Source organism: Desulfovibrio desulfuricans, assembly GCF_024460775.1.
Lineage (GTDB): Bacteria > Desulfobacterota > Desulfovibrionia > Desulfovibrionales > Desulfovibrionaceae > Desulfovibrio > Desulfovibrio desulfuricans_E.
Genome location: NZ_JANFYZ010000006.1, coordinates 1 through 112,646 on the forward strand (window position 1 = coordinate 1; position 112,646 = coordinate 112,646).

A 112,646-nucleotide genomic window follows, 5' to 3' on the forward strand; every position below is an offset into this window, starting at 1 on the left:
CGCCGCGCAGGCGTCCCAAACTCCGCCAGAGGGCGGAATAACAAGCCCAAAGGGCAGCAAGAAGAATTCACTTCGCGAAGCTTGGGCGAAATCGCACGCCGCGCAGGCGTCCCAAACTCCGCCAGAGGGCGGAATAACAAGCCCAAAGGGCGGCATAAAACACGCAAGGGAGGCGAGACCACGCTCCCGCGCAGGCATGAAACGCAAAAGTCCCCGGTCACGCTTCACCGTAACCGGGGACTCCCAATTTTCAACAAGCTAGCGCTTCCGCGCCTCGCTGGAAATACTGTCCACATACAACCAGAACAGCGTTCCCAGTTGCAGGGGCTTGGGCTGTCCGTCAGGCCCCTTGAGCGGATCGCCGGGAATGCTGGCCATACAACACCACCAGCCGGGCTGGTTCAACACAAAGGAGAATTCCCCCTTGTTGTTGGTGCGCGCGGCGATATCCTCATGCCATGAGGTCGGCACGGGGCGCTTTTCGGTATTTATGCGCGCCATGCGTACAGAAGCGGCGGCAAGAGGTTTGCCATCCATAAGCACCACGCCGGAAAACATGGCAGGCGCAGTAAGGCCAAATGGGCGGGAAAGCGGTACGATTTCAAAACGCTGGCCCACAGGCAGGCTCCAGCCGCGTTCAACGCCGTACACAGGCAGGGTTGTTTTGACGTAATGCTGCAAAAAGCGTCCGTGTGCGGCATCCCACCAGGGGCGGCCTTCAATGATGAACTGGTATAGGCCGGGTTTGGTCAGGGCAACGTTGGCCCCCCATGCCTTCTGGTTCAGGTAGCGGATTTCTTCCATGTCGCCTAGCAAGTCGCGCCGTTCGGGCTGCGCCACGCCGTCTTTTACCGGTGTGGTGCTGTCGTAACGCAGCACCGCAAACATCTGCGGCATGTCCATGACCAACCCTTCGTACTGGAAGGGGCGCATCATGGTGATAAGCACGTCTACTTCTTCATCTATCTGCGTGTCAGCGGGTGCTGGTGCGGCGGCAGCCTGTTCCGGTTTGGCCGGGGCGTCTGCCGGGGCGGCCTCGCCGTTGGGCGCGGGTTTGCCTTCAGAAGCGGGTTTGCCTTCGGCCGTGGGCGCAGCGGGGGCTTGTTCCTGCTGTTTGCCTGAGGCATCAGCGGGTTGTTCTGCCTTGCCGGATGATGTTTTGGCGTCCTGCTGGCGTTTTTCGTCTTTTTTATCCTCGCGTTTGGCGGGGGCGTCCTGCTTGGGGCGGGGGGTGGGTGCTTCAATGCTGGGCTGGCTGGGCACCAGCAGGGTCACCTGCGCCTGCGCGGATGGCGCAAAAAAAAGGAAGGACAAAACAGCCCAACACGCGGCGACAACTGCACTTTTATGTTCAAATAACCCCAGATGACAGGAACGGTGTGCGCTGGGCATGAAATCTCCTGTGCGCCCAAGCCTGCGATATGCAGAGGGATTGGCTCTGTTTCCGCACGTAGAGGGCGGGGCGCTAGTGTATGTGACCTGTGTATAGCCCAAGAGCATGAGCTTGTCATGTGCTGCGTGCACACTCACCCCGCATGGCTTGGCATATCCGAGGCTTCGGTGGCTGTGTTGAGCGGCGTTCTGGCCGCAAAGACCGCATCCACCCGCGTGGCTCCACTTGCGAGCAGGGCGCTGGCTGCGGCGTTCATGGTGCTGCCCGTGGTCATAACGTCATCCACAATCCATACGCGCAGCCCCCTGGCCTCAGGCGAGGCGGCAAAACTGTGACGCACGTTGCTGCGCCGGTCTTTTGCCCCCAGGTGCGTCTGCTCCTGACCGGGCACAGGGCGGGAAAGCAGCCTTGAAGACAAAGGCAGGCCTGACAGGCCATGCAGGGCACGCGCCAGTTCGTGGGCCTGATTGTATCCTCGGCGGCGCAAATGGGCGGCATGCTGCGGCACTGCCACTATGACATCCGGACGGGGCAGGCAGGCTACGGATTCAAGCAGAAAATTTCCCAGCAGGGGGGCAAGGTACAGATGCCCGTCAAACTTGAACCGAAGCAGGGTGTGCCGCAGGGCTCCCTGATAGAGGCCGTAGAAAGCAGCTCCGCTCCACGGCGGGGGATTTTGAAGGCATGCGCCGCAGATGCTGTTGCCAGCCTGTGGATCAGAAGGCGGAATTCCGCAGCGCGGGCATCTGGGCCCGGCGTATGGGACAAGCTGAGTCCTGCATTGGGGGCAAAGGAGGGGTTCCGGCGCTGTCGTGGCATGGGCGTGCGCCGCAAACGCAGGGGAAAAGGGACGCAGACAGTGCAAACAGCGGTCTTGGTTCAGCCCCAAAGCGTTTTGCATGCGGGCCAGTGCAGAACCCAGCCAGCCGCAACGTACAGTTGGGCGCGTCTGGGGATTGTCATGCGACATGGGTGAGGAACGGGGTGCAAAATGCTGCGGTCTATGATTTGGCCGCATCATCGGGCAGGGGCTGGGTCAGTTCATAGCTGGCATTTTTTGTGGCGAGCCTGTGCCCCCAGTCGTGCCCCCAGGCGTGCAGGGCGGCCATTACAGCAGGGCGTTCGTGCAGATCCTTGATTGATTCAAGCCCGCGTAGCAGTCGGGTTTCCCGAACGGCAGCCCCAAGGGGGGCCAGAAAGTATTTGAGCGAAAGCAGAGAGCCTGAAAACAGCAGATTGCCGCGCCGCCGCCCTGCGGTCATGGCTACAAGCACGGGCTTTGCGCGGGAAAGCGGCAGGGGAACGCGGTCTTCACCTCCCTGCAGCATCCAGAAACGCTGGGTTCTGTCGATGAGCGCCTTGAAGTGCGCGGGCAGAAAATAGAAATAAATGGGGGAAGAAATCATGACCAGCTGTGCTTCGTTGATCATCTGAAAAATTTCTTCGGCCTGGTCCATCTGGGCGCAGGCATCATTCTGGCCGGGGAGGGGCCGGCTGGCCAGAATGCATTTGTGCGGCGGCCTGGAGCAGCCGCCGCACCCCGTACAGGGCGAATATGCATAGTCGCGCAAGGCTACAGTGCGCGCTTCAATTCCGGCTTCGGCCATGCCCTTTGTAAAAAGGTTTGCCACCGAATCAGAAACGCCTCCCACATGAGGACTGCACTGGAGCACAAGCACGTTGTTCATAGCTGAAATTCACCGCAAAAAGGATTGCTCTTTTTTTCATCGCCAATGGTGGTGGAGGGGCCGTGCCCAGGGTACACCACTGTGTCTTCCGGCAGTTTGAAAAGTACTTCCGTCACCGAGCGCAGCAGGCCGTTGTGGTCGCCGCCGGGAAAGTCCGTGCGGCCAATGGAGCGATAAAAAAGTGCATCACCTGTAAAAACAAGTTTTTCAGTAGGAAAAAACAGCGAAACTCCGCCCGGGGTGTGCCCAGGGGTGGCAAGCACCTCGCATTCCATGCCGCCGAACGAAGTCTTGCCCAGAGCTATGGGTTGCGACTGATACGGAGTCACAGTGGGAAAGCCCCACAGGCCGCCTTGGGCGGATTCCGTCCCCTCAAGGCAATCATCATCGGCACTGATGTATACAGGCGCTCCTGTGGCCTTCTGCAGGGCCGCCACGCCGTAAACGTGGTCGAAGTGCCGATGGGTAATGCAGATGGCAGCCAGTTTCAGACCGTGCGTAGCCAGATACTCCAGCATGGGATCCGGGTCGCCGCCCACGTCCACCGCAACGGCCTGAGTGCCGCTGTGGATAAGGTAGCTGTTGGTCTGCAAAGGGCCGAGGGGAAACGTGGCAACTGGCATAAAGGTTCCTTTGGCTTGTCGATATCAGGCGCGCAATGGTTTGCTGCGCGCAAAATTACCGACTTTGGATATACTATCTTGGATTGTGTTCACAGGCAAGCGCCTGGCGCGTTAACAACGCGGCAGCGGCAAAGTTTTACCCGCCACGGTAGTCAATACGCTTAAAATTTAGCCGCACAATGGGGCAAAATCAAGTTGCGCGCATAGGTTAGCCTCGGCGGGCAGCTCCGGACATGGAACTGGAATGGCAAGGCCTTTCCGTGATGGTCTGACAGATGGGGACTCTCTGTCTTGAAATTTTCTAGACAAGCAGCCTTTGCCACACTACAATTTGAAGATGCAAAAAAACTGCCCGCAGCTCGAACTCGCGCGTGAAGACCTCATGGAAATGGAAGGCCTGTTGTGTGAACAATTGTCTTCATTCCTGTCCTTTTCAGGGCACGCCCTGTATTTTCCCACCAGCCGCGCGCCCGAAGAGCCGCAGTTGCTGTCGCGGGAGCGCAGGCTGCTGCTGCCCTTGCGGCGCGACGACCATCTGCTTGGCGTTGCCATGCTGCACGGCGTCAAGGCGCGCGAGGCCCGGCCCCTTTTGCCTTTTCTGCCTGCCATAGCGGGCCTTTGCCTGGAGAATCTTGCCAGAGCCAAGGCCATGCGCACGGATTCCGTTACCGGGCTTGCCACAGAAGAGGCCCTGTTTGCGCATATGGAAAATGCCGCAGAGCGCTTGCGGGCCTACCTGGAAGAGCCGGGCGCGGAAGAAAGCGGCCCCGCGCCCCTGCACTGGCTGTGCATGGGGATTGTGCTGTTGCGTCTTGGTAACGGGGATTCTGTGGTACGGCGCGGCGGGCATGCTTTTGCAGAAAAATATCTCAAGGCTCTGGCAGACGCCTGCCGCGAAGCCCTGCCATCGGATGTTCTGGCAGCGCGTGTGGGCCGCTGGGAGATTGCCCTGCTCTTTCCCGCCAGCGGACGCGGCGCCTGTCACAAGCTGGCCCGCGCAGCACTGACGCGTATGGAAGCGGTGCGCATGCCCTATCCGTTGTTGAAAAAGCCCGTGCACCCGCGCCTCTGCGCCGGGCATGCGCTGTATCCACAGGATATGCGCGGTACAGAAATGCACCTGGAGATGCACGATCAGGCCCGCCTGTGCATGGATCGCGCCCGCCTTGCCGCAGATGTGGCCGGGCAGGAGGCTGACGGCGCTCAGGCTGTGGAAAGCCGCATTATGCCCTTTGCGCGCATACTGCAAGAAGGGGGCATGGTGCTGGAATCCCTGCCGCTGGGCCGCGTGCGGCTTAGCCTCGGACGTCAGGCCAAGGCCCGCGAGGGCATGCGCTTTGCCCTGTGGGGACAGGCGGAAAGCGGTTCGCCCCGTTACAAGGGCGAGCTGGTGGTGCTGCACACGCGGGATACGGATTCCGTTGCCGAGGCCCTGCATCTGGTTGACGTTACCTGCCGCCCCGAGGTGGGGGACAGGCTCACTTTGCTGGGTGAGACGCCCGTTTTGAGCCCGGATCTGGACGAACAGGATTTTTCCGCCGCGCGCCCTGCCATTCCAGATGCGGCGGTGGCCGTGCAGGAACAAAACCAGAGGGCAGAATCTGCCGAAGGTGGCAAACACGCCGCTGCTGCGTGCGGTGCTTCCGCATCTGCCGTGCCCCAGCCAGCAGAATGTGCTGGCGGTTTGTGCGGTCACGGTGATTTTTTGAACCGTTTTGCCGTGGAGGCGGAGCGACGCAACCGTTTTACGCTTTGTCTGCTGCGGCTGGAGCCGGGCAATTCTGATGCGGGCGATGCCGCGCATCCGGATGCCGTGCCGCTGGACGGCATGCACGATGCTGCGAACCGGCAGGGGATTATTGAAACTGCCCTCAGCGTATGGCGCGATGCCCTTGGCAATGCGCAGAACCTGCCGCAGCCGATGGCTGGACGCTACGGCAGCAACAGTCTGATATTTTTCCATCCGGATGTGGAAGCGCAAGCCCTTGTGTCTCTGTACGAGGGGGTGTGCGGTGAACTGAGCAGCCGTGGCATTTCGGCTTCTGTGGGCCTTGCGGGTTATCCCTTCCTTCAGTTCCGAAGGGGTGAAATGCCCGACTGCGCCCTGAAGGCTCTGGAATACGCCCTGCTGTTGCCAGCCCCCAAGGTGGGGGTGTGCAATTCGCTTGCGCTCAACATTAGCGCCGACAGGCGGTACAGCCTCGGCGATGTTTTTGGCGCGGTGGAAGAATACAAACTTGCGCTGCTGGCTGACGAGGCCAATGCCATGGCCTGGAATTCCCTTGGCGTATGCATGGCGGCCCTTGGGCGGCAGCACGAAGCCCGGCGGCATTTTACGGAGGCCCTGCGGCACGGGCCGGATAAAGCCCTTGCCGAACAGATTTACTACAATCTGGGCACGGTCTGCCAGGGGCTTGGCGAAAAGCGCGCAGCAGCCCGGTATTACCGGCAGTGCGTCAAGGTTTCGCCCGAGCACCAGTTTGCCCACATCCGTCTTGGGCAACTGTGCGAACAGGGCGGCAGAAGGGCCGAGGCCCGGCGTTTTTATGAGATAGCCGCAGCCCTTGAGGATGCGCGCCCCGGCGCGCCCAGCCTTGCCCGCAGGCACCTTGCGCGTGTGGCTGTGCGCCAGCGCAAGGGCGGCGAGGCGCGTGAGCTGCTGCACGAGGCTCTGGTACGCAATCCGCAGGATGCCGCCTCCATGTTGCTGCTGGCAAATATCTATCTGGACAGCAATGAAGATCCGGCCATGGCGGAACTGCTGGCCCGCAAAAGCGCTGGCCTGCACGACAAGCCCGAAGCGTGGGAAACTCTTGCCCGCGCCCTGCGCAAGCTTGGGCGGGAAGAAGAAGCCCGTGTGGCTGAAGCCAAGGCTGTGCTTTCCTAGCTTTTCAGAAGCAGGTTACCGCAGGGTGTGTTGCGAACAGCCCGCTGTTTGCAGAGAGCATTTTGCGGAAAGGGCAACGCAACTTGCCGCTGAAACTGTCTCCCGGTTCCTGCTCCCGCATAGCTTTTTTCTGGCTCTTAAACCGCCCTTTGGGGCGGTTTTTTCATGCCCGAAGCAGAGTCCGAAACGCAAGCAAGGCCCCCTGTCGCCAGAGGGCCTTGCTGTTATGTCATTTGGGCAAAGCTTGAAGCTACACGTCAAAGAGCATTTCCAGATCTTCACGCGTGAGCGACTTCCAGGTGTCCTGACCGGGAATGATGGCTTCCGCCACGCCGCGCTTGGCTTCCTGCAATTTGAGAATCTTCTCTTCCACCGTGTTCTGGCAGATGAGTTTGTAGGAAAAGACCTGACGGGTCTGACCGATACGGTGGGTACGGTCTGTGGCCTGACTTTCCACGGCGGGGTTCCACCACGGGTCGTAGTGGATAACGTAGTCGGCCGAGGTCAGGTTGAGGCCCGTGCCGCCAGCCTTGAGCGAGATCAGGAAGATCGGGATTTCAGGCGTATTGTTGAACTTGTCTACCTGATCGAAACGGTCTTTGCTCGCGCCATCGAGGTAGCAGAAGGGAATCTGAGAAAATTCCAGCCACTGCTTGATGATCTGGAGCATCTGCACAAACTGCGAGAAGACGAGCACCTTGTGGCCGCCTTCCACAATTTCCATGACCATGTCCTTGAAGGCATCGAACTTGCCAGAAGGCAGGTTGTTGGAGAAGCCGGGCATGTCGAGCTTGAGCAGGCGCGGGTGGCAGCAGATCTGGCGCAGTTTGAGCAGGGCGTCGAGAATGGACATCTGGCTTTTGGCAAGGCCTTTTTCGTCCACATCGGCCAGCACCTGGGCGCGCAGCTTGCGGGCCAGGGCTGCGTACAGTTCGGCCTGCGCTTCTTCCAGCGCGCAGCAGGTGACGCTTTCCACCTTGGGCGGCAGATCCTTGGCCACTTCGGCCTTGGTACGGCGCAGAATGAAGGGACGTACACGGGTGCGCAGATAGTCCAGCGTTTCAGCGTCGCCGTCCTTGATGGGCTTGACGATGCCCCGCTGGAAGGCGTGCTGCGAACCCAGAAAGCCCGGCATGAGGAACTCGAACAACGACCACAGCTCGAAAAGGTTGTTTTCGATGGGAGTGCCCGAGAGGCACAGGCGCATGCGGGCATTGATGCGGCGCACGGCGCGGGCTGTGATGGTATTGGGGTTCTTGATGTTCTGGGCTTCGTCAAGAATAACGGTGTTGAACTCGTATTTTTCCATCTCCTCCAGATCGCGCCGCAACAGCGCGTAGGTGGTGATGATGAGATCCGAGCTGGAAATATGCTTGAACATACCTTCGCGGCGGGTGCCATAGATGGTCAGCCGCTTGAGGCCGGGAACGAACTTTTCCGCTTCGCGCTCCCAGTTGGGCAGCACCGAGGTGGGCACCACAATAAGGTTTGGCCCGTCATGGTGCACATCAATCATGTGCTGGATAAAGGCCAGGGTCTGCACGGTTTTGCCAAGGCCCATTTCGTCGGCAAGAATACCGCCGAACCCGTATTCCGAAAGGAAGTTGAGATACGAAAGCCCCTGCACCTGATAGCTGCGCAGGTTGGCGTTGAGCGCCTTGGGCGGCGTGATGGGCCGCACCTCGCGGAACGAGCGGATTTTTTCGCGCAGGTTGTTCCAGAAGGAGTCCGTGGCTGCACCGGGCAGGTCTTCCAGCAGGCTGTCGAGCACAGGGGCTTCAAACTGCTTGAATTTCTGCTGCGGGGGCTTTGAAGGGTCGAGCCCCAGGGCCGTGAGCTTGTGGGAGAGCTTTTCAAGCCACGCTTCGGGCAGGCTGGTATAGGAGCCGTCTTTCAACTGCACATAGCGCTTGCCTCGGGTCCAGGCCTTCCAGATTTTTTCCAGGGGCAGGCTCTGGCCTTCGTATTCCACGTTGATGTCCAGCGAGAACCATTTTTCCTTTTCGTTGCTGACCACCTGCGCCGTGATGTTGGAAGAAGCCGTGCGCACCTTGTAGCGCGAGAGGGCCTTTTCGCCGTAGACGCGGTAGTTTTCGATCAGCTTGGGGTAGGAGTCGAGCAGAAAGGCAATGGCTTCTTCCGGCTCAAGGAACCACAGTTTGCTTGAGCGGGCCTGAAAGTCCATGCCGCTCAGTTCGTTCATCAACTGGGCTTCTTCGTCCTGATGGCGGCGCACCAGATAGGTCTGCCCTTCGTAGGTGTAGCTGCCGGTCTGGAAGTCGGGGTTGGGCCCGTTGAGTGTAAATTCGCCGTGGCGCGTTTCATACACGTTGTCGATTTCCAGCGTCAGCAGGCTGCCTTCTTCATCGAGGAAGAGCTTGGGATTATAGGTGGCAGGCTGGAACACCGGCTCCATGAGCTTGAGGAACTGCTGTGGTTCGTAGAGTTCCGAGGCTGGCAGGCGCGTCCACACTCGGTCGAGAAATTCGGAAATTTCTTCGTGCGGCACAACCGGGCGTTCGTAAATAAGGTTGCGCACCAGCGAGGGATAGAGGCCCGTCTGCACCGGGTAGAAATTATGCTGGTAGCAGACCCACAGGGGCATTTGCCCATGAAAGGTGATGGGCGCGTCTTCCGGCGCGGTGCTCTCGGTCGGGTTGCGGTCGCTGGGATTGCTGCGCCCTGCGCGGATGGGCAGCGGGGGGCGGCCCTCGCGCTTGAGCAGCATTTCAAAGCGAAAGCCCGAATCGTCCAGGATAGGCTTGAGCTTGAGCGCAAAAGGCGTGCTCTCGATGCGGCAGGGCTTGTCAGTGTCCTTCCACAGCAGATAATATTCCTTGCGCACAGACCAGAAAAACCATGAGGTAAGGCCCTGCGGGATTTCAACCCGGTGGCCGTAATAGTCGAGGTGCTGACCGATCTGGCGGGCCACATGCGGCAACTGGGGTGAAAATTCGCACCAGTCGGGGTTCTGGATGATCTGATCCAGCGTTACCTCGTTGTGCACGCTGGAAAGCCCGGATTTGTTCTGCCGCCCACGGAAAAAGGAAACCAGCAGACGCCCCTGTTCCGGTTCAAAGCGGAATATGAGATAGTGGCGGCCTGGTTCCGGTTCCATGTCGGTAGAAAAAAAGTTGCGGAAGCTCTGCTTCCAGTCGGTGCTGGGAGGCGGGGTTTCTTCCGGGTCGCCCTGTTCCTTGCGCAGTTCTTCCACAAGGCGCAAGGCAAGTGCTGCCACATGGCGGCAGATGCCTGAGAACGCATCAGAGCAGTTGCACTGGTGGCGGGTGCTGCGATCCGTAATGGTGAGGCTCAGGCTCGGCGTGAAGACCTGCAGGTCTTCGCCCTGGATGACGCCTTGGACGTCCCAGGTTTCGCCCTCCTGGATATTTATTTTTTGCACCTCACCTTCGGACAGGATATAGTAGGCGGCGTCGCGGATGTATTCCGGCACACTATCGTGCAGGAAAGTCTGGCACATTTCGCGAACGACGCTCTGTTCAGATCGACTCATGGGTTCCCCAAAAATACTCCGTTGAAATTTCTGGAAAATTCCAGAAACGGAGCGATGTTATGACGTTTGCGATAAATAGCACAGGTTGGGGGGCGAAAGCAATATGAAGTGTGACTTTTATGAAAAAAATAAATTTTGAGCGCGCAATCAATATGTTGGAATCAATATCAGCCCAACGGGCCACCCGATTTTACGGGAAAAAGTGGATTCGTTGGGTCACAATTTCATGTGCTTTACTGTGCATTTGTGCATCATCAGCTTTTTGCGCCAATTCTGCGGGTGATCTGCCGGAAGAAACCGGCCTTGCCCCCTCGGGTGCGGCAGTCAGCCCGGCTGGCCCCCCGGCTTCGGGCGGCAGCATATTTTTTGGCACCATTGGCGAGGCTTCAAATCTTATTCCCTACCTCACGTCAGACTCCGCCTCGCATGAGGTTGCAGACCTCATCTACACGGCGCCGCTGCGTTATAACAAGGATTTACAGCCCGAGCCGTGGGCCGCGGAATCGTGGAGCATGGAAGACGGCGGCAAACGCATGCGTTTTACCCTGCGCAAGGGCATATTGTGGGAGGACGGGCAGGAGCTGACCGCCGAAGACGTGGCTTTTACCTGCAAGCTGGCGGCAGACCCTGCCACCGGCAGCCCTTATGCCGAGGATTTTTTGCGTATCAAGGATCTGCGGGTCATTGACCGCTATACGTTTGAAGTGCGCTATGACCAGTTTTTTGCGCGGGCGGTATCCACCTGGATGAACCCCATTTTGCCCAAACATATTCTGGAAGGGCAGAACATCCGTTCCACGCCTTTTGCGCGCAAGCCCATGGGGGCCGGGCCGTATCGGCTCAAGTCGTGGGAGCCGGGGAGCCGCATAGTGCTGGAGGCATCGCCCACCTATTTTGCGGGCAAGCCGCGCATTGACGAAGTGGTGTACAGGATCATTCCCGACAACGCTACCATGTTTATGGAAACCCGGGCGGGCAGACTGGACGTGATGGATCTTTCGCCCCTGCAATACCTGAGGCAGACCTCTGGCCCGGAATGGCAGAGCAGATTCCATAAATTCCGCTACATCGCCTCGGTGTATATTTTCCTCGGCTTTAACCTGGAGCATCCGTTTTTCAAGGATGTGCGGGTGCGGCGGGCCATTTCCATGGCTATCGACCGCGAGGGCCTCATCAAAGGCGTTTTGCTGGGGCAGGGCGTTCCGGCTTTTGGGCCGTTCAAGCCCGGCTCGTGGCCGTACCATCCTGGCCTTAAACCCATGCCCAGAAACATTGCCGCCGCGCGCGCCCTGCTGGCCGAGGCGGGCTTTGCCGATCATGACGGCGATGGCCTGCTTGATCGCGACGGCCAGCCGCTGGCCTTTACCATCCTGACCAATCAGGGCAACGAGCAGCGCATTCTTGCGGCTACCGTCATGCAGTCGCAACTGCGCGAGGTGGGCATTGACGTGCGTATCCGCACCGTGGAGTGGGCGGCCTTTATCCGCGAGTTTGTCAACAAGGGGCGGTTTGACGCCGTGCTGCTGGGCTGGACAATACCGCAGGATCCTGACCTGTTTTCTGTATGGCATTCATCCCAGACCTTTGAGGGCGGGCTGAATTTTACCCACTACCGCAATCCCGAGGTGGACAAGCTGCTTGAAGAAGCGCAATCCACGCCCGATCAGAAAAAGCGCGCAGAACTGTACTATCGCATCCAGGAAATATTTGATGCGGAGCAGCCCTACTGCTTTTTGTTTGTGCCCTATGCCCTGCCTGTGGTGCAGCGGCGGTTTCAGGGCATAGAACCCGCGCTGGCGGGCATAATGTATAATTTTGAAAAATGGTGGATTCCCAAAGCCTTGCAGCATACGCAGATGCAGCCCTAAGCGCTCGCACCGGGAACGGGGCAGCTTTTTTGCTCTTGCCTGCTGGCTTGCAGGCGCATATTCAGACCACGCGGATTTGAACAGGCCCTGGCTGGTTGTCCAGCCGGGGCCGCTGTGTTTGTGGGCTTTGGTCTGCAATTCGGCTGCCCTCGGCGTTGACAAGGCCGCTTTAGTCGGAACATAGTTCCAGAACTGGTTGAAGATATTTTTTTACGCTGTGGGTGGACGTTACGCATGATTCGTATTCAGGAAATTCTCGATAAGGTTTCGGCTGGCAACCCGAACGCGGATCTGGAGCTGATCCAGAAGGCGTATGTGTTTGCCGCCACCGCCCATGCGGGGCAAACCCGCCTTTCGGGCGAGCCGTACCTTTCCCACCCTCTGGCGGTTGCCAGCATTCTGGCGGGCATGGGTTTTGACGAACCCACCATTGCCGCTGGCCTGCTGCACGACACAGTAGAAGACACCAAGGCCACCATCGAAGAGCTGGACGAAAATTTTGGCGAAGAAGTGGCCGATATCGTCGATGGCGTTACCAAGATCAGCCAGATCACCTTTGAGAACAAGGAAGAAGCCCAGGCGGAGAATATCCGCAAGATGATCCTGGCCATGAGCCACGACATGCGGGTTCTCATGGTCAAACTGGCCGACCGCCTGCACAATATGCGCACGCTGGACTTTCAGAAAAGTCATAAACAGAAGCGCATTGCCCAGGAAACCATGGATATCTACGCGCCCCTGGCCAACCGCCTGGGTTTGTACGTGATGAAGCGCGACCTGGAAGACCTGAGCTTCAAATACATGCGGCCCGACATTTACAACCAGATCGATCACTGGCTGGACAACCATCAGGTTGTGGAAAAGCAGATCATCGGCAAGGTTGTGGGCCTGATTCAGGATCTGCTGGAATCAAACGGCATCACCGGGCAGGTTTACGGGCGCATCAAGCACAAGCACAGCATCTATAAAAAGATGCAGGCCCAGTCCATGACACTGGACGAAATGCACGACATCATGGCCTTTCGCGTGCTGGTGCAGGATATCAAGGACTGTTACGCCGTGCTGGGGCTTGTGCACTCCCAGTGGCGGCCTGTGCACGGGCGCTTTAAAGACTACATTTCGATGCCCAAGACCAACGGCTACCAGAGCCTGCACACCACGGTCATCGGGCCGGAAGGCGAGCGTATTGAAATCCAGATACGCACCGAGGAGATGCACAGGCAGGCCGAACACGGCGTTGCCGCCCACTGGCTGTACAAGGAAAAAGGCCGCGTCAACAGTAAAGACCTTGAGCAGTTTGCATGGCTGCGTGAAATTTTTGAGCGCCAGAGTGAAGAAACAGATTCCCGCGAGTTCATGCACTCGCTGAAAATGGATCTGTTCAAGGACGAGGTCTACATCTATACCCCGGCTGGCGATGTTAAGGAACTGCCCGAAGGCGCTACACCGCTGGACTTTGCCTTTGTGATCCACACCAAGGTGGGCCAGCATTGCAGCGGCGCAAAAATCAATGGCCGCCTCATGCCCCTTGGCACGGAGCTGAAAAACGGCGACGTGGTGGAAATCCTCACCGACCCGGCGCGCAATCCCAACCGCGACTGGCTCAAGATTGTCAAAACAGCCAAGGCGCGCAGCCGTATTCAGCACTATCTGCGCACGGAAGAACGCACCCACGCCGTGACCCTTGGTCGCGAACTGCTGGAAAAAGAAGGCCGCAAGGTCAGCCTGAACGTGGGCAAGGCCACCAAGGACGGGCATCTGGCCATTGTGGCCCAGGAAATGAATTTTGACAGCGTGGATGATCTGGTTGCCGCCGTGGGCTATGCCCACACCACACCGCGCAAGGTGCTCAACAAACTGTATGCGGTGCTGCACCCCGAGGCCGCCACTGCTGCGGAACCCGCCACTCCCACCGTAAAGGAAAGCAAGGAAGCTGCCTCCCGCAAGGGCGAGGGCGTGGGCATTTCCGGCGTGGACGGCGTGCTCATGCGCTTTGCCAAGTGCTGCAACCCGGTGCCGGGCGATCCCATTATCGGCTACATCAGCCGTGGGCTTGGTATCAGCGTACACCGTGCCGACTGCCCCAATGTTGCCAATATGGAGCCGGAGCGTCTTATTTCCGTGCATTGGGACGGCATGGAAGAAAAGCCCTACGCAGCAGGCATATTCATTATTGCCAAGAACGAACAGGGCGTTCTGGCCAAGGTTGCCGAGGTCATGGCGCGCAACGGCGTCAACATTATTGGCCTGAACATGGACAATCAGGTGGATGGACGTGCCAAGCTGCGCATTACCGTTGAAGTGCGCGATGCCACCCAGCTCTACCAGCTTATTGAGGCCATTCGCGTATTGCCGCCCATTTTTGAAGTGGTGCGCGATACTGAGGCTGACGCCACGTAATCCGCAATTAAATGCGCTGTAAAAAGCCGACTGCTTGTTGTGAGCAGTCGGCTTTTCTTTGCCTCTGGTGGGGCTGATTGGCGGCTCTATTACAGATAATGGCTGTATATGCAGACAACGTGCCCAGTTCCAGCTGCCGCATGCGGGTTACAGAGGTTTGATATAGAAGTTTAATTTTGTGATAATTTGCACAAATACGAAATAGTTGTATAATAATGTTGCATCTTGAAAAAAATATTGTTTATTCACATGTGTTGTAGATGATTTATTAATTTTATTTGAACTTAATATTGTTGTTTAATAAAAAAATATAATAGTTTTATTGAGAAATACTGTCGAATATTGTTATAATTATTATTTTTATAATAAAAATTAGATACATTGTTAGTATACTATGGAATAAGTAAATTCTGAATATTCAAAAAATGCCCTAAATAAATTTGCGTATTGTAGGTTTAATAAAATATAGTCTAAGCGCATTCAAGATATGTAACCTCTTCATATAAGCATGGGTAGGATACAACTATGCAAAAAATTACGACAATGCAGAAGATGGCAGGCCTGAGTCTGCTCCTGTGCCTGTTCACGGTCATTATTGGCATGTTTGGCGTCAGCCGCCTGAGCAATCTGGCGACTGATGTTGAAGAGTTGAGTTCCATGCACATGAAGGGGCTGGATTTGCTCCGAATGATAAATATTGAAGTATTGCGGATCATCCGGGAAGAAAAAAACCTTATCATCAGCACTTCGGAAGAGGGCAACCGCTTTGCCCTGAATAATCTGCAAAAAGAATATGTGGTGCTGGATAAATATCACAATGAACTGCCGCGCTATTTTATGACCGAGAGCGCCCGCAAGCTGCTTGCCGAACTGAACGGCCTGCTAAGCGAATGGCGTGCCACACACAACAAGATCATTGAACTGGGCAGTTTCGCAGACCCGGCAATGAAAGCAAAGGCGCAGGAAGTTTCGTCCACCACCGGGCGTGGGCTGGCGAAAAAGCTGGCTGATCTTTTGCAGGACATAGGTCAAAAAAAGCTGGAGTTTGCGCAGGAACTGAGCCGCAAAAGCATGCAGGAGTACGAACGCGCGCGGATGATAACCATTGTGGGTGTGCTGCTGTCAGTTTTGGTGGGTCTTGGCGTGGGGTATTTTCTTTCGCGTAACATGCTGCGCCAGCTTGGCGACGAACCTGCCTCGCTCTCAGAACTTGCCTTGCAGATTGCGGGCGGGGATCTGGAGGCAAAGTTTAATCCTGCACGGCCTGAGATCGGCGTTTTTGGCGCGATGAAGCAGATGGTGGCTACCCTGAAGGGCAAAATTGCGGAGGCTGATCAAAAGAGCCAGCAGGCCAAAGAAGAATCCGAGCGCGCCCAAAAGGCCACTGCCGATGCGGAAGAAGCCCGCCGTCAGGCCGAGCGCGCCAAGGCCGAGGGCATGCTTCAGGCTGCCCACCAGCTTGAAGGAGTGGTAGAAATCGTAACTTCCGCTTCCGAGGAACTTTCCGCCCAGGTTGAGCAGTCGAGCCGTGGCGCGGACGAACAGTCCGCGCGTGTGCGCGAAACCGCAACTGCCATGGAAGAAATGAACGCCACTGTGCTGGAAGTTGCCAGAAACGCCCAGCAGGCTGCGGATGTTTCAAACAATGCCAGAAAGCAGGCCATTGAAGGCTCGCAGATAGTCAATGAAGCCGTAAAGGGCATAAGCACCGTGCACACGCAGTCGCTGGCCCTCAAGCAGGATATGGATGCCCTTGGCAAACAGGCTGAGAGCATCGGGCAGGTAATGGGCGTTATTGCCGACATTGCCGACCAGACCAACCTGCTTGCGCTTAACGCCGCCATTGAGGCTGCACGCGCGGGCGATGCTGGCCGTGGTTTTGCCGTGGTGGCGGACGAAGTGCGCAAACTGGCAGAAAAAACCATGACCGCAACGCAGGAAGTGGGCCGGGCCATCAAGGAAATTCAGGAAGGCACAAAGAAAAACATTCAGAGCGTGGAGCACACAGGCGAATCCATTGAAGCTGCCACAAAGCTCTCGGTTCAGTCGGGTGAATCGTTGAAAAATATCCTCGAGTGTGTGCAGCTTGTGAACGATCAGGTGCAATCCATTGCCACCGCCAGCGAGCAGCAGTCTGCCGCCAGTGAAGAAATCAACCGCTCTGTGGAACAGGTGGCCACAATTTCTTCTGAAACAGCTCAGGCCATGGAGCAGGCCTCCAGCGCAGTCGCCGATCTGGCGCAGCAGTCGCAGGCGCTTCAGCATCTGATTGGCGAGATGAAACGCCAAGGCTAGGTGCAATCTTATAAATCCAGACCAGTCAAAGGCCGTCCACTTGGGCGGCCTTTTTGTCGTATTTGCTTTACGCTTTGCTGGTTGGCTGACGCAATTATCTTTACGGCTCCCCTAGGTGGCTATTTTTATTTTTTTGTCGCTCCCGGTATTTTTATCCACAATGCTTGCAGGTGATTGCTCTGCAACGGTGTGGATAGTATCGTGTTCTAAAAAACTGACATGCATTTGCCATATGATGGTTACCCCGCAAAATTCACATGCAACAACCTGATAATCAAAGGAAAGCCATGAGCGAAAATGAAACAAGGACTCAGGTTTCTTTGCGGGAAGCATTCCTTTACTGGTTCAAGCTCGGTTTTATCAATTTTGGCGGGCCTGCCGGGCAGATCGCCATGATGCACAAAAATCTGGTGGATGGCAGGGCCTGGATCAGCGAAAAGGTTTTTTTGCGGGCGCTCAATTTCTGCATGCTCTTGCCGGGGCCGGAAGCGCATCAACTGGCTGTATACATAGGCTGGCGGCTCAACGGCTACTGGGGCGGAACCATTGCCGGGCTGTGCTTTTTGTTCCCCTCGGTGATTCTGATGCTCTTTCTTTCATGGCTGGCAGCCGCCAAGGGGCAGGTTCCCTTTGTGGCCGGGATTTTTCACGGAATCGCCGCCGCCGTTGTGGCCATTGTGATTGAAGCGCTTATCCGGCTTTCAAAAAAATCACTCAAGCACCCAGCACTGTACGCATTTGCTGGCGGCTCGTTTGTACTTGGGCAGTTTCTGGGTGTATCCTTTCCGGTGATTGTTTTGCTGGCAGGTGTGGCAGGGGTCATCCTTGGCAAACTGCGCCCAGACATTTTTTGCCAGAAAAAGCCGGGAACAAATGAATGCCTGACTGACGCGCCGGAATCTTTCACCAATCTGCCGCCTTTGTCCCATCTTTTCAAGGTGGTGGGGATATTCACCGTAATCTGGATGGCTGTGATTCTGCCCGTTTTTGCATGGCGGAGCATGGGCGATATACTTTCCCAGATACCCATATTCTTTACCAAGGCCACCTTTGTGACCTTTGGCGGCGCGTATGCCGTGATTGCCTACATTGTTGAGCACGCGGTTAATCTGGGCTGGCTTACGGAAACGGAGATGCTGCTGGGTCTTGGCCTTGCGGAAACAACCCCCGGCCCGTTGATCATGGTAACGCAGTTTGTGGGTTTTATCGCCGCATGGAATCAGCCCGGAGGCCTGACGCCTATGACAGCAGGCATTCTGGGCGGGCTGCTCACCACCTTTACCACGTTTTTGCCGAGTTTTATGTTTATATTTGCCGGTGCGCCCTACATCGAGGCCATTACAGCCAACAAAAAACTCAATGCCGCGCTGATGGGAATATCCGCTGCTGTTGTGGGCGTTATCCTCAAAATCGGGGTATTTTTTGCGTGGAACACCTTTTTCCCGGCAACGGGATTTGATGCGTTTGCCGTTGGCGTTGCGCTGGTGTCGCTTGTGGCCTTGGTGCGTTTCAAGCTCTCCATGCACGCGCTGGTAGGGTTGAGCGGGCTTGTCGGGCTGATCTGGCAGATGCTCTGATATACGATACTTTGGCTGTGCGTTGCTCGTTTCATTGCTGGCATGGGGAGCAGTCATGGCGATGCAGTCTTGCCCGCACAGGATTTTTATCCTTAACGTCAGACACGTGGGGGAAGGTATGAACGCAACCATTACGCCGCAGGAACTACAGGATATGCTGGCCGCCAATACCGCGACTGTTTGCGATGTGCGCAGGCTGGCTGATTATGAGGCTGACCCGCGCACTATCCCCGGCGCTGCATGGCATGACCCGGAGCAGGTGGACGAGTGGGCGGCGCAGTTGCCCAAGGACAAGCCCGTAGCCATCTATTGCGTGCGGGGCGGCTCTGTAAGCAAGTCTGTTCAGGCCGCTTTGGGGCAGAAAGGTTTTGACGTGCAGTATGTGGAGGGTGGGCTGGCCGCATGGGATGAAGCCCATAAGTAGCTGAACGCCGCATAGGAGGCGCCCATGTGCGGCTTTGCATTGCACTGTATCGTGCTGCCGCAATGGAAACGCCGCTTCCCTGCGAAGGGAAGCGGCGAAGCCTGCGCGCCGGGAAGGGAACGGCGCTTGCAAATGGCTGAGAGGTTTAGAAGCTGTACTGGAAGACAACCTGGGCTTTCCAGGCGTCCTGCTTGTCAAAGCTGCCGTTGCCAGCGCCGTTGTTGTAACTGGCCTTTTTCCATGTGTCCTTGTCGATCATGTTGGCAACGTAGCCGAGTTCCAGATTCACACTCAGGTTTTCGTAGGCCTGCCATGTGTTGACGAGGTTGAATTCCAGCAGCCCGTCGTTGGTGGTCAGGTAGGGGCCGTCGCCGCCGTAGCCAGCCTGCCAGGAGGAGGCATCCTTCATGTACTTGACCATGGAGGTAGCGTTGGTGCCGCCCCAGTATGCCAGACGGAAGGTGTGGGAGACGTTTTCAATAAAGCTCATGTCTTTCAGCTGTGCGCCGATGCCCCAGGTGCCGGTATAGCTCATGCTCCAGTCGCAACCATTGGCAACCGGGCTCCACGAAAGGTTGCCGTCGCCGATAAAGGAGGTGAAGTTGCCCGCGCCAGCAATGGAGGGCATGCGCTCGGAGCCGTTTTTCACGTTGCCATCGTCACCGCTGGCGTACCAGCCGAAGATGCCGGGAACACCCCAGTCCAGCTTGTATTCAACAAGGGCTTTTGCCAGCCAGCCCTGACGCTCGGTGCTGGCGCGCACGCTGTCCACGCCGCGCTTGAGCACATCGTAGCGGCCCATGGCTTCAGAATAGCCATAGTTGATGTCGAATTCGATGTTCAGAGGGTCGAACATGGTGATGGCCACCGGCAGACCCGCCCAGAACACCGAGCCGTATTGCTTGTTGGTGCTGGAGGAATTGAGGGGATTCAGGCCGTTGGCGTAGTTGAAGCCGGGGTTGGTGCCGGGAATGGTGAGGCCAAGTTTGCCGTCGCTGGTTTCCCAGGGCGAACCGTAGGTTTCGTCATCCAGGCCGCGCAGGGAGTTTTTACCGCGCATGCCGTACATGGTCCAGGGGGTGACTTCAACACCGTCAAAACTCAGGGGCATGGAGAGCATGAACAGATCAAGGTTGTCGAGGTAGTTGGTCTTTTCCGTGCTGGAATTGCCATTGCCGTCGACAAACGCGCCGTTAAAGTTGTCGTTGACAGGGCGCGCCCACATAAAGGTGAGGCCCACATTTTCGTTGAACTTGTAGTTGGCGGTCAGGGCTGCAACATCGCAGTCCATAATGGCGGAGCCGCCAGCCACGTTGGGCAGGGCGGCGGCCTGGAGGCCCATGCGCACGCGGGCGTCAGTCTGCGGGATCAGCCAGTCGATGTAGGCGTTTTTAACCTTGACCTGGTTGTTCCCGTCAGCGCCGAGAGCTGCGCCATCGCCCGATTTGCCCCAATGCTGGTCGCCAATTTCAAAATACACCGTGCCGGACAGAGCTTCGGAGGCCACGGCGTCCAACTGGAGGCGGATGCGCTGGGAAGCGCCAAACTGGTCTTCGGTATTGGTTTTGGACTTGGCTCCGTCAGTATCTCTGGTGTTCTTGGTGAGGACGCCTTCGCCCACGCCAAAACCAACCAGCCATTCGCCCTTGGCCTTGAAGTCAATGGCCTTGGCCCCCCCGGCCACGCCCATCAGCATGCCTGCTGCAAGCAGTGTGACCATGCACACCTTTTTAAAGCGGTTCAGACCATTCCTTTCTCGTGAACTCATTCCTTTCTCCTCGTAAAGGGTTTGCGCAACGGCCGCAGACGCCACAGGCTTTTGCAACGCGCGCGTTATTTTTTCAGAAGACATCCCTTGACGGGCTGACGCTTGGCGCGCAGCCTCCGGGCGATGTCCTTGCCCTAATACGCCTCCCTCTGCCGCAAGCGAGGTGGCGATCAGTTTTCCGCGTGGTGATTCTTGTGGTGGCCGCACTTGCAGTTGGCGCAGTTGCCCTTGCAGACGTGCTTTTTCTTTTGCTCGATGAGAACGCGATTGCCGGTAACGGCCATGTCAAAGCCGCTCTTGCCCTTGAATACGATACGTTCTGTGCTGAGACCGCCCAGCAGGAGCGAGGTTTTGAGGGCGTCAACAGCGGAAGGATGTGGGTTGGCTACGTGCCGTACGTCAATGAAAATGCGTTTGCAGTTTGCCTGGTTGCACTGGAGAAGCTCAATAAGTGCAGAGGCCTGGGGAGGATCGAAGCGGGAAGAAACAGAAATGTGGAGGTTGTCGTGGCTGAAACGGTGGCTTAAACCCGTATGGTCGGTAAACACCGGCTGCTGATCCATATTTTTATCTCCGCTTTGCTGAATGTGCATGGCGGTACACTGTCACAGGCAGAGCTTTGTGTCAATAAAAATGAAATTACTTTTCAAATTCAAATTATATCACACTGATTTTATTATTAAAAATTGTACAAAAAATTGTATTTTATGCTAACATGCTCAATTGGAAAAGAAAGATTGCTAATCGATTTTAGGGCTGCAAACAAGGATGGCGTGGAGAGTACTGAAGGTTTTGCCAATAAATAGGGGCGGATGTTCCCAAGGAACACCCGCCCGCTGTGCAGAAGGAGGATTTGTTAGCGCTTATGCGGCCTTGATGCTGCCGTCTTGCACATGGAACAGAGCGGCCTGGGGTTCTGCCTTGCGCAGTAGTTCCGCCATGTGCGGCTGGCAGGTAAAGTAGAGCAGCTGATGGGCCTTGCCCTGGCTGCCGCCGGTCAGCTCCACAAAGGCGCGCGCCGTGCGCTCAGCCCTTTGCGGGTCAAAGTTGACCAGCACTTCGTCCATGATAACCGGCAGGGGCGCGGCATGCAGGGCATGATTTTTTATGTAGGCAAGCCGCAGGGCCAGATAGGCTTGCTCGCGCGCGCCACGGCTCAGATTTTCCGGCGCTATGGGTTCGCCCTGCGCGGGCAGGATGGCGAGGCTGGCGTCTTCCAGCGAGGCGTTGATGCCGCGCCAGCGCTGGCCTGTGATGCGGGTGAAGATGCTTGAGGCAAGGCGGATGACTTCTGGCTGGCGCTCCAGCTCAAAGGTGCGCTTGGCTGTTTCAAGGATGCTGCGGGCAAGGGCCACGCGGCTCCAGGCAAAGGCCATGCGCTCCATGTCTTCCACAAGGGCCGCCTCCTGTTGCAATAGCTGCGAAAGCTCGTCGGTGCGCGAAAGGGCGTCTACCTTGCTGCGCAGTTCCGCCACGCGCTTGACCAGATTTTCTTCCTGCTCCTGAATGCCTGTCAGTTCTTCGCTGATGGTCGCGCTGCGGCGCTCCTGACTTTCCTGATCCTCATGCTCGAAGGAATCGAGAAAGTCCTTCATGGGTGTTTTGTCCGCAGCCAGCCGCAGGGCATCTTCCAGATCCTGACGGCGCAGGGTGAGTGCGCGCAGCTCTTCGTGAAGCGCGGCCTGACGCAAAAATTCTTCCGCATCGTGCGCGCCCGCCATGGCAAGCAGGGAGCGTTCCGCGCTCCGGGCGCTTTCAAGGGCGGCTTCCACAGCTCGGGCCTCGTCCTCCATTTCCGTCACTTCATTATCAAGGTTGCGGCGGCGGCTCTGCGCCTGCGACATGGCTTCCGCCGCTTCCAGCGCGGCATCAAGGCTAAGCAGCCAGTCTGGGCGGTTGTCCGCGTCCTGCTGCGGCGGCAGGCCAAGCTCCGCCAGCAGGGCTTGCAGCGGGTCGCGCAGGGCAGCCAGTTCTGTGCGACCCTGGTTGAGCTGCGACTGGGCGCGCTGCACAGAAGCCTCGGCAGCGAGGCAGTTTTCCATGTATTTCAGGGCTTCCCGCACTGTTTCCGGGTCAAGGTCGGTGCCGAGGCCAAGATCATGCAGGCAGGCTGTCCATTGCGAGCGCGCTTCGTTGAGCCGCTCCTGCGCCTGACGCAGTTCTGCGCTGGCTTCCGCCTGACGGGTGCGGGCGCGGTTGAGTTCGCTCTGCGAATTTTGCAGCGCGGCTTCGGCCTTGATGCGCAGTTCGCGGGCGGCATCGGCTTCGCGGCAGGATTCCAGCACCTGCCGCACAGCCTCCGCTAGTGAATCTGAATCCGCGTTGGCGGGCAGGCGTTCAGCCACGGCAGGCACCAGACGCATGCGGGCCTCTGTCTGACGCAGGTCGTCATCCAGGGTTTGCAGTTCCGCATCGGCGGCGGCAACGCCGCCAAAGGCGAGCCGGGCTGATTCGGCCCGGGCAAAAAAGGCAGCCGCACCCTCGGGCGAGGGCACATTGGCCACATGCAGAGCCAGCATAAATTCGTGCCAGCGGCGGCGGGTTTGCTGCACAATACCTTCAACCTCGGAGCGCACGGCCTGCCGCTTGCTAACTTCCGTGCGGGCAAGGTCCATGGCGTGTTTCAGTTCGTCCATGTCCTTGCGGGCGCGTTCTTCTTCAAAACATTGCTCGCGTTCGTGCTCAAGCAGCACTTCCCTTGCTTCAAGCGTCACCAGATCCATGCTCTGCACGCCAGCGGCGGCGCAAAGCTGGCTGGCCTGTTCGTCCAGTTCCGCCACATGGGCCGCGCACGAATCGCGTCTGCCCTGAAGTTGCAGATGTTCCATCTGGCGGCGTTTTGCCTCCGCCCCGGTGTGCGGTACGCCGCCAGCCATAAAGCCAACGCCGCAGAGAAGCAGAAGATAGCCGGACCACAGGCTCACAGGCAGTTCAATGCCCGGCGAAAGTTCAATGCTCGTAATGCCCATGCGCCAGTAGGCCAGCAGCATGCCCGCGCCGCCAAGAAAGAAAGCAAGGCCCAGAATCAGCAGCGGCAGGTTTTTTACCCTTGTGACGGGCGGCTCGTTGCCGATGCGGGCGCTGAGTTCTTCCAGCCGCTCGCGCTCCGTGCCCAAGGTGGCGGAAAGGGCGCGCAGCTTGCGCAGGGCAAGGGTTTGCCCGTCCAGATCCTCGCGGGTGGGGCCGTTTATGTGGCGCTGTTCTTCGCGCAGGGCTTCCACGCGGCCCTTAACTGCGGCAACCTGTTCCTCCGCCTGGCGCACGTCCTGCGCGGCATCGTCCGCCTGACGCATTTTTCCCTGCACATCAGCGGCGAGGGCGAGGGCTTCTTCCTGCCGCGAAAGGAGAGAATCAAGCAGGGTTTCTGCCTGAGCGCCGTCACTTGCGCCGTTGACCACCAGCCGCAGCGGATTGAAAGCTCTGGAAAATGTTGTTTTTGCTTCGTTCACCGCACGTTGGCGCAGGGGGCGCTGGCGGCGGGCTTCTTCCTGCCGGGCAAGGGCCTGACGCAGGTTGTCGCGGGCATCGTCATCCAGCGCGGCGGGGGGGCGGGCAGCAGATCAAGGGCGGCAGTGTTGGAGGCCACTTCGCGTTCTGCGTTTTCCACTTCGCGGTTGCTCTGGGTGAGGCTGTCCACGGCGGCCTGATGGGCCGAGGCTGCGGCGCGCATTTCCCGCCCCTGGCGTTCAATGTCCTCGCGGGCAAAGAGGGAGCGGTCAGTGGCCCGGATGCGGTCGCACGACCAGTCCGGCCCGAGGCGCGAGAGTTCGCGGGTGAGGTCTTCCTGCGCGCGCAGCAGGGCTTCTTCCTGCGCTGGCAGGGCGCTCAATGCCTGCCGGAAGCCACTTTTGCGTTCGGCCATGCGGCGCAGGGCGGGCAGAGCCTCCAGCAGGGGATAATTGATCTCAAGTTCGTCACGCCGCTGGCGCAGCCGGGTGAGTTTTTCCATCTGCGCGGCCCATTGCCGCTCGCAGCCCTCGCGGGCCTCCTGCGCGCGGGCAAGGCGTTCCATGCCGTTTTCGGGAAAGGTGGCGCTTATGGGGTCAAGACGCTCAAGGCGAGCGCCCGCCATGCGCCATTCGTTCCACTGTAACCACACGCCAAGGCGGCGTTCAAGGATGCGGCGTTCTTCTTCGAGCTGGAGTTTGCGGTGGCGCAGGTTTGCCAGATCATCGCGCTTTGCGGCGAGGTCCATTGCCATGCTGTCGTACCCGGCGCATTCCTGCTCCAGTTCAACCTTGCGTTGCCGCAGCTCGGCAAGCTGGCGCAGGGCGGCGTTGAGGGCGGGCTTGCTGCCGCCGCTCTTGAAAATTTCATCGGCCTGCTTGTCCAGCAGCTTGAGCGCCTCGCCGGGCGAACGCAGCCCCGGCCCGAAGCTTGCGCCGTACAGGGCGTTGCGCACGCCTTCGTCAGTGAGGCTGTTGAGGTCTTCAAGCTCTGTGAGGCTGAAGCCGAACACGTTGCGGTACACATCGCGGCTTACGCCGGAGAGCATCTGGCGCAGCATGTCCGGTTCCAGCGGTTTGCCCTCCGGGTCGGTGAGGGTGAGCACGCCACCGTTGCTGCCGGGCCGCCGGGTAAGGCGCAGAATGCCGCGGTCGTCCGAGCGCAGTTCCATGCTGCCGCCGGGCTGCCCGCCGCGCAGGGGGCCGGGAATACGCTTGTATTCCTTGTTGCGCGGGTCGGGATAGCCGATGAGCATGGTACGCAGAAATTCCAGGCAGGTGGATTTGCCCGCTTCGTTTTCACCCAGAAAAATGGAAAGCCCCGGCGAGAGATTTTCAACGCTCACATCAGAAAAAATACCGAAGCCGTCCATGTGGAAGGACTGGATATACATCAGCGTGCCTCCAGAAGATCCGTGCACAGGCGTTCGGCCTCTTCCAGAAGGGCTCGCATACGCGCATCATCGGGTTGGGTGAGAATATGGCGGAGCTGCCCGTGGTCATAAACCTGTTTCAGCGCCGGGGTTGCCACATCGTGCAGAGCGTCGCTGCTTTGCGCCATGCGCTCGGCCAGCCGCAGGGTTTCGCCAAGCAGGTCTTCACGTTGCAGATACTGGGCACGGTCTATGGCGGGGCTTGTTTCCGCCACCATGTCCTTGATCCACACGCTGGGGGTGCCTGTTTGCAGGTGCGCCAGCCGTTCGGCAAGGTCTTCCTGATTGGGGGCATCGCGCAGGGCGGCGTCAAGCGGGGTGCGCCCGCGCAAAACCACACGGGCCATCAGGGCCTCGCAGCCGGGGTCAGTAGCTTCTGCGGCCTCTTCCAGCGCGCAGGTCATTCTGTTTTCCACCTCGTTGAGGTGGGTCACATCATCAAGCTCAACCTGCACCCTGGCCCACTGCACGGGGCCCAGGCGAACAAAATCCTCGTTGCAGGCAAAGCCGCCGCCCGGTTGCGGGCTTGCCGTCACCCGCAGGCAGCCGCGCGGCCCCGGCTCGTTGACGTGCAGGCCCTGAGCGTTGCCGCTGTAGGCGATAAAAGGGGCGGCGCAAAGTGTGGCCCGCTCGTGCACATGGCCCAGCGCCCATGCGTCAAGCCCTGTATTTTTGAGATCGTCCAGCGAGCAGGGGGCGTAGCGGTCGGCCTTGCTCTGCCCTTCGACCGTGCAGTGCAGAACGCCAAGCTGAAAGCAGTCATGGTTCTGGTCGCGCCGGAACAGGCGGGCCAGGTTGCGGCCTTCCTTGATCCTGGCGTGGCTGATGCCGTGCACCACAGCCACGACCTTGCCGTCTTTTTCAACCGTGTGGCTTTCGGCATCCGGCCCGAAAACAGTGACGTTGTCAGGCCACTGCACAGCCGCCAGTCGTGAGGAAAGGGGATCGTGATTGCCGTGCGCCAGAAAAACGCGCACTCCGGCATCACGCAGGCGGCGGCAGCCGTCGCACAGCTTGAGCTGTGCTTTGACGCTGTGGTTTTCCTCATTATACACGTCGCCAGCCAGTATGAGAAAATCCGGCTTGTCTGATTCACAAAGCCGGAAGAGGCGGTCCATGGCCTTGAAGGTGGCCTCTTGCAGCAGACGTGCCAGATGCCCCCCCTGCGCCGCCGTGCGGGAAAGCCCCTGAAATGGCGTGTCCAGATGCAGATCGGCGGCGTGAATATAGCGGATGCCGTCCATGTAAAAGCCTCGTTTATGGATTTGTAGGGAAATATTGCTGAAATCTAGACTTTTTCAAAATAAATGACAAGCGCAACGGCCAATTACGCCATTGCTTCAGACATGACAGCGCAGTTACAACAGTGCGTCAGAAATTTTATGCTGCAAGTACAAGTGGATGGAAAAACAGATGGAGCAGGGGGAGGAGGGGCAGAAAAAAGCCAGACCGCCGCTGTGCCGGAGGTCTGGCCCTGGAGTTGCGCTGAAAAAGCGGCTTGCCGCTTTTATTCCTGCACTGCGGGGTTGCCGTGCACAGGCAGGGAACCGTTGCGGATAAAGTGATCCACAAGGCCGAAAACCGTTTCATTGCCGCAAAAGCATCCTGCGGCTATGGCCGCCTTGTAGGCAGGCAGGTTTGCCTCAAAGCGCTGGAGCAGTTCCGGTTCCAACGTGTGCATGTCGGCCTGCATGCCGTAGTTCAGGCGCTCGATGTAGAGCGCGTTGAAGCGTTGTTCCACCATGGCCTTGAGGGGCAGGGTGAGTATGGGTTTGCCCAGGTGCAGGGCCTCCCCCATGAGGGTATGCCCGCCGCCCTGAATAACGTAGGAGCAGCCCTCCAGCAGCCGCAGAAAGCCTTCTTCGCTCTTGCGCATGAAGATAACGTTGTCCTCCTGCCCTTCGGTACGGTCGTATCCGAAGACGTAGCAGGTCTTGCGCGTGGCGGCGCGCAAAAAGTCCACCAGTTTGCGGTGGGTGGAATTGCTCTGGTACACGAGCACATGGCCGTCATCGCGCGGGTTGAGCGCAAGCACGCTGTCGCGCAGAATGGGCGGGGCCACGCGCGCCTTGTACTGTGGCAGCACAGGCGGCGAATAGAATGATATGATGAGGTTTTCCGCCGTGGGGCGGAAGAGATAACGCGGGGTGAGGCCCTGCACAAAGGTATCCCACCACATGTTGGGCGGCAGGTTGTGCTGGCAGCAGGTGATGATATGTTGATGGTCGAGGGTCAGGCAGGGCAGCCCGGCCTTTTCGGCGGCGCGCGGCACAAAATATTCCAGATCGGTCATGCAGACATCGGGCCGGAATTCATCAATGAGGCGCGACACCTGATCAATATAACGCTGCCTGTGCCACAGCAGGGGCAGGGCCCGGCTGATGGTGGCGGCCATGTCCACCTTGTAGTCCTTGAACACCGTGCCCAGGTTGGGCAGTCGGCGCACGGGAAATTCCGGCTCAAGAATTTTTGGGGCGTCGTCGTCCGCCACAAAAAGAAATTCGTGCCGTGAAAGGCGGCGGGCTATGGTCAGGCCGCGCATGGCGTGCCCGTGGCCTGTGCCGTGAATGCCGTAAAGTACGCGCGCCATGGTTCTCCTTTATGCCTGCCGCAGAATAGGCGGCGGGTTTGCGGCGGCAAGCCTACCAATGCACGGCAGTAGCGTCAATTACTCGTCTTGACGCACAGGGGCCTGTTATCTACCATCACGCATTCATTGCTGTCTGTCACATCTGATTGCGGGGCGCAGCAGCGCCAGCGGAGCATACATGCACGAGCCCAGCACCGGGGCGAGCCCGCAGGGGCCGCTCTGCAACGTGACCATCCCGGTTTTTAACAGGCCTGCGGCCACGGAGCGCGCCATCCGCGCCCTGGCAGCCACCTCGCGCGAGGTGCCGTTCCATATTACGGTTGTGGACAATGGCAGCGAGCCGGAGCTTGTAAAAAAACTGCTGGCCTTGCGGGCAGAGGGCTTGATCGACCATCTTTTTTTGCTGCCGCGCAATATGGGCGTGGCCTGCGCAGCCAATGTGGGCTGGCAGCTTGTGCCCGCGCCGCTGTACATGAAGCTGGATAACGATACCGCCTTGTGCGCAAGCACTGGCTGCGCGACCTGCTGGCCCTGTGGAGCCACGGGCAGCCGCTCTCCAATCTTGGCGGCGCGTTTAACCGCGAAATGCTGCGAAAAACTCCCGGCAGCCTGCAAACCCCGCACGGCGAGCTTGGGTTGTGCGTGGGCAACCTGCCCGGTCAGGCCGTGCTTGTGCCGCAGACTGTTTCTGAAAAACTGGGTTTCTGGAATGAGGAATACGGCCTCTACGGCGGCGAGGATGGCGATTACGGCCTGCGCATGCAGGCGGCGGGCCTGCCGCAGTACTATTACCTTGGGCCCGAGTATTTTGAAAATATCAGGGAAGACGATGATGCGCGCGAAACCTATGCCGCACGCGGTATAGACAAGCGCAGACTGCACCGCGAGCTGGTGGTCAGGGATAACCTGTGCATGGGCAAGCTGTTCATGAATAAAATTCTCTACCTTTCCGGCCTGCGCTCTCTTGCGCCGCTACAGCGCTATGCTGTAGACGATGTGGACGGGCAGGGCCGGGTACGGCTGACCGAGCGTAAGGAATACAAGGAATTTCAGCGCGATCTTGCGCAGGTGGCCGCAGGGCTGAACGCCCGTTTTCGGGATTATGTCATGTCCTACAAGCTGGATGCGCCTACGGCGGACGCCATGCGGCAGGTGCTTGAAAAACACGCGCAGGCAACAAAAATTGACAAGGGGCTGTGATGAACGCACGTAAAGTCAGAGAAGACCTGGGCCGCGCCAAGGCCTGTTGCGCGCGCCGCGATACGGAACGGGCGCTCTTTCTAACCATTTCGGCTCTCAAGGAGCTGGGCGGCCAGAGCGCTCCGCTTGATCTGCGCGGCGATTTTCGAGCCGCAGTGGCGGATCTGGCTGTTGATCCGGAGCTGAAAGCCGCCGGAGCGCCAGCCTTTGTCTATACTCCCGGTGCGGAAAAAGATCTGCTCCAGCTTCTCTCGCAGCTTTACCGCTCCCTGAAAGGGCAGGAAAAAGAAGAGGAATATCAGGCGGCCTTGCAGCGCAAGCTGAACCTTGACCACGGCTTCAGCGACGGCAAAAAGTTTCTGGCAGAGGGTAAGCCTTCAGAGGCTGATGCATGTTTTGCCGAGGCCCTCAAACACTACAAGGACGAAAAGGCCATCTTTGGCATGATGGCCCGGGCCATGATGGATGCGGGCGAATATGTGCGCGCCATCGGGCATGCGCGGGCCGGCCTCAAGGAATTGCCGGACGATGCGGAACTGACGCGCATTGTGGAGGAGTGCACCCGCCTGCGTCAGTAAATCTTTCGGCGTATTTTTTGCAACGTTCTGACGAAAACTTGGCGGCGGCAAAAGCTGCCGCAGGGAGTCGTCATGAACGGTCACAATCACGTAAGGTCAGTTCCCTATATGGCATTGAGCGCGGCGCTCTTTGGCTGCGCACTGTTCTTTGCCGTTACCCTCTGGCGCGGCGAAAGCATGGGTGAAAGCGGACAGTTTGCCTATACCCCAGGTTTTGATGTGCGGGCGGATGTGGTCAATTCCGTGCGGGTTGTGCCGCTTGCGGGAACAGCCCTGCGCAGCCCCAGCGTGAACGCGGATAAATCCGCGGCTGTTTCCCTGGCCTACTAGGCTGTTTTTATTTTGAAAAGTTGGATTGCCTCTCAGTAGTAGCGGGCGGCCATTTTTTTGTGTATACTTTACCACCTTTTTTGATCTTGTTCTTTCAGCGGTCATTCTGCTGGAGGGCTGACGTGTCGCGCGTAGTTCTGAAAAGGAGATACAGAAGTGTATTTCTGGTCCGTTCTTTCTATCCATATCTGAAGATCACTAATCGGGAACGGTTCTTCCCTTTGTTTCAGATTGCAATTACCTGTAATTTTTACCGTATTGCTTGTAAAACATAGTAATTTGCCATGTTATATTGACTTTGTTTCAGAATGTGCCTACATTGTACAAGATGCCCGATTAGAATGGATGAAAAGCCCTATTGTTCTCGTCACTGTAGTGCCATGTTTAACTTCCTTATTTCTCCATAATATTAGTGAGTTACTGACCGATACTTTTTGTTCGGCAATAACATCACGCATTCTTTAAAGGACATGTTTGCGTTATGAATTGGGACTGGGACAAACTTCAGGAAAAAAGACAGAAGCAGGGTTCTAACCCTCCGCCCCGACCTCCTCAGGATGTGGATTCTGACGATATGGGGCAGGAAGAAGAAACCCCTCGTGCCAGGCGCACCCCTTTTAACAACGGCCGTGGCCCCGGTGGCGAAAACCCTTTTTCCAAAATAGCCCGCATGCGCTTTCCCAACGGAAGGGCGGCTGGCCTTGTGGGTTTTGCCATTGTGGTTCTGTGGCTTCTCTCGGGTATTTATATTGTTAATCCCGATGAACAGGGCGTTGTGCTGCGTTTTGGCAAGTATGACCGCACCGAAGGGCCCGGCCCGCACTACGCGTGGCCTGTTCCCATTGAATCAGTATACAAGCCGCAGGTGACGCAGGTTTTGCGCAGCGAGGTGGGCTTCCGCTCCGTTGGGCAGGCGGCCACCTTCCAGCAGGGGCAGTTGCGCACTATTCCGGAGGAAGCCTCCATGCTCACGGGCGATGAAAACATCGTCAACGTGCAGTTCAGTGTGCAATACAAGATCAGCGACCCTGTGGACTACCTTTTTAACGTTACCGCGCCCGCAGCGTTGGTGCGCAATGCCGCAGAGGCGGCCATGCGCGAGGTCATCGGCAACAGCCAGATCGACTCTGCCATTACCGATGGCAAGCTGAAAATTCAGAGCGAGGCCACCCAGTTGCTGCAAACCGTGCTTGACCGCTACGGTGCGGGCATACAGGTGCTGGCCGTGCAGTTGCAGGATGTGCACCCCCCGCACGAAGTTATTGACGCGTTCAAAGATGTGGCCAGCGCCCGTGAGGATAAAAGCCGCATCATTAACGAGGCCGAGGCCTACCGCAACGAGCTGCTGCCCAAGGCCAGGGGCCAGGCTGCCGCCATGGGCAACGAGGCCGCTGCCTATAGCGCAACGCGCGTGCGTAACGCCGAGGGTGATGCCTCCCGTTTTGAAGCCCTGCGCATAGAGCACGACAAGGCCCCCAAGGTCACGGAACAGCGCCTCTATTTTGAAGCAGTAGAAGACATTCTTTCCAACGCGAACGAAAAGGTGCTTATGGACAATCCGGCTGCTGGCCGTGCGCTGCCCTATCTCACCTTGCCTGGTCTCGGCGCTCCTGCTTCGCCCAAGACGCTGGAGAAGAAATAATGAGTAAAAATCCTCTGGTGCTGATTCTTGTTGCTCTGGTACTGCTTATCGTTGTTACCCAGGGATTCTTTACCGTTCACCAGACCCAGAAGGCTCTGGTATTGCAGCTGGGCGAACCGCTTTCGCGCGTGTACGGGCCTGGCCTGCATTTTAAAATTCCTTTTATCCAGAACGTGGTCTATTTCGATGCCCGTGTTCTGGACTATGAAGCGCGCTCCCGAGAGGCCTTTACCGTAGATAAAAAGGCCATTGTTCTTGATAACTATGCGCGCTGGAAGATCATTGATCCCCTGCAGTTTTACCGCACCATGCGTTCCATTCCCGGAGCGCAGGCGCGGCTGGACGACGTTGTCTATTCACAACTGCGGGCACTTGTGGGTGCGTATACCCTTACAGAGGTCGTGTCCTCCCACAGGGCGGCCATCATGAAGGAAGTGACCAACAAGGTTTCCGACCTCATGCATGGCTACGGAGTCGAGGTGCTGGATGTGCGCATCAAGCGTACAGACCTGCCACCTGAAAACCAGCGTGCGATTTTTGGACGCATGCGGGCCGAACGTGAACGGCAGGCAAAGCAGTACCGTTCGGAAGGTGAAGAGGAGTCGACGCGTATCCGTTCCGATGCCGACCGCCAGCGCGCGGTTATTCTGGCAGAGGCGGCGCGCGCCGCGCAGATTGAACGAGGACAGGGCGATGCCAAAGCGGCGTCAGTTTACGCCCAGGCCTATAACAAGGCCCCTCAGTTCTATGCGTATCAACGCTGGCTTGACGCCATGCGTAAATCGCTAAAAGAGAACAGCAAGCTGGTGCTTTCCAACGAAACGCCGCTGCTTAATCAGCAACATTGATGCGTGGTTTTCCACGCCAGGAGTCAAAGAGTTATGCCCGGTTTTGCAGAGATATATGAACGCATCAAGTTGGCCACCAACAGCCGCACGCAGGTTGAGCTGGCCGAGGTTCTGGACATCCGTCAGTCCAGTATTTCCGATGCGAAACGGCGCAATTCCGTGCCCGGTGACTGGTTCATGAAGCTTTTCGAGAAGTTTGGGCTGAACCCTGACTGGCTCAAGCAGGGTGTAGGCCCCATGTACTTGCGCACCGAGCAGGGTTATGTGCCTGAAGACGCACCGGCCTCCCTTGCCGAGACTGCTGCCCACTATGGCGACGCCATGGCCCGTGGCGGCATCCACTCCGTGTATGACGCCAAGTGCGTCTACAATGATGATGCCCCCCGTCCTGCTCTGGCTCTGGCGGGCAAGATATCGCTGCCGCTTTCACTCACCCGTGACGGCCTGCAGGTGCTGCGGGTGCGCGGCGCCAACATGGCCCCCCTTATCTCGGAAGGGGCGCATGTGGGTGTGGATACAATGGATACGGATGTGGTGTCTGGCCGCATCTATGCCATCTTTGCTCCCAATGAGGGCGTCGTGCTGCGCAGGGTGTTTTTGAACAGCACCCAGGATGGCTACGTGCTGCGTTCCGAGGCTGCAAGCTTCCCCGAAACCCAGTTGGCTGCGGGCCTGCTTGCCAAGCGCATGCTTGGCCGCGTGGCGTGGGTGTTGCAGGAAGTGTAGAAAAATGATGCTGCAACCGGCTTTTGCCGTTCATTCGTTTTGCCGAAGAGCCTGGTCGGTATGTGGTCTTGCGGGCTGTCTGCTGCTGTGCGCCTGTAGCGGCGCACAGACAGCGGCCTCACGCGGTGGGGACGGTATTACATCATATGATTTGCCGTCCTCTCCTGCTGCAAGCCAGCCTTCCTACAGCCCGGCTGGGGCACCCCCTGCCGCTCCGTCAAACACGGCGCAGGGCTACGCGACCCCTAATTATTCCGGCGGGTATGCGGGCGGCAGCAACGGTGCGGGCACTACAGCGGCCCCAAGCTATGGCGAGCCGCAAAGTCAGGCTCCAGGCTATGCCGCGCCAGCTCCAACATATGCGCCCTCGCCAGCGCCAACATATGCCCCGTCATATCAGCAAAGCCAGCCGCAACCAGCGGCAGGCTCCGCTGCCATTGCTCCCGCATGGCGGCCCCTGGCAGATCGGCTTGCAGCTGACGGGCTTTCCGGCCCGAGGGTGGACGCCCTGCTGGCTACACTCAGCGCCACGCCCACGCAGTCGCCCATGGGCAGAAAAATGCGTGAGCTGTATAACCGCAAATTTTTCCCCAAGCCGCCTTCCACCGCACCTGCGGCCCTGTATTACAAGGGCGTGCTGACCGATGCCAATGTGCAGTTGTGCCGCCAGTTTGTGGCGCAGAACAAGCGCGCCTTTGATCAGGCCGAGGCCCGTTTTGGCGTGCCTTCATCCATAGCTGTATCCCTGCTGTTTGTGGAAACCCGCCTTGGCAAGGTGCTGGCCGACGTGCCGGAAAACGCCTTTTACACGCTTGCCAGTATGTCGGTAACGCGTCAGCCCTCTGATATCCCTGACTGGCTGCCGCGCATGCCCGGCTATCAGGAGCACCTCGACTGGTTTGCCGAAATCATGCCCAAACGGGCGGATTGGGCCTACAAGGAAGTAAAGGCCCTGGTGGAGCACATGTTGCGCGACAATATTGATCCGCACCATCTGCCGAGCTCCATTTACGGAGCTGTGGGTCTGTGCCAGTTCATGCCCTCCAATATTGCCACGTACGGCGCGGACGGCGACGGCGATGGCAAGGTTGATCTGTTCACCATCCCCGATGCTGTGGCAAGTCTTTCCAACTATCTCGCCAAACATGGCTGGAAGCCCGGTCTGCCGCGCGCAAGGCAGCATCAGATACTTATGGCCTACAACCATGCCGCCATCTACGCCAACACCATTTTGGCCCTGTCAGACATGATCAACGGCGCGCCTTCGCCAGAGGCGTCGGCCAAGCCCGCCCCTGCCACTGCGGGCAAGCCTGCTCCAGCAAAAACTGGCAAGGCCGCTCCGGCCAAGGCTGCCAAACCTGCTGCGGCCAAACCGGCGAGCAAAGCTCCCAAGCCGGTTAAGCCCACAAACTGACGGTTTTAATTTATCGATACATCATCCCGCTGTCCTTTGGTCAGCGGGATGTTTTTTTGCCTGTGGCAAAACACGCACGGTCAGACATTAATACCGGGCTGTTGCCCGATCCGGACAGGTATGGCTGGAATCCGGGCTGCTTCTGCTGCCGATTGAATGCGACGCAGGGCAATCTTGCCATCCCTTTATTGCGGTGGCATACTTTGAGGATGAACACCAATTCCGGCGCGCAGCCCCCTCTGAAAGAAAGCAACCGGCCTCTGGCCGACCTGCCTCCCTTGCCATCGCTTTGCAGCGCGGGCGCTCTGCGGCCCGTACCCAGTGAAGCCGCATGCCTGGCCCTGTGGGACAAATACGGCATGCTGCCGAACATTCGGCGGCATTCCTTGCTGGTGGCGCACGTGGCAGCCATGCTGGCCCAGCGGGCGGCAGACAGGGGCTTTGCCGTGCGCGTTCCCGAGGTTCGCGCTGGCGGCCTTTTGCACGATATTGCCAAGACCTACTGCGTCAAGCACGGCGGCAGCCACGCGCAGGTAGGCGCGGCCTGGACTGTGGCTGAAACGGGTAATTATGCCATTGCACAGGGCGTGATGATGCATGTGTGGTGGCCGTGGGCCTTGCCGCAGGGGCCGGGAATCTGTTCACTGCCTTTTTTTGTGATCTATGCCGACAAGCGCATCAGGCATGATGCCTGCGTGACGCTTGAAGAACGCTACGAAGACCTGCTTGAGCGCTATGGCCGTACCGAGGCTGCGCGCGAGGGCATTGGCGTTGCCTACAGACAGGGAAAAAATATTGAAAGCGCCCTTGAGGCGCAGCTGGGATGGGCCTTACATGAAAATTCTTTTGATTGCGGGCGGGTGGTCCACTGAGCGTGAAGTTTCGCTCAACGGGGCGCGCGCCATGCAGGAGGCGCTTGCGCAACGCGGCCATTCGGTAACGTTTTTTGACCTGCTTTCGGGCTTCGACTGCCTGCTTGAGACAGCAGCAGCGCACGATTTTGCCCTCATCAACCTGCACGGCGCACCCGGCGAGGACGGCCTTGTGCAGGCCATGCTTGAGCGGGTGGGCTGCCCATACCAGGGTTCCGGCCCTGCGGGGTCTTTTCTGGCGCTCAACAAGAGTGCTGCCAAGCAGATATTCCGGCAGGCGGGCCTGCCCACGGCAGACTGGGAATTTTTGCCTTGCGCCCCCGAGGCTGGCTGGCAGCCTCGCTTGCCCTATCCGCTCTTTGTCAAAAGCAATACGGGCGGGTCTTCGCTGCGCATGGGCCGCGCCAGCAACCGGGCCGAGCTTGACGCTGTGCTGGCATCCATTTTTGCCGCTGGCGACGAGGTCATCATGGAACCCGTGCTCGCAGGGCGGGAAGTAACTTGCGGCATTCTGGGCGAGGAAGCCCTGCCGCCCATTCTTATTGAGCCTGTGGCTGGCGATTTTTTTGACTATGAAAGCAAGTACGCCAAGGACGGGGCGCGCGAGATATGCCCCGCGCCCATCAGCGAAGCGCTGACCTCCCGCGTGCAGGAGCTTGCACTTGCAGCGCACAAGGCTCTTGGCCTGAGCGGCTATAGCCGGGCCGATTTTATTCTTGGCCCGGACGACAGCCTGACCATTCTTGAGGTAAACACCCTGCCGGGCATGACGGCCACCAGCCTTGTGCCGCGCGAGGCCCGTACTGTGGGCATGGATTTTGGCCAGCTGCTTGAGCGCCTTATAGAGCTTGGCATGGCCGGGCAGGCTCGCGGCTGACAACCTGGATTGCCGATGTTGAAGGGCAAGGGAGTTTCAATGTCTGAAGCGTTGTCCCATCCAGCCGGTTTGGTTGACCAGCGGCATAAACGACATGCGCGTTTTGTGCCCATTGATTTGGGCACATGGCCAAGACGCCAGTACTTTGACTACTATTTCAATAAAATAAAGTGCCGCTACTCCATTACGGCGCAGGTGGACATAACCGGCTTGATGCAGGCGCGCGAGGGGCGCAGGTTTTTTCCCTGCCTGCTTTATCTGCTTATGGCCGCTGTCAACGGAGAGTCGACCCCAGCAGAGAGCTGCTCCGACACACCGGCGGCTAAGGACGAACACAGCCGGAGCAGCGTGCAGATGCCCTTGCCATTGCCGGAAGGCGGCTGGCCGGGCAAGGATGTGAGCCGTACCTTTCGCCTGTCGATGGACGCGGAGGGCAATCTTGGCTGGTGGACGTTCTGCAACCCGGTTTATACGCTGTTTCATCAGAGCGATTGCAGCTTTTCTGATGTATGGAGCGAATGGACTGCGGATTTTTCCACATTTTATTCCCGCGTGCTGGAAGACATGGCACGTTATGGCGGCGTAACCGGGGTAACGGCACGCCCGGACAAGCCCGGCAACTTTTGTTCCATATCCTCGTTGCCCTGGCTTTCATTTACTTCTTTTGCACAGGATACGTACGCAGAATCCCGCATGTTTTTTCCTCTGCTACGCGCAGGCAAACACTATGAGCAGAGCGGCAGAACGCTGCTGCCGCTGTCTGTCTGCGTGCACCATGCAGTGGCTGACGGGTTTCACACCTCGTGGCTGTTCTGCCGCGTGCAACACCTCGCGAACGTGGCCAAGCTCTGGCTGCGCTGAGCGGCTGGCACTGCCACTACTCCTTTGGGCCAGCCCCTTTGCGGAATTTTTGTCACAAGCCGCCCCTGGCTCAGTGATAAACCACTTTTTTTATCCGGTTGGGTTCATGACGCACAGCAAAACTCTGACAGGTCACATGGCGGCGCTGTTCTGCATTATCGTGTGGGGCACTACATTTATTTCCACAAAGGTTCTGCTGCGCGCTTTTACGCCTGTGGAAATTCTTTTTTTCCGCTTTTTGCTGGGCTATGCGGCCTTGTGGCTTGCCTGCCCGCGCTTGCTGCGCATTACGGACAAACGGCAGGAGGTGTTGTTCGCCTTAGCTGGGCTGTGTGGCGTGACACTCTATTTTCTGCTTGAGAATATTGCCCTTACCTACACGTTTGCCTCAAATGTGGGCGTGATTGTGGCCATATCGCCGTTTTTTGCAGGTTTGCTGGCCTTCTGGCTGCTGCGGGCCGAGCGTCCGGGGCTGAACTTCTTTTTGGGCTTTGTGGCTGCCATGCTGGGCATTGGCCTCATCAGCTTTAGCGGCAGCACGCAACTGCGTCTCAATCCTCTTGGGGATGTACTTGCCGTGCTGGCCGGGCTTTCGTGGGCCGGGTATTCCATTTTGACGCGCAAGCTCATGGCCTTTGGCTATAACAGCCTGATGGTCACAAGACGCTGTTTTTTTTACGGCCTGCTGTTCATGCTGCCTTGCCTGCCGTTTATGGAATTCCATCTGGGGCTGGAGCGTCTGGAAAATCCGGTTAACAGCCTCAACCTGCTGTTTCTGGGGTTGGGGGCGTCCGCCCTGTGTTTTGTGGCCTGGACATTTGCCATACAGCGGCTTGGTGCTGTCAAAAGCTGCGTGTACATCTATCTTGTTCCCGTTGTCACGGTGGTTACTGCTGTTCTGGTGCTGCATGAGCGGATTACCTGGATGGCGGCGCTTGGAACAGCCCTGACGCTGGTTGGATTGGGCATTTCTGAAATGCGCAATTTGAGCCTGATGAAAAAGGCGGAGCAGCTGGGCAAGTGACAGAAACGCGTTGTTGCGCCTCGTTGACGTACAGGTTTGGTAGCTTTCACGCGTGGGGATACGGTCGCCGTATCCCCGCTTTTCGTTGCAGTATGCTGCAACTGGCTCAAGCAACTTACTGGAAAATTGCGGACGCAGTATGCACTTTCCCAAAAAAGAGGCGGAATTCAAGTTGGTCAAGCGTGAATACCCTACAGGATAAAGCCAGGTTGTTTGAGTATTGATCTCGCAGTATATTAAAACGGGAGTTGCGGAATGACAAAAAGTCGCATATCACAACAGCCCGGCCTATTCTCATAGCGGTGATATACATTGCTATGGTGGTGAGATGCTGCTCAAATAGCCGGGACATGCCTTGCGGTGGCATGTGCGCGGAATGTGGCGTCTTATTGCAAATTTTCTTCAACTCACTAAATATTTTAAGAAAATTAGAGTGTGTATGGAAAGTCTTATTGGCGTATTGCAACAGATTCAGGAAATTGTCTGGGGCCCCCCAACCATGATCCTTCTCCTGATTACCGGGTTTTATTATACTCTCCGGTTGGGATTTCTTCAGTTTATCCATCTCCCCAAAGCCATCCGCTATATTTTTGAAAAAGAGGAAGGCAGTGTGGGCGATGTCTCCGCATTTGCTTCACTTTGCACGGCTCTGGCAGCAACCATCGGAACAGGCAGTATCGTTGGTGTGGCCACCGCCCTGCGAGTGGGTGGACCCGGTGCATTGTTCTGGATGTGGGTTTCAGCCATTCTTGGTATGGCCACAAAATATGCAGAAGGAGTGCTGGCCATCAAATACCGCTCCATAGACGAGAATGGCGAAGTGGCTGGCGGCCCCATGTACTACATCGAGCAAGGCATGGGCAGTAAATGGAAATGGCTTGCCAAACTATTTGCTTTTTTTGGCGCAGTCACAGCCCTGATGGGCTGCGGCACATTCCCGCAGGTCAATGCGATCACGGAATCGGTCAGCAATGCCTTTAGTGTGCCGATCCCGCTGGTGGGCGCAGTTGTGACCATTGCCACCGCCGCTGTTGTTCTTGGTGGCATCAAGTCCATTTCCAGCGTGGCTGAGTTCGTTGTGCCGCTGATGGCGGCCTTTTACGTTGCCGCTTCGGCCTATGTGCTGTTCAATCAGTCGGCGGCGCTTCCCGGAGCTTTTGTTCTGGTTGTGAAGTCTGCTTTTGAGCCGACTGCCGTGGCTGGCGGCGCAACCGGCGCTGTCATAGTTTCTGTAATGACCGCCATGCGCACCGGCATTGCCCGAGGTGTGTACACCAACGAAGCCGGGCTTGGCAGCGCCCCCATTGTGGTGGCCGCAGCCAAGTCTGATTCCGGCGTGCGGCAGGGCCTGATTGCCATGACTGGCGTTTTCTTCACGACTATTGTCATCTGTACCATGACGGGGCTGGTTATTATCACCTCTGGTTTGCTGGAAGGCTCAACGCTTGACGGCGGTATCCTTTCCAACGCCGCATTCAATGCTGGCATGTCTGGCGACATGGGAATGTATGTAGTCTCCATCGGGCTGGTATTCTTTTCTTTTACAACAATCATTGGCTGGAACTACTACGGCGAACGGTGCGTTGTGTATTTGACGGACGGGGTAAAATACGTAATGAGCTACAAAATACTGTATATTTTGTGCGTAGCTGTTGCCCCGTATCTGTCCATCAGGCCTATCTGGTATATGGCCGATATCACTAACGCCTGTATGGCCTTTCCCAACCTTATTGCACTGTTGGTGCTGAGCCCCATAGTCATAGCGGAAACAAAAAAGTATTTTCAATGAGCCAAGGCTGTTCGCAGGGGATCTGAAGGCGTAAAAAAGCCGGAAAATCTCCGGCTTGAACAGGTCTGTATGCATTTTTGAGGGCATTCCCGATTGCTGGTACAGACCGGCAACCAGGAATGCCCTTTTTCAGTTGATTGCAGCAGTGAGCGTTTTACAGCAGCACACCCAGTATCAGTGCCGCCCCGCTGATGAGATAGCATTTGCGCACCAGATGTCCGTGAGCGTCCAGCGGCAGCCAGTCGCCATCCCCGGCAAGGTGGATGCGGCGGCAAGCGGCCAGATAAAAGGGCAGGCCCGTCAGGCACAGTACAACCGGCCAGCCCGCAAGGCCCGCTGCCCACAGATTGCACAATAGCAGCCACACCAGCGGCCACCACAGGCGAAACAGCAGGAAGGATCCGGCTTTGCCCAGAGTATTGGCAAGGGTATGCTTGCCCGCCACCAGATCGATTTCGATTTCCGGCAGGCTCTGGTAGTACAGCACCCCCGCCACCATCAGGCCCACGGGCAATGCCAGCGCGAGGCTGCAAGGCTCAAAATGGCCCAGTAGCAGGGTGGCGCTGGCGCTCACCATGATAAAGCCCATGTTCAGGCACACAAAAACTTCGCCAAGGGCGCGGTGCCCGTAGCGGATGGGCGGCGCCACGTAAAAAACGGCGGAACCCACCGCGAATACGCTCAATGCCCAAAGCGCGGGCCGCAGGGCCGGGGCCAGCCCCAGAATGAGCAATCCACCCACGGCAAGCGTTGCCGGGGTGAGCAGAAGCAGAGCAATGGACAGTTGGCGCGGGCTGATAAGGCCGGACTGGATAACGCGTGAGCCGCCGATGTTGTCGCCGCCGTCCACGCCGAGAATATGGTCAAAGAGGTCGTTGGCCAGATTGGCAATGGTCAGGCCCATAAAGCAGCCAGCCAGCAGCAGGGCGTAGGTTGCCCACTGCCCGGGCCGGATGCCACCTTGCAGGCGAAAGGCCAGTGCCAGAGCCAGCGTAACCGGAATGGCCGCCGTAATGAAAAAAGGCGGGCGGCAGGCCTGCCACCACGCCCTTGCCTGTTGGCGGAAAGTAAGCTTTGGCGCGAGGGCAGGGCGGGGAACCCATGCCTCGCGCAAAAGATCGCCGCAGCGCATGTTATACGCCTCCTTCACTCCACGTGTAGGGGATGGAAGGGTCATCGGCGGGCAGTCGCTGCCCCTCGGTGGGATCGTGGGGGATGTCGGCGCAGTTGCAGATGAGCGCCGGGGCGTCACCCATAGCTGTAAAGCCGTACCACACGTTCACGGGGATGCGCAGCAGGCCGTAGTGTTCCGGTCTGCCCAGAGCCAGTTCGCACAAAACGCCGCGCGTTTCTGAGTCTGGCCTGTCGTCATACATCACGATTTTCAGCAGGCCGGAAGGCACGGCAAAGTGTTGGGTCTGGCGGGTGTGGCGCTTCCAGGCCTTGACGTGGCCGGGCAGCACCTCTGAAAAATAGATCTCGCCAAAGCCCTTGCTGAAGTCTGGCAACAGGGGCGAACCGGGGCGCAGCATGTGCAGCACCGGCCCGCCTTCTGTCGGAATGACCTTCAGGGGGTGCAGCAGTGCGCCTGCAATGCCAACATCCTGCGCAGTCATTTCCTCTGTATTCATTACTTTACCCACACCTGATTGCGTTGTTCGGCGGCGTTGACGTAGGCCGCGATCTGCCCAAGGGTGAAGTCGAGCATGTTCTGGGGCTGCTTGCCGTTCTGGCCCTGATAGAAGCAGTGGTACCATTCGGCAGTGTAGCGGATGGTTTCCTCAAAGGTGAGGGTGGCCTTCCAGCCCAGATGCGCCAGTGCTTTATCGCAGCAGAGCTTGAGCAGGGTGCATTCCTTCATGCCAGCCTGACCGTTCTTGTCCATTTCGCTGGTAAAGCCGGGCCAGTGCAGGGCAAGAGCGTCCACCACTTCGGCCACGGTATTGTTGACGTCTGCCGCAGGGCCGAAGTTGTAGGCCTGCCCGCGCAGGTTGAAAGGCTCGTTGAGGCCCAGCAGCAGGCGCGCGCCAAGCCACAGATAGCCGGAAAGAGGCTCCAGCACGAGCTGCCAGGGGCGCGTGGCCCATGGGCTGCGGATCTGCACCGGCTGCCCGGCGGCCCATGCGCGGGCGCAGTCGGGCACAATACGATCCTGTGCCCAGTCGCCGCCGCCGATCACATTGCCGGCGCGCACTGTGGCGCAGGCTGGGCCATCCTTGAAAAAGCTTTCAAAATAGGAGTGGGCGATGATCTCCGCGCAGCCCTTGGAGGCGGAGTAGGGGTCGTGCCCGCCGAGGTGGTCGGTTTCGCGATAACCCCAGACCCATTCATCGTTGCGGTAGCATTTATCGGAAGTAATCATGATGACGGCCTGCACATCGGGGCAGGCGCGCACAGCCTCAAGCACGTTGAGGGTGCCCATCATGTTGGCTTCAAAGGTCAGGGCCGGGTCGTCGTACGACTTGCGCACCAGCGCCTGCGCCGCAAGGTGGAAGACCACATCGGGGCGGAACTGGCGCATGGCCTTGATCATGCTTTCGCGGTCGCGGATGTCGCCGCGCACGTCAGCCTCGAGGTGCGCGCAAAGATCCATGGCGGCGTAGTGCGAGGGCGTGGTGGGCACGCAGTCGGAAAAACCGCCGACCACTGCGCCCATCTGGGTCAGCCATGCCGCAAGCCATGAGCCTTTGAATCCCGTGTGTCCGGTTACAAAGACCCGGCGTCCTTTATATGCGTTGGCAAACATGTTGGTTCCTCGTTGGGTTTTCGCGCGTTGGCTGACGCGGAAAGGGGATGTGCAGCCTGTGAAGCAGGCTTCGGCTACGGGTAGGCCGCAGCCGAAGCTGTAAGTACGTGTTGCGGAGAGCCGTTTAGACCCAGAAGGCCTTGCCCGCGTCCCACATCTCGTTGAGCTTGATGGAGTCGCGCAGCGTGTCCATGCACTGCCACTGGCCGGGGTGCGGATACATGGAAAGCTGCCCCTCCGCCGCCAGCCGCTGCAAGGGTTCTTTTTCCAGATCGCAGGCTTCATCCTCGGTGAGGTAGTCAAGAAATTCGCGCTTGAATACGAAAAATCCGCAGTTGATAAATTCGTCCAGCACGGGTTTTTCTTCCCACGAAAGGATCTTGCCGTCGGCATCGGTGCGCACCGTGCCAAAGCGCGAGGGCATGCGCACACCCGTAAAGGTGCCGATGCTGCCCGACTGCTTGTGAAATTCGATGAGCTTGTTCAGGTCGATATCGGCAACGCCGTCGCCGTAAGTAACCATAAAGCGGTCGGTGTCAATGTGCTTGGCAACGCGCTTGAGGCGGCCACCCTTTTGCGTTTCCTGCCCGGTGTCGCACAGGGTCACGCGCCAGTCCTCAATGGGATTGGGGTAGGTGGTAATGTTGCCGCTCTTGAGGTCAACCGTAAAATCCGTATTGCGGATGTTGTAGTCGTGGAAATACTGCTTGATGACCTCGCCCTTGTAACCAAGGGGCAGGATAAAATCCTTGAAGCCAAAGCGCGCATAGATGGACATGATGTGCCAGAGCACGGGCCGTCCGCCGATCTCGACCATGGGCTTGGGTTTGACCGAGGTTTCTTCGCGCAGACGAGTACCCTTGCCGCCGCACATGATGATGACTTTCATTCTAAGCCTCCTGCCGCCGCGTTTCATGGCTTGTTCCGTTCGCGGCGTGTGGCCCATGTGTAGCAGAAGGGCGAGAGGAAAAAAAGCCCCGCAAGCGGGCTTGGGCCGCCGGGATGCACTTTGCATTTGCGCCTGCACGGCGTAGAATAAGCAAAGCGCATTCAAACCCAAACTTTTTTGTGCGCAAGAGAGGTAGTTATGAAGTTGTTTCGCCGTGGTTTGCTGTTGCCGCTGGTATTGCTATTGGGCGCGCTGGTTGCGGCCTGCGTTACTTCCGGCCCTCAGAAGGCGCTGAACGACGTGGCCGACGCCCTGAACAAAAATGACGGCGCGGCCTTTCTGGCGCAAATTGACATGAAGCCTTTTGCAACCAACCAGATAAAAAATATGACGCGCGAAGATCAGGCGCTCAACGCCCTGGATTCCATGGGGCGCTTGCTCGGGCTGGGCGGTATGGAAGACCTTTTGGGCAGCGTTGTGGATATGCAGGCGCGCCTGCAGAAGCAGTATATGCGCGGTGTGAGCACGGGCGAGCTGGTGGCACAGTGCGGCAAGGCTGACACCCCTGACTGCCCGTGGGTGCCTGAGAGCCTGAAGGCCGCCAAGATTACCGAGCTTGGGGCCGACGCGGCGGTGGCGCAGGTGACTACGCCTGCCCGCATGACCAGTTGGCTTGCCCTGCGCAAGGTGGGCGAGAAGTGGTTGGTGGTTGGGCAGGCCGTGATGGAAAGCACTGCCAGGGAATATGCTTTGCAGAAGGCCCCGGCGGCTCCTGAAAAGCCTGCGCCGATTGCACCCACGCCCAAGGAAGCGCCGGAGAAAACCCCTGTGCCGGGAAATCGCGCTGACAAGGATGGCGTGACGAAGATTTAGGGTAAATTTGTGAGCGCATAGGGCGAAGTAGGAAAGGATTGGTGGCGGGGTGAGCCTGTCGTGCGCATTTCGCAAACCCGACTTTTTTGGCCTGACAGCGTTAAAATCCTGTTTTTGATGCTCACGTACTTGAGTACGCTGCGCTCAAAAACAGGATTTTTCCTTGTCAGTCCAGAAAAATGCGTATTTTGCAAATTCGTCCAACACCAGCCATCGCCTCCGCATCCGCTCCGGCGAGTTTAAGGAAGGCGACCCCACGACCATCTCCTGATGGAGGGGTGAAATTCCTTTTTACCCGTAGTCGTTCAATCTTCGACGGGGACTGAGATTGCTGGCTGAAGCGGAATACCATTCAAAGCGGAAGCGCCTTCTGGCATAAACGCGGCGCGGAGGGAGATCACCTGAGCGAGAGCAGCGAGCGAGGGAAGCTCCCGCAGCTAGGCCGCGTTGCCCTCGCCACGCTAAGGAAGTTGAAAGCCCTCTTAGGGGGTGCTTCGGGGGGGATGCAAGGGGGGCCGCGAAGGGGGCGTAGCCCCATAACCGGCCCCACCTTGCTGATGCGCGGCGCGAAAATTGCCCCACTAGGAGCGTAATAACTTAGTGTTGATCGCATTGCACATTGTGCAATGAATTTGCAAGGCGGGGTTTTGGCCCCGCCTTTTGCGTTAGTTGGTCTGGCTGGTCTGGGCGATGCGGTCGCGACTGATGGCAAAATACTCTCCCGACAACTCGATACCGATGTAGCCACGCCCAGACTCTCGGCAGGCAACACCTGTGGAGCCACCACCCATGAACGGGTCGAGTACTCCGCATGAAGGGGCCGAATCTTCATGTGGGGCCGTGGTGCGGCTTGACATGCGCCGCGCCGGTGGGGGCGTTCGCGCGCCCCCGCCACTGCAAAATCTTTACTCCTCTATACGATTGTCAAAGAACTTGGTCATATGGTTGCGAGATCAAAGCACCCTGTCAGCCCCTGGCCGAGGTACGGCGTCATGTCCGGGCATACGGTCTCGATTTGAGCAACGATCTTTCGGGCGGCGGCCCTATCTATATAGTAGTTGCAGCCGTCAATCTTGATCCAAGGTCGGTTGCGGTAACAGCGCGTGCCCAGCACTAGCCCTCCTGTATCCGCAGTCAGTCCACGGCACGGGCCGGGCAGATAGGTGCGCGGGCGCAGCAGCGCTGCCAGCCCGTTGTCGTTGACGGTTTGGCCGATGTGGTTGCCCATATCCGTTATGGCCGTCATTACGTCCAGTTCCCACGGCCAAAGGTGGCTCTGGGTAAACAGACAATCCTCGGCGATAATCCTAGCACCCCTGTGTGCCCATCCGCCAAAGGCGCGTACATCAAATGTCCGCCCCCAATCATGTATCCAGCATCGGCGCATTATGACAGTTGTGCCGTCCTGGGCTTCCGGGCAGCGGCGGCCTGCACCGAGGATAACGCAGTCCTCCAGCAGCCAGCGCGCGGAGAGCGTGTCATTGCCGGGGTGGTCACCGTTGCCAGCGAGGATAGCCTTGATACCACCCAGGATCACAACTCCAGACAACCGGACATCGGCACCGTCAACACCGCTTAAGACCTCATCCTGATCAGCTTTGGGGCAGACCCGGAAATCGTACACACGCTGGCGCACCACTGTAGGCTGGTTGTTGGAGCCGTACACGGTCAGCCCGTCACCTTTGGGATTATCCGGGCCGTTACAGACGCCGCCAATGATCTGGTTAATAATGCTCATGGCGGCTATACAGCGTAGCTGACGACAAGGTCTTGCACGGCGACCACGGTGGTTGCGGCGGCCACGGCGGCCAGTAACTCGTCGCGGTGTGTCGCATGGGTCTGCATGACATATGCAAGGCCCTCCGCATCCTCTGCCGCAAAAGCGGCTGCGCTGATGGTGACATCCTGCGCCGTTGGTGACGCCGTGGGCATGGTCAGGGACGCGGCCACGGCGGCGTCATAGCCAGCCGCTATCTCTGCCGTCTTTGTCACCTTGGCCTCCGCCAATAGCTCGGCGTCTGTTTTTGCCGGGCGCTCGGTCAGCGCGCCACCCGGCAAGGGGCCAGGTGTGTGCATGCGGCGCGCCGGGCTAAGGTGCGTATCGCCCGGCAGCCAGTACTCGGTGCCGGGTTGCACGTCCTCTGCTGCAAAGTGCGGTTCCGCGCGCTGGCGGTGATCCTCAACCAGCACCCAACCTTTGTTGTCCACATACTGCGGCCACTGGTTTTTCCATGGGCGGGGCGGCAGAGCATTGGGCGTGGAGTTGTACGGCGGGCAGCCGTAGTCCTCATCAGAGTTGATATAATATTGGTCAGGGCGCGTATATCTATGGGCAATTGCCATTGGTTACTCCTTGATTTTTTTTGTCGCCTCTCGGCGTGGAATACAAACTCATGAGATTTGGCAAATGTAGAGACCTGTTATCCACATCAACGTCATATACCAACCGTCCATAAAAACCCGCACGTCGGCAGCTACAACAAACACTTCCTACGCCGAGCGGCTCATGATCAGCACCCCAACGGCGCGGTAGATTAGCGGGGCCTGTGGGGACAACGAGCGATGGGCCAAATTTTATTTCATGCATTGGAAAATCCTTTTATTGTTGCCTCTCTCTCGGCGTGGGAGGCGTACATGGGGATATGATTCGCAACATTGTAGGCAGCACAAACGGCGCATCCATTCAGGCAGGTATGATTAACGGCACGGTTGGCACTGGCGCGTTGCGCTTTACCGTACAGGACTCCAGCGCTGGATCGCCAAATGCTGGATACCGCCGAGGAGTTGTCGCTCTTGATGCGTCATATGCCGTGCCCACAGGTGCGGCAAACAAGCCGCGTGCGTGGGGCGCGTTGGCGTGTTGTTATCTTGGCCAGCCAGCATAGCTATGCCACCGGGGTGCCAAGGTAGCAGCAGGCAAGAGCACCCCACGCACGGGGTTTATTCGCTGCGCCAGTGGGGACTACGCGGGCAAGATTCATGGTGGTTATATATGTGTCCCAAGAAGATGCCCCCATATCTCTCCCGCTGTATGAGCTTACGAAGGGGCCATCGCCGCTTTGCTTTACGGTACCACCAACTCGTCCCTGGATGTTTCTTATTACATCCCCATGTACGCCTCCCACGCCGAGAGAGTCATAGCCCGCCATCTCGCGGAGGAGTCCTGTGAGGTCAGGCATCAGGAGCGTGTCGGCGGCTTTGTCCCACCAGAATTTGGCCACGCCGCCGATGTTGTTCCACCGGACTTGGGAACCGTCGGCAAGCGTTGCCCATGCTGCATTGTGTGCCGCTTCGTACTCGGCAAGCGACCCAAAAATACGCTTTGCACCGTGCGTGGTTGACAGATAGGCGGCCATCTGTGGATAGGTGACCGAAAAATTGGAGACGACGTTGGCATTGCAGGGCTTAAAGCCTGGCCGGACAAGCTCATCCTCAAACCACACATATTGGCCGATCGGGTACGGGGCCATGCCGCCTACAATCTGCCATTGGCTGCCAGAGTATATCAGCGTGTATACCTGCCCCTTGGCGATCTGGCCGACCTCCGGCGCAACTCCGCAATAAGTAATACCCTTGGCTCCAGTACCGGACACGTTGAGAGTGGGATTAGCTGCGGCGTTAACAGTCGTAAAAACGACATGCAACGTAGCGCCTGCTGTAAGCGCAAACCCGGAAATATCCAGTTCCTTGGCTGCGGTAGCGGCAGCCGTTGTACAAGTGTACATGGTCGGTCTGGTCGATATGCGCCCTGCCGTATCGACGGATATCGTTGTGCCATCGGGCATGACCAGTCCGGGCTGCAGCAGCGTGGCCAGACCCGGCGTTGCGGATTCGATGAGCATACCGATGGCCTTGCGCACCTGTTCCAGATCTGTGCCGCTGGGTGTCAGGCCTGCAAAACGGATGAGGTGGATCAGCTCGCGCATGCCCGGCTCAATAGCCTTGGCAGGCACGGCAGAACCTTCGATCCCGGCTTCGGGATTGCCATCAATATAGATAGCGGCCTCGCCTTGGGCCTCTTGTCCTATGGGGGTTGCGTAATCCATTGCTATACTCCTGTGGCCTCGTAACCGACCACCAATGTTGTGTGCCCTGGAGCGTATCGACGCAGCAGACACTCCAAATCCTCGCGATTGGCAATGCCCAAAAGTTTGTCCCCGGCCTGTGACGCGCCGCAACGAAAGCGCACAACACGCTGCCCGCGCACAACAACCGACCAAACGAGGCGCACCTCATGCCCGCCGTTGAGCCTGTTACCACACCGTGAAAGGCCCGCAACAAAAGGCTTGTACTCAGTGACCGTGATCTCAAGGCCCAGCATATCTGCCAGGCGCTTGTAAAATGCCTCTGTCTGCCCGCCCGCACCCGTGAGCTGCGCAACAACCGCCGCGCGCCGTGCCTGCAGCGTGCTGTCCCAGGCGATAGGGCAATCGCCTGGAAGGCCGCAAACCCGCTCCCAATCTGCCAACAGCTCCAGGGCCTGGCGCGGATCGGACTCGCGGATCAGCGCCGCCGCCCGGCTGTCAACACGCTCCAGCTCCTGCGCCAGACCGTCCAGCAGTTTGACCCATGTGCTGTCCGGGTCCGTGGGCAGGGCCTCGCCGGGCGGCTGCAGCTGGAGGAGCTGGTTAAGATAATCGGCCACGGCTAATCTCCCCAATTAATTGCGCCGGGTACGGCGAGCTGACCGGTGGCGAGCTGGATATTTGCGGCGGGGGTGATGAGCGTATGATCATCCTCGCCGTCCGTCTGGCTGATGGCCTCGTTGAGGCGGGACACAATGACGGTGCCGCCGGGCGTGGCGTCCCTGCGCAGGGATGCCCAGAGCGCCTCGGCCACAAGCACGCGCAGGCGCGGCGTATCGGGCGAGATGCGGAGATTGCAGTTGATTGGCACAGGCACGGGGGCAACAACGTAGACGTCTGCCGTGACCGGCCGCACGCTGTCGATATAGGCTTTGACGCGGGCCACATCGGCAGCCAGGGGGATGCCGTTGTCGTAGGTTGCGTCCATCGCAAAGCGGACGGTCACAGAGCCACGGCCCATTTCGCCGGGATAGCACCAGGCGCGGGTGACGCCCGCAACGCTGAGTGCCCAGGCCACATAGTCCTGTGCAGCGCCACCGCTGGGCAGGGTGCGGATGCGGGCGAGCAATCGGTTGCGCAGGGAGACATCAGTCTCCGTATCTGCGCCGCCAGTGATGGGGGTTGTGGTGACAGCAGTGGCGGTGACGCCAAGCACTGGCGATGTGAGGGTGAGTGCAACGCCTGCGTCGGCGTTGGCGGCCTCGCCCGCATCCACGGCCATGATTGCAGGCGATACCTTGCCGTCTACGGCAACCGCATCTGCCTGCACCTCATACAGCACGCCATCGGTCCGCTGCATCTGCGTACCTGCGGGCATGATTGTGCCGTTGGCTGCCGAAAAGCTGATACCGGTGGTGATTGCCGCCTTGGTGGCCGCCTTGCGGGGGATGCCCCAGATACTTGACCAGCGCTCCAAATGTTCCAGCTCTGCCGAATCCGGCATGATCTGTTGCGCCTGCCAATCAAGATATCCGTACAGACCATGTGCAACACCGCCCTCCATCCTGGCCAGGACGGCCAGGAGGCGGCGGCGCTGATACGGCTCGCCGTCCAGGCGGCTATCCATGTCAGCCTGGGCGCGGGCGATCAGATCAGTAAGTGTGGGGCGTGTGAATGGCATGCCAGCACAATATGTGCTGGCTGAAGGCAAGTCTTTTAATTCTGGAGAAAAAATCCAGTTGCGGGCTGATAGTTATAATTGTCAGCGTAGGTGGAGCCGTCCGGCAGAGTGATGGTAATCTCCAACGCCAGCCAACCCTGCTGCGGGTTGGTGGCGGTAACGGTAACGTCTGTGGCCCGGCCATCATCCAGCAGCCACTGGAGAGACTCCTCGGCGTAATATTTTGCGCGGGCCAGCACCTCTGGCAACTGCTTTTCCCGGCTCAAGAGCCAGAGCCGGGAGCCAATGCGGTCGGTTTTGCCGCTGTCCGCCGCCGTCTGGCCCAGCCCGTAGTCCGTCAACGGAGCCACGGTGTCGGCCCACCAGCCGCGCTTGTTGTTTGTGCCGTCGGGGATAACATCCTCATCCTCTGCGCGGCGGTGGCAAAACAGGGACAGGATAACGGCGGTGCGCAAGCTGTCATCGCCCAGCACATCGCCTGCAGTAGCGACGCAGTCCGCGCCCAGCTCCGTCATAAATATACCGAGGTCATTAGGCATTGGGCGCTCCCGTTGTCCCGCCGCTGCGGCAGTCGTTGGCGAGTCTACGAGCCTTACGAATGGCGACAGCAGTATGACCATTTAGCATACAAGAGATGATGCACGGTGCGGGCAAAATTATCATTGAGGCTCTCCCGTTGTCCCGCCGCTATCGCCGGGGTGTGTGTGGTGTGCGGTGCTGACACCAGCGGCGACCTGGTCGCCAGTTGAGGTTATGGTGCCGTCCTGTTTGGTGTTGCCCTTGATGGCCAGATTCGCATTCATCTGGGCGGCGCAACCGCCCCCCTCGCTGCCGAGCTGGTAGGACGGCGTGTTGTAGGCCACTCCCTCGCTGGCGTTGACCGTGTACTTTTTGGTGGTGATGGTTGCATCCTCATCCGCGTCAATCTCCAGGTGCAGGGTTTTGACCCTCATGTGACGCTCACGCATGAGGGTGATTTTATCGCCTTCATCCGTGTAGATGCAGACCTCGCCGGATTTTAGCCCAACGGCCCGGAAACTGCGATTGCCGAAGTTAAAACCCACAGCCGCACCGCGATGGCCACCGACGTTGAGCACCACGCCCTCGGCACCCGGCAGGGGGTTGCTGGTAAAACCGTATGGCTCCACGTGCTCCACGCCATCCTGGGTTTCGTCGGCCAGCACCTGTACTTGCAGGGTCTGGCAGCCTGGCGCAGAGTCAACAACGTGCAGTACCGCCCGCCCGATGAGCGTGTAAATGCTGGTGCGCAGGGCGCGCAACAAACGCTCGTGCATTAGCTAGCCCCCATGCTGGCCCAGGTGCCGCCGTCCTTGCCCTTGCCCTTTTTGCCCTTGGGCGCTTCTGGGATGAGGTCATAGGCTTCCTTGGGCGAGAGCGTCAGTTCGCTGATCCAGCCGTCGCTGTCCGATAGTTTGTAACTGACGCCCACGATCAGCTGAGTGCTCAACACCTTGCCCTTGTCGCCCAAAAGGTCGACCAGGGTGTTGTGCCGCCACAACTCCGCCCCCGCGAACCAGCCGTTGACCGTGGCTTGCACCTTGTGCCCCTTGCCGTAGCGGATGGCTACCTCGTGCCGGGCGCGGGTGGTGGCGCTGCCGTATTCTTCCTGCTCCGCGACCAATGTCAGGGGGCGATAGCGCGGCACGCGCGAGTCTGTGGCCGAGCCTTTGGCCTGGGCGTTGGTGCTGCCATTCCAACTTTCCGACCCGCCGCTCTGTCCCTTGACGGTAATGATGGAAAACCGCTCTTTCATGCTGCTGGACATGGTCAATTTTTTAAGGTTGCCGCCCAGCTTGAGGCCCACGGCTGCCTTGGTAGTGCCCGCCCTGGTGATGACCAGACGGCCCTGGCCATCAGTGGTCAGCATGACGGCGTTGGCACGGGCCAGACGCTCCAGCATCTCAAAGCAGGTCTCCCCCTCGTCGCTCTTAAAATTGGGCACGGTGGCCAGGCTGCCCGAGACAGCCACCACAACCTGGATGCCAAACAGGGCAGCCCAACGGCGCGCCAGCACAACCAGACCACCGCCTTTGAGCTGCGTGGATGGCGGGCAGCAATCCACGAGGTCTGCCGTTTTGTCGCGCCCCGTGACGCTGTAGGTGTGCCCGTTGGGGTCATAGCTGACTTCCACGTCGTCAACATAGCCTGTGATGACGGGCGTGCCGTTGACCAGCACCCGGCACGGGGCACCTACTGGTACCTGGCGTGATTGCGCTTGCTGCGGCCAGCGGTCGGTGACGGACAGTTTGAACGTGCCCGCGCACTGCTCCAGGCTGCGGCTGATCTCGATATCCTTCCAGCCGCCATAGAGTTTGCCGTCGACCTCCAGACGTACTGAAGGGCGCGCTGGCTGGTGCTGCGTGTCACTCACTGAGCACCTCCAGCTCCGTTTGGCCGGGCACGCGGCCAGGATGGCGCACATGGTTGCGGCTGACGATCTCGTCGGCCCTCGTTGCCGTGCCATACAGATTATAGGCCGCCACCAGGGCGGGCATGGTTGTGGGCAGCTCGACCTTGCGCACACTGGGCAATTGGCCGCCGCGCGTGGTCAGGTCAACGGCCACAGCCCGGCGTAATTCTGCCAAACTTCCGTACACGGGATCGCTGACAACGGGCGCAACGGCGTCAATGCCCGCCAGCGTGGTATCCCGCTCCGCCAAAGCATCGTCGGACGTGACAAAATCTTTGTAGGCCGAGGCGGCGGCCAGCTCCGTGACAGCAATGCCCGCCAGGGTGGTACGCAGGGCAATTGTCGACGGCGTATCAATGACCGGGTTGGTTGTGAGCATTTCGTCAATGGGTTCCACTCCCCGCGACGGGGTCGACGTAAACGAGTACGAGGTGTCCACATCCGTTGCCTCACCCGTGGTGCCCAGCAGCCCGCCGAAGAGGTCGGTCAACGCGCCAAACAGCGCGGAGGGACTTGCAGTGAGTGACATGGCATAGCCCAACCCCTCGGCCATGAGCGCCTGGGGCAGGCCGATATACTCCATGACCAGCGCCGCGTTTGTTTGCAGGGTTTCGGCTACTGCGGCCAGCTCCCGCGCGGCGGGGCCAAACTTTGCCAAAAACTCTTTTTTAAGTTGCTCGCGCACGCTGGCTGCGGCCTTGTTGGTTCCGTAGGCCGTGTCTGCAGTGGCCGCTGGTTGCTCCAGACTGCCAGCCTCGCAAAACGTAATATCGACCTGGAGCAGGCCGCCGCTTTCCATACTCTCGCGCAGGGAGTAACGGTCGACGCAGACCTTGATCTCGCCGTGCCAGGGATGGATGAGCGTGCCGGGGCCGTATGATTCCAGAGCTTTGAGCAGATCCTTGCGGGCGTCAAAATAACTGTAGTTGCGGCCCTGGACCACAAAGGCCTTTACGCTGTACTCCCGCGCCTTGCGGCCCATGTCCTCGGTATAGGGCATGTCGCGCAACGGGTACTCATGCTTGACCAGACGGCGGCCACCGGATGCGTCAACATCGTCAACCTCAAATTTAGCGCCCCGGAAACTGGCCTGGCGCAAATTGTTGAAAAATGTGCGGGTAAACATCAGTCCCCCAGCATCACGTTGTTGATGGTCTGCGCATAGCTGGCCCCGCTGTACACGTTGCCGTTACCGCCACGGAGCGTGGCCTGAGCATTGCCCTGCACGTTGACGTCAACGGCCACGCCGTTGGCTGTGGCCGCTGCCATCTGCTGTGCGGCAGACTGCATCATCTCCGCAGCACGTTGCATGAGTTTTGACGCGGGGTCGTCGGCCTTGTCATCGCCAAGGCCCAACCAGCCTTTGACGGCATTGGTCATGCTCTGCGCCAGGCCTGATCCGGCGATGCCGCCAACAACGCCGCCAAGTGCGCCGCCGATGGCAGTGCCTAGGCCGGGCGCGATAAATGTGCCGATAGACGCGCCGATCTTGGCACCAAGAGCGCCGCCTGCCCATCCACCTGCGGCCTGCCCGGCGGTGTCGACAATGGCCCCGGCCTTATCGCCGATGGTTGCCTGGTCATCGGCCATGATCTCGTAGGCTCCGTAGGCGGTGGCGGCTGCCAGACCCATGCCGCCAATGCGGCCAAGGCCACGGCCAAACCTGCCGCCTTTGCCCTTGGGGGTTTTGCCCGGCTTACCTGTGCCGCCCTCGGGCAGCACGGCACCGTCCTTGCCAAGCATGGCATCGCGCATGAGGGACATCTGCCCGTTGACAACGTAGACCGGCAACGGCAGCTTAAGCCCGGCAAGACCGCCCATGCCTTGAGCCATACGGCTGGCCATGCCTCCCGCAAAGCTCCCGCCCATGCGGGCAAGGCCACGCCCTGCAAGTTTGATCGCACCAAATCCAGCCAGCCCGGCGGCAGCGCCGCCCACCAGCAGCTCCTTGCCGCCAATTTTGCCGTCGTCCAGTACCTTGCCGATCGTGCGGCTGATCACGTCGTTGATGGGCTGCGCAAATTCATCTGCCGCCTTGCCTAGGGCGGCCTTGAGGCGGCCTACCTGATCGACGGAGTTTTTGATGGCGTCAGGCAGTTTTTTTTGAATAGTACCGCCTGCGTCCTTGATGTCGGCGTTCATCTTTTCGATATCTTCTAGGGCATTGCCATCAAGAAGGATACGAATGCCGCGCTGGGTGTCGAGGTCTGTTTTGGCAAAGGCAGAGGCAAACGCCTTGTCGCGTTGGGCATCTGTCTTAAAATGCTTGTACCGCTCGCGGATGTCCTTGAACACATCCACGGCGGCCCGCTTTTCGCCCTTGGCGTCATAAAATTTGACACCCGTGGCCTTGGCCGCATCCTTGAGGTAGTTGTTGTTGGTAAACAGCCGCAATGTGGAATCAACGAGTGTTGCCAACCGCTCGGGCTGGCGCTCAACAAGGCTTAAACGCTCGATAAAAGCCAAGGTCTGTGTAAAATCCATACCCGCATTTTTGGCGCTGTTGCCCACGCGGCCAAAGATGCTTGCCAAATCCTCCAGTTCGGCATTGCCCGCAAAGCCCGCCTGAGTCATCTGATCCAGCACAAGGGTTGCGGTTTTGACGTCGGCCAGGTCAAACTTGAATGCCTGCGCCGCCACGCTCATGGCGGAGCCGAGGGTCTCGGCTTTGGCTCCGGTGACGGCCATTGCCGGATTGATGGCCCGGATGGTGCCGAGAGCCTGCTCCCAGCTTTGCCCTGATTGGATAAGGCCGTAAAAGCCGTCCAGCAAATCCTGCATGGGTCGGCCTGTCTGACGGGACATGTCGTACAGCTCAGTGCGCAGGCTTGCCGCCTGCTGAGCCGAGGCCTCGCCCGTGATCGCCACACGGGCGAGGAACTTGTCCAGCTTGGCGCTGTCCATGACGGCCTGCGTGGCCTTGTACGTAACGCCAAGCCCGGCGATGCTCGCAGTATAGCGCCCTGCGAGCTGGTCCATACCTCGCCCCGCAGTGGCCGCCGCAGACCGCATGCCCGCAAAGGCAGCATTGGCCCGCCCGGCCATGCCAGACAGAGCCTGCGAGTACTGGCGGGCGCGGTCTTGCAGATTGCCTGCGAGATCAATGATGAGCGATGTTTTCATGGTGCGGCGGTCCTGATAATGCGGAGCAGGTTGCAAAGGCGGGGCGCGGGCATGTCCAGCGCCGTGGTCAGGGGGATGTTAGTCAGGCTGGCCAGCCGCACTGCCAGCATCAGCAGGTGCGGCAGAACCAGCATCAGTTCGCCCCCGTTTACCCATAGCTTCCACGGCTTTTTCCACGTGCGCGTCAAGGATAGCTACGCCCATTTGCAGCGCACTAAGATCAGTGACGGTCAGGCGTGCCATATCTTCCGGTTCCAGGGGGCCGTTAAATGTGCCGCCGTTGTCGTCCTCCAGGCGCGCAACCTGACGGCGCAACATTTCTCGCCCCATACGGGCAGGGCTGGATACGAGAGCGAAATCCCCGGTGGGAGTGGAAACGAGACGCTCTGAAGCCTCGCTGGCCTCTTGGACGTCACCGGCGTTGAGCTGGCGCAGTACGGCGATTTTGTATGTGACGGACCCGATGGTGAGACCATCCTTCAAATCAATGGGCAGGCGGTTGCCGGAGAGCAGCGTAATGGCGTTGCTGGCCTTGGGATCAGTAATTTTTTTCTTGGGCATAACAAAAACCTCCTAGCCGCTAGGCTAGGAGGTTTAAGGTACGCGTGTCTTTTAATTCTGGAGAAAAAGAGGTTCGTGGCTACAGGCGCTCGCAGGATTCCGCAGACATTTTGACGCCGACGGTGCCGTTTTCCGCGTCCAGAGCTTCCTGCGAGCCGACCCACGCATTGCGCAGTAAATAGCGGTCGCCGGTGTCACTCTCAAAGATAACCGTGGCGTTTTTGATGGCGTTGATGGCCGTGAGGTCTGTGTCCTTGGTGTGGTAGACCGAGGCATCCAGTTCTGGGGCTTTGGTTTTTTCGTTGTAGCCGTGAACCTTGCCGCCGCCGACCTTTGGCTCGCGCTCCACGCCACCGGGGTGGAGTTTGCAGCCGTCAGTGGTGCGCCACTGGTTGCCATCGACCTTGATGATTGCCTTGCCAGTAATCTGGGGCATTTCGTCCTCCTCTGTGTCGGCGGGATTTTGCCCGCTGGCGGCGTTGATCCGCGCCGGGCGGCTCCGGTTACATAGACAGCTATGCGCCCGTCGCCCCCGGCTCGCCCGCCTTGCCAGCGAACAAACTTACGCCGACGAAAGTTACAGAATGAATCTCGTAAGCATCGCAAAAATGCGGAACTGGTTGACCAGATCGGGAGCGGCCAGCACGTCCAGGCGGTTGCGGTCATCCGCGTTGCGCTCGACCAACAACCCCTCCTTGAAGGCGTCCGCATTTTCAACCAGACCCTTCTGTTCCAGCTCGCGGAAGAGGGCCAGCAGCTCGGCACGGATGACCGAGGGCGTAACAATGGCCTGGCCATCGCCGTATTGGGTGCCATCGTCCGCCAGTTTATGGCGCGGGAATTTTTGCGTGATGCGGGCATTGACCGCGTAGCGCCAGTAACCCAGCGTGGCCACGGTCTGCACGTCTAGATAGGACGGGTCAGCCGTGTCATATGAGTTGTGCTGATACATGGTGACTTCGCGCTCGATCTGCACGGTGCCGTCCTCGGTGACGCGATAGGTGGCGATGCCGTCCCAGAGCAGGATATTGCGCTCCTCCAGGCTCCAGCGGTCCTCGCGCGCGGGGGCTTTGATGCCCGTCAGCTCCAGCGTTTGCAACGGGCGGGCCGGGTCTGTTGCCAAGGAGACAGCGGCGCGCATACCGTAGGCTGCGGCAATGTCCCAGGGCGATGACGGCGACTTGCCCACGCACATGATGGACACAAGCTGGCTGTTGCCGCCGTTGCCATATGTGGACGTTTCCGCCAGCGTACCGCGATACGCCCCCCAGGCCTGGCACTCCTGCTGACGCATGGGGCCAAACTGCGCGTCCAGCCACACTTCCAGCTGCTCGCGCTCGGTTTTTTGCACCCAGGGCGTGACCAGGGCCTTCCACCATGTGTCGCCCAGCTTGGCGACGACTTGATCCATGTCAGGATCGGCAGCGCCGCCAGACATGGCAGTGATGCTGGCGCGCAGGCCCGTGGGCAGTGCATCCTCGGAAGCGTAGTTGAGGCGCACGTCCAGGGCGTTGCCCGTTGCCCCCTTCCAGCGGCAAGTCAGGTTGATGAGGCCCGCATTGTCAGCGGACGCCACGGCGGTGACGGGCAAGGTGCCGTCCGCGTTGATGGCGGCTGCCAGGCGCGCTGCCGTGGTTGCCAGAGTCTCCCCGGCCACGGCCTTTGCCCGCACCCGTGTGCCGCCTATATATAATGATACAACGCCAGTGACCGTGCATTGGCCCGTGAGCGTGACCAAGCCCTTTGCGGCTACTGCTGCGGCATCTTCCGGCACGGCCATGCAATACATTTCCAGCATGCTGCCGTTACGCAGGGCCATGCGGGCCATGCTTGCAATCTGACTGCCACGGCCCCACAGCCCGGCGGCCTGGTCGGCGCTCGTGATGAGCACGGGTTTGAGGGTCTCACCGGTATTGTCGGTTTCGGGGTGGCCCATGAGCAGTACGCGCCACTCCATCACAGGCGTACCTCGGACAGCGCCGGAGTTGTCAAACTCAATATAGGTCAGCGGCACGCGCACGTTGTTGCCGATGCCGTTAAAGCTGATTGCCATTAGTTGCCCTCCTCAGTAGTGCTGGAGGTTTTGGACTTTGCGGGTTGGGCTTGGGCGGGCTGAGTCGGGACGGTCATAGTAATTGTGACGTCTCCGTCCAGTTGCCGCCGCAGCCAGTAGGCTTTGTGGGGGCCGGGCGGGATTTCCGCACCTGCGTCGGGCAGTATCTCGCCCGTGGCGGGGTTGCGGACAACCAGGCCTGCCTTGGGGGTGATGTACATTTTATACCTCGCTGCTCGCCGGCGCGGTATCGGTGCCGGGCAGATATATTTCTATGGTGGGGTCGCCGTCTGCCTTCTCGTGGACAAAACAGCGCAAAAAATAGTCCAGATCAGGCCGCTTGATGACGTTGGACACGTCAACGGACTGTTTCCACGTCACGGCCCACAGGGCTGTGCCGTTGGTCTCAATATCGCCGTCGGTCAGGTTTGTGGCGCGCACGCTCTCCGGCTTGCCAGAAACCAGCTCAAAATGCTGGTCCGCAATGTGAGCCAGCACCAGTGTGACCAGCGCAAGAGCCGCCTGTGTGGCATCTTTGGCCACGCCGTCCGCGTCGATCTGCGGGGTGCATACCACTGAGACGCCGATGCTGGCCGTGGCGTAGGGCGCGCCGCCCATGACGTTTAGCCCGTCCGTGCCCACAATCTCCACGCCCACAGCCGGGCTTGCCATGCTCAAACGCTCAAGGGCGGCGGCATCTGCCGTATTGTCCAGCTCGAGCACCGTGACCATATCCGGCAGATTGACCCGCAAATGGGCGGCAATATTGGTACGCAACAGATCAAGCATGGTTGAGCCTCGCTGTTATTTTGCGCATCCAGTCCTCCGTGAGGTTGTGGATGATGGTTTCGTCCTGCCTGCTGACGCCCAGGAAGGGCCGGGCCGGTATGGTGCTTCCGGGGTGATTGACCTTGCGGCGGTAGCCGATGCCAGGGATTGCCAAGGCCCGCGCCCGGCGGGCGGCAATGGTGTGCGGGCGGGTTCGTGCGCCGTCCTGGTGGACGCCCGCGTACTCTACGTTGGTGCCGACTTCCACATCTGTGGAAGTGACGTTATAGGTGTTGGAATCCCGCAGGCGCGCCGTTTTGATAAGGGTTTGCCTGCCCTCGCGCAGGGCGGCGAGCGACCGCACCCACCTGGAGCCGTCCGGCGCGATGCCTGTCTCAAACCTGCGCTGCGTGCTGGTGACCATCTCCTGACCGATGGCGGTAAGGAGCGGGCGAAAGCTGGGCCGCCGCCCCAAAACCTGGCGAGCGCGCTCAACCAATTTTTTCAGCTCACGCTCATCAATTTTGAGTTCCAGGGTTGCGCCCATCTACAGATCCTCCAGCTTGCGCCTAAAATCAGAGGGCGGGGCATAATAGGCAATACCGCCGCTTGTGGACGGGCCGGAGGGCTGGGCCGGACTTGCGCCCGCGCCCAGCGCAGCCTTTCCAGCCGCCAGTTTGTCCAGCAGATCCCTGGCCTCACGCGCCCGCCGCTCGTACATGCTGGCCTCTGACGCACCGTTACGGGGCAGAGCCGATGCCGCCAAGTCCTCCGCGATGCGGCGCAGCACAGGCGGCACTGGCGTGATGCCAATGGGCACGGCGTAACGCACGGACAGCACCAAATCCATCTCGGCGCATGCCGCAGTGAGAGCACGCTCCACGGCGGCCAGGTCGACCTGCTTGTCCGCAGTTGTGCCCGCCAGCGCCACGAGCTGCGCCCCGTACCGGGCCTGCATGTCTGCAACGGTGGCGTACATTGGCTAACCCGCGATGGCGTTTTTGATCAGGCAGCCCGCGCCGGGAGCCAGCACGACTTCTTTAAGGCTTTCGCCTGCCCGCACACGCACACCGCCGCGCATACCAATATCCCGATCAGGGAGAGCACCAGACACGGGAGTGCTGTACGGCACGGTGAGACCCCATGTGACGCCGCGCTGAGCACTGGCGGCAAGGTCGCGGTAGTGGAATGCGATGTGGGGTCCCCAAACGCGTTCCAATACGGGGGCTTTGCCTTTGATGACGCGATTTTTGCGGGACTGACCAATCAACAGTGTTTCCAGCTCAAAATGCGTGCAGAAGTCCTCGGGCGTAATTTTTTTGCCGGTCAGTTGCCCCTTTATCGCCTTGACCAGCAAGGCGTTTCTGGAAACCTTGCCCCAGACAGAGCTGGACATGATGCCAATGTTAGGGCGCATCATGGGCTTTTCGAGAAGACCAACGATGATTTCCTCGGCATCGACCTCATCGTTGTCCAGCCCCTGACCTTCTGCCCGCGTTTGCACATTGCCCGCGTCATAATTGGCAGCATCCTGTACCAGGCTCGCAACACGGCATTCCCTGTCGAGACGGATCAGACTCAAAATGTACTCTGTGCTCTGCCCCGTGACATTGACTCCGTCCTTGCGGCCCTGGTCGATGTCGTCCTGGGGGATAGGATCGTCCAAGGCAAAATCTTCCACTGCAGCAGTTTTTTCCTGCGAGGCCCAGGATACTTCGTTGGGGCGACCAGTACGGCCCACGCGAGTATTCGGGCGACCATAGGATTCCAGGCCGTAAACCGAGTATTTAAATTCGCGTTTGCCTATGGGATTGACACGGGGCAGCACGAGGTCGGCAATAAAATCCCCAGGGCGCTGCATGTAAGCGATGGCAATAGCCGTCAGCTCCGGCTGTGTGGCAAACGGTGCGGTACCAGACATGATTTGCTCCTTAGACGCTCACGGCCATAAGACCGGGAGAGTAGATGTAGTCGATGATTTCTCCAGCGCCACTGGCTGCGGCAAAAGCAAGACCGATGATGTGCTGGCCGGTGGCAGTCGCCTTGACGGCGCGGCCCTCGGCATCGGCGGTAAGGGGGTCGCCCACTGCGATGGCGGCCCCGGACTCGACTTCCGGGATGTCGGACATGGCAACGTCCACAGTGCCGTTGGGCTGTTTGCCAAGCTCGTCAGACGTGCCAATCAGAGCGTGAGTGGCGGCTGTGGCCTGAGTAGCCAGCATATCGGCATCCACAGTGACGATGCGGTACGGGGCAATTTCGCCACTGACCTGGAAGGTTTTGAAAAGTCTGGTGTTAGGCATTGGGGGCCTCCTTGGCCGCAACACCGCTGATCACAGCGGCCACGGCATCGGTGGTGGTTACGGTGATGCCCTTGCCGCGCATGGTCTCCTGATAGCAGAGGGCTTTTTGGGCCACGTCCTGCGGAGTGAGGCCCTCAATGGTGTCGTGGTCGGGCTTGCTGATCTCGCCATACGACACCTGTTGGGGCAGGCGGGCCAAAAACGCGGTCATAAACGCGTTGGGCGTGGCCGTGGTTGCGTTGTCACCCTCGCCAAAGCTGACTGCGGTATCGGTGTCGAGACTGACCAAAAAATCCACCAGGCCCACGGCCATGCCGGGGGTAAGGCGGCCATCGGCCAGGGCTTTGTCCACTGCTGTTTGCGCATCAGCGCGACGGGATTTTTCGGCAAAGCTGGCGAGCTGCCGCTCCAGTTCGGCCACGCGCGGGTCTTCTGTGGTGCCGCACTGCGCGATCAGCTCAGCCCCATTTTTATTTTTGTCCATGTTGCTCTCCTGAAATGCCGGGATATCGGCGGTTTTTGCGGCGGCCACGGCGGCGTCCTCTTGCAGCCAGTCCATGGTCCACGCCGGAATGATGGCGTCGGCCTTATCAAGGCCCTCCTTGTCCACAAAATAATCGCGCAGGCCCCGAAACAGCCCGGCCATGCGGCGCACAATGCCGGTCACGTCCTCCTCCGCGAACTCAAACGACACGCAGTCGTCGCCGTTGTCGGCAAACTGGACCGGGTTGAGGCCCTTGACCGCCGGAGGCTGTGCGCCCAAAAAACCGACGTGGCGCAGGTAGTAGACGCCGGGTACGGGGTTGTGCGGGCTATCGGGTTGGTAAAAACTGGCGCTGACCTTTTTAAAGCGCCCCTTGGATACGGCCTCGGCAAAGGCCGGGTCCACCTGGCGGGGCATGGCGTTGAGGTCTCCGCCTTCTGCGGCGAGGCTCTGCACCCAGCCAAAGGCCGGGGCGTCTGCCGTGGGATGGCCGACAACAATGGGGGCCTCGTGTTTTGCAGGGTCATAGGCGGCGGCGCTGGCGGCGAGGTCTGCCTCGCCGAACGCGATAGTCTGCCCCTGCATGGCCGTGTGGCTGCCAGCACGGAAAATGTGGATGGGATGTTTGGGCATGGCGTACTCCTTGCTTGCGGTTACTGCCGCGTATAGGGCCACCATAGGTGGCCCGAAAGGAGACGTCTTTTAATTTGGGAGAAAAAAAGCCCCGGAGAGATACCGGGGCAGATGTTGAACAAACAGTGTTGGGGGCTGCACGCGGCTTTAGCCGTTACCGTTAAGGGTGTTTTTTTGTGTTCATAAACGGCCCACGTGGGCCGATGGAACCAAGCCCCGAGCAATGAGCCATGTCTAGACTTTTTCTCGCCTGACAGCGCGTATTGACGCTGCCGTCAATTAGCATTAATTATGACTCAAGGCTGTGTGTCAGCCAGCAGCCCCCCACAAGGGGCAAAACCCTCTGCCTCGGCGGGGGGTTTTTATTTTTCGGCCCGCCCGTACAGCAATATTCCCGCCCGCTGCTTCTGCAGCTCTCGCTGGCGGCTGCTCTGGATCAGGGTTACGTCCCACAGTTCGCCCCGGCGGTACTCCGCGATAAACCACGTATATGCCGCCTTGGCTTCTGCCTCATCCGCCCCAGCGATCTGCAGGGCCTTGAGGTAGCGCCGCCGCAACTCCACGCGCCCCGTCAATTTGTCACGATAGGGCATGAGCCAGACCTCGTAAGGATCAGCTATAATCTCGGGCAACAGAGGTATAATCGGCGCGCGATCAAGTGCGAGGTGCTGCCCCAGGCTCTTGGTGGTGATGCCCACGGTGATGCCGTCCGGCCCGGCAAGGGTGCCGCCGGAACCACCGAGCATTTTTTGCACGGCCTCCACAACTTGAGCACGGCTGCTGGCTGCGGGGCCAAGCTGTGCCTTGGGCTTGTCTTGCGGCACGGCATCGGGGCGCTTGTAATAGGTGTGGTCGCGGCTGGTGATGACTGGCTCCCATTGGCCCCGCTCGACCTCCGTGCTCACGCGCGCGGCCTTGCCAACATTGTACGCCCATTCCTCCGGCACATCGCCGGGCCAGGTGGGCACATCGTTGCTCACCTGCCAGCCCTCGGCATCCATACGAGCATCACTGACGCTCTGGGCCGTACAAAGGCAGCCCCATCCGTTGGGGGGGTAATGCGCGTTCCAGAACGGATCTGTGAGCGGCAGTATTGTGCCGTGCCATACCGAGTGCTCTGGCCGTTTGGTGGGGCGCTGGACCTGCACATAACGCAGGTAGGGCATCATCTCGCGGTTGTCCCAGGCCTGCTGCCATTTGCCCGCCATGTATGACGTGCGCATGTTGGTATTAAAAATGACGGCGCTGCGCCAGCCTGGCTCTCCCCGGTATTGCCAGCCGTGGGCCTGCACGATGCCGTCAAACTGGGCGCGGAACTTTTGGATACTCGTGCCGGTATCCAGAGCCTTTTGGACTGCGGCCTGAAAATCGGCCAGCATGGCGTCGTTGGTGCCCCCAGCGATCATAAAAGCCTTGGCGTGGCACTCCCCGGATAGATCGCGGTACGTTTTGACGGGTACGCGCAGTTTGCGGCGGAAATGCTCCTCGGCCTCAACAAAGGGAGCGCCCGCATCCGTCACTTGGGAGCTGGCGATCATGCTACTCCTCCCCAGCGCGGCCAGCCAGCTCGGCTGTGATCAGAGCGCCGGACAACAATGCCGCCAGCTCGTCCACGCCATGCAATTTGTTAAGGGTCAGCATGCGCTCCGCAAAACTGGCCAGGTCATCACCACGCGCCACCGCCGCGTCCAGCTCGGCGCGGATGCTGTCTATCATGGACGTATGCGCGCCGTCAGAGAGGGTCTGCGCCTGGGCAGACAGTGTCTGGCTGTACGGGGTTGGCGTTGCCACAGTTGCCGTTTGCTGGCCGTACTCCGCAAATGCGGGGCCAGATTCTGCCCGTTTGCGCTGCCAGCCGTTGCCGTAGCGGCGCGTGATTTCCTCATCCGTAAGCTCCAGACCCAGAGCAGCAATGTCTTTGTCGCGCTCGCTCTCGGCCTTGATTTTGGCGTTATCCTCCACCTTGCGCCAGACCTTGGGAGGTTTTGCGCCCGGAAAATTCCAATCGGTCAACCATACAGCCGGGCCGCAATTAAACGACTGGCAGAGCAGGTCGGCATCGGCCTTGACCACGCTGGTGGACACGCCGCTGTGTACCTCTGCCGTGCCGGAATATTGGCCGATGCGGGATGTGCCGGTCTGGGAGAGGATGATTTTTGCGATGGCATCGTCCCAATACGCCAAGAACGACTTGAAATCTGCTGCACCATTGCTTGTGGCTTCGACCAGGCTGACATCAAATCCCTCCGGCATGGCCACTGCGCCCTCGCTGCGTAGAGACATTGCGGCCTCCAGCGCGGTGCGCTTGCGGCGCTCGGTCTCTGCCTCGGAGCTGTCCGGCTGGTAGATGGCCTTGGTGGTGGGCACGCCAAAGCGATCAAGAAACGCGGCCCAAAACCGTGCGCCGTTGCGCTTGAGGTAGACCGGCCACCAGAGCGCGTGCCCCAGGCCAGTGCCGTAGGGGCTGTCGTCATCCTCCGCGCCCCAGGTCACGCACCAAAATTTGCGGGGCGGCATGGGGCGGTACTCCGCCTGGACAATCAGTTTGAGCAGGCCGTCCTTGGCATAGCCAAAGCGCGAGGATTTCCGCACTTTGATATTTGCCAACGTGATACGCCCGGCATCACGGCCCCAAAGGCACTCGGCAACGCCATAGCCGTATAGGATACTGCCGTGCATTTTGCGGCAGGCCAAATCAAACTGGATCGCCGCGAGCTGCTCACGCAAAAAATCCGCTGCCGCCACATCGCGGGCATCATCGCCGCCGGGCACAACCTCGTACTCCGCCGCCACCAGTTTGTCCTGGCGCTGCTGCATGAGCGCCGCGACCTGGTCATCGCGTCGGAGCTTGCTGTACTCTTTGACGTTGCCGCCCAGGCTGCTGAGTACGGCGTCCGGGTTGGGCAGTATCTCGGCCACATACGAGGCGAGATCCAGCGAGCCGTCGGAATGCACGGCCAAATCTGCCCTTGTAGGGGCCGCGTTGGGATTTATGAGGATGTTGGCCATCAGTAACTCCTGTAGGGCATGTAGCTGTGATCTGGGTCGACAAATCGCGTGGAGGCGGCTTCGGCGGCGGGGATCAGTCCGGTGCTGGCGGGCGTGGCGTAGTCCGGATTGATATATTCCGGGTGCTGGGATGCGGCCCAACAGAGCATGTGCGCAATGGCCGAGTCTCCGTGGCGCTTTTTGCGCGTTTTCTTTCCCTCGCCCTTGCCCGCCTGCTGATCCTCACGGACAATTTGCGGCACCCCGCGTACAAGGCGTATGGCCCGGTGGTCATTGTAGACGTCCACATCGCGCGGCATTATCAGGGTGTCTTTTTCAAACTCGGCCTTAAATTTGGGAGTTATCTCCTGATACCACTGCGCTGTAATCATACGCTTGACGACGCACGGCCAGCGTTTTGCGACGACTTCCGCAAGGTAGCCGCCGTTGCCCGTGGCATCCATCTCGCCGCCCTTGAAGCGCGGCAGGCGGGCCAAGACATAAAAAACTATAAGTTTTTGGACTTCATAGGGAATATTGCGCATTTCCAGCAGCAATGCGCACGGAAAAGATAAGTCCTGTCGCCGCTGGGATACCCAGAGTGATGAGAGGTCGCCCGTGCGCGCAAAGTCCTGGCCGATATAGGTATCATATGTGGGCAGGGCCTCCAGCACCGGGAGCAGATGTGCCTTGCACCATTCCAGGGCCTCGGCCTTTTGCAGGTGGTCAGCCAGCTCGGCCCAGGCGTCCTCGCGCTCAAAACGCAGCACCGGGGCATCGCCACGCTGCGCCCGCTCGATCAGGGCAGCTTGCACATACGCGCCCGCGCCGTGGCGTGGGATGACGTTAAGTTCTTCATCTGCGGCATCGCCATAAAAGGCGATAATCTTGTCGCGCCACTTTTTCTCGGCTTCTGGCGTCCATTGCTTGTGCTGCACAAGGCATATGCGTTTGTACAGACCACCTGCGAGGGCATCGTCAAACGTAATTTTGAGGAGTGCGTAGGGCATCTGCCCCTTGCGGATTTCCTCGCAGAGCAGGTTAAACGGGTTGAGGTCGCCGTCGTGCGTGGAGATGACGACCACCTTGCCGCCCCACATGAGGAGGGCCAGCGCGGCCTTGAGGACTTCGCCCAGAGCATCGTGGAAAGCGGCCTCATCAATAATGACCATGCCCTGACGCCCGCGCAGGGAACGGGGCCGAGAGGTCAGAGCCATAATCTCAAAGCCGCTGGCAAACACGATGCGGAATGCAAGTATATCGTCAGAGCTGCCGTCCGCCTTGGTATCCCGGAACAGGGCTTCGCCGACCTCGGACGCCGCCAGCCCGTATGATTTGGCCCACATGGCGCAGACGTCGATAAACTCGCGGGCCATGTCCAGGCTGTAGCCGATGTAGAGCACATCCATGCCGCCAGCGGCGCGAGACGCGCTGGCGTAGAGGGTTGCACTGGAGCCGACGCCCCAGGTAAGCCCGATGCGGCGGGACTTCTCAATGACCACGACCTCGTTAGCATCGATTGCCGCCACGGCGGCCTGCTGATGCGGCAGGAGGACGGCGGGCAAACTGTCGTCGCTCTCCGTCAAAAAGTCCGGCAGGGATTGCCTGGACTTGGTGCGGAGCTTGTCCCAACCGAGCTTGCTGACGGCATCAGCCATTGCTGACCCCCAGAATCCTGCTCTTGATGGCGTTGATGGTGGCAGCGGACAAGCCTGCCTCGCGGGCGCTGCTCTCCACTACCTGCACGGTCTCCAGCTTGATTTGCTCCCGCAGCTTGACGTCGTAATCCTGCGTGGCGCGGGCGGCCTGGGCGCGCTCCTTGATGGCACGGGACAGGGCGCGCAGATCATCGACCTCCATCTCTGTGTCGGGGTTGTCGATACGGCGCACCATGTAATCCGTGGTGAGGGTGGTCAGCATCTGTATGAGGGCCGCGCCGCCCTTGCCGGTGGCAGCGTCAGCGCCCATGCGGTCCATGAGCACCTCCGCCATCTGGCGGCTCTCACGCATGCGCGCCGCCACCTTGTCCACCTGTTGCTTATAGCGGCCCAGACCAGAACGGGAGACATCCGCGCCCAGGGCGTTGAGGTGGGCGGTGATCTCCTCCAGGGGCACACCTGCGTCGAGCATGCTGTGGAGCTGCTCCCGCAATTCGGGCGGCAGGCGGCGTATTTTGCTCGTGCGGGTCATGGCGGCTACCTCGGCAGAGGACGGTCAACGCCCGGATGGATTGCCAGGCCCCGCGCTACATCCAGCCCGCGCGCGGTGATGCGGAGCACCGTGACGGGCAGGTCCTCAACACGGTCAATTGTGGCAAGTTCTTGCTCGTCCAGCCATGCGGCATCAGCCTCGACAACATCGCGCGGCACACCGTGACCAATCTGGGCCAGAGCCGACTGCAATACACTGGTGTTGTGGCTGTAATCCGCGTCCTCGGCCAAAAAACGGAGGATGGCCAGGCGGCGGTTTTTGGTAATGACATTTGCGGTGGCGCTCATTATCCCTTTCCCTCCAGGCGGTCTCGGTACAACAATTCGGATTGATTCTCGACGCGGTGCATAATGTCGCGTAAGCCGCGCAAAGCCTCGTTTGTGCGGGTCAGCTCGCCTTGTATGCTGACCAATTTGACGTCCAAAACATGGATTGCATCTTTGCCGGGCATAGCATTGATTTTGTCTGTCAGGGCATTAACGGCAATATCATGCTCCGCCAGATGATCCCTGGTAGCGGCTTTGTGCGACTCCTCGGCGGCGAGATGGGCCGTAAAATCTTCCCTGGTCACAAATTTTTTGCACAGGGTCCAGCCAGCCCACAGCAACAGACCGTTAGTAACCAGGGCCAACAGCCATCCCCACGTGCGCACAAACTCATGCTCAATCACGGCTGGCTCCTTTGGCCTGCCTGTCGTAGCAGTCCAGTGCATCACGCAGCCCGGCGATATAGCGCCGCATGAGAGTGTCGCGATTGACCAGGGCGGCGAGCTGCTCCGGCGCGTCCATGATCAACGCGCCGCGTATCTGCGGCAGGGCTGGGGCCTCTGGGCGGGCGCAGTGCTGTACTGTGACAACCACGGGGGCCGGGGTTGGCGATACCGTACCCGCGCAGGCACTACAAAGGGCGATTGAGCATATCAGCAATACGCTGGCGAGTCGCATCGTCCACTCCTTTCCGGGCCTGATCAGGCGTAAGGGTTTCCATTTTTGCGGCACCAAGGATGATCGCCAGATCGGCGGCATCGGCGTGTGCCTGCTCCTCTCGTTTAATGCATGCCGCTGCAAGGTCGGCCTGAGCCTCGGACGATACGGCGCGGACTTTGGCGGTGGCCTGCCAGCGTGCTGCATCCTCCTGGGCGTCTGCCAACTGCCCCTTGATGAGGTCTATATCCTTTGCCTGTTTGGCAATGCTGTTCTGGGCGCTATTGAGCCGCCAGGTCTGTACCCCCGCGCCAATAAGACACAGGAGAACCAGCCCTCCTGCGATGACCAGTATAATTTTGATGCCGTTGGTCATAATGTGCCTCCTGCGGCAATTGTGGCCAGTGCCGGGCGATAGCGATGCCGCTTCTCGGCCATAATGTTGCGGACATAGGCGCGTGTGATCGAAAATGCAGATGCGCCTGCGTACTCTTTGCCCAGACTGTTGCGACTTTTGCGGCTGTGGGTTTCAACATGACCAGCCCAGCGGGTCTGGTCACAACCTTTGACCTGGCGGCAGTAGGCCCGGTCTTGCAGCACGCCGCCCAAGCCGCCGTTGTATGCGGCCAGCATCATTGCCGCGTGGTCCTCATCCGTGGCAGTGCCCTGTAGAGCGTTCCAGTTGAAACGATTTTTGAGGATCAGCGCGCGGAGCTGGAGGCGCGGATTATAGCGATCTTCCCACTTCCATGACTTGAGCGAGCTATGCAGCGCCTTGATGTCCCGAAAATTGTTAAAGCGCTCGCGCCCGGCGCTGTCATAGGCGATGGTGATCTGGCCCAGACCAAAGCCATACTCACGGCTGGTTTTCATTTCCGTTTTGGGATTCCAGCAGCGCTTGTCCGTCAAACCGTAGCAAGTCTCCTGCTCAACTTGCCCGGCGTATATTGATGGGTCGTAAAAATCAGGGCTGTACGCCTGATGCTCCTGCCAGAGCATGGGCAAATACAGGGTAGCCAAGACAGGCAATATGCTTGCGCGGAGCATCAGGCGGCGCGCGGTAGCCGTTCGCCCGCGAAGCGGGGTTACGGATAGCGACAGCGACTCCGTTGGCTGTCCTTCCACGCGACCAATTGCTGTCTTCATCCGTAACTCACTGCGTTCGAACGGCTGAAGCATGCTACTTGCCCCAGATGACCAGCAAAGCCAGGATGCCCAGAAGCAACACGGTGCGGGCCAGCACCACCAGGGCGGCGGCAACATTGCGCTCCTCAAGGGCGGACCAAACATGCACATTGAGTTGCAGGTAGGGCATGAGGATTTTGGTCAACATGAGTGCACCCCCGGTCATGCCGATGACATAGGCAAGGTGCCCGGCAAGACCGAGGGTGGCGGCAGGGTCAACAAGCATGCCGATACCAAGACAGAGGGCAAGCAGGAGCAAGGCGCGGAAATCGTAGAATGGGCGAAGGGTAGCAATGAGCTTTTTAAGCAGGGACATGACGGCCTCCGGTTGATGTTTCCGGGGGCAGACAACCCGCCCCCGGACGCGTCAGCCCTGCCGTGGTGGTGTTATTGATTGGCAGATAGCGGAAACGCGTAGGGCCACCATACGGTGGCCCATGCAAGGAGGTCTTTTAATTTGGGAGAAAAATTAGAATGGATCGTTTTGTTCGCTGGCCAGTTTTTTCATACTGGCAAATGCGGCCTTTGGTGCAACAAAACGTACATACAAAGTTGCATTCACCAGCTCCATGTCAACGACCCGCATGTCTTCTGGGGCACATTGAACGAGGTCAGCATAATTTGTGCTTGTTTTTCTGCACTGTGTCAGTACATCATTTTGCACTAACGTATAGATAAGATTATTACTGCCATTGAGAGCTGCCGCTTCAAAGCCATTAACTGCGCTATGCACGGCCTCTAGACCTTTTGTATGGATCACATTGATCACATCACAACTATTGCTGCCAGACCGCATGAGGGCCAAAGAGTACCCATTATTACTCACAGCGCCCATAGTTTTAATAGCGCGCTGTTCGTCCAATTTTGTTTTGAGCACAATCGTTGTCAGCTTGCCGTCAGCAAAAACAAATCCCTGTCCCCATTTGTCATTACCCGCAAAGCTCTGTTTATCACGGCACAACGCGCCCTTCTGCAGATCATTGCAAGGTACCATGCCTTTGATCTTGGCAATATCGGCACGAGGTTGTCCGTAATAAAAATCCTTAAAAAGCTGAGGGCCATCTGCGTGGGCATTAACCGCACAACAGCACAGCACCATAATTGCAAGGATAATTCGCATCACACCTCCCATATTATGCCTCTCGGCACCACCAGAGCACACGCCCGATAACGCGCAATGACTCTCTGACTATCTCGTCCGTCATATCCAACTCTTGGGGCGCGTATGCGTCACGGTTGTCTGACACCAGCACTATTTTGCCGGGGCGTTTATCCAGACGCTTGACCAGCACGCTATCGTCGACGCCCACTGCATAGATGCCGCCCGATACAACATCGGTCTGTGCCAGATTGACCAGGGCGAGGTCGCCGTTTTCGAGCGTGGGGCGCATACTGTCGCCAGTGATGGACATCAGCACCATTTGCGTTGGGCAGCCCTTACGGCGCAGCCAGTCCGATCGAAATCCAAAATATCCCTTGATATTGTCAGACACCTCAAGACTACCCGTGCCAGCGGAGAGCCGCGCCTCAACTTTGGGCACGTAGATTGTCTGCACTCCATCGGGTGCAACGACCGACACGTCAGCCGTCCCAACCTCACCTTGCCCCGCATTTGCCGCAGACTGCCCGCAACTGATGGCTGACGCGTCAGCCATTTTGCTATCCACATACATTGCCCCTTGCCCCTGAAACAGCCACATGGGCGAGATGCCATAGGCCGTGCAGATGCGTTTGCGCACCTCAGCCTTGGGCATGCGCCCCGCCAGATAATTGTTGAGCGCGCGCACCGTGACGCCGACTTTATCCGCAAAGTCAGCAGGACTGTCCGGCCCCATAAGCGCCCTGATTCGTTCGCCTATTCCGTTTTGTTCCATTTATTTTCCAAGTTTGAAGAACAAAGTCTTGACTTGTTCTAAATTTGTTCCTACTGTTTCCAACAGAGAACAACAGAAAACAGCAGCAAGTGGACTCTGCCAGATTTGGCACAAGGACACAAGGCTTCCAGGCACAAGGAGGGCAAAAATGGCCAGAACAAGGCGCAACATCAGAACAATACAGGAGGTTAGCGCCGACTTTCAGCAGCGCGGGAAATCCGTTGCTGAGTGGGCGCGTGAGCATGGCCTGCGGCCTGGGGTCGTTTACGACCTTATGCTGGGCCGATCTGCTGGCAAGCGCGGGGAAGCGCACCGGGCAGCCGTGCTGTTGGGCATCAAGGACGGCGTGGTTGACCGCGCTGGCGCAGCCTGAACAAAGATAGAACAAAAGCGCGAAGCCACCGACATGACTCCGCGCCAAACGCAAAAGGAGACCCCAGATGCGTACAGAGCACACTATCAATAACGAGACCGGGCCGCAATACGCCTCCCCTGTGTCCCGCGACCTTGAGGGCCTGTCGCACGAGTTGATGGGCATGTCTACGGAGGTCACCGGGCAACAATGGGCGCGGCTGCGGCTTATCGTCATGCAGCTGCGGAGCATTGCCGGGCAAGTGGATGGATTGGTTATCCCGGAGGGTGTGTAGGATGAAAATATTTCTCTGCATGTCAAAGCACCTATTCCCGAGCATCAAGGATGACGACTGGCGCGAAGGGGGTCTGCCTATTGAGGCAAGCTCAGCTTTGAGTGCCGCAATTGATTTTGTACACAAGTATCCAGATAAGGCAGGCGTAGATGCGCTCGCTTATAACGAGAGTGATAAGCTGTTTATTTGGGTCAAGCATCCATCCGGAGGAGATGTAACAGGGTTTACCGTAACAATTATCGCAGAATATCGCATAACAAGCGCGTCCGAAAACTGCTACTTCTGGGGGGATGGCAATGCGCCTGTGTAACCCCGACTGCCTCATTGATTGGAAGCCTGTGCAGCCGCCCAAGTACAAAAAGGACTATGAGGGGAAGCTGCTGCGGATACCCACTTTTTCCAGATATCGCCCTGACGGGGCAGATTTGCCGCCGGACGGAGCGGTGGTGTGCATCGAGCGCCGCTACAACAACGGATCACAATTTGAGATGCAGGTCAGTTGGCGCTGCCCGGCCTGCGATCATCCGCATACCGGCTATGTGCCGGAAGCCTGGATTGCCGAGGACAAGGCACAGTTTGTGGAGCCGTCAGGCCTCGCAGACGCAACCTGCGCCATCGGCGACCACCCTGCGGTGCTGTATCTGGCCACAAGTTACAGCCATCCCGATGCGGCCAAACGTGCGGCGCGGGCAAATCTGGCATCGCAGTGCTCTGCGTGGTTCATGCGCCGGGGCTGGTGCGTCATATCACCGCTGAGCATGGGGCATGCCATCGCAGTTGAGGGGGCCGAATTGCCCTCGGATTTTGCGGCATATCAGGAGGTATGCTTGCGCATGCTGGAGGCCAGCGACGCACTGGTGGTGCTGTTGCTGGACGGCATACGCGAGAGCGTGGGCGTAGCCGCAGGAATTGACCATGCACGCAAGCTCGGCATCCCGCTCAACCAGGTCAAGTTGCCGGGGCCGGACGCCTCCGGCGATGCACAGTTTGAACTGGTCCATAACCCCAGGTGGTGGCGCTGATGACCAGGAAATCTGACAGCGATTCGGCGGCCCAACGGGCGCTGCGCATAGCGGAGCTGCTGTTTGGCCGTGTGCTTGATGGGTACAGCAACAAGGAAATTGCGGACGCCCTGGGCTACACCGCCTGCAATGTCTCCCGCGACCTGGAGACCCTGCGCAGCAGGGGCTGGGCGGAGAAACTGGACACAGGCCGCTGGGCGCTGACCACAAAGCCTGTGGCGTTGATGCGCAAATATCAGGATTACATGGCCGATTTGGCCGCCCGGCGCGATGCCTTTGACGCGCGGGTGCAGGCACAGGCCAAAAATCTCTAGGAGCAGGATATGACCAAGAGTGATGTACAACCCACAGTTGCCAGCCCCGCACGCGGGCGGCGTGCAAATAATGCCGAAACGGCCAACGCGGAGCTGGTTGCCACAGATACCTATGAGGCCGGGGCCACGGCTCTGGTTGCGGGCCTGCGGCAGGGCAGCATTGCCCTGCCCAAGGAAGAAATGGCGCAGAGCCTGCACATGGCCGAGACCATTGGCCGTATCAGTGCGTTCCAGATCAACGAAGCTTTTAACCGCGTTGCAATGCTCAAACTGTTGCAGGAGATCCGCGACACCCGCAGTTACAAGGGCGCTACGGTTTCCATGCGCGGTTCCGGTGAGCTGGTGACCGTCACAACCTGGGAGGATTTCTGCGCAGCCAGCGGCTACAGCCATAAAAAAATAAATGAAGATTTGCAGAATCTTACGGCATTTGGCGGTGATTTTTTGGAGCTGCAGGACAAGCTGGGCCTTGGCTACCGCGATTTGCGGCTGCTGCGCAAAGGGTTGGCCGAGTCGCCGCCCGAGGAACGCGAGGCCGTGCTGGCTGATGTGACCGCCGTAGACGGGCCAGACGAGTTGCAGGAGCGCCTGGAAGATTTGCGGCTGCGGCTGGCACAGGCAGAGGCCAAGGCCAGGGAAACTCAGGCTGATATCGAGGCTAAAGAAAAGGTGAGCCGCTCAAAAACTGAAAAGCTCGATGAGCTGTCAGAGCAGGTTGCGAGGCTGACCAGCAGCCATCCTGACGACAAGGCCAAGGCACGCATTACCCGCAACACCAACTCGCTCAAACTGTTGGATGAGGCCTGCGCCGAGGTTACGCACAAAATTACCATTTTGTGCGCCCAGGCTAACGCCATCCTGGCCGATGACGAGAGCACCGAGGAGACCTGCATGCAGGTACACCGGCGCGTGAGTATACTCGTTGAGCACACGGCGGCCAGCCTTGTTGGTAGCGGCGTTGACGTTGACCTGACCGCATGGGTGCAGGCCTCGCCTGCATCAGTGACTGAGGCGTAACCATGACACCCGCGCAACTCCAATATCTGCACGATGTGGCACGCCAGCTGGATGCTGCCCCTGCGGGGGGCGGTGAGCGCGGGCAAATCGTGGCGCGGGCGGCCCAGGCCTTGGGCAAGAGTCCCAAGACTCTCTATGGGCTGTTGCGCAAGCACGTTGGCTGGCAGAGCGGGCGTAAGCCCCGCGCCGATGCAGGAAAGTCGTGCGTAGACCGTGACCTGGCACTTGCTGTCGGCGGAATTGTGCATTTGGCCCGCCGACAAAACGGCAAGCGCACACGCACCATCAAGGGTGCGCGGGAGACTCTGGCGGCCAATGGATATGGCGTCATTAACAATGATACGGGGGAGGTTGTCATGCCCAGCGCCGCAACATTATCGCGGGCCATGCGGCAGCACTGCTGCCACCCGGAGCAGTTGAGCGGCGCTGCTCCGGCTACGTCACTGCGCAGCCTGCATCCTAACCACACATGGCAGGTAGATGCCTCGGTGTGCGTGCTGTACCGCATGCGCGGCAGCCAATCCGTGCGGCTGCTCAACGAGCGGGATTACAACGAGCACAAGCCGGGCAAACTGGTGGAGATCTCCGGGCAACGCATTCTGCGATATCTGGTCATCGACCACTACAGCGGCAACATCTATCTGCATTACGAGCAGGCCAAGGGCGAGGACGCCCTGGGCGTCATCAAGGCACTGATTGGTGCAATTGATGACCGCGGCGCGCGTGACCCAATGCACGGCGTACCAGCACAGGTGTTTATGGACCCCGGCAGCGGCAACAAATCGAGCCTGTTGCTCAATTTTGTGGAGCAACTCGACATCAAGCCTCTGCACCACGCCGCTGGCAATGCCCGCGCCACGGGTGGCGTAGAGGTGAGTCAAAACATTGTGGAGACGCAGTTTGAGGGCCGACTGCGGTTTATGGCGGTGCCCAGCGTTGCCGATTTGCAGGCCAAAGCAGATGCCTGGCGTGCCCACTACAACGCTACGCAGATACTGCGGCGGGCGGGCAAAACGCGCAACGCGTTGTGGGCAACCATAACGAGTGAGCAGCTCCGCACCGTGAGCCGTGAGGTTATGGAGGCCATAGCCGCCTGGGGCGATGTGCGCCGCAAGGTGGACGGGCATTTCAAAATCTCCGTTGATACGCGGGCCTTCGGGGTGCGCGAGTATGACCTGCGGGAGCTTGGATACCACGGATTGTGCGTGGGTGACATGGTGCGGGTGCGACTCAACCCGTTTTTGGCACCCGTGATCCGCGTCATCAAGACACAAGCGGACGGCACGGAGCTGATGTTTGAGGTGTCGCCCATCGACAAGGATGCAGCGGGCTTTGACATTACCGCTCCGGTGATCGGGCAGGAGTATCGGGCACAGCCCAAAACCAGGCCGCAACGCGCCCTGGATGATGTGCTCAAGACTGCCTACGGCACCGCCAGCGTTGAGGAGGCGGCAAAACACCACAAAGCCCGCAATAAAACGCCGTTTGCAGACATTGACCCGATGGCAGACGTCAAGCAGGCCCCCATGCAGTTTCGTGCCAGCGGCACCCCGATGGATGTGGCTGGCACAATGGCTCAGGCAATGCCACTCAACCACGCCCAGGCGGCACAGCGCCTGCGCGGTATGTGCGGCCAGGCCTGGAAGGAAAACCCGGCTGGCTGCATGGCTATGATCAAGCAGCGTTACCCCACACAGGTGCCGGAGGACAAACTGCAGGAGATGGCTGACGCCATCAACGGGCTGCATGAAGCTGGTCAGCATGAGGTTGGGACACGGCCCGCAAGCGGCACGGCCAGCATTACCCATATTGACCTGCGCGGAGGTTTGGCATGCGCAAATTAGCCGCCCCCGCAGAGTTTAAGGCCCTCATTGCCACGCACGGCGGTCAGCGCCAGGCGGCAAGGGCCTGCAAGGTCAGCCCGGCCCTGATCAACCTGCTGGCTAATCAGGGCATGCCGCCCAAGACAGGCTGGGCGAGCCTGCAAAACGCCCTTCAACAATGGCTAACCGCCCAAGGGGCCACCGCCGACACGGTGACCAGGGCGCTGCGCGAGGCCGCACCAAAGGTCAGAACCCCGCGCAAGATCATCAACAAGGCCCAAATCAGGGCCAATACAGCAGGAGAAGACCCCATGATCTTTGGCAAACAGACGCTTGTTCAGGGTGCCCGGAAACATTTTTCTCTCACGCGTGATCCGTTTTCTGACCCGCAGACGGTGGAAGAAATCTATTTGACGCCGGAATCCCGGTATGTGCGCGAGGTGATGTACGACGCCGCCTGCAATGGCAATTTTTTGGCCGTAATCGGCGAGAGCGGCAGCGGCAAAAGCACGCTGCGCGAAGAAATGATTGAGCGGCTCAAGACGAGCGGCGAGAGCGTCATAGTGATTGAGCCGTACACTCTCTCCATGACCGAGACGGACAAATACGGCAAACCGCTGCGCGCCCAGCACATTGCCGAGGCCATCATTGATACTGTGCAGCGCGGTGCCCGGTGCGCGGGCAGCCCTGAAATGCGCGGGCGCATGCTGCACCAGATGCTGATTGCCAGCAGCCGGGGCGGCAACCGCCATGTGCTCGTAATTGAGGAGGCCCACGACCTGCATGTGCAGACCATCAAGAGCCTCAAAAGGTTTTGGGAGCTGAAAGACGGTATGCGCCGCCTCTTGTCCATCATCCTCATCGGGCAAACCGAGCTGCGGGGCAAGCTCTCCAACACACAGGCTGAGGTGCGCGAGGTTGTGCAGCGCTGTGATGTGATCGACCTGCCGCCCATCAAGGACCCGGAGGCGTATCTGGCGTTTCGATTCAAGGTCGCGGGAGCGGACATTACCAGCATTTTTGAACCTGACGCGTTGGCCCTGTTGCGGGAGCAGCTCGTGGTGGCCAGCAGCCTCAACAGCAACGGCGTGTATCTGGGCTATCCCCTCGCCATTGCCAACCTCGCACGGGCGGCAATGTCCAAGGCCTACGAAATCGGCGAGTCCATCGTGACCGGTGACGTTATGCGCCTGGTGCAGCCCAAGGAGGCTGGCCGTGTCTGATAAGGAGTTTGTCGATCTGGTGCGCGCCATGCGCAATGCCCAGACCATCTATTTCCGGTCTAAAAATTGGAGTGATCTGCGTTACGCCAGAGACTACGAGCAACGCGTGGACAATGAGCTGCGGATCAGGGCCGAGGCAGACCGCCCGAAGCAGGCGGCGTTGATATGAGCGGGCGTTCTACCCTGACTATCACAGGCAAAAGCATTACCGCGACCGGCAAGGCCGCAAACCATATTTTCAAAGCCCTACAGGAGATCAACATGGCAAAGCGCGTCAAACCCGTATTGCAGCTGCCCGTTATCAATTCCACAGAGGACGCTGACGCGGTACTGGCTGAAATTGCCGCACACAGGCGCAAGATTGAGTTGTACGAAATTGGCCTGCGCGAAAGCGTTGATGCTCTCAAAACCGAATGCACAGACAAGTGCGAGGCTCATAAGCAGGCTATTTCCACACGGGAGCAGGCCCTGATGCAGTTTGCCCTGGCGCGGCGCGACGATGTTTTCAAGGGCCGCAAATCTGTAGCGCTGACATTTGGCAGCTTCGGGTTTCGCGCTTCATCCACTCTCAAAACCCTGCGAAAGTTCACCTGGGAGCGCGTTCTCAATCTGGTCAAGGATCGTGGGCTGGAGTGCGTGCGTACCAAGGAGGAGGTGGACAAGGATGCGCTGCGTGCCCTAGATGCGGACACTCTTGCCGCAGTGGGGTGCAAGCTTGTTGAGGAGGATTCCTTTTTTTACGAGCTGGCAGACACAGACCTGGCCAGCAACCAGTAAAGGAGGCGCGTATGAGCAGACTCATGGGCATGATCCGCGTTGCCAAGGCCCAGCTTGGCATGGATGAGGACACCTATCGGGACTTTTTGCACAACACTCTGGGCAAGAAGACAATGGCGGGCAGCACGGGCAAGGAGCAGTGGCGCGTTGTGGAGGCGCTTAAGGGGCTGGGTTTCCAGCCCCGGCCCATCCACAAAGGCAAGGAACTGCCCTGCGACCCGCAGGCCAAAAAAATACGGTCTCTGTGGCTGACAATGGCCGACTGCGGTGTGGTGCGGGACAGGTCGGAGCAGGCGCTCAACAGCTACGTGCGCCGCATCACCGGGCAAACGCTGGCCAATGCCACCACCAAACAGTGCATTGTGGTAATCGAGACTCTCAAATCATGGCTGGATCGGTGCGATGATGCTGATGCTCGTGCCAAATGCTTGGCCGTGCTGCGAGGTGAGTCTGGCGCGCCGCCGGTGATCAACGGCGCGCCGATCGCGGAGGTGGACAATGGGCGCGTACAGTGAGCGCGGCAAAGAGATACTCAACACAGTGACCTCCATTATTGATCAGGAGGCCACCAAGGGGACACCGGGCCTTGGCAAGCGCGTGGCGGACATCATTGCTGATCAATTTGGCGGGCAACAGATATATTTGCCCTTTGACCGGGAGCGGCGCGATGCCCGCATTTTTGCCGAGTATCGCGGTGACAACATCCATGCCATTGCAAGCAAGTATCGGGTGTCAACCCACCAGGTTTACAAAATCGTGCAGCGTGAGAAGGCAAAGAGGCGGCAAAAACAGACGTTGCTGCCAGGCGTGCGCATAGGGCAACAGCAATGACGTGCCCGGCCAGCAACCCCAAAGCCCCCATCTATACATGCTGGCAGCGCATTCCGGGGATTACTGATCCCCAGGAGATTCGGCGCTGCCAGCAGTGCCCACACGGCATGGTACTGATCGCATCAGTAACGTGGCAACGTGAGGTGGATCAGGATGTTCCTGACCAGGTAGACGCTCCACAGAGAGAGAACATTATTATGGATAAGCAGACATATACGGTGGCGCAATTGTCAGCATTGATAGGGATCTCTGTCAAAAATATTTACAACGCCAAAGGGCTTAAACGCCCTCCATCATCAGGCTCTATGACGGGGGCCGTGCTGACGGAAATGAGCAAGCGCGGCATAACCTGGGATCAGATTGTGCCAGCGTCCAAAGGTGGCGGGCAAAAGACCGCTGGAGCGCCCGTGCCTGATGATGGACAGATGGTGACGGATGGCAGCGCCACCGCCGCCGAAGATTCGCAGACTGTTGCGGCGGTACAGAAGATGCCCGATGCCGTGCCTACTGTCATGCGTGAGGTCATGTGCGAAAGATGGCCGCTCGAGGTGCTGATCAAAGCGGTCAGGGGCAAGCTGCCCCCCCACACGTCCATCACGATCAGCGCTTAGGGTGGTGGAGGGGAAGATGGATTTTAATCAATTTTCATTCTTGGGTACATTCGTCACCCCGGAAGGTGAGTGTATATGGGGAATGTCTAAACGGTCTTATTGCCGTGTAGCCTTCGCGTCAGGTGCATTTGCACGTTTCTTGGGCTTCACTGGATTAATTGCAACACCTCAACGCCTGATCGACCCTAGAAGTAACCAACCTTGGCAAAAGCCCGGCTCCTGGGGGTGGTATCGGCACAAAAAAATTTTCCAAACCAAGGCAGCGGTCGAGGAAGCCGCCAAGCGTGCCGCTGAAAAATGATGAAAAGGGAGGTTTCACCCTCCCTTTTTTCGTTGCACTATCTGCAATCTATTTGCACAGACGTTTCCCGATATATCCCGCCCAATCCCGGATTATCCCGCCTCTTTTCCACTAGTTATTACGTTACCCATCACCTTGCCGCGCGCCGCGCAGGCGTCCCAAGCTCCGCCTGAGGGCGGAATCCAGTGCCCGAAGGGCAGTAAAGATTAAAGGCTCATCCCACGCCGGGGAGGCGAAATCGCCGCCTCGCAGGCAGCTCCCCCCTAGTTCAATACCGTCGGCGCATCAGTCGCCACCATACTTGCAGGATGCCGCAGCAATAAAAGCTCCAGCTCCTCCAGCAAGGCCTTGCAGCCCTCGCCGTTCTTGGCGGAAATCGTCAACGCATGGGGAAAGGCATCCGCCAGCTCAGCGCGGGCCGGGGCTTCCAGCTGATCCCACTTGTTCAGAATCATCAGCCTCGGCATGCGATCCAGTTCCATTTCGGCAAGGATAGTTTCCACAGCGCTTATCTGCTGCAAAAGGTCAGGATGCGAAGCATCGGCAACGTGCAGCAAAAGATCTGCCGCTTCCAGCTCCTCAAGGGTGGCACGGAAGGCGTCCATCAGCTCCTTTGGCAGATTGCGGATAAAGCCCACGGTGTCGGCCATGATGATTTCTTTTTCCGCAGGAAAGCGCAGCCGCCGGGTTGTGGGGTCAAGCGTGGCGAAAAGCTTGTTTTCGGCCAGCACTTCCGAGCGGGTCAACGTATTGAGCAGGGTGGACTTGCCCGCGTTGGTGTAGCCCACAAGCGCCGCCAGCGGGATGCCCTGCCGTGAGCGCCGGGCGCGGGTGAACGAGCGCTGCCGCCGCAACTGGTCAAGCTCTTTGCGGATGCGGGCCATGCGCTCGCGGATTTTGCGGCGGTCGGTCTCCAACTTGGTTTCGCCGGGGCCGCGCCCGCCAATGCCGCCCATGAGGCGGTCCATGGCGCGGTTTCTGCCCACAAGGCGCGGCTGGGTATAGCGCAACTGGGCCAGTTCCACCTGGAGCTTGCCCGCGCGGCTCACCGCATGCTGGGCAAAAATATCCAGAATAAGCTGGGTGCGGTCAATGACCTTGCGCTCGGTGATGTCTGCCAGATTGTGCAACTGTGCGGGCGAAAGCTCGCCGTCAAAAACCATCATGCCAGCGCGGCCTTGCAGGGCCAGCACTTCAAGCTCTGCCACCTTGCCCTTGCCCATGATGAGGCGCGGGTTGATCTGCGCCACGCGCTGCACCATGCGCCCGGCAACGGTCAGGCCTGCGGTGCGGGCCAGTTCCGCCAGTTCGTCCAGATTGCGCTCCTGAATGATGCGCGGCTGCGTACCTACAGAAACCAGCATGGCGCGGGGGGTGTCGTCGGCTTCGCGGGCGTCCTCTGCCTTGCGGGCAAGCTCTTCTTCCAGAGCTTCGGCGGTGGCAACAAACTGCGATTCCGTGCGATCCCAGGGCTGGGGCGTATCAAGGTGATAGGGCTGGCTGCCCGAAGGATTGGGCAAAAGATGGGCCGCCTGCCATTGCACAGGTTCGCCAACCGGGTTCACGGTGAGCGCCACCACGGCATCGAGCCGCAGAAAGAGCATGTCCATCAGGTCTTCCTGACTGATGCCGCCGGGGGAAAGGTGGGTGTGCAGCAGGCGCAGGCCGCGCAGGCGTTCCTGCCCGCTGCGCCCGCGCGGCAGTTCGGGAATCATGATGCTGCCCGCCTCGCCCACAATAACCATCTGCACCCGGCCCTTGCGGTCAATAAGCAGGCCCAGTTGCCGCCCCACGGCGCGTGAAAGCAGGGAGAGTTCCCGGGCCTGGTCAACGGTGTAGACTTCTTCCGCCGGGAAACGGCGGTTGAACAGGCGGGTGAGTGCTGCAAGCTGGCTCGGCTTGAGCCCTTGCACGTTACCTTCTGGCTTTGGGATGGGAAGCTCCTGAACGAAAAAATGTTAAACCGCACCCGCAACCACTGTACCTCAAAAGGGGCAGGGCTGCGGGTGCGTGAACAAATGCGGTGAGTGGGCTGTGTACAAGCCTAGGGACGCAGATACGAGGTGATCAGGGCATCGTAGCGCGAGGTTGCCTCAAAAGCACGCGATGCCATAACCTGCCGGAACTCAAGGCCCACTGTGGTATCTTTTTCCATTTCTTCCATGGCGGCGGTGTACCACTGCGGCGAGGGCAGCACCAGGATGCTGTGGAAGTTCTTGGCCGCAGCGCGCAGCATGCAGGGGCCGCCGATGTCAATTTCCTCCACGGCCTGCTCAAGGGAGAGGTGGCGTTCCACCGCGCCCGCAAAGTCGTAAAGGTTGACGCAGACAAGGTCAAAGGGGCGAATGCCCTTTTCTGACAGGGTCTGCATGTGCTGCGGCTCGTCCTTGTTGGCCAGAATGCCCGCATGAATCTTGGGGTGCAGGGTTTTGACCCGGCCACCCAGAATCTCGGGGAATCCTGTGACGGTGCTTACTGCGGTGACGGACAGCCCGGCCGCCTCAAGGGCCTTCTGGGTGCCGCCGGTAGAGATAAGCTCCACCCCCCGCGAGGTAAGAAACGTGGCAAACTCCACAAGGCCGCTTTTGTCCGTAACGCTCAGAATAGCGCGACGAATTGGCAAAATATCCATAAGCGACTCCTTGAAAAATGTCCCGAAAAGGGTTTGGCGGCGTATATACGCCCACATTCTTGATACTGCAAAAAGCCCGTTCTGGCAATGCGTTGCAGACAAAGCCCTCCCTGAGGCCCCTTGCCCGCAAAACAAGGCAAGGCTATGCTGCGGCAGGAGGACGTATGCAGCTCAAGCTTGTTTCATGGAATGTCAATGGTCTGCGCGCCGTGGCGGGCAAGCCCGAATGGGAATGGTTTTCGCGCACCGAAGCGCAGGTTGTGGCCTTGCAGGAAACCAAGGCCCACCCGGACCAGTTGAGTGAAGACGTGCGCGACCCTGACGGATGGGAATCCCACTGGTCGTGGAGCACGGTAAAAAAGGGCTACTCGGGCGTGGCGGTATTCAGCAAGATACCTTCGCTGAATGTCAGCGTGGAGCTGCCCCAGCCGGAGTTTCAGGGCGAGGGCCGTCTGCTGCATCTGGAGTATCCGCAGTTCCACTTTTTTAATGGCTACTTCCCCAACGGCGGCGCGGAAGAACTGGACGACTACGGCAAGCCCACGGGCCGCTTTAAGCGCGTGCCGTACAAGATGGGCTTTTTCGACGCCTTTCTCACCTATGCGGAAGAATGCCGCAAGAGCAAGCCTATTGTGGTTTGCGGGGATTTTAATATAGCGCACAGGCCCATTGACCTCGCGCGCCCCAAGCAGAACGAAAAGTATACGGGCTTTTTGCCCGAAGAGCGCGCCTTTCTGGATCGCTTTACGGCCATGGGCTATGTGGACACCTTCCGTCATGTGCATGGCGACAAGGCAGACAGCTATTCCTGGTGGTCGTACAAGAGCCGCGCGCGGGAAAAGAACGTGGGCTGGCGTATCGACTATTTCTTTGTATCGCAGGAACTTGCACCTGCTGTGCGCGATGCCTGGATTGAAACGGACGTTTTTGGTTCAGATCACTGCCCTGTGGGGTTGTGCCTGGAATTCTAAGTACGCAAGTCATGTCTATGCAGCCGGGCTGGAATCGCTTGATTCCAGCCCGGCTTTTTTCCCCCTGATGCCAGTACATTGATGCGCGGCAATCCTGTGCTGGGTAAATCATGCGCCAACCACAAGCATCAATCATAAACTGCTTATGTATGGCTGGGCGTGCTGGTCCAGCAGCTTTCCGTGATACGCAAAGTCATCCAACGCGCTGACATTAAGGCCGATTTCGGCGGTATTGCCTTCCTGCAGAAGGGAGCGTAACAGTATCGCTTGTGGCAATGAGCGTGAATATTGCGGTTTTCAACCGCGCAATAGCCTGAATAACGTTCAAAGAACAGCAGATCCCCACTTTTGAGGCGCTCCGGCAGATGGAGCGCGCCCGCCAGGAACCATCGCCCACCTCGTGGATTTTGTCCGATACTCCTGAGTGCCAATACGTGGCCTATGTCCTTTTGATTCAGCCCTGCCTTCACCTGCTCTTGGGTTTGCCCCTACTCTGATTTCCCCCTCCTGTCCCGGAGGGGAAAGGTTACCTTGCCGCGTCTGCGGCGCAGAATGAGGATTGTGATGAAAAAATATTCCGACTCCACCCCGCCTTTGCTCGCGCACAGGGAAGTGACCCGGCGCGAGGTTCTCAAGTGGTGTACCGCGCTTGGCGGCGCATCCCTTTTGCCATTGGGCGGTGGTTTGCCCCTTGGCCTGGCCCGTGCAGCCACCCAGCCGCCGTATGGCGCGGGCGAGCAGTGCTTTTACTCCGGCTGCGTGGTGAACTGCGGTTCGCAGTGTACGCTGCGCGCCTTTGTCAAAGATGGACGCGTTACGCGCGTTGAAACCGACAATTCCGATGACGGCCCCAACAACAGGGCCATCCGCGCCTGCCTGCGCGGGCGCTCCATGCGCAAATACACCTATTCCCCTGACCGCATTAAGTACCCCATGCGGCGCGTACCCGGCGCCAAGCGCGGCGAGGGGAAATTTGAGCGCATTTCATGGGACGAAGCGCTGGACACGGTAGCCAAGGAATGGGTACGCGTACTGAACACCTACGGGCCGGAGTCCATCCACCGCATGTATGGCTCGGGCACAACGTCCAGCGGCATGACGCGCCGCAACGAATTTTTCAGGCTTGCCAATATGCTTGGCGGGCATCTGGACGAATACGGCACATACAGCACGGCCCAGATTTCAGCCGCTATTCCGTATCTCTACGGAATCAATGCGGGCAATACCATCAATGACATGGCTAACTCAAAGCTCATTGTCATGTTTGGCTGCAACATTCTTGAAACCCGCCAGAGCGGCGGCGGCCTTTCTTATGAGCTGTTTGAAGCCAGAAAAAAAGGCAATGCCCGCATCATCATGGTTGATCCCCGGTATTCGGATTCCATGGCCAAGCTGGGGGACGAATGGGTGCCCATCCGCCCCGGTTCTGACGGTGCGCTTATCGCGGCCATTGCCTATGTGCTCATGAACGAAGGGCTGGTTGACCAGCAGTTTGTGGACACCCACTGCCTTGGTTTTGACGAGGAGCACATGCCCGAGGGCGTGCCCGCAGGCAACAGCTACCGCGCGTACATCATGGGCGAAGGCCCGGATAAAACGGTGAAAACGCCGCAATGGGCGGAAACCATCACCGGGTATCCGGCGGAAAAGATCATCCGCCTTGCCCGCGAGATCGGCTCCACCAAGCCCTGCTGCGTCATTCAGGGTTGGGGGCCGCAGCGCCACGCCAACGGCGACACCATGTCCCGTTCCATTGCCATGCTTGCCATCCTTACCGGCAACGTGGGCATTGCCGGGGGCGGTTCCGGCAGCGCGGAAAGCGTGAGCCAGATTGGTTTTCCGCGCATGCCCGAAGGCACTAATCCGGTCAAGACGCGCATTTCTTTCTACACATGGGTCAACGCCATTGACGACTACACCCAGGTGACGGCCAAAAAGATGGGCCTGCGCAACAAGGAAAAGCTGGATCACGGCATCAAGTTCTTGTGGAACAGCTCTGGCAATGCCCTCATCAACCAGCATTCGGACATCAATGGCACCCGCAAGATTCTTGAAGATGAAAGCAAGTGCGAGTGCATTGTGGTGGTGGAAAACCGCATGACGGCTTCGGCAAAATTTGCGGATATCCTCCTGCCTTCCGTGACGCCGCTGGAACAGGACGACATCATCCAACAGGGCTATCAGGTGGATCAGAGCTCCCTGCTCATTGCCCGCAAGGCCATTGAACCTCTGTTCGAGACCCGGTCGCAGTATGATATCTGCGCGGCCCTGAGCGAAAAAATCGGCAAGCTTCTGGGCCAGCCCGATCTGGCGGCAAAATATACCGAGGGCCGCAGCCAGCTTGACTGGGTGAAGCTCCTGTACGCCCAGGCACGCGCCAAAAAGTCGGAACTGCCGGAATCCTTTGATGAAGCTTCAAAGATCGGCCTGTTCAAGTGGTTCCCCATGCCGCAAAAGGTTGCCTTCAAGGCTTTTCGCGACGATCCGGCGGCCAATCCGCTCAAGACGCCTTCGGGCAAGATCGAAATATTTTCCAAGCGCCTGTGGGATTTGAACCAGACTTGGGAACTGCCCGAGGGCGATGCTATTTACGCCATACCCGTGCATGAGAAAACATGGGAAGGCCCGTGCGATTACGAGGGAATGAAAAAGCATCCCTTCCAGCTTATCGGCCACCACTACAAGGGGCGCGCGCATTCAAGCTATGCCAACATCCCCTGGCTTGAGCAGGTTGCCCGCAGCAGCTCTGGATGAACGAGGCCGATGCGGCGCAGCGCGGCATCAGGCACGATGACATGGTCAAGGTTTTTAACGACCGCGGCGCTGTGGTCGTGCGGGTCAAGGTGACGCCGCGCATCATGCCCGGTGTGCTCAGCCTGCCGCAGGGCGCATGGTACACCCCGGACAAAAACGGCGTGGATCAGGGCGGGTGCATCAACACCCTGACAAAAACGCACATGACCCCCTTGGCCAAGGGCAATCCGCAGCACACCAATCTTGTGGATGTGGTTAAAATCTAGCCTGTTGCGCGGAACTGTCTGCATTGAGGAGATTTATTGTGAAACAGCCGGCTTTTTATATAGATATGACAGCCTGTACGGGCTGCAAGACATGCATGGTGGCCTGCATAGACGGCCATGACCTGCCCCAGGGCGTCATGTGGCGGCGCGTGGCGGAGTACACGGGCGGCAAGTGGGTGCGCCGTGCCAACGGCACGTATGACCAGAACGTGTTTTCCTACTACACGTCCGTCAGTTGCAACCACTGCCAGAACCCCGTGTGCGTGAAGGTTTGCCCCACCACGGCCATGCACAAGGACGAGCAGGGCATTGTGAGCGTGGACCCCGACAAGTGCGTGGGGTGCCGCTATTGCGAGTGGAACTGCCCTTATTCCGCCCCTCAGTATAACAAGCAGTCGGGCAGAATGACCAAGTGCGATTTCTGCAAGGACAGGCTGGCAGCCGGTCTCAAACCCCTGTGCGTGGAAGCCTGCCCCATGCGGGCCATCCACTTTGGCGAATATGAAGACCTGAAAAAGCAGTTCGGCGATGCCGTGCATGTGGCTCCGCTGCCGGAACAGAGCGTGACCTCCCCCTGTCTTGTGATTACGCCGCCCCACAATGCGCAGCCAGTGGGCAGCAACATGGGCAGCATCCGTAATCCGGAGGAGATGTAGCATGGAGTATCTTCAGGAATTTCCGCTGGTATTCTTTACCTTGCTGGTGCAGATGGCCGTAGGCATGGTGCTGGTGGGCAAGTGCGTGCTTGGCAACGAAGCCGACCGCGCACTGCGCGAAGGTGTGCGGCGGCAGAATGTGGCGGCGCTGCTTCTGTTTGCCGTGGCCGTGATCATCAGTTTTGTGCATCTGGGTACGCCCCTGCATGCGCCCTTTACCCTGCTGCACGTGACGCAGTCGTGGCTCAGCCGCGAAATCCTCATGATCGGCCTTATGGGTCTTGCCCTGTTGTGGCTGGTGCTGGTTGGGCGCAAAAAGCATGCGGTGGATGGCGAGAAAAAAGCCATGATCGTGGCGGGCCTGTGCGGTATTGCGCTGCTGTTCGTCATGAGCTGTGTTTACAATCAGTCCACAATGCCCGGCTGGAGCAACTGGAGCGTTTTTACGGCTTTTCTTGCTTCCATGTGCCTGCTTGGCGGATCCTGGCATGGTGTGGTGCTGAGCCTGCGCAAGGAAGGCGCACCCGTGCGCGCACTGGGCCCCTGCCTTGTGTGGGCGATACTGGGCCTTGTGCTTATGGCCGTGAGCCTGCCGCTGGCCATGCCCGAGCAGTCTGCCTTCGTCAATCCGGTTTCCCGTCTGCTGCCTCCGGCGTGCATTGCATGGTCGCACGGCTTGCACGCCCTGGCATCTGGTCTGGGCGTTGTGCTGCTGGCACTGGCTGCGGCCCGTGGCATGCAGGGCAAAGGATTTCGCCCGGCTCTGACGGTTCCCGCATTTCTCCTGATTGTTCTGGGCGAAGTGTTCGGGCGGCTTGTGTTCTATCTTTCATATTCACGCCTGGGCATGTAGGCACGGCAAACTCTACGGGGGCCGTCTGGCCCCCGCATCATTACATATGGAACAGGAAAAGTTGACGCAATATGTTGTGGCCTTGCAGTTCTGCAGCCGCATTTTCCAGAACTCGCCGGATGAAGACCTGCTGCGCGGCGTCATTGGCGGCGGGCTTTTGCAAGGATTTGGCGCTTGGGCCTGTTTCAGGCCTTCAGAACTGGCTGAAAAGCTGTGGAATGGGGTTCTTGATCCAAAGGGCCACGCTGCCGCCCTTGCGGCAGCCTATCCGGCAGAGGCGGCGCAGGATTCCTGCCGCGCATTGTATCTGGATCTGCACATGGATCATCTGGCCCTGTTTTCCGGGCCGCAGCCTGCCGCTGCGCCGTGGGAATCCGTGTGGCGGGAGAAGGATCGCCTGCTTTTTGGCCGCAGAACGCAGGAAGTGCGCGACTGCTACAGGGAGTGGGGCCTAGCCGCAGAACGGGACGGGCACGAGCCCGAGGACCATCTGGGGCTGGAACTGGCCTTCATTCTTTTTCTTGTGCAGAACATGGGCGGGGCCGTTGCCTCAAGCCAGGGGCAATCCCCGAAGGCGGCATTGGCGGCTTTTATGGACGGGCACATTCTGGCCTGGGCCGGAGACTGCCTGAAGAAAACTTCGGAATGCGCCAGTACTGTGTTTTACCGCGAAATGTCGGCTCTTTGTTGCCTGCTGCTCGGAAACGTGCGGGCACTCGTTCAGGAATAGCCTGTACAGCGCACGCCAAAAGGTTTTTGACCAACAAAAGCCGTTCCTTGCCGAAAAAGGCGGGAACGGCTTTTGTTTGAGCAATCTGCCATCAGGCGAAATACAGGGTTGAGCAATTCTCGTTAGAAATTGCTCCGCCGAGGGCGAGGGCAGCTCCGGTCTAGTCCAGCAGGCCCAGCAAACGCGCAACGCGCTGTTCGTTCAGGCCGCTATGCACCTGCACAAGATCCTGACTGTGCTGCATGGCTTCCTGCTCCACCTGGGCAAGCGCCTGACGCATTTCATCAGAATTGAGCATGTGCGGGGTACCGGGAACAGTCTGTTCCAGAACCGGCGCGGCGGAGGTGCTGACGTCATCGTCAGCGGGCGCTGCCGGGGCCGCTGGGGTACTTTCTGCCCTGTTCACGGGCAGCATGGAGTTGACCCTTTCCTGAAAGGTAGGAAAAACAGGCCCCAGATCATTATTGCGAAAACGGAATTCCAGTTCCATCGGGCTTCTCCTCAGGCTTGACGCAGTGCTGCGTCATTGCACTCGCGCTTGAGCGCGCGGCGGCCATGTGGAAAAATTGACCGCCTGTTGGTATTGCCCGAAAATATGCAAATATCAGGCCGTTGTGCGCGGCTCTGGTTTGCTGCTGCAAAATTTCAGTCCATGGTCTTGACCATCAGGCCCGGAGCCAGCCGCACCTGACCATCCACCACAATTTTGTCGCCCTCGGCCACCTCGCCGTCCACAACCGTGCGGTCAGCGTATTCAAACAGCGGCCTCACCTTGCGATAGCTGGCCCGGCTGTCCTTATCCACCACATACACGTAGGATTCTTCCCGGCCAGACTGCACGGCACGTGTGGGCACGGTCAGCGCCCCGGCGGCCATGCCCAGCGGCAGCTCCACCTGCACAAACTGCCCCGGCCACAGGCGGCGCTGGCTGTTTTCAAAGGTGGCGCGCAGCCGGATGGTTCCGGTGCGCGTGTCTACCGTATTGTCCACAAGGGTGAGAAGGCCTTTTTCCGGCGCGCCCCCGGCAGGAGTTGCGGAAACCGGCACCGTTGTTTGCGCCATCTGTTCTATAATGACAGGCAGATGCACCTCTGGCACAGAAAAGCCCACATAAATGGGCGAAAGCGTGTCTATGCTGACAATAACCGTGGCGTCAGCCGATTTGACCATGTTGCCCTTGTCCACATTGAGTGCGCCAACGCGTCCGCTGATGGGAGCCGCCACCGTGCAGTAGCTGAGATCAAGGGCGGCGCTTTCCACGGCTGCCTTGTCAGACTGCACCGTGGCGCGCAGGGCCGCCGCATCGGTCACGGTTTTTTCATAGGCATCGCGGCTTACGTAGCCGCTGCCCACCAGTTTGCCGTAACGGCCCATGTCGTCCTGGGCTTTGGCAAGCTGCGCCTGGGATTTGGCAAGTTGCCCCTTCTTTTCGCGCAGCGCCGCCTCAAAAGGGCGGGGGTCAATGGTGATAAGCGGGTCGCCTTCGCGCACATCCTGACCTTCGGTAAAGTGAACCTGCTGAATCTCGCCCGTTACGCGGGGCTTTACGCCCACAGAGGCAGAAGCCCGCACATTGCCCACAGCATGCAGCAGGCGCGGCACATCAGCCCGTGTAACGGCTTCAACCCGCACCGGGGCAGACGGTACAGCGTTTTTTTTGCTGTCGTCCTGCGAACATGCCCCAAGGGCAAGCAGAAAAAAAAGCAGGAGAGGAGGCAGGGGATTCAGGGCTGGTTTCATTGTATTCCCCGGAAGATTGAAATAGCCGACATCAGGCCGTTGCGCGCAAGAGAAAAAATGAAGCAAGGAGTACCCGCCGTCAAGAAGATAGTTAGCCATGCACCTAACAATCTGCGCTTGCCGCCCTTTTTTGCGATGATTGACATTCGGCACGGTCACGGCATAATTACGCCGCATTTTTCGTGCAACCATCTGCGGTCGTTTTTTGAACGGCGGCAACCTACAGCCCCATTTTCGGAGCTGAATCAACATTATATATGCGCCTTGCGGCGCTCCAGGAGCAGGAATTGGCAAAAAACCGCGCATTGCAGCAGTGGCGGGTGGAGGATTCCATCGAACTGTACGGCATCCGTAATTGGGGTGCCGGGTATTTTGACGTGTCGGATGCGGGCGAAGTTGTGATTTGTCCGCAGGGGCCCAAGGGGCCGCAGGTTTCGATACCGGAAGTTATCGCCGGGCTGAAAGAGCGCGGGTATGATATGCCCGTGCTGTTGCGCGTGGAGAACATTCTGGATTCGCGCATTGCCAATATCCACGAATCATTCCGCAAGGCTATCAAAAGTCTGAATTATACCGGTTCGTACCGTGGCGTTTTTCCCATCAAGGTCAACCAGCAGCAGCAGGTTGTGGAAAAAATAGCCCAGTTCGGCTCCACCTACCATCACGGCCTGGAGGTCGGCTCCAAGGCGGAACTCATTGCCGCCGTGTCGCTCATGCGCGACCGCGAGGCCTGCATTGTTTGCAACGGCTACAAGGACGAAGAATTTATCGACCTTGGCCTTCAGGCTCTGCGCCTTGGCTTTAACGTGCTCTTTGTTCTCGAAATGCCCAGTGAGCTGGAAGTTGTGCTTGAGCGCAGCAAGGCTCTCGGCGTGCGGCCAAACATCGGCGTACGCGCCAAGCTGGCCGTCAAGGCCAGCGGCCACTGGACGGATTCCGGCGGCGAACGCTCCACCTTTGGCCTTTCGCCCGCACAGATCGTGGACGTTGTGGACACGCTCAAGGCCAACGACATGCTCGACTGCTTCAAGCTGCTGCACTACCACCTCGGGTCGCAGGTTTCCAATATTCGCGACATCCGTACCGGAGTCATGGAAGGCGCGCGTCTTTACGTGGGCCTCGTGCAGGAAGGCGCGCCCATGGGCTACCTCGACCTTGGCGGCGGTCTGGCTGTGGACTATGACGGTTCGCACACCAACTATGTTTCGTCGCGCAACTATACGCTCGACGAGTACAGCGCTGACATTGTCGAAGCCATCATGAGCATTCTTGATGAGCAGAAAATCCCGCATCCGCACATCATTACGGAATCTGGCCGCGCCACAGTGGCCTACTATTCCGTGCTGCTCTTTAACGTGCTTGATGTGAGCATGGTGGAAGAAGTGCAGTTGCCCGACACCCTGCCCGAGGGCACGCCGGAGCCGGTGCTGAACCTGCGCGAAACCCTTGCCAACATCACCCTGCGCAATTTGCAGGAGTGCTATAACGACGCCATTTACTACCGGGACGAGATGCGTCAGCTTTTCTCCACCGGGCGGGTGAATCTGCGTCAGCGCACCTTGGCCGAGCGGTTTTTCTGGGCCATCATCATGCGCATTGCTCAGGAAAAAACCCGGCTCAAGACGATACCCCGCGATCTTGCGGACATCGACGTGAGCCTTGCCGATATCTATTACGGCAACTTCAGTGTATTCCAGTCCTTGCCTGACTCCTGGGCCATTGACCAGCTGTTCCCGGTGATGCCCGTGCACCGGCTCAAGGAATTTCCTTCGCGACAGGGCATTATTTCTGACATTACCTGCGATTCTGATGGCCGGATTGACCATTTTATTGACCCGCAGGGCATGAAGCCCACCCTTGATCTGCACCCCCTGCGTGACGGCGAGGAGTACTACCTTGGCGTGTTCCTGGTGGGTGCGTATCAGGAAACCCTGGGCGATCTGCATAACCTCATGGGCGACACCAACGTTGTTTCCATCAGGGTGCGGGATGACGGTAATTATGAGTATGTGCGCGAAATCAGGGGTGACTCTGTGGCGGATATTCTGAGCTATGTGGAATATGAGCCGCGCCGCATTCTGGAAGATCTGCGCAGTACGGCGGAGCAGGCTGTGCGGCAGGGGCGGATTTCGCCCAGCGACCGGTTTGCCATTATGCAGGTTTTTGAGGACGGTTTGCGCGGGTACACCTATTTTGAACGGTAACAGCGGGAAACCTTCCTGCTGTCACGGCGGCGTGTTTTTGAGAGGCAACTCTCAGAGACGCGCCGCTTTTTTATGGCGTTTTTTGCCATCAGGGTTTCGATGGCTCCCAGATAGGCCTGGTAGCAGCCGTGATACGACTCCAGGAGATGTTACGTATTGTTGGGAGTAAGTTTGTTAAGAAAAGCAAGAAAGTCTTCGTTGAATGTGTTGGCTATATGGGTCTGAAGACGCGTGCAGGCGGCATCCACCATATCATTTGCGATGTGTTCGCTTATAATGTGGTGTCCTTCCACGGAGTTTTCAATAAAGTCTTTTGTCAGTGAGAGGTAAGAGCGGAGAATGGTAATTTTGTCGAAAATGATATTGTAATATGTTTCAAGATAAACATTTCTTGAATGGGAAAGTATGATGGCGTGGAAATCTTTATCCATGGACAGATATTCACTAAAAATTTCTTTTTCAAGATATGTTTTCGCCAGGGAAACGCTGTTTTCCATTGCTGCTGCAAGCCGTGTGGGGTCGGCAGCGTACGCGCACCGCAAGGCTCCCACTTCCACATAGATGCGCGCCTGCACGAGCGAAAAAAGATCGTCTTTGGAAAAGCGGAAGACAAACGTGCCGCTGCGCGGACGGATTTCCAGCAGTCCTTCGCTTTTCAGGCGCAGAAAGGCTTCTCTAACTGGAGTTTTTGAAACCTTGAATTCATCGGCCAACTCTGAATCAAGCAGCTTTTGCCCCAACAGAAGTTTTTTGGTGAAAATCTGTTTTTTAATTTTTCGGTAAACGATGTCTGCAATAGAAGCGATGGTGGACATGGGGGGAACCTCATTGCACTCTCTTAAAGGGACAGCCGCATGTAAAGGGCGCTACCGCGCTTTTTGTGGCAAGCCTCAGCGGGTGCGACGGGTACGGAGCTTCATCGCTTCTTTCACTTCTTTTCAGGAGCGCTGCATAGCATCCGCCATTTCCAGTAGTTAGACGGAAACGGCGGTCTGCGGTGAGGGCTTACTGCAGATTTTCCCCCCCACTTTCCCTAAAAAAGAAGCTGCAGACGCAGCCCGCAAGATTCATTCCCGCAAGCAGTAAAAGCGCCGCGTGGTGGTTGGACGTCTCAACCGAATATATTTCTACCAGCTTGCCGTAAAGAGGTGTGGAGATGGCAATGCCCAGAAATCCGAACGTGTTCAGCATGGCTATGGACGTTCCTGTTAATTCTCTAGGCGACACCTCTTTGCATAAAGTCATCATGACTGAAAAAGCTCCGGAAAAAAAGCCCGCAACGCCCAACAATGTAACGCCTGCAGCCAGTGATGCGTCCGCTCCACCAAACGCCAGGAAAAACCAGACGAGGCAAACCACAAGAAATGGGGCGGTAATAAAGATTTTACGCTTCCCGTAATGGTCAGAGGCATAGCCCAGAACGAGGCTGCCCAGCATGAAGGCCAGAAGCTGCACTGAGGCCAACTTTGAAGCCACAGCAAGGTGGATGCCGTAACTGTCGCGCAGGAAGGAAATGCTCCATGCACCGGCAAAGCCGAGCAGCTGACTGCCGACAAAAAAATAGAAGATATCAATAGCAAGTAGATGGCGGTTTTTTAGAATCGAAATGAGCGACCGCCGCAGAGGTATGGATGGCGTGTCAGTACCGCTGGAGACAGCGGTACTGAGGCCGATATCCTCGGGTTTGTTGCGCACAAACAGCAGGCAGAGCAATGCAAGAACCAGTGTGCCGCAGCCGATGGCCAAAAAGGCTGTACGCATGCTGCATACGGCTACAAACATGCCCAGAGGTGCTTGGGCGCAGATGCTGCCCAAGTTGCCTACGAATAGGCATACTCCCGCCAGTGTGCTGAATTCCCGTTCGCGAAACCATTGTGACTGTGCCTTCATCACGCAGACAAAGCTGGACGCAACGCCAAGCCCCACGGCAAACCTGCTGATGTAAAGGGCCGTTGGGGAAGTCGTACAGCCAAAGGCGATGGTCGCCACGCCCGCAAGAGTAACCGAAATCGCCGCCGTGCGGCGTACGCCGATGGAGTCGACCATGATGCCGCAGGGAATCTGCGCCAGACAGTATGCGTAAAAGTACATGGAGGCCAGCATGCCGAAGTCGCTAAGGCTCAGACTGAACTGTTCCATGAGTGGCTCTTTGACCACGGAAATAGCCATCCTGTGGAAAAAACTCACCATATATGTCGCTACCAGCAGCGACCAGACCACCCACCGATAGCTTGGCGCATCAGATGTTGCAGATTGCGTTTCCACCCTGTCCTCCTGCTTGGCTTTTCCCCAATTGGCTGTGTTCCCTCGCTGCAGGATGCGGCCAATCGGGGAGACCTTGTCGTCAATGTTGCCAAACAGCCCCCGCGCGAATTCCGCACAGGGGCCGTTTGGGTGGATCAATACTTGTTGATGGTCAAAATGATGGCGCTGACCATGCCCACCAGCGCCACAACTATAAGAAAGGTCAGGGCAGCGGCGAAACTGCCCAGACGGCTCATGAGATAGCCAAGCACCACAGGGCTGACTGCCGCGCAAAGCATGCTGAGCCCATTCATGAAGCCCGTGCCGATAGAAATGGCGTCTTGGGGAATGAGTTCCTGCAACAGTGTTAGGGACAACGGCGCACCGGGAGTGATGGCGGCCATGCCAAGGCATATGCAGATAGCTGAAAGATAATTGTTGCTTACGGTGGAAGCGAAATAGAGCGCTGCCGCCACCCCGGCCGTGGCCAGAATGATGAAGGGCGCACGGCGCCCTAATTTGTCCGAAGCCCATCCGGTAAGCAGTTTACAACCAATGGCCAGGATAAAGGGCATGGAGGCCAGAAATCCCATTTCGGACCAGGAAAAGCCCCTCTCGGTTTTGAGATATGCGGGCAACCATGTCAGCAGGCCCCAGTACACCACATTGTGCACGCAGTAATAGACAACCACGCACCAGTACAGCCTGATTTTGCATATGGCGGCGAAGTTCCGCCATATGCGCGCGGCTCCGCTTTTTTCCCCATGCTCAACCTTGAGCTCGGTAGCTGCGGCCTGCCCCCGCTCGATATAGTCTATTTCCGCCTGATTTATGTTTTTATGCTGGCGGGGAGTGTCAGTCGTATGCAGTAGAAACGCGATTGGGATCAATCCGATTGCCGCTGCAAAAAAGAAAGTCCAGTGCCAGCTGTGGTGCGCAACAATCCATGCGAAAATTGGCATGCCGAGCGCAGGCGCAACGCTGGTGCCTATAAACCAGATTGCGCTGGCCTTGGCTTTTTCTTTTACCGGAAACCATGCCCGGCAATAGGTGTTCATCATGGGAAAGTGCAGGCCCTCGCCCAATCCCAGCAGAAACCGTGAAAGCAGCATGACTCCCAGAATGGAGGCGAACCCACCGATCAACATGGAGAAAAACCATACGATGATGGCGGCGATCATGGATTTTTTTGGACCAAAAATGTCGCCCAGACCACTAAGGCAAACGTTACCCAAGCCGTATGCCAGCAGAAAGCAGGACATGAGCAGCCCGGTTTTGGTGGGGTTGCCTGCGAGACCCAAGTCTTGCAGAAAGGCATTGTCGGCCATGAGCACCGTTATGTTAACGCGGTCAATATAAGCCACGGTGATGGTCAACAGCAGGATGGCCAACAGGATGAATCTCTTATGCGTAGGTTTTTCAATGAGATCCACGGCAGTATCCATTTGCATGGTTATCCCTCTTTGATGAGCGTTATGCCCGGCGGGCGCTCTTGCTCATCCGCCGGGCAACGGTGGAATCTCCGCTATTTTTTTATAGTGGCGACAAGGTACTCTTTCACAACCTCGTCATTAAGCTCCTGCCCCAGCCCGGGAAGCTCCGGAGCGCGGTATTTGCCCCTAACCGGCTGATAGTCGTTGGTGCAAAGCTCGCGAATGCACTGCTTGAGTGCATAGGAATGGTGCTCATGGATGAGAAAGTTGGGAATGGCCGTTTCCATATGCAGCGCCGCAGCCTTGGACACGGGGCCACCGCATACATGGATTTGCACTGAGGTGTCATAGACATTGGCCATGTCGCAGATTTTTTTTGTTTCGGTAATGCCGCCGGCAAGGCATATGTCCGGCTGAACTACGGCAAGCGCCTGCTTTTCCAGGAAAGGCCGATACCCCCAGCGCGTGTAGACGCGTTCGCCAGTGGCCACGGGAATGCCTATAGTGCGTGCGATGAGGGCCATGTTTTCCACATGCATGGAGTGCATGGGTTCCTCATAATAAAAGATGCGTAGAGGGCGCAGTTGCTCGGCCAACTGGATGGCCGCGTTGCAGCTCAGGAACGAATGCAGTTCAATGATGATGTCAAGCTTGGGGCCGGCCTCGCGGATGGCCTTTACCCGGTTTACGGCCATTTCAATATCCTGTTGGGGCAGGATGCCGTATCCCGTGTGCTTTGGGTTGCGCTTGGCGTTTTCATCCACCATCAGGGGGTCAACCTTGATGGCGTCATAGCCGTCGGCCATGGCCTTACGCGCTGCCTGCGCATAGTCCTGCGGGTCTTTCATGTATTTGTGCTTCAGATCCCAGTCGAACTGTATCTGGCTGGCGTAGCAGCGCAAGGTTTCATTGGTCTTGCCGCCAAGCAGCGCGTAGAGCGGCAGATTTGCCACCTTGCCCCGGATGTCCCAGCAGGCGATATCTATGGCGCTTATGCCGCCATAGATCACAGGGCCGCCGCCGCAACCCCAGAAGGTGTCCCTGAACAGTTTTTCCCATATCTGTTCGACATTGCAGGGGTTCATTCCAATGATGCAGCGCGCCAGATCACGCAGTATCCCTACGCCACCTTTGGAGGCGAAGCCATAAGCAAGACCGACTTCGCCGATGCCGCTGATGCCTTCATCCGTGTTGATACGAATGAAGATGGGCTCAAACATGACCATGTCAGGATAATGTTTGTTGATCTCACAATCGAACACTTCGACGCTTGTAATTTTCATGTCCGCTCCTTATTGCGTCTAAAAATACATGTAAAAAACATATACTGGATAAGGTTCGGATAGCATGGCAGGTTTTTTTTAAGCAAGATAAAATGTGAAATATCATTATGAATCATCTGATATATCACAAAAAACATCATGTTGTCCGCATTGATGTGTTCTATTGTTGATATTTGTTATTATAGAAAATTTATGGAGGATGAATCACGTGCGAAAGTATTCGCACGCAATTGGAGGAAAGCGATGCGCATAGCAGCGTTGATTCAAAAGAAAAAACGGGGGAGGGACGCTGTGACGGCGACTTTATGCCGTTGCCACGACTGGGGGCAATATGAACCGATGAGGGAAGAAGGGGATATCTGTTCTTGTGAAGCGGAAACGAAAAAATTACGCCTCCCAACACCTCACACGCCACCCATCACCCAGCTCTTTCCACTGTGGTGCTTCCTGACGGCAAATGCCCTTTGCCTTGGGGCAGCGCGGGTGAAAGCGGCATCCGGCGGGCGGAGCCAGCGGGCTTGGCAGCTCGCCTTCAAGCGCGGCAATGGGTTCGCTACGGCGGCTCCCGGTGGGCATGGCAGCCATGAGGGCCTGCGTGTAGGGGTGCGCCGCACCGTCAAATATGGCATCGGTGGGGCCTTCCTCCACAATCTGCCCCAGATACATGACCAGAATATGGCGGCACAGAAAGCCCACAACAGCCAGATCGTGCGAAATGAAAAGATAGGCTGGCCCGAACTGCTCCTGCACCTCGCGCAGGAGGTTGAGCGCCTGCGCCTGCACTGAGGCATCGAGCGCGGAAACAGGCTCGTCGCACACGACCACGTCTGGCCGGGTGATGAGCGCCCGCGCCACGGCAATGCGCTGCCGCTGCCCGCCGGAAAATTCGTGCGGATACCGGCGGCCCATGCCTTCAAGACCCACTGTAGCCAGCATGGCTTCGGCCTGAGCGTGACGTTCCTCGCGGGAGACGCCGCGCGCTGCCAGCGGTTCCGCCACAGAACTGCCCACGGTGAGCCGGGGATTGAGGGACGAAAAAGGATCCTGAAAGATCATCTGGATGCGCCCGGCGGCCCAACTGTCCGCCCCGGCAGAGGGCAGGGGGCGACCATCAAGCAGCACCTGCCCCTGAGAAGGGGCCAGCAATCCGCAGGCCAGACGCCCGAGGGTGGATTTGCCGCAGCCGGATTCGCCCACAAGGCCGAGGCTTGCGCCTTTGGCGAGGCTCAGGCTAACGCCGTCTACGGCAACAAGAGAGCGCTTTTCGCCGAACAGTCCCCGTCGGATGTCAAACACCCGTGAGACATCCTCCAGCCGCAGCAGGGCGGATGCGGAAGACTGTTCCGGCGCAAGCTGGTTCAGCATGTTTTGCCCGCCACGCCTGCGGAGCTGAAAGTCGCCATGTCGTTGTACACGGAGGCAGCGCAACGCAGCAGGTGATAGGCCACAGCGCCGCCGGTGCCTTCGCCAAGGCGCATGCTCAGGTGCAGCAGGGGATTGTTGCGGGCTTCGCCGCCGGTCAGCTTGGACAGGGCGCGCACGTGGCCCGGCTCTGCCGAGGCGTGGGAAAGCACTGCGTAGTCGGCAAGCTGGGGGCAGATGTGCAGGGCCGCCACATAGGCCGCGCTGCATATAAAGCCGTCAACCAGCACGGGCAGGCGGCGCGAGGCAGCGCCAAGCATCAGCCCGGCCATGAGAACAATTTCAAATCCGCCCAAGGCGGCCAGAATATTGATGGGGTCGTCGCCTTCCAGCATGGAAGCATTGGCTGCCAGCGCGCGGCGCACGATTTCAGTCTTGTGGCGCACCATGTCGGGATCTGCGCCAGCGCCGGGGCCGGTCATCTGCTCGGGGTCAAGGTGCAGCAAGGCGCAGTACAGGGCAGTGCCTGCCGTGCTGTTGGCAATGCCCATTTCGCCCACGCCGAGGCAGCGATAGCCATTATCCGCAAGTTGGTGCGCCAGTTCCACGCCCATGCGCAGCCCCTTGAGGCAGGTTTCGCGGCTCATGGCCGGGCCCTGGCTCATATCTGCGGTGCCGTCGCCCAGGCGGCGCTCAATGAGGATGGCGTGCGGCTCATAGGGGCCGCCGTCGCAGCCTGCGTCCACTACGCGCAGATCCATGCCCGAGGTCTTGCATAAAACATTGACGCCCGCGCCGTTGTTAAAAAAGTTTTGCACCATCTGGCGCGTCACGGCCTTGGGAAAAGGCGAAACGCCCTGATCGGCAACGCCGTGGTCGCCCGCAACCGTAAGCATGATGGCCGGGCTGACGCTGATGGGCGCTTGCCCGCCGCTCATGGCATAGAGCCTCTGGGCGAGGTCTTCAAGGCGGCCAAGGCTGCCCTGCGGTTTGGTGAGGTCGTCCAGATGGGCCTGGGCATCGTCCAGGTCTTTCTGAAGCAGGGGCGCAATGCGCAGGCCGGGCAAAATCAGTTCCAACAGGTCGGATTGAGTGGTTTTCATGCCGTTTGTTTATCCTTAACAAGGGGCGTGCGCAAGACGGGACGCCTCGCCGCCGCGCGGGGTAAATCCATTTGGGGGACTTTACGATTGCGGCAACGTGCTTATGTTAGCGACGAGGTAAGGAATTTATATGAAAGCCAGACCCATCTATATACAAAGAAATCTGCCTTGCCGTGGCCGCTCGCGTCCTGGGCGTGTAGAAGCGGCGGCAGTTGAGGGAAGTTTTGCCCTGCGTCTGTTTTTTTTGATGCTGGCGGCGGCTCTGCTGCTGTGCACGCCTTCGCGGGCTGGGGCCGTAGCGGCGGACAGCCCCCGCATGACCCCTGTGGTGCGCGCCGTGCAGGCTGTTGCCCCGGCGGTTGTGAACATAACAAGCACACATATTGTTGAAGGGCAGCGGCTTTCGCCCCTTGAGCAGTTTTTTGGCCCGGGCTTTCCCGGCTTGCCGGGTTTTGATATGCCCGGCGGGCGCAAGGTGCGGCAAAAGCGCGTCAGCCTTGGTTCTGGCGTCATTGTAGATGGAGAAAAAGGCCTTGTGCTCACCAACGCGCATGTTATCGCGGGTGGGGATGAAGTCATGGTGCACCTGCTGGACGGCAGGGAATTTCCCGCCGCCGTCAAAGGGGCTGACCCGGATTTTGACATTGCCGTGCTCCAGATCAAGGGAGCGTCAAAGCTGCCTGCCGTAAAGCTTGGCGATTCTGGCGACATCATGCCGGGCGAAACCGTCATCGCCATCGGCAATCCCTTTGGTTTCAACCATACCGTCACCACGGGCGTTGTTTCTGCGCTTGGGCGCACTATCCGCAACAAGGACGGCGCGTTCACCGATCTTGTGCAGACTGACGCGGCCATCAACCCCGGCAACAGCGGCGGCCCGCTGCTGAACATCGAGGGGGTGCTCATAGGCATCAATACTGCCGTGGATGCACGCGCCGAGGGCATTGGCTTTGCCATCCCCATCAACAAGGCCCGTCGCGTCATGCACGACCTCATGAGCGCAGGGCGCGTGGCCCCGCTCTGGCTGGGGCTTGATTTGCAGGATGTGGACGGGCGCACGGCCATGGCCCTGGGCCTCAAGGATGCTGGCGGCGTTCTGGTTACGGCGGTGTTTCCCGGTTCTCCCGCTGCCAAGGCGGGCATAGCGCCCGGCGACATACTTGAAACCATAAATTCTTCACCTGTGCGCGACAGGCGCGATTATCTGGATATTTTGCGCAACCAGACAGCCGGAACCCCTTTGCGGCTGCAACTGCTTCGCGAGGGCGGCGCGTTGAAGATCGAGGCTACCCCCGAACCCTTTGGCGATGCGGAGGCCCGTGCCCTGCTGGAGCGCCGCTGGGGATTCAGCGCAGCGCAAACCGCGCAGGGCGTGGTGGTGCGTCAGGCCAGGGCAGACGGCCCGGCATCTTTTTTGCGCCAGGGCGACCACATAACGGCGGTGGGCGCTGCCGAGACCAGAACTATGGAAGATTTTTTACAGGCTTTCAGAAGAGAGCGCATGTCCGGGCAGATTTTGTTGCAGGTTGTGCGCAACGGCAAGGGCTATTACGCGCGTCTTGTGCCATAAGGCCATAGACGTTTTGTAACCAGTTGTTGAGGCAAAGTATTTTTAAAAAAACTTTTCCGCCTGTGCTGGGGCGGGGCTTGATATTCCTGTGGTTGTTGCCCGGTTGGCTATTTTCCAGCCGACACTTGACAGGGTGGATGCCTAAAGCTATCCATTGCACAAGCGGAATTTAGCCGCTTGAAAAATCAAGCAAGTCAATGCAAATTTGGAGGACACCATGGGTTATAATGTTAATGTTGACGTTGACAAGTGCGTGGGCTGTGGCGAATGCGTGGACGTGTGCCCCGTTGAAGTTTACGAAATCAAGGACGGCAAGTCCGAAGCCGTGAACGCCGAAGAATGCCTTGGCTGCGAATCCTGTGTGGAAGTTTGCGAAGTCAGCGCTATCACCGTTGAAGAAAACTAGGAATTGCAGGGGTGCCCAAGCGGCATTCCCTTGCTGATTCTGCCGAGTTTTCATTGTGCCGCCCGGCGCGCACGCGCCAGGCGGCATTTTCATAAGGTACAGGCCGCTTTGCCGCCAGAGCATCCTGACTTTGAGAATGTGCATTCTCAAAGTTTCAAGACGCCCGCTAAGGCGCTTATCAGCGCATACAAACCGCGCGCACGCCTCTTGTGGCGGACGTCTGCTCAAGCAGCCGCCAGGGCGATTTCTGTGTGAAATCGCCTGTTCTCCCTCATGTCTTCCGCACTACCGCAGGATAACCATGATCCCTGATCTGATCTCTATTTTTACCCGCTATGAAACGTTGCGGGCCGAAGTTGACGACCTTTTCGGCAGGGTGCGCGGGGCCTTTCCCCAGTGCGTAGTCTGCAAGGAAGGCTGTAGCGATTGTTGCCACGCGCTTTTTGATCTTTCCCTTGTTGAAGCCATGTACATCAACAAGGCATTTGAGGCCGCCTTTGGTTACGGGCCGCAGCGCTCCGCCATTCTTGAGCGCGCTTCTGATCTGGACCGCCAGGCCACGCGCATCAAGCGCGAGCTGTACCGGGCGGAAAAAGACGGCGAAAGCCCCGAGGCCATCATGGAGCGCGCGGCCCAGATCAAGCTGCGCTGCCCCCTGCTGGACGATAATAACGAATGCCTGCTGTACCACGCCCGGCCCATTACCTGCCGCGTGTACGGCGTGCCCACGGCCATTGCCGGGCAAGGGCATGTGTGCGGCTTTTCCGCCTTTGAAAAGGGCAAGCCATACCCCACCATCCATATGGACAAGATCCAGAACAGGCTTGAAGACCTGAGCAGGGATGTGGCCACAACAGTGCAGAGCCGCTTTAAAGAACTGCATGACGTGTATGTGCCTTTGTCCATGGCTCTGCTAACCCGCTACGATGAGGCCTATCTGGGTATCGGCCCGGCCAAGAAAGAAGAGGCCTGATCGGGCGTGAAAGGAGTTTGAGATGTACGGCAGCATTCCCGCCACCGTCTTTCGCGATGGAACGCCGCAGCAGCTTTCGGATGAGCAGGAAGGTCTCAAGCGCGAAATTTATGAGCGCATGAATCCGCGCCGCCGCAAATTTGTGGACCGCATCGGCTATGAAAACTGGGATCCTTTCCAGAAGCCCAACGAGCCGCTTGATATGCGGACAGATGTGTCCAAGCGCACCACGCAGCAGCTGGTCAACGAATTTCTGAAAGACGCGGCCAAAAAAGGGCCGTATGGCAAGGCCTACAGCAAGGGCGCTACAGAATGCGCCCTTGGCGTGGTCAATAAGGACGAAAAGTACATGGGCATTTTTGATTTTTGCCGATGGTACTATGATCTTTTGAAAAAAGAGGGGCACATAGCATGAAAGCTCGCTACGATGACCTGGATGAATACATTGCCGATCTGAAGGCGGAAATCGCCCAGAACGAGCAGTGCGCTACCCATTACTACAATCTTGGTCTGGCCCTGCTGACCAAGCGCGACTTTGTGGCTGCTGAAGAAGCCCTGCTGAACGCTGTGCGCAATTCGCCGCATCTGGCGGAAGCCTATGTGCAGCTTGGCGGCATCTGCCTTGAACGCGGCGACCTTGACGGCTGCCTGCGCTACAATGAGGAAGCTGCCAACTGCCGCGCCAAATTCCCCGTGCCGTGGGGCAACATTGCTTTTGTGCACCTGCAACGCGGCGAGCCCGATAAGGCCATCACGGCCCTGAACAAGGCCCTCAAGTGGGATCCCAACTTTGTGCAGGCCAGAAATGCGCTTTCCACCGCCTATTATATGAAGGGCGACTTTGCGGCTTGCGAAACAGCCTGCAAGGAAGTGATCAAGCAGCAGCCCGGTTTTGCCCCGGCCTGGAACAATCTGGCGCTGGCGCAGTTTGAAATGGAACAGTACGCCGACGCCGCAGAATCCGCCAAAAAGGCGCAGGCTCTGGGATTTGAAGTGCCGGAAGGCTTCCTCGAAGAGCTTAAGGCCAAGGGCGTCTAAGCCGCACCCCGTATGATGAATGTCCGTCAGGGCCGCTGGAGAAATCCGGCGGCCCTGACTGTTATTGGGGGCTGATGGGGGTAAGGTTCAAAATGAGTAATTCAAAACAAAAAAGCCCACCGGCATATACCGATAGGCTGTAAACGCACAAAAAAATATTGTCTCAGGCGGTGTCGCTGTCCGCAAGCTCACTGCAAAGGGCCGCGCCATTGCTTACGCCTGCCAGCGCAACCTGAAAGGCCTCCACGTGTTCGGCGGGCAAACGCAGTTGCAATCTGGCCTCAGCCTGATAGTCTTCACTTTCAAGGCGGGCTTCGTACGTTGGCAACATGCGGCGCAGGGCATCAAGGTGCGCGTAGGCAACGGTAAGCTGCAAACTGGTTTCCGGCACACGCTGCCTCACGGGCAGATCGGCCAGATTTTCGCGCACACTGTCCTGATAGGCCCGCACAAGGCCGCCTGTGCCAAGCTTGACGCCGCCAAACCAGCGGCTCACCACCACGCACAATTCGCCAATGCCGCTGTGCAGCACAATTTGCAGCATGGGCCTGCCAGCAGTGCCGTGGGGTTCTCCATCGTCTGACGAACCGATCTGCGCCGTATTCCCCGGCGCGCCAGCGGCATATGCCCAGCAGTTGTGCGTTGCATCGGCGTGCTTGCGCCGCACCTGTTCCACAAAGGCCCGCGCTGTTGCCGCATCCGGCGTATGGGCGCACTGGGTCAGAAAGCGGCTGCGGCGGATAACGATTTCTGTGCAGTGCGGGTGTTGCGGCGCAACATCAGGCACGGCATAGCGCGTCATTCGTCGTCACCGCATCTTCTACAGGCGGCGCGCTGGGCGTCGTTCAGAGGTGGGCAGAATTCGCGTATGCAGTCTTTTGCATTGGGGTAGCGCAGGGTCAGCTCTTCCGGCTGGCCCAGGCGCAGGTCTTCCATATCAAAGCCCGGTGAAACCGTGCAGCCCACAAGTGCAAACTCGCTGCCTGGCGCAGGCGTTGCGCCAAACCAGCAGCCGCCGGGAATGGTAAACTGCACGTGTTGCCCCGCCATAATATTCGGGCCAAGGATCACTTCGCGCGGTTGCCCGTGTGTATCAATACAGGCCAGGCGCAAGGGGCCGCCAAGGTGGAAATGCCACAGTTCATCCTGCCTGATGCGGTGCAAACGTGAATATTGACCCTGCTCAAGCAGAAAAAGGATGGCTGTAGATACGGGTCTTGGCCCTATAAAACCACAGGGCATTTCATCCGCCGTAAGAATTTGCGGAGCTTCGTATGTGCGGTGATAGAACCCCCCTTCGGGGTGGGGCCGCATGCCGAAATGGGATATGATTTCTTGGGCGTTCATAGGTTCCTTTTAGCTTGTCATAGCGTTCTGCGCAACGGTATCAAGGGCTAAAGGGCGGGCCTGCAAAAATAATTTTTTGTAAAAAAATGCTTTACAAGGCAGTGAGAATTCTTTAATCAGGAATTGTTCCTGATAAAAACAATAACTTCATCGAGGAGAATACCAATGAGCACCACACAAGAAAATCTGATGGCGGCCTTTGCCGGTGAATCCCAGGCCAACCGCAAGTACCTTGCCTTTGCTGCCGCTGCCGACAAGGAAGGCATGCATCAGGTTGCCAAGCTGTTCCGCGCTGCTGCGGCTGCTGAAACCGTTCACGCTCATACCCACCTCAAGAATGCTGGCAAAATCGGAAACACCATGGCCAACCTCAAGTCGGCCATCGAAGGTGAAACCTACGAATTCACCACCATGTACCCCGACATGATCAAACAGGCCCAGGCCGAAGGCCAGAGCGCCGTTGCCAAGTATTTTGACTTTGCCAATCAGGTGGAAGAAATCCACGCCAAGCTTTACCAAAAGGCTCTGGAAAATCCCGCCGCTCTGCCCGCCACCGATTATTACGTGTGCAAGGTTTGCGGCTATACCCACGAAGGCCCCTGTGACGCGTGTCCTGTGTGCGGCGGCGGCGCGGCAGCTTTCTTCAAGGTTGAAGACTAGCTCGGCCTGTGCGGCGCATGCGGCATATTGCGGATAAAACCTGCATGACCGGGCTTGCCCCAGACAGGCAATAGCTGTTCTGTCTGAAAGCCTGGAACGTCTTGATGCGCTCGATATGCGCCGGAGGAAACTGATATGTTGATGCAGCAGTTTCCCCGGCGCATGTTGCATGGAGAGTGGGGCAATACTTCGGCGCATACGGAAAGATGCGCGTCCGCACCTTGGCGGAATGGCCTGCAAGGCGCAACACGCGCCTTTTTGATTTGCAATTTAGCATGAAAAGGGGCACTATCCGGCTGGTGCGCGGCCCCTCCATTGGCTGGCGTTGCAGCACCCCCTGCGTTGCGGCTTTTTGCTTGTGGCGCTGTGTTCGTTCATTACGTCCGCGTGGAGATCGTTGTTATGCGTCTTCTTGTCCGTCTTAGCCTTCTTGTGCTTCTGCTTGCCGTGGGCGGCGTGGTCGCCCTGCCGGGCGCTCCCCAGTGCGCCGAAAAAAAGGAAACGTCCAAGGAAGCCCCCAGTAAGTTTGATGCGCTCAAGCGCTTCAGCCAGGTTCTTGATCTGGTGGAGCGTTATTACGTGCGTGATGTGACGCAGGGCGACCTTATCAATGGCGCGGTCAAAGGCATGCTTCAGGGCCTTGACCCGCACTCCACCTTTATGAACGCCGAAGAATACAAAGAAATGCAGGAGACCACCTCCGGCGAGTTCTTTGGTATTGGCATAGAAATTTCCATGGAGAACGGTCAGGTTACGGTGGTGACTCCCATTGAGGACACCCCCGCCTATCGGGCCGGGCTCAAATCTGGCGACATTATTCTGTCCATCAACGGGCAGCCCGCGCAGGAACTCTCGTTGCAGGAAGTTGTTTCCCGCATCCGTGGCCCCAAGGGCTCGGAGGTGGAGCTTGCCATCCTGCACAGCGATGCCAAGGCCCCGCAGACTGTCCGCCTTGTGCGCGATGCCATTCCGCTTATCAGCGTGAAGTCCAAGAAGCTCGAGGACGGGTATTACTGGATTCGCCTCACGCGTTTTTCTGAGCGCACCACCGAAGAACTGCGCGACGCTCTTAAGGCGGCAGAAAAGGAAACCAAGAATTCCGGCGGCATCAAGGGGATCGTGCTTGACCTGCGCAATAACCCCGGCGGGCTGCTTGATCAGGCTGTGAGCGTTTCTGACACGTTCCTCGACAAGGGCGTCATCGTTTCCATCAAGGGACGGCGCGACAATACTGACCGCGTGTACGAAGCCAAAAAGCAGGGCGATGATATCCACGCCCCCATGGTTGTGCTGATCAACGCCGGCTCCGCCTCCGCTTCTGAAATCGTGGCTGGCGCCCTGCGCGACCAGAAGCGCGCCCTCACAGTGGGTGAGCGTTCATTCGGCAAGGGATCCGTGCAGAACATTATCCCGCTTTCTGACGGCTCCGGCCTCAAGCTTACGGTTGCCCTGTACTACACGCCCAACGGCAGCTCCATTCAGGCCGAAGGCGTTGTGCCTGATGTGGAAGTGCCGTTTGAAGCCCCCCGCACGGACGACAAGGATAACTCCCGCCTTATGGTGCGCGAGCAGGATCTGAACCGTCACATCGAAAACGGCAAGGACAAAAAATCTTCCAAGGCCAAGAACAGCAAGGAAGATGCCGCCGAGCAGCTCGCGCGCGACAACCAGTTGCGCATGGCCCTGCAAATGGTCAAGAGCCTCCCCAAGATGCGGGAAATCAGGAATTAACCCCGTAACCGCGTAAGGCGGGCGGGCAGGAATAAACAGGGTGTTGCCTTTGCGCGACACAAAGTTATCAGACAGCCTTCTGGCCGGGCCCTTGCGGTTCGCCGGGGGGCTGTCTGCGTCTGCGCAGCTTGCCGTGGGCGGCTTGCTGTGGCTTTTATGTAGCCTTGCCATATCCTGCTGGGTTTATTGGCAACTGGAAGCCCCGACCCGGAAGCCGACGGCTGCCTCGGGCGCGGCTTTGCCCTTTGCGGTTGCCCACAAACCATCAGGCGCACATGACGGCGGGTTGGGCTTTGACAGGGCGCTGGCTCTGGAAAGTGTGGACGCGTTGCTTGCGCGTACACTCCCGCTGGCCTTACCTCAGGCGCAGTGGCAGCAGCTTCCCTTGCAAGAAAATTTGCCTGTCGAAACTTCGCAATTGCCCTCCGGGGCAACCATTCCTCACATTCCCGCTGCTTCCGCAGAGCAGGCGGCATATGCCGCTACATACGCCAGCACGGCAGATCTGCGGCAGGTCATCGTCAGCGGCCCCTGCGCGCCCCTGCGCCTTGGGCTGGCTCTGCTTCAGGGGCTGCGCGATCAAAATCCGGCTCTGGAAAGGGCAGGAGTGCGCACCGAGGTGCGCTGGACGCCGCAAGGAACGCTTGAAGTCCTACTCAATCATCTGGTATACTATGTTGTTAGCTTTCCTGGTCGGGAGGGGCAGCTTTCAGATTTGGCCCAACCTCTGCCGCCAGAGGCCCTGGCTATTGTCATTGATGACATGGGCCAGAGGCTCGAATCCGCAGAAGCTCTTGCCTCGTTGCCGTTTCCAGTGACTCTGGCCATCTGGCCGAGGTCGCCGCATGCGCAGGAAACAGCCGGGATAGCGTTAACCAGTCGGCTTGATTGCCTGTTGCACCAGCCCATGGAGGCCCTGCCTCGGGCCTTGCATGGCAGGCCGGACCCTGGCCCCGGAGCGCTGCTCACCAGTATGAGCGCGCAGGAGGTGCAGACCGTACTTGAGGAAAATCTGCGGATTTTGCCCTCGGTCATTGGCCTCAACAACCACATGGGGTCAGCTTTTACTGGTGATATTTCGCTGTGCAGAACACTGTGCAGCATGCTTGGCGGGCGAGGGCTCGCCGTGCTCGACAGTGTGACGCGCCCAGACCCCCAGCTGGCACTTGCAGCCAGAGAGGCGGGGCTGGTCGGCCTTGCACGCGATGTTTTTCTGGATACGCGCCGCGACACTGCGGCCATTCTGTCTGCGCTGGACGCGGCGGCAGCCCGCGTCCGCGCTCAAGGCATGGCTGTGGCCATTGGCCATCCTTATCCTGAAACCCTGCGCGCTCTGCGCGACTGGCAGGACAAGGACGGCGTGGCGGTGGTGCCCTTGCGGCGCGTACTCTGGAAACTGGCCCAGGACGGAGCCGCCGTTGCGGCGCGTTCTTATCCTGCTAACAACAACATGGAAAAGGAGTAAGCATGCAATCCACTTTCGCCATTATCAAGCCTGACGCAGTTTCGCGCAATCTGACCGGGGAAATTCTGGCTGCCATGGAAGCTTCCGGCCTCAAAATAGTGGCTCTCAAGCGCTTGCGCCTTTCCAAGGCTCAGGCTGCGGGCTTTTATGCCGTCCACAGCGAGCGCCCCTTTTTTGACAGCCTGACCGACTACATGTCTTCCGGCCCGGTGGTTTGCGTTGTATTGCGCGGCGAAGACGCGGTGCCCCGCTGGCGCGCCCTCATGGGGGCCACCAATCCGGCTCAGGCAGAGCCCGGCACCTTGCGTCACAAGTATGGCCAAAGCCTGGAAGCCAATGCTGTTCACGGCTCGGACGCCGCTGAAACCGCGGCTTTTGAAATAGGCTACTTCTTCAGCGGTCTGGAAATAACGGAGTAATATTATGGCGCTCAAAATCGGCTGTGTCGGATGCGGCAACATGGGTGGGGCCATCATGGCCGGGCTTGCCCGCAAGGGCGGCTACGAACTGTGCGGTTTCAACAGAACCGCTTCACGCATGCGCCCGCTTGAAGAGCTTGGCGTGCGCGTGATGGAAAGTCCCCAGGCCGTGGCGCAGGCCGCCGACGTGCTGGTGCTGGGCGTTAAACCCTATCAGGCGGCAGAGGTGCTTGCGCAGATGCGCCCAGAGCTGACAGCCGGGAAAACCCTGGTTTCCGTAGCTGCTGGCGTGAGCCTTCAGCGCCTCACTGCGGCAGTTGAAGGGCGTTGTCCTGTGGTGCGCTGCATGCCCAACACCCCGGCCCTTGTGGGCATGGGCGTGTTCGCCCTCTGCTTTGACGATCCTGACCTGTCCGATACCAGCAAGGCCGACATTCAGGCTTTGTTCGGCGCGTTGGGCGTGTGCGTGGAACTGCCGGAAAGCAAGTTCACGGCGTTCACAGCTCTTATCGGGGCAGGGCCTGCCTACGTGTTTGCCATGATGCAGGGGCTGGTTCAGGCTGGCGTTACCCTCGGTTTTCAGCATAAAGAATCGCGCGAGATGGTTACTGCCCTTTTTGGCGGATGCGCCAAAATGGCCGAGCAGAGCACCTCGCCGATCATGCAGTTGCGTGACGATGTCTGCTCGCCCGGCGGGGTGACTATAGCGGGCGTGAACGTGCTTGACCGCGCAGGCCTTGCAGGCTTGCTGGTGGAATCCGTGCTGGCCGCCAACGCGCGCGGCAAGGAAATGGAAAGCTGAGGCCTGCACCCGCTGCTGTTGGCCCGATGCTTACCATTGCGCCTGACAGGGCATGAAAATAAAAACCGGCTGTTGTTAACAACAGCCGGTTTCTCTATCTGGGAGATACTGATGATGCCGGGGCGGCGTGGGCCGCCCTGTCATGCCCTAGTGATCCAGGCGGATGTCCAGGGTGTGCCCATCCTTTGAAAGCGTGAACTTGGGCTGAATCTTGCCCGTCAGGTCAATGACAATGCGCGTTTTGTCGTCGCCCTTGCCAATGCGCACGTTGGTCACCGCAGGGTTCTTGGGCACGCCGGGCGCCTTGACCTGCCACTTGCCGTCCAGATCAATAACCAGACGTTCAGGGCCGCTGAGTTGCATGTTTTTGTAGACAATGGGCGCAGCACCCACGAGGCGCACTGTTGCGCCCTTATCGCGTGCAAGAACCACAAACTTGGTGATGTTCTTGTGCTGCGGCGCGGCCTTGGCGGCTTTCTCCTTGGCGGGTTCTGCCGCTGGCGCTGTTTTTTCTGTGACCGGGGTCGCAGGTTTGGGCTGCACTACGGGCTTGGCAACGGCTGGCTGAGGTTCGGCCGCGGCTACATTGCTTGTCGGGGCGCTCTTTTCCTCCGGCTTAAGGCTGGGGATGGGCGCACGGGCCGGGGCTTCGCCGCTGGCGTTGAGATCAGGAATGCCACTCTGGGTCTGCGGGGGCAGATGCAGGGAAGGAGATGTGGCGGACTGGTTGCCAGCATCGGCGGGCGGGGCCGCATCCGGGGAGGTGACAGGCGCGATAATGCCTGCGGGGTTTGCTGGTTCAGGCTTGCGCATACGTTCATTGAGCATGATAAGCGCCATGCCCAGAACGCACACTGCCACTAGAAGACCGAGAATTACTTTGTTCATGCCAAAAGGCTCCTGCCAATGACTTGGGTTGGAACAGCGGCTCAGCGCTGGGGCGTGGGCTTGCCTGCGCCGCGCGTCCGTTTGAGTTCGCGGATGTGTTCCAACAGCTTGAAGTAGAGAGGCTCTCCGCTGGACATGCTCAAAGCCGTGCCGATGTGGGTGGCGGCTTCGTCATACAGGCCAAGCGAACAGAGAATGCGCGCCAGGTTGAAGTGGGCGTGATCGTCCTCGGGGGCCAGTTCCACTGCCTTGCGTGAAAAAAGCAGGGCGAGGTCGGGCTGGGAATTCTGGCGCAGACGTACGCCAAAATCACGGAACATATGCTTGTGGGCGGGTATGATGCCGTCCTTGGTCTGCGCCAGTTGCTCAAGGGCAAGCAGTGCTGCCTTGCGCTCGCGCGGGCGTTTGAGGCGCAGCAATGTCTGGCGAAAAGTCTCCCGCAGCTTTGACTCCACAACCTTGGCCTTGCGGGCGGCTTCAAGGTCGTAGGCCCTCTTGGGCGCGGCAGCGGCTGTGGTAGCGGCAGCAGGCGTGGGGCCTTCATCATAGCGAACAGCGGTGACGCCGGTGGCGGTGCGGGAAGGAAAGGGAATAAGCCCCATATCGGGCTGCTCGGGGACCACTTCCACGGAATCTGGCAGCTTGGCCTTTGAAAGCGTCTGGAGCGGCGCGCTCCCTGTTTTGGCCTTGGGTGCGCTCGCTTTGCGGGCAGGCTGTTCTGCCGCAGCATCC

The 112,646-nt window shown here is 58.7% G+C and carries 113 protein-coding genes and 1 pseudogene (1 of these 114 running past the window's edge); 52 read left to right on the forward strand and 62 right to left on the reverse strand.

Annotated elements, in window-relative coordinates; translation table 11 throughout:
* Positions 1–258: 258 nt before the first annotated feature.
* From NE637_RS08660 to NE637_RS08675, 4 genes are all read right to left on the reverse strand, one after another.
* Positions 259–1,392 (reverse strand): DUF4198 domain-containing protein, encoded by a 1,134-nt coding sequence (locus NE637_RS08660; RefSeq protein ID WP_227118572.1) that lies wholly within the window; start codon positions 1,390–1,392, stop codon positions 259–261.
* 134 nt (positions 1,393–1,526) lie between these two features.
* A complete protein-coding gene (locus NE637_RS15885; RefSeq protein WP_227118573.1) occupies positions 1,527–1,907 on the reverse strand; it encodes a ComF family protein in 381 nt (126 codons plus the stop codon).
* A gap of 487 nt (positions 1,908–2,394) precedes the next feature.
* Entirely contained in the window at positions 2,395–3,081 is a 687-nt protein-coding gene (locus tag NE637_RS08670; RefSeq protein WP_227118574.1) for a flavodoxin family protein, read from the reverse strand.
* Positions 3,078–3,704, reverse strand: coding sequence for an MBL fold metallo-hydrolase (locus NE637_RS08675; RefSeq protein WP_192112481.1), 627 nt, complete (start codon positions 3,702–3,704; stop codon positions 3,078–3,080). Before NE637_RS08675 ends, NE637_RS08670 begins: the two co-directional genes overlap by 4 nt.
* A gap of 337 nt (positions 3,705–4,041) precedes the next feature.
* Between NE637_RS08675 and NE637_RS08680 the strand changes: the two genes are divergently transcribed.
* On the forward strand, positions 4,042–6,591 hold the full coding sequence (locus NE637_RS08680) for a tetratricopeptide repeat protein (RefSeq protein ID WP_227118575.1): 2,550 nt from the start codon (positions 4,042–4,044) through the stop codon (positions 6,589–6,591).
* 250 nt (positions 6,592–6,841) lie between these two features.
* Here the strand turns inward: NE637_RS08680 and NE637_RS08685 are convergent, their stop codons facing one another.
* Entirely contained in the window at positions 6,842–10,105 is a 3,264-nt protein-coding gene (locus NE637_RS08685; protein WP_256267688.1) for a DEAD/DEAH box helicase, read from the reverse strand.
* A gap of 152 nt (positions 10,106–10,257) precedes the next feature.
* Here NE637_RS08685 and NE637_RS08690 point away from each other — a divergent pair, with 152 nt between their 5' ends.
* The 5 genes from NE637_RS08690 to NE637_RS08710 all read left to right on the forward strand — a co-directional run bounded on the left by NE637_RS08690 (position 10,258) and on the right by NE637_RS08710 (position 18,669).
* The gene (locus NE637_RS08690; protein ID WP_227118577.1) at positions 10,258–11,973 is read left to right on the forward strand and encodes a peptide-binding protein; all 1,716 of its coding nucleotides are present in this window, start codon (positions 10,258–10,260) and stop codon (positions 11,971–11,973) included.
* 234 nt (positions 11,974–12,207) lie between these two features.
* Complete coding sequence (locus tag NE637_RS08695; RefSeq protein ID WP_192112485.1) at positions 12,208–14,373, forward strand: RelA/SpoT family protein; 2,166 nt, start codon at positions 12,208–12,210, stop codon at positions 14,371–14,373.
* Positions 14,374–14,898: 525 nt separating this feature from the next.
* Positions 14,899–16,668: a methyl-accepting chemotaxis protein gene (locus NE637_RS08700; protein ID WP_227118578.1), complete on the forward strand. Its 1,770-nt coding sequence runs from the start codon at positions 14,899–14,901 to the stop codon at positions 16,666–16,668.
* Between the two features lie 287 nt (positions 16,669–16,955).
* The gene (gene chrA / locus NE637_RS08705) at positions 16,956–18,245 is read left to right on the forward strand and encodes a chromate efflux transporter (RefSeq protein ID WP_227118579.1); all 1,290 of its coding nucleotides are present in this window, start codon (positions 16,956–16,958) and stop codon (positions 18,243–18,245) included.
* A 118-nt stretch (positions 18,246–18,363) separates the two neighbouring features.
* Complete coding sequence (locus NE637_RS08710) at positions 18,364–18,669, forward strand: thiosulfate sulfurtransferase GlpE (protein WP_215648532.1); 306 nt, start codon at positions 18,364–18,366, stop codon at positions 18,667–18,669.
* A 145-nt stretch (positions 18,670–18,814) separates the two neighbouring features.
* Here NE637_RS08710 and NE637_RS08715 read toward each other — a convergent pair whose 3' ends face one another.
* The 6 genes from NE637_RS08715 to NE637_RS08740 form a co-directional block, all read right to left on the reverse strand.
* Positions 18,815–20,437: an outer membrane homotrimeric porin gene (locus tag NE637_RS08715; protein WP_227118580.1), complete on the reverse strand. Its 1,623-nt coding sequence runs from the start codon at positions 20,435–20,437 to the stop codon at positions 18,815–18,817.
* 170 nt (positions 20,438–20,607) lie between these two features.
* Positions 20,608–21,000: a squalene cyclase gene (locus tag NE637_RS08720; RefSeq protein ID WP_192112489.1), complete on the reverse strand. Its 393-nt coding sequence runs from the start codon at positions 20,998–21,000 to the stop codon at positions 20,608–20,610.
* A gap of 300 nt (positions 21,001–21,300) precedes the next feature.
* Positions 21,301–23,886: an ATP-binding protein gene (locus NE637_RS08725; protein WP_256267690.1), complete on the reverse strand. Its 2,586-nt coding sequence runs from the start codon at positions 23,884–23,886 to the stop codon at positions 21,301–21,303.
* A complete protein-coding gene (locus NE637_RS08730; protein WP_256267691.1) occupies positions 23,883–25,277 on the reverse strand; it encodes an AAA family ATPase in 1,395 nt (464 codons plus the stop codon). Before NE637_RS08730 ends, NE637_RS08725 begins: the two co-directional genes overlap by 4 nt.
* A complete protein-coding gene (locus NE637_RS08735) occupies positions 25,277–26,560 on the reverse strand; it encodes a metallophosphoesterase family protein (protein WP_192112491.1) in 1,284 nt (427 codons plus the stop codon). Before NE637_RS08735 ends, NE637_RS08730 begins: the two co-directional genes overlap by 1 nt.
* 263 nt (positions 26,561–26,823) lie before the next feature.
* Entirely contained in the window at positions 26,824–27,906 is a 1,083-nt protein-coding gene (locus NE637_RS08740) for a glycosyltransferase family protein (RefSeq protein WP_227118582.1), read from the reverse strand.
* A 178-nt stretch (positions 27,907–28,084) separates the two neighbouring features.
* On the opposite strand from NE637_RS08740, the pseudogene NE637_RS15890 reads away from it, so the two are divergent.
* The 13 genes and pseudogenes from NE637_RS15890 to NE637_RS08805 all read left to right on the forward strand — a co-directional run.
* Positions 28,085–28,339, forward strand: a pseudogene (locus tag NE637_RS15890) (glycosyltransferase family 2 protein); the annotation flags it as partial.
* A gap of 65 nt (positions 28,340–28,404) precedes the next feature.
* On the forward strand, positions 28,405–29,106 hold the full coding sequence (locus tag NE637_RS15895) for a glycosyltransferase family protein (protein ID WP_256267699.1): 702 nt from the start codon (positions 28,405–28,407) through the stop codon (positions 29,104–29,106).
* On the forward strand, positions 29,106–29,684 hold the full coding sequence (locus NE637_RS08755) for a tetratricopeptide repeat protein (protein ID WP_192112494.1): 579 nt from the start codon (positions 29,106–29,108) through the stop codon (positions 29,682–29,684). Before NE637_RS15895 ends, NE637_RS08755 begins: the two co-directional genes overlap by 1 nt.
* Positions 29,685–29,756: 72 nt before the next feature.
* Positions 29,757–30,014: a hypothetical protein gene (locus tag NE637_RS08760; RefSeq protein ID WP_192112495.1), complete on the forward strand. Its 258-nt coding sequence runs from the start codon at positions 29,757–29,759 to the stop codon at positions 30,012–30,014.
* Positions 30,015–30,495: 481 nt separating this feature from the next.
* Positions 30,496–31,656: an FtsH protease activity modulator HflK gene (hflK, locus tag NE637_RS08765; RefSeq protein WP_192112496.1), complete on the forward strand. Its 1,161-nt coding sequence runs from the start codon at positions 30,496–30,498 to the stop codon at positions 31,654–31,656.
* The gene (gene hflC, locus NE637_RS08770; RefSeq protein ID WP_192112497.1) at positions 31,656–32,504 is read left to right on the forward strand and encodes a protease modulator HflC; all 849 of its coding nucleotides are present in this window, start codon (positions 31,656–31,658) and stop codon (positions 32,502–32,504) included. Before hflK ends, hflC begins: the two co-directional genes overlap by 1 nt.
* 33 nt (positions 32,505–32,537) lie before the next feature.
* On the forward strand, positions 32,538–33,230 hold the full coding sequence (locus tag NE637_RS08775) for a LexA family transcriptional regulator (protein WP_192112498.1): 693 nt from the start codon (positions 32,538–32,540) through the stop codon (positions 33,228–33,230).
* A 4-nt stretch (positions 33,231–33,234) separates the two neighbouring features.
* Positions 33,235–34,644, forward strand: coding sequence for a lytic murein transglycosylase (locus tag NE637_RS08780; protein ID WP_227118583.1), 1,410 nt, complete (start codon positions 33,235–33,237; stop codon positions 34,642–34,644).
* A 209-nt stretch (positions 34,645–34,853) separates the two neighbouring features.
* Positions 34,854–35,516 (forward strand): HDIG domain-containing metalloprotein, encoded by a 663-nt coding sequence (locus NE637_RS08785; protein ID WP_227118584.1) that lies wholly within the window; start codon positions 34,854–34,856, stop codon positions 35,514–35,516.
* Positions 35,479–36,393 (forward strand): D-alanine--D-alanine ligase family protein, encoded by a 915-nt coding sequence (locus NE637_RS08790; RefSeq protein WP_192112500.1) that lies wholly within the window; start codon positions 35,479–35,481, stop codon positions 36,391–36,393. The genes NE637_RS08785 and NE637_RS08790 overlap by 38 nt, the downstream gene beginning before the upstream one ends.
* A gap of 39 nt (positions 36,394–36,432) precedes the next feature.
* On the forward strand, positions 36,433–37,254 hold the full coding sequence (locus tag NE637_RS08795) for a CatA-like O-acetyltransferase (RefSeq protein ID WP_227118585.1): 822 nt from the start codon (positions 36,433–36,435) through the stop codon (positions 37,252–37,254).
* A gap of 106 nt (positions 37,255–37,360) precedes the next feature.
* Positions 37,361–38,278, forward strand: a complete 918-nt coding sequence (locus tag NE637_RS08800) for a DMT family transporter (protein ID WP_227118586.1) — start codon at positions 37,361–37,363, stop codon at positions 38,276–38,278.
* A 439-nt stretch (positions 38,279–38,717) separates the two neighbouring features.
* A complete protein-coding gene (locus tag NE637_RS08805; RefSeq protein ID WP_227118587.1) occupies positions 38,718–40,067 on the forward strand; it encodes an alanine/glycine:cation symporter family protein in 1,350 nt (449 codons plus the stop codon).
* Positions 40,068–40,221: 154 nt separating this feature from the next.
* Here NE637_RS08805 and NE637_RS08810 read toward each other — a convergent pair whose 3' ends face one another.
* The 4 genes from NE637_RS08810 to rfbF form a co-directional block, all read right to left on the reverse strand.
* Positions 40,222–41,199: a prenyltransferase gene (locus tag NE637_RS08810; RefSeq protein WP_227118588.1), complete on the reverse strand. Its 978-nt coding sequence runs from the start codon at positions 41,197–41,199 to the stop codon at positions 40,222–40,224.
* A 1-nt stretch (position 41,200) separates the two neighbouring features.
* The gene (locus NE637_RS08815) at positions 41,201–41,698 is read right to left on the reverse strand and encodes a dTDP-4-dehydrorhamnose 3,5-epimerase family protein (RefSeq protein WP_227118589.1); all 498 of its coding nucleotides are present in this window, start codon (positions 41,696–41,698) and stop codon (positions 41,201–41,203) included.
* Positions 41,698–42,813 carry a CDP-glucose 4,6-dehydratase gene (gene rfbG / locus NE637_RS08820; RefSeq protein ID WP_227118590.1) on the reverse strand — a complete coding sequence of 372 codons (1,116 nt, stop codon included), beginning with the start codon at positions 42,811–42,813 and terminating at the stop codon, positions 41,698–41,700. The genes NE637_RS08815 and rfbG overlap by 1 nt, the downstream gene beginning before the upstream one ends.
* 124 nt (positions 42,814–42,937) lie before the next feature.
* Entirely contained in the window at positions 42,938–43,702 is a 765-nt protein-coding gene (gene rfbF / locus NE637_RS08825) for a glucose-1-phosphate cytidylyltransferase (RefSeq protein ID WP_192112505.1), read from the reverse strand.
* Positions 43,703–43,900: 198 nt separating this feature from the next.
* On the opposite strand from rfbF, the gene NE637_RS08830 reads away from it, so the two are divergent.
* Positions 43,901–44,575: a hypothetical protein gene (locus tag NE637_RS08830; protein WP_215648743.1), complete on the forward strand. Its 675-nt coding sequence runs from the start codon at positions 43,901–43,903 to the stop codon at positions 44,573–44,575.
* Positions 44,576–45,240: 665 nt separating this feature from the next.
* On the opposite strand, the gene NE637_RS08835 is transcribed toward NE637_RS08830, so the two are convergent.
* From NE637_RS08835 to NE637_RS08845, 3 genes are all read right to left on the reverse strand, one after another.
* Positions 45,241–45,432: a DNA methyltransferase gene (locus NE637_RS08835; protein ID WP_319637970.1), complete on the reverse strand. Its 192-nt coding sequence runs from the start codon at positions 45,430–45,432 to the stop codon at positions 45,241–45,243.
* An 80-nt stretch (positions 45,433–45,512) separates the two neighbouring features.
* Positions 45,513–46,313 carry a hypothetical protein gene (locus NE637_RS08840; protein WP_227118591.1) on the reverse strand — a complete coding sequence of 267 codons (801 nt, stop codon included), beginning with the start codon at positions 46,311–46,313 and terminating at the stop codon, positions 45,513–45,515.
* 5 nt (positions 46,314–46,318) lie between these two features.
* The gene (locus NE637_RS08845) at positions 46,319–46,918 is read right to left on the reverse strand and encodes a phage tail protein (protein WP_227118592.1); all 600 of its coding nucleotides are present in this window, start codon (positions 46,916–46,918) and stop codon (positions 46,319–46,321) included.
* Between the two features lie 299 nt (positions 46,919–47,217).
* Between NE637_RS08845 and NE637_RS08850 the strand changes: the two genes are divergently transcribed.
* Positions 47,218–47,460, forward strand: coding sequence for a hypothetical protein (locus tag NE637_RS08850; protein ID WP_256267692.1), 243 nt, complete (start codon positions 47,218–47,220; stop codon positions 47,458–47,460).
* On the opposite strand, the gene NE637_RS08855 is transcribed toward NE637_RS08850, so the two are convergent.
* From NE637_RS08855 to NE637_RS09000, 30 genes are all read right to left on the reverse strand, one after another.
* The gene (locus NE637_RS08855; RefSeq protein WP_256267693.1) at positions 47,461–48,621 is read right to left on the reverse strand and encodes a hypothetical protein; all 1,161 of its coding nucleotides are present in this window, start codon (positions 48,619–48,621) and stop codon (positions 47,461–47,463) included.
* Positions 48,622–48,623: 2 nt separating this feature from the next.
* The gene (locus NE637_RS08860) at positions 48,624–49,220 is read right to left on the reverse strand and encodes a YmfQ family protein (RefSeq protein ID WP_227118594.1); all 597 of its coding nucleotides are present in this window, start codon (positions 49,218–49,220) and stop codon (positions 48,624–48,626) included.
* A 2-nt stretch (positions 49,221–49,222) separates the two neighbouring features.
* Positions 49,223–50,281 carry a baseplate J/gp47 family protein gene (locus NE637_RS08865; protein WP_227118595.1) on the reverse strand — a complete coding sequence of 353 codons (1,059 nt, stop codon included), beginning with the start codon at positions 50,279–50,281 and terminating at the stop codon, positions 49,223–49,225.
* A 35-nt stretch (positions 50,282–50,316) separates the two neighbouring features.
* Positions 50,317–50,820, reverse strand: coding sequence for a phage GP46 family protein (locus tag NE637_RS08870; protein WP_227118596.1), 504 nt, complete (start codon positions 50,818–50,820; stop codon positions 50,317–50,319).
* A 120-nt stretch (positions 50,821–50,940) separates the two neighbouring features.
* Positions 50,941–51,576, reverse strand: coding sequence for a phage baseplate assembly protein V (locus NE637_RS08875; protein WP_227118597.1), 636 nt, complete (start codon positions 51,574–51,576; stop codon positions 50,941–50,943).
* On the reverse strand, positions 51,576–52,673 hold the full coding sequence (locus NE637_RS08880; protein ID WP_227118598.1) for a phage baseplate assembly protein: 1,098 nt from the start codon (positions 52,671–52,673) through the stop codon (positions 51,576–51,578). The genes NE637_RS08875 and NE637_RS08880 overlap by 1 nt, the downstream gene beginning before the upstream one ends.
* A complete protein-coding gene (locus tag NE637_RS08885; protein ID WP_227118599.1) occupies positions 52,666–53,838 on the reverse strand; it encodes a DNA circularization protein in 1,173 nt (390 codons plus the stop codon). The genes NE637_RS08880 and NE637_RS08885 overlap by 8 nt, the downstream gene beginning before the upstream one ends.
* Positions 53,838–55,835 (reverse strand): phage tail tape measure protein, encoded by a 1,998-nt coding sequence (locus NE637_RS08890; RefSeq protein WP_227118600.1) that lies wholly within the window; start codon positions 55,833–55,835, stop codon positions 53,838–53,840. Before NE637_RS08890 ends, NE637_RS08885 begins: the two co-directional genes overlap by 1 nt.
* A 78-nt stretch (positions 55,836–55,913) precedes the next feature.
* A complete protein-coding gene (locus tag NE637_RS08895) occupies positions 55,914–56,396 on the reverse strand; it encodes a phage tail assembly protein (protein WP_227118601.1) in 483 nt (160 codons plus the stop codon).
* 79 nt (positions 56,397–56,475) lie between these two features.
* Complete coding sequence (locus NE637_RS08900; protein WP_227118602.1) at positions 56,476–56,832, reverse strand: phage tail tube protein; 357 nt, start codon at positions 56,830–56,832, stop codon at positions 56,476–56,478.
* 141 nt (positions 56,833–56,973) lie between these two features.
* Positions 56,974–58,449: a phage tail sheath C-terminal domain-containing protein gene (locus NE637_RS08905; RefSeq protein ID WP_227118603.1), complete on the reverse strand. Its 1,476-nt coding sequence runs from the start codon at positions 58,447–58,449 to the stop codon at positions 56,974–56,976.
* Positions 58,449–58,670, reverse strand: coding sequence for a DUF2635 domain-containing protein (locus tag NE637_RS08910; RefSeq protein WP_227118604.1), 222 nt, complete (start codon positions 58,668–58,670; stop codon positions 58,449–58,451). Before NE637_RS08910 ends, NE637_RS08905 begins: the two co-directional genes overlap by 1 nt.
* 1 nt (position 58,671) lies before the next feature.
* The gene (locus NE637_RS08915) at positions 58,672–59,238 is read right to left on the reverse strand and encodes a hypothetical protein (protein ID WP_227118605.1); all 567 of its coding nucleotides are present in this window, start codon (positions 59,236–59,238) and stop codon (positions 58,672–58,674) included.
* Positions 59,231–59,764 carry a phage virion morphogenesis protein gene (locus NE637_RS08920; RefSeq protein WP_227118606.1) on the reverse strand — a complete coding sequence of 178 codons (534 nt, stop codon included), beginning with the start codon at positions 59,762–59,764 and terminating at the stop codon, positions 59,231–59,233. The genes NE637_RS08915 and NE637_RS08920 overlap by 8 nt, the downstream gene beginning before the upstream one ends.
* Positions 59,765–60,196, reverse strand: coding sequence for a DUF1320 domain-containing protein (locus tag NE637_RS08925; protein ID WP_227118607.1), 432 nt, complete (start codon positions 60,194–60,196; stop codon positions 59,765–59,767).
* Between the two features lie 3 nt (positions 60,197–60,199).
* A complete protein-coding gene (locus tag NE637_RS08930; protein WP_227118608.1) occupies positions 60,200–61,138 on the reverse strand; it encodes a hypothetical protein in 939 nt (312 codons plus the stop codon).
* 10 nt (positions 61,139–61,148) lie between these two features.
* Complete coding sequence (locus NE637_RS08935; RefSeq protein WP_227118609.1) at positions 61,149–61,520, reverse strand: DUF2190 family protein; 372 nt, start codon at positions 61,518–61,520, stop codon at positions 61,149–61,151.
* Entirely contained in the window at positions 61,513–62,637 is a 1,125-nt protein-coding gene (locus NE637_RS08940; protein WP_227118610.1) for a phage protease, read from the reverse strand. The genes NE637_RS08935 and NE637_RS08940 overlap by 8 nt, the downstream gene beginning before the upstream one ends.
* 362 nt (positions 62,638–62,999) lie before the next feature.
* A complete protein-coding gene (locus NE637_RS08945) occupies positions 63,000–64,175 on the reverse strand; it encodes a PBECR2 nuclease fold domain-containing protein (RefSeq protein ID WP_227118611.1) in 1,176 nt (391 codons plus the stop codon).
* A 1-nt stretch (position 64,176) separates the two neighbouring features.
* The gene (locus tag NE637_RS08950; RefSeq protein WP_227118612.1) at positions 64,177–65,646 is read right to left on the reverse strand and encodes a phage portal protein family protein; all 1,470 of its coding nucleotides are present in this window, start codon (positions 65,644–65,646) and stop codon (positions 64,177–64,179) included.
* The gene (locus tag NE637_RS08955; protein ID WP_227118613.1) at positions 65,646–67,283 is read right to left on the reverse strand and encodes a hypothetical protein; all 1,638 of its coding nucleotides are present in this window, start codon (positions 67,281–67,283) and stop codon (positions 65,646–65,648) included. Before NE637_RS08955 ends, NE637_RS08950 begins: the two co-directional genes overlap by 1 nt.
* Positions 67,276–67,815: a phage protein Gp27 family protein gene (locus NE637_RS08960; RefSeq protein ID WP_227118614.1), complete on the reverse strand. Its 540-nt coding sequence runs from the start codon at positions 67,813–67,815 to the stop codon at positions 67,276–67,278. The genes NE637_RS08955 and NE637_RS08960 overlap by 8 nt, the downstream gene beginning before the upstream one ends.
* 5 nt (positions 67,816–67,820) lie before the next feature.
* Positions 67,821–68,123: a VpaChn25_0724 family phage protein gene (locus NE637_RS08965; RefSeq protein WP_227118615.1), complete on the reverse strand. Its 303-nt coding sequence runs from the start codon at positions 68,121–68,123 to the stop codon at positions 67,821–67,823.
* Positions 68,123–68,506, reverse strand: coding sequence for a DUF2730 family protein (locus NE637_RS08970; protein WP_227118616.1), 384 nt, complete (start codon positions 68,504–68,506; stop codon positions 68,123–68,125). Before NE637_RS08970 ends, NE637_RS08965 begins: the two co-directional genes overlap by 1 nt.
* On the reverse strand, positions 68,499–68,696 hold the full coding sequence (locus NE637_RS08975) for a hypothetical protein (protein WP_227118617.1): 198 nt from the start codon (positions 68,694–68,696) through the stop codon (positions 68,499–68,501). The genes NE637_RS08970 and NE637_RS08975 overlap by 8 nt, the downstream gene beginning before the upstream one ends.
* A gap of 37 nt (positions 68,697–68,733) precedes the next feature.
* Positions 68,734–69,135 (reverse strand): hypothetical protein, encoded by a 402-nt coding sequence (locus NE637_RS08980; RefSeq protein WP_227118618.1) that lies wholly within the window; start codon positions 69,133–69,135, stop codon positions 68,734–68,736.
* Positions 69,132–69,938 (reverse strand): transglycosylase SLT domain-containing protein, encoded by an 807-nt coding sequence (locus NE637_RS08985; RefSeq protein WP_227118619.1) that lies wholly within the window; start codon positions 69,936–69,938, stop codon positions 69,132–69,134. Before NE637_RS08985 ends, NE637_RS08980 begins: the two co-directional genes overlap by 4 nt.
* Position 69,939: 1 nt before the next feature.
* Positions 69,940–70,260 carry a hypothetical protein gene (locus NE637_RS08990; RefSeq protein ID WP_227118620.1) on the reverse strand — a complete coding sequence of 107 codons (321 nt, stop codon included), beginning with the start codon at positions 70,258–70,260 and terminating at the stop codon, positions 69,940–69,942.
* 153 nt (positions 70,261–70,413) lie between these two features.
* Positions 70,414–71,064: a hypothetical protein gene (locus tag NE637_RS08995; RefSeq protein ID WP_227118621.1), complete on the reverse strand. Its 651-nt coding sequence runs from the start codon at positions 71,062–71,064 to the stop codon at positions 70,414–70,416.
* Between the two features lie 13 nt (positions 71,065–71,077).
* A complete protein-coding gene (locus NE637_RS09000) occupies positions 71,078–71,818 on the reverse strand; it encodes an XRE family transcriptional regulator (RefSeq protein ID WP_227118622.1) in 741 nt (246 codons plus the stop codon).
* 148 nt (positions 71,819–71,966) lie between these two features.
* Here NE637_RS09000 and NE637_RS09005 point away from each other — a divergent pair, with 148 nt between their 5' ends.
* The 14 genes from NE637_RS09005 to NE637_RS09070 all read left to right on the forward strand — a co-directional run bounded on the left by NE637_RS09005 (position 71,967) and on the right by NE637_RS09070 (position 80,384).
* Positions 71,967–72,191 (forward strand): helix-turn-helix domain-containing protein, encoded by a 225-nt coding sequence (locus tag NE637_RS09005; protein ID WP_227118623.1) that lies wholly within the window; start codon positions 71,967–71,969, stop codon positions 72,189–72,191.
* Between the two features lie 67 nt (positions 72,192–72,258).
* Positions 72,259–72,465 carry a hypothetical protein gene (locus NE637_RS09010; RefSeq protein ID WP_227118624.1) on the forward strand — a complete coding sequence of 69 codons (207 nt, stop codon included), beginning with the start codon at positions 72,259–72,261 and terminating at the stop codon, positions 72,463–72,465.
* 1 nt (position 72,466) lies between these two features.
* Entirely contained in the window at positions 72,467–72,775 is a 309-nt protein-coding gene (locus NE637_RS09015; protein WP_227118625.1) for a hypothetical protein, read from the forward strand.
* Positions 72,762–73,487: a DUF1937 family protein gene (locus NE637_RS09020; RefSeq protein WP_227118626.1), complete on the forward strand. Its 726-nt coding sequence runs from the start codon at positions 72,762–72,764 to the stop codon at positions 73,485–73,487. The genes NE637_RS09015 and NE637_RS09020 overlap by 14 nt, the downstream gene beginning before the upstream one ends.
* Positions 73,487–73,801, forward strand: a complete 315-nt coding sequence (locus NE637_RS09025; RefSeq protein ID WP_227118627.1) for a helix-turn-helix domain-containing protein — start codon at positions 73,487–73,489, stop codon at positions 73,799–73,801. The genes NE637_RS09020 and NE637_RS09025 overlap by 1 nt, the downstream gene beginning before the upstream one ends.
* Positions 73,802–73,810: 9 nt before the next feature.
* Positions 73,811–74,818: a hypothetical protein gene (locus tag NE637_RS09030; RefSeq protein WP_227118628.1), complete on the forward strand. Its 1,008-nt coding sequence runs from the start codon at positions 73,811–73,813 to the stop codon at positions 74,816–74,818.
* Between the two features lie 2 nt (positions 74,819–74,820).
* Positions 74,821–76,662, forward strand: a complete 1,842-nt coding sequence (locus NE637_RS09035; protein ID WP_227118629.1) for a hypothetical protein — start codon at positions 74,821–74,823, stop codon at positions 76,660–76,662.
* Positions 76,650–77,864, forward strand: a complete 1,215-nt coding sequence (locus NE637_RS09040) for an ExeA family protein (RefSeq protein ID WP_227118630.1) — start codon at positions 76,650–76,652, stop codon at positions 77,862–77,864. Before NE637_RS09035 ends, NE637_RS09040 begins: the two co-directional genes overlap by 13 nt.
* Positions 77,857–78,033: a hypothetical protein gene (locus NE637_RS09045; protein ID WP_227118631.1), complete on the forward strand. Its 177-nt coding sequence runs from the start codon at positions 77,857–77,859 to the stop codon at positions 78,031–78,033. Before NE637_RS09040 ends, NE637_RS09045 begins: the two co-directional genes overlap by 8 nt.
* Positions 78,030–78,641, forward strand: a complete 612-nt coding sequence (locus tag NE637_RS09050; protein WP_227118632.1) for a host-nuclease inhibitor Gam family protein — start codon at positions 78,030–78,032, stop codon at positions 78,639–78,641. Before NE637_RS09045 ends, NE637_RS09050 begins: the two co-directional genes overlap by 4 nt.
* A gap of 11 nt (positions 78,642–78,652) precedes the next feature.
* Entirely contained in the window at positions 78,653–79,156 is a 504-nt protein-coding gene (locus NE637_RS09055; RefSeq protein WP_227118633.1) for a regulatory protein GemA, read from the forward strand.
* Positions 79,140–79,472, forward strand: coding sequence for a Mor transcription activator family protein (locus NE637_RS09060; protein WP_227118634.1), 333 nt, complete (start codon positions 79,140–79,142; stop codon positions 79,470–79,472). Before NE637_RS09055 ends, NE637_RS09060 begins: the two co-directional genes overlap by 17 nt.
* 305 nt (positions 79,473–79,777) lie before the next feature.
* The gene (locus tag NE637_RS09065; protein ID WP_227118635.1) at positions 79,778–80,083 is read left to right on the forward strand and encodes a hypothetical protein; all 306 of its coding nucleotides are present in this window, start codon (positions 79,778–79,780) and stop codon (positions 80,081–80,083) included.
* A 16-nt stretch (positions 80,084–80,099) separates the two neighbouring features.
* A complete protein-coding gene (locus NE637_RS09070) occupies positions 80,100–80,384 on the forward strand; it encodes a hypothetical protein (RefSeq protein WP_227118636.1) in 285 nt (94 codons plus the stop codon).
* A 263-nt stretch (positions 80,385–80,647) separates the two neighbouring features.
* Here the strand turns inward: NE637_RS09070 and hflX are convergent, their stop codons facing one another.
* Together hflX and NE637_RS09080 are read right to left on the reverse strand one after the other, a co-directional pair.
* Positions 80,648–82,297 carry a GTPase HflX gene (hflX, locus tag NE637_RS09075; RefSeq protein WP_215648745.1) on the reverse strand — a complete coding sequence of 550 codons (1,650 nt, stop codon included), beginning with the start codon at positions 82,295–82,297 and terminating at the stop codon, positions 80,648–80,650.
* A 131-nt stretch (positions 82,298–82,428) separates the two neighbouring features.
* Positions 82,429–83,016, reverse strand: a complete 588-nt coding sequence (locus tag NE637_RS09080) for an IMP cyclohydrolase (RefSeq protein WP_192112508.1) — start codon at positions 83,014–83,016, stop codon at positions 82,429–82,431.
* 164 nt (positions 83,017–83,180) lie between these two features.
* Here NE637_RS09080 and NE637_RS09085 point away from each other — a divergent pair, with 164 nt between their 5' ends.
* The 6 genes from NE637_RS09085 (at position 83,181) to NE637_RS09110 (ending at position 89,246) form a co-directional block, all read left to right on the forward strand.
* A complete protein-coding gene (locus tag NE637_RS09085) occupies positions 83,181–83,987 on the forward strand; it encodes an exodeoxyribonuclease III (protein WP_227118637.1) in 807 nt (268 codons plus the stop codon).
* 564 nt (positions 83,988–84,551) lie between these two features.
* Positions 84,552–86,741, forward strand: a complete 2,190-nt coding sequence (locus NE637_RS09090) for a DMSO/selenate family reductase complex A subunit (protein ID WP_256267694.1) — start codon at positions 84,552–84,554, stop codon at positions 86,739–86,741.
* Positions 86,738–87,007 (forward strand): molybdopterin dinucleotide binding domain-containing protein, encoded by a 270-nt coding sequence (locus NE637_RS09095; RefSeq protein WP_256267695.1) that lies wholly within the window; start codon positions 86,738–86,740, stop codon positions 87,005–87,007. Before NE637_RS09090 ends, NE637_RS09095 begins: the two co-directional genes overlap by 4 nt.
* A gap of 38 nt (positions 87,008–87,045) precedes the next feature.
* Complete coding sequence (locus NE637_RS09100) at positions 87,046–87,663, forward strand: DMSO/selenate family reductase complex B subunit (protein WP_227118638.1); 618 nt, start codon at positions 87,046–87,048, stop codon at positions 87,661–87,663.
* 1 nt (position 87,664) lies between these two features.
* Positions 87,665–88,516, forward strand: a complete 852-nt coding sequence (locus tag NE637_RS09105; protein ID WP_227118639.1) for a dimethyl sulfoxide reductase anchor subunit family protein — start codon at positions 87,665–87,667, stop codon at positions 88,514–88,516.
* A 46-nt stretch (positions 88,517–88,562) separates the two neighbouring features.
* A complete protein-coding gene (locus tag NE637_RS09110; RefSeq protein WP_227118640.1) occupies positions 88,563–89,246 on the forward strand; it encodes a TorD/DmsD family molecular chaperone in 684 nt (227 codons plus the stop codon).
* A gap of 160 nt (positions 89,247–89,406) precedes the next feature.
* On the opposite strand, the gene NE637_RS09115 is transcribed toward NE637_RS09110, so the two are convergent.
* Both NE637_RS09115 and NE637_RS09120 read right to left on the reverse strand, forming a co-directional pair.
* Positions 89,407–89,736 (reverse strand): hypothetical protein, encoded by a 330-nt coding sequence (locus NE637_RS09115; RefSeq protein ID WP_022658059.1) that lies wholly within the window; start codon positions 89,734–89,736, stop codon positions 89,407–89,409.
* 155 nt (positions 89,737–89,891) lie between these two features.
* Positions 89,892–90,986 (reverse strand): efflux RND transporter periplasmic adaptor subunit, encoded by a 1,095-nt coding sequence (locus NE637_RS09120; protein ID WP_215647193.1) that lies wholly within the window; start codon positions 90,984–90,986, stop codon positions 89,892–89,894.
* A gap of 287 nt (positions 90,987–91,273) precedes the next feature.
* On the opposite strand from NE637_RS09120, the gene speA reads away from it, so the two are divergent.
* A complete protein-coding gene (gene speA / locus NE637_RS09125) occupies positions 91,274–93,190 on the forward strand; it encodes a biosynthetic arginine decarboxylase (RefSeq protein WP_027180697.1) in 1,917 nt (638 codons plus the stop codon).
* A gap of 149 nt (positions 93,191–93,339) precedes the next feature.
* Here the strand turns inward: speA and NE637_RS09130 are convergent, their stop codons facing one another.
* From NE637_RS09130 to cobT, 6 genes are all read right to left on the reverse strand, one after another.
* Positions 93,340–94,005: a GntR family transcriptional regulator gene (locus tag NE637_RS09130; protein WP_227118641.1), complete on the reverse strand. Its 666-nt coding sequence runs from the start codon at positions 94,003–94,005 to the stop codon at positions 93,340–93,342.
* 190 nt (positions 94,006–94,195) lie between these two features.
* Complete coding sequence (locus tag NE637_RS09135; protein WP_227118663.1) at positions 94,196–95,380, reverse strand: MFS transporter; 1,185 nt, start codon at positions 95,378–95,380, stop codon at positions 94,196–94,198.
* A gap of 209 nt (positions 95,381–95,589) precedes the next feature.
* Entirely contained in the window at positions 95,590–96,885 is a 1,296-nt protein-coding gene (locus NE637_RS09140; RefSeq protein ID WP_227118642.1) for an MFS transporter, read from the reverse strand.
* Between the two features lie 74 nt (positions 96,886–96,959).
* A complete protein-coding gene (locus NE637_RS09145; protein ID WP_227118643.1) occupies positions 96,960–98,150 on the reverse strand; it encodes a mandelate racemase/muconate lactonizing enzyme family protein in 1,191 nt (396 codons plus the stop codon).
* Between the two features lie 387 nt (positions 98,151–98,537).
* The gene (locus NE637_RS09150) at positions 98,538–99,515 is read right to left on the reverse strand and encodes an ABC transporter ATP-binding protein (RefSeq protein WP_227118644.1); all 978 of its coding nucleotides are present in this window, start codon (positions 99,513–99,515) and stop codon (positions 98,538–98,540) included.
* Positions 99,509–100,615, reverse strand: a complete 1,107-nt coding sequence (gene cobT / locus NE637_RS09155; protein WP_227118645.1) for a nicotinate-nucleotide--dimethylbenzimidazole phosphoribosyltransferase — start codon at positions 100,613–100,615, stop codon at positions 99,509–99,511. Before cobT ends, NE637_RS09150 begins: the two co-directional genes overlap by 7 nt.
* A gap of 130 nt (positions 100,616–100,745) precedes the next feature.
* Here cobT and NE637_RS09160 point away from each other — a divergent pair, with 130 nt between their 5' ends.
* The 5 genes from NE637_RS09160 to NE637_RS09180 all read left to right on the forward strand — a co-directional run bounded on the left by NE637_RS09160 (position 100,746) and on the right by NE637_RS09180 (position 104,602).
* Positions 100,746–102,185, forward strand: a complete 1,440-nt coding sequence (locus tag NE637_RS09160; RefSeq protein WP_227118646.1) for a trypsin-like peptidase domain-containing protein — start codon at positions 100,746–100,748, stop codon at positions 102,183–102,185.
* Positions 102,186–102,402: 217 nt separating this feature from the next.
* Positions 102,403–102,591, forward strand: a complete 189-nt coding sequence (locus NE637_RS09165) for a ferredoxin (protein WP_022658065.1) — start codon at positions 102,403–102,405, stop codon at positions 102,589–102,591.
* A gap of 301 nt (positions 102,592–102,892) precedes the next feature.
* The gene (locus NE637_RS09170) at positions 102,893–103,564 is read left to right on the forward strand and encodes a YkgJ family cysteine cluster protein (RefSeq protein ID WP_227118647.1); all 672 of its coding nucleotides are present in this window, start codon (positions 102,893–102,895) and stop codon (positions 103,562–103,564) included.
* A gap of 22 nt (positions 103,565–103,586) precedes the next feature.
* Positions 103,587–103,979 (forward strand): hypothetical protein, encoded by a 393-nt coding sequence (locus NE637_RS09175; protein WP_192112517.1) that lies wholly within the window; start codon positions 103,587–103,589, stop codon positions 103,977–103,979.
* Positions 103,976–104,602, forward strand: coding sequence for a tetratricopeptide repeat protein (locus NE637_RS09180; protein WP_192112518.1), 627 nt, complete (start codon positions 103,976–103,978; stop codon positions 104,600–104,602). The genes NE637_RS09175 and NE637_RS09180 overlap by 4 nt, the downstream gene beginning before the upstream one ends.
* A gap of 163 nt (positions 104,603–104,765) precedes the next feature.
* Here NE637_RS09180 and NE637_RS09185 read toward each other — a convergent pair whose 3' ends face one another.
* On the reverse strand, positions 104,766–105,404 hold the full coding sequence (locus NE637_RS09185) for a YigZ family protein (protein ID WP_192112519.1): 639 nt from the start codon (positions 105,402–105,404) through the stop codon (positions 104,766–104,768).
* A complete protein-coding gene (locus NE637_RS09190) occupies positions 105,401–105,949 on the reverse strand; it encodes a cupin domain-containing protein (RefSeq protein WP_227118648.1) in 549 nt (182 codons plus the stop codon). The genes NE637_RS09185 and NE637_RS09190 overlap by 4 nt, the downstream gene beginning before the upstream one ends.
* A gap of 165 nt (positions 105,950–106,114) precedes the next feature.
* Here NE637_RS09190 and NE637_RS09195 point away from each other — a divergent pair, with 165 nt between their 5' ends.
* The 5 genes from NE637_RS09195 to proC all read left to right on the forward strand — a co-directional run bounded on the left by NE637_RS09195 (position 106,115) and on the right by proC (position 111,026).
* Positions 106,115–106,609 (forward strand): rubrerythrin family protein, encoded by a 495-nt coding sequence (locus NE637_RS09195; protein WP_256267696.1) that lies wholly within the window; start codon positions 106,115–106,117, stop codon positions 106,607–106,609.
* Between the two features lie 402 nt (positions 106,610–107,011).
* Positions 107,012–108,340: a S41 family peptidase gene (locus NE637_RS09200; protein ID WP_192112522.1), complete on the forward strand. Its 1,329-nt coding sequence runs from the start codon at positions 107,012–107,014 to the stop codon at positions 108,338–108,340.
* Between the two features lie 49 nt (positions 108,341–108,389).
* Positions 108,390–109,805, forward strand: coding sequence for a divergent polysaccharide deacetylase family protein (locus NE637_RS09205; RefSeq protein ID WP_227118649.1), 1,416 nt, complete (start codon positions 108,390–108,392; stop codon positions 109,803–109,805).
* 2 nt (positions 109,806–109,807) lie between these two features.
* Complete coding sequence (gene ndk, locus NE637_RS09210) at positions 109,808–110,224, forward strand: nucleoside-diphosphate kinase (RefSeq protein ID WP_192112524.1); 417 nt, start codon at positions 109,808–109,810, stop codon at positions 110,222–110,224.
* Between the two features lie 4 nt (positions 110,225–110,228).
* Positions 110,229–111,026, forward strand: a complete 798-nt coding sequence (proC, locus tag NE637_RS09215; protein ID WP_227118650.1) for a pyrroline-5-carboxylate reductase — start codon at positions 110,229–110,231, stop codon at positions 111,024–111,026.
* A gap of 147 nt (positions 111,027–111,173) precedes the next feature.
* On the opposite strand, the gene NE637_RS09220 is transcribed toward proC, so the two are convergent.
* Entirely contained in the window at positions 111,174–111,914 is a 741-nt protein-coding gene (locus NE637_RS09220; RefSeq protein ID WP_227118651.1) for an AMIN domain-containing protein, read from the reverse strand.
* Positions 111,915–111,955: 41 nt separating this feature from the next.
* On the reverse strand, positions 111,956–112,646 hold the 3' portion of the coding sequence (locus NE637_RS09225; protein WP_227118652.1) for a tetratricopeptide repeat protein. The gene runs 293 nt beyond the window's last position; 691 of the gene's 984 nt are visible here — the last part of the coding sequence; its start codon lies off the right edge, out of view; the stop codon is at positions 111,956–111,958.

What these genes read in the sequence shown, in the direction of transcription:
- NE637_RS08800 (WP_227118586.1), top strand. Translation starts at nt 37,361, where the DNA reads ATGACGCACAGCAAAACTCTGACAGGTCACATGGCGGCGCTGTTCTGC.
- NE637_RS08990 (WP_227118620.1), bottom strand. Translation starts at nt 70,260, where the DNA reads ATGTCCCTGCTTAAAAAGCTCATTGCTACCCTTCGCCCATTCTACGAT.
- NE637_RS08925 (WP_227118607.1), bottom strand. Translation starts at nt 60,196, where the DNA reads ATGTACGCCACCGTTGCAGACATGCAGGCCCGGTACGGGGCGCAGCTC.
- NE637_RS08995 (WP_227118621.1), bottom strand. Translation starts at nt 71,064, where the DNA reads ATGCGAATTATCCTTGCAATTATGGTGCTGTGCTGTTGTGCGGTTAAT.
- NE637_RS09170 (WP_227118647.1), top strand. Translation starts at nt 102,893, where the DNA reads ATGATCCCTGATCTGATCTCTATTTTTACCCGCTATGAAACGTTGCGG.
- NE637_RS08865 (WP_227118595.1), bottom strand. Translation starts at nt 50,281, where the DNA reads ATGCCATTCACACGCCCCACACTTACTGATCTGATCGCCCGCGCCCAG.
- NE637_RS08830 (WP_215648743.1), top strand. Translation starts at nt 43,901, where the DNA reads ATGAAGTTGTTTCGCCGTGGTTTGCTGTTGCCGCTGGTATTGCTATTG.
- NE637_RS08700 (WP_227118578.1), top strand. Translation starts at nt 14,899, where the DNA reads ATGCAAAAAATTACGACAATGCAGAAGATGGCAGGCCTGAGTCTGCTC.
- NE637_RS08815 (WP_227118589.1), bottom strand. Translation starts at nt 41,698, where the DNA reads ATGAATACAGAGGAAATGACTGCGCAGGATGTTGGCATTGCAGGCGCA.
- NE637_RS09105 (WP_227118639.1), top strand. Translation starts at nt 87,665, where the DNA reads ATGGAGTATCTTCAGGAATTTCCGCTGGTATTCTTTACCTTGCTGGTG.
- NE637_RS08735 (WP_192112491.1), bottom strand. Translation starts at nt 26,560, where the DNA reads ATGGACGGCATCCGCTATATTCACGCCGCCGATCTGCATCTGGACACG.
- NE637_RS08795 (WP_227118585.1), top strand. Translation starts at nt 36,433, where the DNA reads ATGTCTGAAGCGTTGTCCCATCCAGCCGGTTTGGTTGACCAGCGGCAT.
- NE637_RS08965 (WP_227118615.1), bottom strand. Translation starts at nt 68,123, where the DNA reads ATGAGCGCCACCGCAAATGTCATTACCAAAAACCGCCGCCTGGCCATC.
- NE637_RS08790 (WP_192112500.1), top strand. Translation starts at nt 35,479, where the DNA reads ATGAAAATTCTTTTGATTGCGGGCGGGTGGTCCACTGAGCGTGAAGTT.
- NE637_RS08780 (WP_227118583.1), top strand. Translation starts at nt 33,235, where the DNA reads ATGATGCTGCAACCGGCTTTTGCCGTTCATTCGTTTTGCCGAAGAGCC.
- NE637_RS09030 (WP_227118628.1), top strand. Translation starts at nt 73,811, where the DNA reads ATGACCAAGAGTGATGTACAACCCACAGTTGCCAGCCCCGCACGCGGG.
- NE637_RS09080 (WP_192112508.1), bottom strand. Translation starts at nt 83,016, where the DNA reads ATGGATATTTTGCCAATTCGTCGCGCTATTCTGAGCGTTACGGACAAA.
- NE637_RS08805 (WP_227118587.1), top strand. Translation starts at nt 38,718, where the DNA reads ATGGAAAGTCTTATTGGCGTATTGCAACAGATTCAGGAAATTGTCTGG.
- rfbG (WP_227118590.1), bottom strand. Translation starts at nt 42,813, where the DNA reads ATGTTTGCCAACGCATATAAAGGACGCCGGGTCTTTGTAACCGGACAC.
- NE637_RS08890 (WP_227118600.1), bottom strand. Translation starts at nt 55,835, where the DNA reads ATGAAAACATCGCTCATCATTGATCTCGCAGGCAATCTGCAAGACCGC.
- NE637_RS09130 (WP_227118641.1), bottom strand. Translation starts at nt 94,005, where the DNA reads ATGTCCACCATCGCTTCTATTGCAGACATCGTTTACCGAAAAATTAAA.
- NE637_RS08985 (WP_227118619.1), bottom strand. Translation starts at nt 69,938, where the DNA reads ATGCTTCAGCCGTTCGAACGCAGTGAGTTACGGATGAAGACAGCAATT.
- NE637_RS09015 (WP_227118625.1), top strand. Translation starts at nt 72,467, where the DNA reads ATGAAAATATTTCTCTGCATGTCAAAGCACCTATTCCCGAGCATCAAG.
- NE637_RS09060 (WP_227118634.1), top strand. Translation starts at nt 79,140, where the DNA reads ATGGGCGCGTACAGTGAGCGCGGCAAAGAGATACTCAACACAGTGACC.
- NE637_RS08720 (WP_192112489.1), bottom strand. Translation starts at nt 21,000, where the DNA reads ATGGATCAGCAGCCGGTGTTTACCGACCATACGGGTTTAAGCCACCGT.
- NE637_RS09140 (WP_227118642.1), bottom strand. Translation starts at nt 96,885, where the DNA reads ATGCAAATGGATACTGCCGTGGATCTCATTGAAAAACCTACGCATAAG.
- NE637_RS08710 (WP_215648532.1), top strand. Translation starts at nt 18,364, where the DNA reads ATGAACGCAACCATTACGCCGCAGGAACTACAGGATATGCTGGCCGCC.
- rfbF (WP_192112505.1), bottom strand. Translation starts at nt 43,702, where the DNA reads ATGAAAGTCATCATCATGTGCGGCGGCAAGGGTACTCGTCTGCGCGAA.
- hflK (WP_192112496.1), top strand. Translation starts at nt 30,496, where the DNA reads ATGAATTGGGACTGGGACAAACTTCAGGAAAAAAGACAGAAGCAGGGT.
- NE637_RS08675 (WP_192112481.1), bottom strand. Translation starts at nt 3,704, where the DNA reads ATGCCAGTTGCCACGTTTCCCCTCGGCCCTTTGCAGACCAACAGCTAC.
- NE637_RS08955 (WP_227118613.1), bottom strand. Translation starts at nt 67,283, where the DNA reads ATGGCTGATGCCGTCAGCAAGCTCGGTTGGGACAAGCTCCGCACCAAG.
- NE637_RS09115 (WP_022658059.1), bottom strand. Translation starts at nt 89,736, where the DNA reads ATGGAACTGGAATTCCGTTTTCGCAATAATGATCTGGGGCCTGTTTTT.
- proC (WP_227118650.1), top strand. Translation starts at nt 110,229, where the DNA reads ATGGCGCTCAAAATCGGCTGTGTCGGATGCGGCAACATGGGTGGGGCC.
- NE637_RS09180 (WP_192112518.1), top strand. Translation starts at nt 103,976, where the DNA reads ATGAAAGCTCGCTACGATGACCTGGATGAATACATTGCCGATCTGAAG.
- NE637_RS09195 (WP_256267696.1), top strand. Translation starts at nt 106,115, where the DNA reads ATGAGCACCACACAAGAAAATCTGATGGCGGCCTTTGCCGGTGAATCC.
- NE637_RS08950 (WP_227118612.1), bottom strand. Translation starts at nt 65,646, where the DNA reads ATGGCCAACATCCTCATAAATCCCAACGCGGCCCCTACAAGGGCAGAT.
- NE637_RS08835 (WP_319637970.1), bottom strand. Translation starts at nt 45,432, where the DNA reads ATGTCAAGCCGCACCACGGCCCCACATGAAGATTCGGCCCCTTCATGC.
- NE637_RS09095 (WP_256267695.1), top strand. Translation starts at nt 86,738, where the DNA reads ATGAACGAGGCCGATGCGGCGCAGCGCGGCATCAGGCACGATGACATG.
- NE637_RS09005 (WP_227118623.1), top strand. Translation starts at nt 71,967, where the DNA reads ATGGCCAGAACAAGGCGCAACATCAGAACAATACAGGAGGTTAGCGCC.
- NE637_RS08810 (WP_227118588.1), bottom strand. Translation starts at nt 41,199, where the DNA reads ATGCGCTGCGGCGATCTTTTGCGCGAGGCATGGGTTCCCCGCCCTGCC.
- NE637_RS08680 (WP_227118575.1), top strand. Translation starts at nt 4,042, where the DNA reads ATGCAAAAAAACTGCCCGCAGCTCGAACTCGCGCGTGAAGACCTCATG.
- NE637_RS08935 (WP_227118609.1), bottom strand. Translation starts at nt 61,520, where the DNA reads ATGCCTAACACCAGACTTTTCAAAACCTTCCAGGTCAGTGGCGAAATT.
- NE637_RS09165 (WP_022658065.1), top strand. Translation starts at nt 102,403, where the DNA reads ATGGGTTATAATGTTAATGTTGACGTTGACAAGTGCGTGGGCTGTGGC.
- NE637_RS08660 (WP_227118572.1), bottom strand. Translation starts at nt 1,392, where the DNA reads ATGCCCAGCGCACACCGTTCCTGTCATCTGGGGTTATTTGAACATAAA.
- NE637_RS08775 (WP_192112498.1), top strand. Translation starts at nt 32,538, where the DNA reads ATGCCCGGTTTTGCAGAGATATATGAACGCATCAAGTTGGCCACCAAC.
- NE637_RS08850 (WP_256267692.1), top strand. Translation starts at nt 47,218, where the DNA reads ATGATTCGCAACATTGTAGGCAGCACAAACGGCGCATCCATTCAGGCA.
- NE637_RS09090 (WP_256267694.1), top strand. Translation starts at nt 84,552, where the DNA reads ATGAAAAAATATTCCGACTCCACCCCGCCTTTGCTCGCGCACAGGGAA.
- NE637_RS08690 (WP_227118577.1), top strand. Translation starts at nt 10,258, where the DNA reads ATGTTGGAATCAATATCAGCCCAACGGGCCACCCGATTTTACGGGAAA.
- NE637_RS09020 (WP_227118626.1), top strand. Translation starts at nt 72,762, where the DNA reads ATGCGCCTGTGTAACCCCGACTGCCTCATTGATTGGAAGCCTGTGCAG.
- NE637_RS08685 (WP_256267688.1), bottom strand. Translation starts at nt 10,105, where the DNA reads ATGAGTCGATCTGAACAGAGCGTCGTTCGCGAAATGTGCCAGACTTTC.
- NE637_RS09035 (WP_227118629.1), top strand. Translation starts at nt 74,821, where the DNA reads ATGACACCCGCGCAACTCCAATATCTGCACGATGTGGCACGCCAGCTG.
- NE637_RS08670 (WP_227118574.1), bottom strand. Translation starts at nt 3,081, where the DNA reads ATGAACAACGTGCTTGTGCTCCAGTGCAGTCCTCATGTGGGAGGCGTT.
- NE637_RS09150 (WP_227118644.1), bottom strand. Translation starts at nt 99,515, where the DNA reads ATGCTGAACCAGCTTGCGCCGGAACAGTCTTCCGCATCCGCCCTGCTG.
- NE637_RS08740 (WP_227118582.1), bottom strand. Translation starts at nt 27,906, where the DNA reads ATGGCGCGCGTACTTTACGGCATTCACGGCACAGGCCACGGGCACGCC.
- NE637_RS09055 (WP_227118633.1), top strand. Translation starts at nt 78,653, where the DNA reads ATGAGCAGACTCATGGGCATGATCCGCGTTGCCAAGGCCCAGCTTGGC.
- NE637_RS09220 (WP_227118651.1), bottom strand. Translation starts at nt 111,914, where the DNA reads ATGAACAAAGTAATTCTCGGTCTTCTAGTGGCAGTGTGCGTTCTGGGC.
- hflC (WP_192112497.1), top strand. Translation starts at nt 31,656, where the DNA reads ATGAGTAAAAATCCTCTGGTGCTGATTCTTGTTGCTCTGGTACTGCTT.
- NE637_RS08930 (WP_227118608.1), bottom strand. Translation starts at nt 61,138, where the DNA reads ATGTCTGGTACCGCACCGTTTGCCACACAGCCGGAGCTGACGGCTATT.
- NE637_RS09110 (WP_227118640.1), top strand. Translation starts at nt 88,563, where the DNA reads ATGGAACAGGAAAAGTTGACGCAATATGTTGTGGCCTTGCAGTTCTGC.
- NE637_RS08730 (WP_256267691.1), bottom strand. Translation starts at nt 25,277, where the DNA reads ATGTATATCCAGTCCTTCCACATGGACGGCTTCGGTATTTTTTCTGAT.
- NE637_RS09185 (WP_192112519.1), bottom strand. Translation starts at nt 105,404, where the DNA reads ATGACGCGCTATGCCGTGCCTGATGTTGCGCCGCAACACCCGCACTGC.
- NE637_RS09050 (WP_227118632.1), top strand. Translation starts at nt 78,030, where the DNA reads ATGAGCGGGCGTTCTACCCTGACTATCACAGGCAAAAGCATTACCGCG.
- NE637_RS08940 (WP_227118610.1), bottom strand. Translation starts at nt 62,637, where the DNA reads ATGCCCAAACATCCCATCCACATTTTCCGTGCTGGCAGCCACACGGCC.
- NE637_RS08900 (WP_227118602.1), bottom strand. Translation starts at nt 56,832, where the DNA reads ATGCCCCAGATTACTGGCAAGGCAATCATCAAGGTCGATGGCAACCAG.
- NE637_RS08870 (WP_227118596.1), bottom strand. Translation starts at nt 50,820, where the DNA reads ATGCCTAATGACCTCGGTATATTTATGACGGAGCTGGGCGCGGACTGC.
- NE637_RS09070 (WP_227118636.1), top strand. Translation starts at nt 80,100, where the DNA reads ATGGATTTTAATCAATTTTCATTCTTGGGTACATTCGTCACCCCGGAA.
- NE637_RS09135 (WP_227118663.1), bottom strand. Translation starts at nt 95,380, where the DNA reads ATGGTGAGTTTTTTCCACAGGATGGCTATTTCCGTGGTCAAAGAGCCA.
- NE637_RS08960 (WP_227118614.1), bottom strand. Translation starts at nt 67,815, where the DNA reads ATGACCCGCACGAGCAAAATACGCCGCCTGCCGCCCGAATTGCGGGAG.
- ndk (WP_192112524.1), top strand. Translation starts at nt 109,808, where the DNA reads ATGCAATCCACTTTCGCCATTATCAAGCCTGACGCAGTTTCGCGCAAT.
- NE637_RS08945 (WP_227118611.1), bottom strand. Translation starts at nt 64,175, where the DNA reads ATGATCGCCAGCTCCCAAGTGACGGATGCGGGCGCTCCCTTTGTTGAG.
- NE637_RS08840 (WP_227118591.1), bottom strand. Translation starts at nt 46,313, where the DNA reads ATGAGCATTATTAACCAGATCATTGGCGGCGTCTGTAACGGCCCGGAT.
- NE637_RS09190 (WP_227118648.1), bottom strand. Translation starts at nt 105,949, where the DNA reads ATGAACGCCCAAGAAATCATATCCCATTTCGGCATGCGGCCCCACCCC.
- NE637_RS08885 (WP_227118599.1), bottom strand. Translation starts at nt 53,838, where the DNA reads ATGTTTACCCGCACATTTTTCAACAATTTGCGCCAGGCCAGTTTCCGG.
- chrA (WP_227118579.1), top strand. Translation starts at nt 16,956, where the DNA reads ATGAGCGAAAATGAAACAAGGACTCAGGTTTCTTTGCGGGAAGCATTC.
- NE637_RS08715 (WP_227118580.1), bottom strand. Translation starts at nt 20,437, where the DNA reads ATGAGTTCACGAGAAAGGAATGGTCTGAACCGCTTTAAAAAGGTGTGC.
- NE637_RS08920 (WP_227118606.1), bottom strand. Translation starts at nt 59,764, where the DNA reads ATGGGCGCAACCCTGGAACTCAAAATTGATGAGCGTGAGCTGAAAAAA.
- NE637_RS09120 (WP_215647193.1), bottom strand. Translation starts at nt 90,986, where the DNA reads ATGAAACCAGCCCTGAATCCCCTGCCTCCTCTCCTGCTTTTTTTTCTG.
- NE637_RS08695 (WP_192112485.1), top strand. Translation starts at nt 12,208, where the DNA reads ATGATTCGTATTCAGGAAATTCTCGATAAGGTTTCGGCTGGCAACCCG.
- NE637_RS09160 (WP_227118646.1), top strand. Translation starts at nt 100,746, where the DNA reads ATGAAAGCCAGACCCATCTATATACAAAGAAATCTGCCTTGCCGTGGC.
- NE637_RS09025 (WP_227118627.1), top strand. Translation starts at nt 73,487, where the DNA reads ATGACCAGGAAATCTGACAGCGATTCGGCGGCCCAACGGGCGCTGCGC.
- NE637_RS08915 (WP_227118605.1), bottom strand. Translation starts at nt 59,238, where the DNA reads ATGCTTGATCTGTTGCGTACCAATATTGCCGCCCATTTGCGGGTCAAT.
- NE637_RS08910 (WP_227118604.1), bottom strand. Translation starts at nt 58,670, where the DNA reads ATGTACATCACCCCCAAGGCAGGCCTGGTTGTCCGCAACCCCGCCACG.
- NE637_RS09145 (WP_227118643.1), bottom strand. Translation starts at nt 98,150, where the DNA reads ATGAAAATTACAAGCGTCGAAGTGTTCGATTGTGAGATCAACAAACAT.
- NE637_RS09040 (WP_227118630.1), top strand. Translation starts at nt 76,650, where the DNA reads ATGCGCAAATTAGCCGCCCCCGCAGAGTTTAAGGCCCTCATTGCCACG.
- NE637_RS08980 (WP_227118618.1), bottom strand. Translation starts at nt 69,135, where the DNA reads ATGACCAACGGCATCAAAATTATACTGGTCATCGCAGGAGGGCTGGTT.
- NE637_RS08855 (WP_256267693.1), bottom strand. Translation starts at nt 48,621, where the DNA reads ATGGATTACGCAACCCCCATAGGACAAGAGGCCCAAGGCGAGGCCGCT.
- NE637_RS09175 (WP_192112517.1), top strand. Translation starts at nt 103,587, where the DNA reads ATGTACGGCAGCATTCCCGCCACCGTCTTTCGCGATGGAACGCCGCAG.
- NE637_RS08905 (WP_227118603.1), bottom strand. Translation starts at nt 58,449, where the DNA reads ATGGCAATCAGCTTTAACGGCATCGGCAACAACGTGCGCGTGCCGCTG.
- NE637_RS08845 (WP_227118592.1), bottom strand. Translation starts at nt 46,918, where the DNA reads ATGGCAATTGCCCATAGATATACGCGCCCTGACCAATATTATATCAAC.
- NE637_RS09000 (WP_227118622.1), bottom strand. Translation starts at nt 71,818, where the DNA reads ATGGAACAAAACGGAATAGGCGAACGAATCAGGGCGCTTATGGGGCCG.
- NE637_RS09065 (WP_227118635.1), top strand. Translation starts at nt 79,778, where the DNA reads ATGACGGGGGCCGTGCTGACGGAAATGAGCAAGCGCGGCATAACCTGG.
- NE637_RS08895 (WP_227118601.1), bottom strand. Translation starts at nt 56,396, where the DNA reads ATGCCCAAGAAAAAAATTACTGATCCCAAGGCCAGCAACGCCATTACG.
- NE637_RS08755 (WP_192112494.1), top strand. Translation starts at nt 29,106, where the DNA reads ATGAACGCACGTAAAGTCAGAGAAGACCTGGGCCGCGCCAAGGCCTGT.
- cobT (WP_227118645.1), bottom strand. Translation starts at nt 100,615, where the DNA reads ATGAAAACCACTCAATCCGACCTGTTGGAACTGATTTTGCCCGGCCTG.
- NE637_RS08760 (WP_192112495.1), top strand. Translation starts at nt 29,757, where the DNA reads ATGAACGGTCACAATCACGTAAGGTCAGTTCCCTATATGGCATTGAGC.
- NE637_RS08875 (WP_227118597.1), bottom strand. Translation starts at nt 51,576, where the DNA reads ATGCACGAGCGTTTGTTGCGCGCCCTGCGCACCAGCATTTACACGCTC.
- NE637_RS08785 (WP_227118584.1), top strand. Translation starts at nt 34,854, where the DNA reads ATGAACACCAATTCCGGCGCGCAGCCCCCTCTGAAAGAAAGCAACCGG.
- NE637_RS09010 (WP_227118624.1), top strand. Translation starts at nt 72,259, where the DNA reads ATGCGTACAGAGCACACTATCAATAACGAGACCGGGCCGCAATACGCC.
- NE637_RS09085 (WP_227118637.1), top strand. Translation starts at nt 83,181, where the DNA reads ATGCAGCTCAAGCTTGTTTCATGGAATGTCAATGGTCTGCGCGCCGTG.
- NE637_RS09200 (WP_192112522.1), top strand. Translation starts at nt 107,012, where the DNA reads ATGCGTCTTCTTGTCCGTCTTAGCCTTCTTGTGCTTCTGCTTGCCGTG.